112 protein-coding genes, 2 tRNA genes and 1 pseudogene (1 of these 115 running past the window's edge) are annotated in these 111,339 nt (G+C 61.7%); 50 read left to right on the top strand and 65 right to left on the bottom strand.

Going from position 1 to position 111,339, the window contains the following annotated elements; translation table 11 throughout:
* Positions 1-353: 353 nt before the first annotated feature.
* The 5 genes from EOW68_RS03120 to cofD form a co-directional block, all read right to left on the bottom strand.
* Positions 354-1,121, bottom strand: a complete 768-nt coding sequence (locus EOW68_RS03120; protein ID WP_128223712.1) for a Nif3-like dinuclear metal center hexameric protein — start codon at positions 1,119-1,121, stop codon at positions 354-356.
* Between the two features lie 63 nt (positions 1,122-1,184).
* Positions 1,185-1,784: a DUF447 domain-containing protein gene (locus EOW68_RS03115; RefSeq protein WP_128223711.1), complete on the bottom strand. Its 600-nt coding sequence runs from the start codon at positions 1,782-1,784 to the stop codon at positions 1,185-1,187.
* A complete protein-coding gene (locus tag EOW68_RS03110) occupies positions 1,781-2,614 on the bottom strand; it encodes a triphosphoribosyl-dephospho-CoA synthase (RefSeq protein ID WP_128223710.1) in 834 nt (277 codons plus the stop codon). The genes EOW68_RS03115 and EOW68_RS03110 overlap by 4 nt, the downstream gene beginning before the upstream one ends.
* Positions 2,611-3,366 carry a tRNA-dihydrouridine synthase gene (locus EOW68_RS03105; protein WP_128223709.1) on the bottom strand — a complete coding sequence of 252 codons (756 nt, stop codon included), beginning with the start codon at positions 3,364-3,366 and terminating at the stop codon, positions 2,611-2,613. Before EOW68_RS03105 ends, EOW68_RS03110 begins: the two co-directional genes overlap by 4 nt.
* A complete protein-coding gene (gene cofD / locus EOW68_RS03100) occupies positions 3,363-4,355 on the bottom strand; it encodes a 2-phospho-L-lactate transferase (RefSeq protein ID WP_128223708.1) in 993 nt (330 codons plus the stop codon). The genes EOW68_RS03105 and cofD overlap by 4 nt, the downstream gene beginning before the upstream one ends.
* Before the next feature lie 100 nt (positions 4,356-4,455).
* Here cofD and EOW68_RS03095 point away from each other — a divergent pair, with 100 nt between their 5' ends.
* Together EOW68_RS03095 and EOW68_RS03090 are read left to right on the top strand one after the other, a co-directional pair.
* Positions 4,456-5,721, top strand: a complete 1,266-nt coding sequence (locus EOW68_RS03095) for a geranylgeranylglyceryl/heptaprenylglyceryl phosphate synthase (protein ID WP_128223707.1) — start codon at positions 4,456-4,458, stop codon at positions 5,719-5,721.
* A gap of 123 nt (positions 5,722-5,844) precedes the next feature.
* Positions 5,845-5,915: transfer RNA gene (locus EOW68_RS03090), tRNA-Gly, on the top strand.
* Between the two features lie 286 nt (positions 5,916-6,201).
* Here EOW68_RS03090 and EOW68_RS03085 read toward each other — a convergent pair.
* The 3 genes from EOW68_RS03085 to malA form a co-directional block, all read right to left on the bottom strand.
* Complete coding sequence (locus EOW68_RS03085; protein ID WP_128223706.1) at positions 6,202-7,599, bottom strand: APC family permease; 1,398 nt, start codon at positions 7,597-7,599, stop codon at positions 6,202-6,204.
* Between the two features lie 463 nt (positions 7,600-8,062).
* On the bottom strand, positions 8,063-12,598 hold the full coding sequence (locus tag EOW68_RS03080) for a DUF7997 domain-containing protein (RefSeq protein WP_128223705.1): 4,536 nt from the start codon (positions 12,596-12,598) through the stop codon (positions 8,063-8,065).
* Between the two features lie 122 nt (positions 12,599-12,720).
* Positions 12,721-14,709 carry an alpha-amylase MalA gene (gene malA / locus EOW68_RS03075; RefSeq protein ID WP_128223704.1) on the bottom strand — a complete coding sequence of 663 codons (1,989 nt, stop codon included), beginning with the start codon at positions 14,707-14,709 and terminating at the stop codon, positions 12,721-12,723.
* A 126-nt stretch (positions 14,710-14,835) separates the two neighbouring features.
* Between malA and EOW68_RS03070 the strand changes: the two genes are divergently transcribed.
* Entirely contained in the window at positions 14,836-15,795 is a 960-nt protein-coding gene (locus tag EOW68_RS03070; RefSeq protein ID WP_128223703.1) for a nucleotidyltransferase family protein, read from the top strand.
* A gap of 92 nt (positions 15,796-15,887) precedes the next feature.
* Here EOW68_RS03070 and EOW68_RS18405 read toward each other — a convergent pair whose 3' ends face one another.
* The gene (locus tag EOW68_RS18405) at positions 15,888-16,013 is read right to left on the bottom strand and encodes a hypothetical protein (protein ID WP_431358716.1); all 126 of its coding nucleotides are present in this window, start codon (positions 16,011-16,013) and stop codon (positions 15,888-15,890) included.
* Positions 16,014-16,162: 149 nt separating this feature from the next.
* Between EOW68_RS18405 and EOW68_RS03065 the strand changes: the two genes are divergently transcribed.
* Positions 16,163-16,510, top strand: coding sequence for a DUF7510 family protein (locus EOW68_RS03065; RefSeq protein ID WP_128223702.1), 348 nt, complete (start codon positions 16,163-16,165; stop codon positions 16,508-16,510).
* A gap of 71 nt (positions 16,511-16,581) precedes the next feature.
* Here EOW68_RS03065 and EOW68_RS03060 read toward each other — a convergent pair whose 3' ends face one another.
* The gene (locus tag EOW68_RS03060; protein WP_128223701.1) at positions 16,582-17,637 is read right to left on the bottom strand and encodes a glycosyltransferase family 4 protein; all 1,056 of its coding nucleotides are present in this window, start codon (positions 17,635-17,637) and stop codon (positions 16,582-16,584) included.
* Between the two features lie 147 nt (positions 17,638-17,784).
* On the opposite strand from EOW68_RS03060, the gene malQ reads away from it, so the two are divergent.
* Complete coding sequence (gene malQ, locus EOW68_RS03055; RefSeq protein ID WP_128223700.1) at positions 17,785-19,275, top strand: 4-alpha-glucanotransferase; 1,491 nt, start codon at positions 17,785-17,787, stop codon at positions 19,273-19,275.
* A gap of 13 nt (positions 19,276-19,288) precedes the next feature.
* On the opposite strand, the gene EOW68_RS03050 is transcribed toward malQ, so the two are convergent.
* Positions 19,289-20,140 (bottom strand): eIF2B alpha/beta/delta subunit family protein, encoded by an 852-nt coding sequence (locus tag EOW68_RS03050; RefSeq protein ID WP_128223699.1) that lies wholly within the window; start codon positions 20,138-20,140, stop codon positions 19,289-19,291.
* A gap of 87 nt (positions 20,141-20,227) precedes the next feature.
* Here EOW68_RS03050 and EOW68_RS03045 point away from each other — a divergent pair, with 87 nt between their 5' ends.
* Complete coding sequence (locus EOW68_RS03045) at positions 20,228-21,610, top strand: phosphoglucomutase/phosphomannomutase family protein (RefSeq protein ID WP_128223698.1); 1,383 nt, start codon at positions 20,228-20,230, stop codon at positions 21,608-21,610.
* Positions 21,611-21,647: 37 nt separating this feature from the next.
* Here EOW68_RS03045 and EOW68_RS03040 read toward each other — a convergent pair whose 3' ends face one another.
* Complete coding sequence (locus EOW68_RS03040; protein WP_128223697.1) at positions 21,648-22,592, bottom strand: ROK family protein; 945 nt, start codon at positions 22,590-22,592, stop codon at positions 21,648-21,650.
* Between the two features lie 3 nt (positions 22,593-22,595).
* On the opposite strand from EOW68_RS03040, the gene EOW68_RS18400 reads away from it, so the two are divergent.
* From EOW68_RS18400 to rtcA, 3 genes are all read left to right on the top strand, one after another.
* A complete protein-coding gene (locus tag EOW68_RS18400; RefSeq protein WP_431358715.1) occupies positions 22,596-22,889 on the top strand; it encodes a PIN domain-containing protein in 294 nt (97 codons plus the stop codon).
* A 51-nt stretch (positions 22,890-22,940) separates the two neighbouring features.
* Positions 22,941-23,408, top strand: a complete 468-nt coding sequence (locus EOW68_RS03030) for a pyruvoyl-dependent arginine decarboxylase (RefSeq protein ID WP_128223696.1) — start codon at positions 22,941-22,943, stop codon at positions 23,406-23,408.
* 290 nt (positions 23,409-23,698) lie between these two features.
* A complete protein-coding gene (gene rtcA, locus EOW68_RS03025) occupies positions 23,699-24,712 on the top strand; it encodes an RNA 3'-terminal phosphate cyclase (protein ID WP_128223695.1) in 1,014 nt (337 codons plus the stop codon).
* 77 nt (positions 24,713-24,789) lie between these two features.
* On the opposite strand, the gene EOW68_RS03020 is transcribed toward rtcA, so the two are convergent.
* From EOW68_RS03020 to EOW68_RS03010, 3 genes are all read right to left on the bottom strand, one after another.
* Positions 24,790-24,996 (bottom strand): DUF8149 family protein, encoded by a 207-nt coding sequence (locus EOW68_RS03020; protein WP_128223694.1) that lies wholly within the window; start codon positions 24,994-24,996, stop codon positions 24,790-24,792.
* A gap of 53 nt (positions 24,997-25,049) precedes the next feature.
* The gene (locus EOW68_RS03015; protein ID WP_128223693.1) at positions 25,050-25,250 is read right to left on the bottom strand and encodes a hypothetical protein; all 201 of its coding nucleotides are present in this window, start codon (positions 25,248-25,250) and stop codon (positions 25,050-25,052) included.
* Between the two features lie 101 nt (positions 25,251-25,351).
* Positions 25,352-26,476, bottom strand: a complete 1,125-nt coding sequence (locus EOW68_RS03010) for an RNA ligase (protein WP_128223692.1) — start codon at positions 26,474-26,476, stop codon at positions 25,352-25,354.
* Between the two features lie 85 nt (positions 26,477-26,561).
* Here EOW68_RS03010 and EOW68_RS03005 point away from each other — a divergent pair, with 85 nt between their 5' ends.
* On the top strand, positions 26,562-27,254 hold the full coding sequence (locus tag EOW68_RS03005) for an RNA ligase partner protein (protein ID WP_128223691.1): 693 nt from the start codon (positions 26,562-26,564) through the stop codon (positions 27,252-27,254).
* On the opposite strand, the gene EOW68_RS03000 is transcribed toward EOW68_RS03005, so the two are convergent.
* Complete coding sequence (locus EOW68_RS03000) at positions 27,251-27,433, bottom strand: DUF7836 family putative zinc-binding protein (RefSeq protein WP_128223690.1); 183 nt, start codon at positions 27,431-27,433, stop codon at positions 27,251-27,253. The genes EOW68_RS03005 and EOW68_RS03000 overlap by 4 nt on opposite strands.
* 164 nt (positions 27,434-27,597) lie before the next feature.
* Between EOW68_RS03000 and EOW68_RS02995 the strand changes: the two genes are divergently transcribed.
* The 5 genes from EOW68_RS02995 to EOW68_RS02975 all read left to right on the top strand — a co-directional run bounded on the left by EOW68_RS02995 (position 27,598) and on the right by EOW68_RS02975 (position 31,109).
* Positions 27,598-27,668, top strand: a tRNA-Gly gene (locus EOW68_RS02995).
* 502 nt (positions 27,669-28,170) lie between these two features.
* Positions 28,171-28,578, top strand: coding sequence for a hypothetical protein (locus tag EOW68_RS02990; RefSeq protein WP_128223689.1), 408 nt, complete (start codon positions 28,171-28,173; stop codon positions 28,576-28,578).
* Positions 28,548-28,991 carry a plastocyanin/azurin family copper-binding protein gene (locus EOW68_RS02985; protein ID WP_431358714.1) on the top strand — a complete coding sequence of 148 codons (444 nt, stop codon included), beginning with the start codon at positions 28,548-28,550 and terminating at the stop codon, positions 28,989-28,991. The genes EOW68_RS02990 and EOW68_RS02985 overlap by 31 nt, the downstream gene beginning before the upstream one ends.
* A 97-nt stretch (positions 28,992-29,088) precedes the next feature.
* Positions 29,089-30,582: a sulfite oxidase gene (locus tag EOW68_RS02980; protein WP_128223688.1), complete on the top strand. Its 1,494-nt coding sequence runs from the start codon at positions 29,089-29,091 to the stop codon at positions 30,580-30,582.
* Positions 30,583-30,584: 2 nt separating this feature from the next.
* Positions 30,585-31,109 (top strand): FKBP-type peptidyl-prolyl cis-trans isomerase, encoded by a 525-nt coding sequence (locus tag EOW68_RS02975; RefSeq protein ID WP_128223687.1) that lies wholly within the window; start codon positions 30,585-30,587, stop codon positions 31,107-31,109.
* 47 nt (positions 31,110-31,156) lie between these two features.
* Here the strand turns inward: EOW68_RS02975 and EOW68_RS02970 are convergent, their stop codons facing one another.
* From EOW68_RS02970 to EOW68_RS02960, 3 genes are all read right to left on the bottom strand, one after another.
* On the bottom strand, positions 31,157-31,891 hold the full coding sequence (locus tag EOW68_RS02970) for a helix-turn-helix domain-containing protein (protein WP_431358713.1): 735 nt from the start codon (positions 31,889-31,891) through the stop codon (positions 31,157-31,159).
* Positions 31,892-32,019: 128 nt separating this feature from the next.
* Entirely contained in the window at positions 32,020-32,517 is a 498-nt protein-coding gene (locus EOW68_RS02965; protein ID WP_128223685.1) for a redoxin domain-containing protein, read from the bottom strand.
* Positions 32,518-32,712: 195 nt separating this feature from the next.
* Positions 32,713-34,695, bottom strand: coding sequence for a heme-binding protein (locus EOW68_RS02960; RefSeq protein WP_128223684.1), 1,983 nt, complete (start codon positions 34,693-34,695; stop codon positions 32,713-32,715).
* A 121-nt stretch (positions 34,696-34,816) separates the two neighbouring features.
* Here EOW68_RS02960 and trxA point away from each other — a divergent pair, with 121 nt between their 5' ends.
* Positions 34,817-35,164: a thioredoxin gene (gene trxA / locus EOW68_RS02955; protein WP_128223683.1), complete on the top strand. Its 348-nt coding sequence runs from the start codon at positions 34,817-34,819 to the stop codon at positions 35,162-35,164.
* 106 nt (positions 35,165-35,270) lie between these two features.
* Here trxA and EOW68_RS02950 read toward each other — a convergent pair whose 3' ends face one another.
* Positions 35,271-35,675, bottom strand: coding sequence for a helix-turn-helix domain-containing protein (locus EOW68_RS02950; RefSeq protein WP_128223682.1), 405 nt, complete (start codon positions 35,673-35,675; stop codon positions 35,271-35,273).
* Positions 35,676-36,024: 349 nt separating this feature from the next.
* On the opposite strand from EOW68_RS02950, the gene EOW68_RS18395 reads away from it, so the two are divergent.
* Together EOW68_RS18395 and EOW68_RS02945 are read left to right on the top strand one after the other, a co-directional pair.
* Positions 36,025-36,171 (top strand): DUF7512 family protein, encoded by a 147-nt coding sequence (locus EOW68_RS18395; protein ID WP_431358712.1) that lies wholly within the window; start codon positions 36,025-36,027, stop codon positions 36,169-36,171.
* Positions 36,172-37,191, top strand: coding sequence for a sulfite exporter TauE/SafE family protein (locus EOW68_RS02945; protein WP_128223681.1), 1,020 nt, complete (start codon positions 36,172-36,174; stop codon positions 37,189-37,191).
* A gap of 13 nt (positions 37,192-37,204) precedes the next feature.
* Here EOW68_RS02945 and EOW68_RS02940 read toward each other — a convergent pair whose 3' ends face one another.
* The 5 genes from EOW68_RS02940 to EOW68_RS02920 all read right to left on the bottom strand — a co-directional run bounded on the left by EOW68_RS02940 (position 37,205) and on the right by EOW68_RS02920 (position 41,264).
* Positions 37,205-37,828 carry a helical membrane plugin domain-containing protein gene (locus tag EOW68_RS02940; RefSeq protein ID WP_128223680.1) on the bottom strand — a complete coding sequence of 208 codons (624 nt, stop codon included), beginning with the start codon at positions 37,826-37,828 and terminating at the stop codon, positions 37,205-37,207.
* 2 nt (positions 37,829-37,830) lie between these two features.
* Complete coding sequence (locus EOW68_RS02935; protein ID WP_128223679.1) at positions 37,831-38,970, bottom strand: NAD(P)/FAD-dependent oxidoreductase; 1,140 nt, start codon at positions 38,968-38,970, stop codon at positions 37,831-37,833.
* Entirely contained in the window at positions 38,967-39,209 is a 243-nt protein-coding gene (locus EOW68_RS02930) for a sulfurtransferase TusA family protein (protein WP_128223678.1), read from the bottom strand. Before EOW68_RS02930 ends, EOW68_RS02935 begins: the two co-directional genes overlap by 4 nt.
* Positions 39,210-39,271: 62 nt before the next feature.
* A complete protein-coding gene (locus tag EOW68_RS02925; protein WP_128223677.1) occupies positions 39,272-40,504 on the bottom strand; it encodes a M20 family metallopeptidase in 1,233 nt (410 codons plus the stop codon).
* Positions 40,505-40,589: 85 nt separating this feature from the next.
* Complete coding sequence (locus tag EOW68_RS02920; protein WP_128223676.1) at positions 40,590-41,264, bottom strand: helix-turn-helix domain-containing protein; 675 nt, start codon at positions 41,262-41,264, stop codon at positions 40,590-40,592.
* 341 nt (positions 41,265-41,605) lie between these two features.
* Between EOW68_RS02920 and EOW68_RS02915 the strand changes: the two genes are divergently transcribed.
* Genes EOW68_RS02915 through EOW68_RS02900 form a run of 4 tightly spaced genes read left to right on the top strand, consistent with a single transcriptional unit; the run spans position 41,606 to position 45,582 of the window.
* Positions 41,606-43,981 (top strand): molybdopterin-containing oxidoreductase family protein, encoded by a 2,376-nt coding sequence (locus EOW68_RS02915; protein ID WP_128223675.1) that lies wholly within the window; start codon positions 41,606-41,608, stop codon positions 43,979-43,981.
* A complete protein-coding gene (locus tag EOW68_RS02910; RefSeq protein WP_128223674.1) occupies positions 43,978-44,634 on the top strand; it encodes a 4Fe-4S dicluster domain-containing protein in 657 nt (218 codons plus the stop codon). Before EOW68_RS02915 ends, EOW68_RS02910 begins: the two co-directional genes overlap by 4 nt.
* 1 nt (position 44,635) lies before the next feature.
* Positions 44,636-45,235 carry a TorD/DmsD family molecular chaperone gene (locus tag EOW68_RS02905; RefSeq protein ID WP_128223673.1) on the top strand — a complete coding sequence of 200 codons (600 nt, stop codon included), beginning with the start codon at positions 44,636-44,638 and terminating at the stop codon, positions 45,233-45,235.
* Positions 45,232-45,582 (top strand): helix-turn-helix domain-containing protein, encoded by a 351-nt coding sequence (locus EOW68_RS02900; RefSeq protein ID WP_431358711.1) that lies wholly within the window; start codon positions 45,232-45,234, stop codon positions 45,580-45,582. The genes EOW68_RS02905 and EOW68_RS02900 overlap by 4 nt, the downstream gene beginning before the upstream one ends.
* Before the next feature lie 7 nt (positions 45,583-45,589).
* Here the strand turns inward: EOW68_RS02900 and EOW68_RS02895 are convergent, their stop codons facing one another.
* The 3 genes from EOW68_RS02895 to EOW68_RS02885 are packed head-to-tail and all read right to left on the bottom strand — an operon-like array spanning position 45,590 to position 47,760.
* On the bottom strand, positions 45,590-46,024 hold the full coding sequence (locus tag EOW68_RS02895; RefSeq protein ID WP_128223808.1) for a YeeE/YedE family protein: 435 nt from the start codon (positions 46,022-46,024) through the stop codon (positions 45,590-45,592).
* Between the two features lie 17 nt (positions 46,025-46,041).
* On the bottom strand, positions 46,042-46,554 hold the full coding sequence (locus EOW68_RS02890; RefSeq protein ID WP_128223672.1) for a YeeE/YedE family protein: 513 nt from the start codon (positions 46,552-46,554) through the stop codon (positions 46,042-46,044).
* A gap of 6 nt (positions 46,555-46,560) precedes the next feature.
* On the bottom strand, positions 46,561-47,760 hold the full coding sequence (locus tag EOW68_RS02885) for an MBL fold metallo-hydrolase (protein WP_128223671.1): 1,200 nt from the start codon (positions 47,758-47,760) through the stop codon (positions 46,561-46,563).
* Between the two features lie 235 nt (positions 47,761-47,995).
* Here EOW68_RS02885 and EOW68_RS02880 point away from each other — a divergent pair, with 235 nt between their 5' ends.
* The 5 genes from EOW68_RS02880 to EOW68_RS02860 all read left to right on the top strand — a co-directional run bounded on the left by EOW68_RS02880 (position 47,996) and on the right by EOW68_RS02860 (position 50,897).
* Entirely contained in the window at positions 47,996-48,247 is a 252-nt protein-coding gene (locus tag EOW68_RS02880; RefSeq protein ID WP_128223670.1) for a sulfurtransferase TusA family protein, read from the top strand.
* Positions 48,248-48,249: 2 nt separating this feature from the next.
* Positions 48,250-48,834 carry a DsrE/DsrF/DrsH-like family protein gene (locus EOW68_RS02875; protein WP_128223669.1) on the top strand — a complete coding sequence of 195 codons (585 nt, stop codon included), beginning with the start codon at positions 48,250-48,252 and terminating at the stop codon, positions 48,832-48,834.
* A 50-nt stretch (positions 48,835-48,884) separates the two neighbouring features.
* A complete protein-coding gene (locus EOW68_RS02870) occupies positions 48,885-49,631 on the top strand; it encodes an SCO family protein (RefSeq protein WP_128223668.1) in 747 nt (248 codons plus the stop codon).
* 106 nt (positions 49,632-49,737) lie between these two features.
* The gene (locus tag EOW68_RS02865; RefSeq protein WP_128223667.1) at positions 49,738-50,247 is read left to right on the top strand and encodes a TlpA family protein disulfide reductase; all 510 of its coding nucleotides are present in this window, start codon (positions 49,738-49,740) and stop codon (positions 50,245-50,247) included.
* Positions 50,244-50,897 (top strand): cytochrome c biogenesis protein CcdA, encoded by a 654-nt coding sequence (locus EOW68_RS02860; RefSeq protein WP_128223666.1) that lies wholly within the window; start codon positions 50,244-50,246, stop codon positions 50,895-50,897. The genes EOW68_RS02865 and EOW68_RS02860 overlap by 4 nt, the downstream gene beginning before the upstream one ends.
* A gap of 13 nt (positions 50,898-50,910) precedes the next feature.
* Here EOW68_RS02860 and EOW68_RS02855 read toward each other — a convergent pair whose 3' ends face one another.
* Genes EOW68_RS02855 through EOW68_RS02845 form a run of 3 tightly spaced genes read right to left on the bottom strand, consistent with a single transcriptional unit; the run spans position 50,911 to position 54,375 of the window.
* Complete coding sequence (locus tag EOW68_RS02855; RefSeq protein ID WP_431358710.1) at positions 50,911-51,726, bottom strand: ABC transporter permease; 816 nt, start codon at positions 51,724-51,726, stop codon at positions 50,911-50,913.
* The gene (locus EOW68_RS02850; protein ID WP_128223664.1) at positions 51,723-52,487 is read right to left on the bottom strand and encodes an ABC transporter ATP-binding protein; all 765 of its coding nucleotides are present in this window, start codon (positions 52,485-52,487) and stop codon (positions 51,723-51,725) included. Before EOW68_RS02850 ends, EOW68_RS02855 begins: the two co-directional genes overlap by 4 nt.
* Positions 52,480-54,375 carry a NosD domain-containing protein gene (locus tag EOW68_RS02845; RefSeq protein ID WP_431358709.1) on the bottom strand — a complete coding sequence of 632 codons (1,896 nt, stop codon included), beginning with the start codon at positions 54,373-54,375 and terminating at the stop codon, positions 52,480-52,482. The genes EOW68_RS02850 and EOW68_RS02845 overlap by 8 nt, the downstream gene beginning before the upstream one ends.
* A gap of 124 nt (positions 54,376-54,499) precedes the next feature.
* On the opposite strand from EOW68_RS02845, the gene EOW68_RS02840 reads away from it, so the two are divergent.
* Positions 54,500-55,009, top strand: a complete 510-nt coding sequence (locus EOW68_RS02840; RefSeq protein ID WP_128223663.1) for a winged helix-turn-helix transcriptional regulator — start codon at positions 54,500-54,502, stop codon at positions 55,007-55,009.
* 36 nt (positions 55,010-55,045) lie between these two features.
* Here the strand turns inward: EOW68_RS02840 and EOW68_RS02835 are convergent, their stop codons facing one another.
* From EOW68_RS02835 to EOW68_RS02815, 5 genes are all read right to left on the bottom strand, one after another.
* Positions 55,046-55,408 carry a DUF7471 family protein gene (locus EOW68_RS02835; protein WP_128223662.1) on the bottom strand — a complete coding sequence of 121 codons (363 nt, stop codon included), beginning with the start codon at positions 55,406-55,408 and terminating at the stop codon, positions 55,046-55,048.
* Positions 55,409-55,465: 57 nt separating this feature from the next.
* Positions 55,466-55,891 (bottom strand): universal stress protein, encoded by a 426-nt coding sequence (locus tag EOW68_RS02830; RefSeq protein WP_128223661.1) that lies wholly within the window; start codon positions 55,889-55,891, stop codon positions 55,466-55,468.
* A 53-nt stretch (positions 55,892-55,944) separates the two neighbouring features.
* Complete coding sequence (locus tag EOW68_RS02825; protein WP_128223660.1) at positions 55,945-56,532, bottom strand: nitrous oxide reductase accessory protein NosL; 588 nt, start codon at positions 56,530-56,532, stop codon at positions 55,945-55,947.
* Positions 56,533-56,610: 78 nt separating this feature from the next.
* Positions 56,611-56,952 (bottom strand): thioredoxin family protein, encoded by a 342-nt coding sequence (locus tag EOW68_RS02820; RefSeq protein WP_128223659.1) that lies wholly within the window; start codon positions 56,950-56,952, stop codon positions 56,611-56,613.
* Entirely contained in the window at positions 56,949-57,164 is a 216-nt protein-coding gene (locus EOW68_RS02815) for a YgaP family membrane protein (RefSeq protein ID WP_128223658.1), read from the bottom strand. Before EOW68_RS02815 ends, EOW68_RS02820 begins: the two co-directional genes overlap by 4 nt.
* A gap of 303 nt (positions 57,165-57,467) precedes the next feature.
* Here EOW68_RS02815 and EOW68_RS02810 point away from each other — a divergent pair, with 303 nt between their 5' ends.
* Positions 57,468-58,817, top strand: a complete 1,350-nt coding sequence (locus EOW68_RS02810; RefSeq protein ID WP_128223657.1) for an FAD-dependent oxidoreductase — start codon at positions 57,468-57,470, stop codon at positions 58,815-58,817.
* A gap of 76 nt (positions 58,818-58,893) precedes the next feature.
* Complete coding sequence (uvrA, locus tag EOW68_RS02805; RefSeq protein ID WP_128223656.1) at positions 58,894-61,887, top strand: excinuclease ABC subunit UvrA; 2,994 nt, start codon at positions 58,894-58,896, stop codon at positions 61,885-61,887.
* Positions 61,888-61,914: 27 nt separating this feature from the next.
* Here the strand turns inward: uvrA and EOW68_RS18390 are convergent, their stop codons facing one another.
* The 4 genes from EOW68_RS18390 to EOW68_RS02790 form a co-directional block, all read right to left on the bottom strand.
* Positions 61,915-62,088, bottom strand: a complete 174-nt coding sequence (locus EOW68_RS18390; RefSeq protein ID WP_431358708.1) for a hypothetical protein — start codon at positions 62,086-62,088, stop codon at positions 61,915-61,917.
* 72 nt (positions 62,089-62,160) lie between these two features.
* Entirely contained in the window at positions 62,161-62,421 is a 261-nt protein-coding gene (locus EOW68_RS02800; protein WP_128223655.1) for a hypothetical protein, read from the bottom strand.
* A gap of 44 nt (positions 62,422-62,465) precedes the next feature.
* Positions 62,466-65,927: a tetratricopeptide repeat protein gene (locus tag EOW68_RS02795; RefSeq protein WP_128223654.1), complete on the bottom strand. Its 3,462-nt coding sequence runs from the start codon at positions 65,925-65,927 to the stop codon at positions 62,466-62,468.
* Between the two features lie 270 nt (positions 65,928-66,197).
* Positions 66,198-67,304, bottom strand: coding sequence for an ATP-binding protein (locus tag EOW68_RS02790; RefSeq protein WP_128223653.1), 1,107 nt, complete (start codon positions 67,302-67,304; stop codon positions 66,198-66,200).
* Positions 67,305-67,484: 180 nt separating this feature from the next.
* Between EOW68_RS02790 and EOW68_RS02785 the strand changes: the two genes are divergently transcribed.
* Genes EOW68_RS02785 through EOW68_RS02775 form a run of 3 tightly spaced genes read left to right on the top strand, consistent with a single transcriptional unit; the run spans position 67,485 to position 71,294 of the window.
* Positions 67,485-68,717 carry a potassium channel family protein gene (locus tag EOW68_RS02785; protein ID WP_128223652.1) on the top strand — a complete coding sequence of 411 codons (1,233 nt, stop codon included), beginning with the start codon at positions 67,485-67,487 and terminating at the stop codon, positions 68,715-68,717.
* 43 nt (positions 68,718-68,760) lie between these two features.
* Positions 68,761-70,980, top strand: a complete 2,220-nt coding sequence (locus EOW68_RS02780; RefSeq protein WP_128223651.1) for a DUF8167 domain-containing protein — start codon at positions 68,761-68,763, stop codon at positions 70,978-70,980.
* A 32-nt stretch (positions 70,981-71,012) separates the two neighbouring features.
* Positions 71,013-71,294, top strand: coding sequence for a ubiquitin-like small modifier protein 1 (locus tag EOW68_RS02775; RefSeq protein ID WP_128223650.1), 282 nt, complete (start codon positions 71,013-71,015; stop codon positions 71,292-71,294).
* On the opposite strand, the gene EOW68_RS02770 is transcribed toward EOW68_RS02775, so the two are convergent.
* Positions 71,295-72,260, bottom strand: coding sequence for a C-terminal binding protein (locus EOW68_RS02770; protein WP_128223649.1), 966 nt, complete (start codon positions 72,258-72,260; stop codon positions 71,295-71,297). It abuts the gene before it with no gap.
* Positions 72,261-72,390: 130 nt separating this feature from the next.
* Here EOW68_RS02770 and EOW68_RS02765 point away from each other — a divergent pair, with 130 nt between their 5' ends.
* Complete coding sequence (locus tag EOW68_RS02765) at positions 72,391-72,798, top strand: CoA-binding protein (RefSeq protein ID WP_128223648.1); 408 nt, start codon at positions 72,391-72,393, stop codon at positions 72,796-72,798.
* Here the strand turns inward: EOW68_RS02765 and EOW68_RS02760 are convergent, their stop codons facing one another.
* Both EOW68_RS02760 and EOW68_RS02755 read right to left on the bottom strand, forming a co-directional pair.
* Complete coding sequence (locus tag EOW68_RS02760) at positions 72,799-73,500, bottom strand: SDR family NAD(P)-dependent oxidoreductase (RefSeq protein ID WP_128223647.1); 702 nt, start codon at positions 73,498-73,500, stop codon at positions 72,799-72,801.
* A gap of 76 nt (positions 73,501-73,576) precedes the next feature.
* Complete coding sequence (locus EOW68_RS02755) at positions 73,577-74,317, bottom strand: DUF429 domain-containing protein (RefSeq protein ID WP_128223646.1); 741 nt, start codon at positions 74,315-74,317, stop codon at positions 73,577-73,579.
* Positions 74,318-74,437: 120 nt separating this feature from the next.
* Between EOW68_RS02755 and EOW68_RS02750 the strand changes: the two genes are divergently transcribed.
* Both EOW68_RS02750 and EOW68_RS02745 read left to right on the top strand, forming a co-directional pair.
* The gene (locus tag EOW68_RS02750) at positions 74,438-74,860 is read left to right on the top strand and encodes an HIT family protein (protein WP_128223645.1); all 423 of its coding nucleotides are present in this window, start codon (positions 74,438-74,440) and stop codon (positions 74,858-74,860) included.
* Between the two features lie 74 nt (positions 74,861-74,934).
* Complete coding sequence (locus tag EOW68_RS02745) at positions 74,935-75,666, top strand: ParA family protein (protein ID WP_128223644.1); 732 nt, start codon at positions 74,935-74,937, stop codon at positions 75,664-75,666.
* A 97-nt stretch (positions 75,667-75,763) separates the two neighbouring features.
* Here the strand turns inward: EOW68_RS02745 and EOW68_RS02740 are convergent, their stop codons facing one another.
* Entirely contained in the window at positions 75,764-76,600 is an 837-nt protein-coding gene (locus EOW68_RS02740; RefSeq protein ID WP_128223643.1) for a PspA/IM30 family protein, read from the bottom strand.
* A gap of 56 nt (positions 76,601-76,656) precedes the next feature.
* Between EOW68_RS02740 and EOW68_RS02735 the strand changes: the two are divergent.
* Positions 76,657-77,254: pseudogene (locus tag EOW68_RS02735) on the top strand (alpha/beta hydrolase).
* A gap of 43 nt (positions 77,255-77,297) precedes the next feature.
* Positions 77,298-78,263: an NADPH:quinone reductase gene (locus EOW68_RS02730; protein WP_128223642.1), complete on the top strand. Its 966-nt coding sequence runs from the start codon at positions 77,298-77,300 to the stop codon at positions 78,261-78,263.
* On the opposite strand, the gene EOW68_RS02725 is transcribed toward EOW68_RS02730, so the two are convergent.
* On the bottom strand, positions 78,250-79,446 hold the full coding sequence (locus EOW68_RS02725; protein WP_128223641.1) for an MFS transporter: 1,197 nt from the start codon (positions 79,444-79,446) through the stop codon (positions 78,250-78,252). The two genes, EOW68_RS02730 and EOW68_RS02725, sit on opposite strands and share 14 nt — an antisense overlap.
* A 356-nt stretch (positions 79,447-79,802) precedes the next feature.
* Between EOW68_RS02725 and pyrG the strand changes: the two genes are divergently transcribed.
* From pyrG to EOW68_RS02710, 3 genes are read left to right on the top strand one after another with little or no spacing between them, the layout of a single operon-like run.
* Positions 79,803-81,434 carry a glutamine hydrolyzing CTP synthase gene (pyrG, locus tag EOW68_RS02720; RefSeq protein ID WP_128223640.1) on the top strand — a complete coding sequence of 544 codons (1,632 nt, stop codon included), beginning with the start codon at positions 79,803-79,805 and terminating at the stop codon, positions 81,432-81,434.
* The gene (guaA, locus tag EOW68_RS02715; protein WP_128223639.1) at positions 81,434-82,351 is read left to right on the top strand and encodes a glutamine-hydrolyzing GMP synthase; all 918 of its coding nucleotides are present in this window, start codon (positions 81,434-81,436) and stop codon (positions 82,349-82,351) included. Before pyrG ends, guaA begins: the two co-directional genes overlap by 1 nt.
* 33 nt (positions 82,352-82,384) lie before the next feature.
* Positions 82,385-82,705 (top strand): DUF7126 family protein, encoded by a 321-nt coding sequence (locus tag EOW68_RS02710; RefSeq protein ID WP_128223638.1) that lies wholly within the window; start codon positions 82,385-82,387, stop codon positions 82,703-82,705.
* Between the two features lie 368 nt (positions 82,706-83,073).
* Here the strand turns inward: EOW68_RS02710 and EOW68_RS02705 are convergent, their stop codons facing one another.
* Complete coding sequence (locus EOW68_RS02705; protein WP_128223637.1) at positions 83,074-83,745, bottom strand: O-methyltransferase; 672 nt, start codon at positions 83,743-83,745, stop codon at positions 83,074-83,076.
* 83 nt (positions 83,746-83,828) lie between these two features.
* Here EOW68_RS02705 and EOW68_RS02700 point away from each other — a divergent pair, with 83 nt between their 5' ends.
* Positions 83,829-84,401 carry an archaellin/type IV pilin N-terminal domain-containing protein gene (locus tag EOW68_RS02700; RefSeq protein ID WP_128223636.1) on the top strand — a complete coding sequence of 191 codons (573 nt, stop codon included), beginning with the start codon at positions 83,829-83,831 and terminating at the stop codon, positions 84,399-84,401.
* Between the two features lie 3 nt (positions 84,402-84,404).
* Here EOW68_RS02700 and EOW68_RS02695 read toward each other — a convergent pair whose 3' ends face one another.
* The 13 genes from EOW68_RS02695 to glpK form a co-directional block, all read right to left on the bottom strand.
* Positions 84,405-85,022 carry a class I SAM-dependent methyltransferase gene (locus tag EOW68_RS02695; RefSeq protein ID WP_431358724.1) on the bottom strand — a complete coding sequence of 206 codons (618 nt, stop codon included), beginning with the start codon at positions 85,020-85,022 and terminating at the stop codon, positions 84,405-84,407.
* A 65-nt stretch (positions 85,023-85,087) separates the two neighbouring features.
* The gene (locus tag EOW68_RS02690; protein ID WP_128223634.1) at positions 85,088-86,131 is read right to left on the bottom strand and encodes a tyrosine--tRNA ligase; all 1,044 of its coding nucleotides are present in this window, start codon (positions 86,129-86,131) and stop codon (positions 85,088-85,090) included.
* Positions 86,132-86,178: 47 nt separating this feature from the next.
* Positions 86,179-90,315: a DUF7289 family protein gene (locus EOW68_RS02685; RefSeq protein WP_128223633.1), complete on the bottom strand. Its 4,137-nt coding sequence runs from the start codon at positions 90,313-90,315 to the stop codon at positions 86,179-86,181.
* A gap of 174 nt (positions 90,316-90,489) precedes the next feature.
* A complete protein-coding gene (locus EOW68_RS02680; protein WP_128223632.1) occupies positions 90,490-91,329 on the bottom strand; it encodes a DUF7289 family protein in 840 nt (279 codons plus the stop codon).
* Complete coding sequence (locus EOW68_RS02675; protein ID WP_128223631.1) at positions 91,329-91,796, bottom strand: DUF7266 family protein; 468 nt, start codon at positions 91,794-91,796, stop codon at positions 91,329-91,331. Before EOW68_RS02675 ends, EOW68_RS02680 begins: the two co-directional genes overlap by 1 nt.
* Positions 91,796-92,695 carry a DUF7261 family protein gene (locus tag EOW68_RS02670; RefSeq protein WP_128223630.1) on the bottom strand — a complete coding sequence of 300 codons (900 nt, stop codon included), beginning with the start codon at positions 92,693-92,695 and terminating at the stop codon, positions 91,796-91,798. Before EOW68_RS02670 ends, EOW68_RS02675 begins: the two co-directional genes overlap by 1 nt.
* The gene (locus EOW68_RS02665) at positions 92,689-93,288 is read right to left on the bottom strand and encodes a DUF7288 family protein (RefSeq protein ID WP_128223629.1); all 600 of its coding nucleotides are present in this window, start codon (positions 93,286-93,288) and stop codon (positions 92,689-92,691) included. The genes EOW68_RS02670 and EOW68_RS02665 overlap by 7 nt, the downstream gene beginning before the upstream one ends.
* Position 93,289: 1 nt before the next feature.
* Positions 93,290-93,724 carry a DUF7287 family protein gene (locus EOW68_RS02660; protein WP_128223628.1) on the bottom strand — a complete coding sequence of 145 codons (435 nt, stop codon included), beginning with the start codon at positions 93,722-93,724 and terminating at the stop codon, positions 93,290-93,292.
* Positions 93,721-95,871, bottom strand: coding sequence for a type II secretion system F family protein (locus tag EOW68_RS02655; protein WP_128223627.1), 2,151 nt, complete (start codon positions 95,869-95,871; stop codon positions 93,721-93,723). Before EOW68_RS02655 ends, EOW68_RS02660 begins: the two co-directional genes overlap by 4 nt.
* A complete protein-coding gene (locus EOW68_RS18385; RefSeq protein WP_431358707.1) occupies positions 95,868-98,519 on the bottom strand; it encodes a type II/IV secretion system ATPase subunit in 2,652 nt (883 codons plus the stop codon). Before EOW68_RS18385 ends, EOW68_RS02655 begins: the two co-directional genes overlap by 4 nt.
* Positions 98,520-98,701: 182 nt before the next feature.
* Positions 98,702-99,841 (bottom strand): pyridoxal phosphate-dependent aminotransferase, encoded by a 1,140-nt coding sequence (locus tag EOW68_RS02645; RefSeq protein WP_128223626.1) that lies wholly within the window; start codon positions 99,839-99,841, stop codon positions 98,702-98,704.
* Complete coding sequence (locus tag EOW68_RS02640) at positions 99,838-100,326, bottom strand: Lrp/AsnC family transcriptional regulator (RefSeq protein WP_128223625.1); 489 nt, start codon at positions 100,324-100,326, stop codon at positions 99,838-99,840. The genes EOW68_RS02645 and EOW68_RS02640 overlap by 4 nt, the downstream gene beginning before the upstream one ends.
* Before the next feature lie 78 nt (positions 100,327-100,404).
* On the bottom strand, positions 100,405-101,940 hold the full coding sequence (gene glpK / locus EOW68_RS02635) for a glycerol kinase GlpK (protein ID WP_128223624.1): 1,536 nt from the start codon (positions 101,938-101,940) through the stop codon (positions 100,405-100,407).
* A gap of 280 nt (positions 101,941-102,220) precedes the next feature.
* Here glpK and EOW68_RS02630 point away from each other — a divergent pair, with 280 nt between their 5' ends.
* Positions 102,221-102,808 carry a thioredoxin family protein gene (locus EOW68_RS02630; RefSeq protein ID WP_128223806.1) on the top strand — a complete coding sequence of 196 codons (588 nt, stop codon included), beginning with the start codon at positions 102,221-102,223 and terminating at the stop codon, positions 102,806-102,808.
* 12 nt (positions 102,809-102,820) lie between these two features.
* Here EOW68_RS02630 and EOW68_RS02625 read toward each other — a convergent pair whose 3' ends face one another.
* The 5 genes from EOW68_RS02625 to EOW68_RS02605 all read right to left on the bottom strand — a co-directional run bounded on the left by EOW68_RS02625 (position 102,821) and on the right by EOW68_RS02605 (position 105,934).
* A complete protein-coding gene (locus EOW68_RS02625) occupies positions 102,821-103,444 on the bottom strand; it encodes a PH domain-containing protein (RefSeq protein WP_128223623.1) in 624 nt (207 codons plus the stop codon).
* A gap of 224 nt (positions 103,445-103,668) precedes the next feature.
* A complete protein-coding gene (locus tag EOW68_RS02620; protein ID WP_128223622.1) occupies positions 103,669-104,262 on the bottom strand; it encodes a metal-dependent hydrolase in 594 nt (197 codons plus the stop codon).
* Positions 104,263-104,674: 412 nt separating this feature from the next.
* Positions 104,675-105,412 carry an SDR family NAD(P)-dependent oxidoreductase gene (locus EOW68_RS02615; protein ID WP_128223805.1) on the bottom strand — a complete coding sequence of 246 codons (738 nt, stop codon included), beginning with the start codon at positions 105,410-105,412 and terminating at the stop codon, positions 104,675-104,677.
* Positions 105,413-105,480: 68 nt separating this feature from the next.
* Positions 105,481-105,660: a DUF7987 family protein gene (locus EOW68_RS02610; protein WP_128223621.1), complete on the bottom strand. Its 180-nt coding sequence runs from the start codon at positions 105,658-105,660 to the stop codon at positions 105,481-105,483.
* Between the two features lie 58 nt (positions 105,661-105,718).
* Positions 105,719-105,934: a HalOD1 output domain-containing protein gene (locus tag EOW68_RS02605; protein ID WP_128223620.1), complete on the bottom strand. Its 216-nt coding sequence runs from the start codon at positions 105,932-105,934 to the stop codon at positions 105,719-105,721.
* 95 nt (positions 105,935-106,029) lie between these two features.
* Here EOW68_RS02605 and EOW68_RS02600 point away from each other — a divergent pair, with 95 nt between their 5' ends.
* The 3 genes from EOW68_RS02600 to upp all read left to right on the top strand — a co-directional run bounded on the left by EOW68_RS02600 (position 106,030) and on the right by upp (position 107,921).
* The gene (locus EOW68_RS02600) at positions 106,030-106,275 is read left to right on the top strand and encodes a hypothetical protein (RefSeq protein ID WP_128223619.1); all 246 of its coding nucleotides are present in this window, start codon (positions 106,030-106,032) and stop codon (positions 106,273-106,275) included.
* A gap of 545 nt (positions 106,276-106,820) precedes the next feature.
* The gene (locus tag EOW68_RS02595) at positions 106,821-107,174 is read left to right on the top strand and encodes a DUF7344 domain-containing protein (RefSeq protein WP_128223618.1); all 354 of its coding nucleotides are present in this window, start codon (positions 106,821-106,823) and stop codon (positions 107,172-107,174) included.
* Positions 107,175-107,240: 66 nt separating this feature from the next.
* The gene (gene upp, locus EOW68_RS02590; protein WP_128223617.1) at positions 107,241-107,921 is read left to right on the top strand and encodes a uracil phosphoribosyltransferase; all 681 of its coding nucleotides are present in this window, start codon (positions 107,241-107,243) and stop codon (positions 107,919-107,921) included.
* A gap of 20 nt (positions 107,922-107,941) precedes the next feature.
* Here upp and EOW68_RS02585 read toward each other — a convergent pair whose 3' ends face one another.
* A complete protein-coding gene (locus EOW68_RS02585) occupies positions 107,942-108,541 on the bottom strand; it encodes an IMPACT family protein (RefSeq protein WP_128223616.1) in 600 nt (199 codons plus the stop codon).
* An 86-nt stretch (positions 108,542-108,627) separates the two neighbouring features.
* Here EOW68_RS02585 and EOW68_RS02580 point away from each other — a divergent pair, with 86 nt between their 5' ends.
* From EOW68_RS02580 to coaBC, 4 genes are all read left to right on the top strand, one after another.
* Entirely contained in the window at positions 108,628-108,906 is a 279-nt protein-coding gene (locus EOW68_RS02580) for a ribonuclease P protein component 4 (RefSeq protein WP_128223615.1), read from the top strand.
* Between the two features lie 193 nt (positions 108,907-109,099).
* Entirely contained in the window at positions 109,100-109,348 is a 249-nt protein-coding gene (locus EOW68_RS02575; protein ID WP_128223614.1) for a YhbY family RNA-binding protein, read from the top strand.
* 41 nt (positions 109,349-109,389) lie between these two features.
* Positions 109,390-110,250 (top strand): mechanosensitive ion channel family protein, encoded by an 861-nt coding sequence (locus EOW68_RS02570; protein ID WP_128223613.1) that lies wholly within the window; start codon positions 109,390-109,392, stop codon positions 110,248-110,250.
* 41 nt (positions 110,251-110,291) lie between these two features.
* Positions 110,292-111,339: the 5' portion of a bifunctional phosphopantothenoylcysteine decarboxylase/phosphopantothenate--cysteine ligase CoaBC gene (gene coaBC / locus EOW68_RS02565; RefSeq protein ID WP_128223612.1), read on the top strand. It continues 107 nt past the right edge of the window; 1,048 of the gene's 1,155 nt are visible here — the first part of the coding sequence; it begins with the start codon at positions 110,292-110,294; its stop codon lies beyond the right edge, outside the window.

The raw sequence follows: 111,339 nt of genomic DNA, 5'->3' as shown, positions 1-111,339 counted from the left end.
ACTATGCCATTGTATAAAAATATTCACACTATTTTTAGGGTAAGTAGATAACGAGATACAGATGATAATTCATGGACTTCCTATTTGGCCATAAAAGATATTAATCTCAACTGATTGGAAATATCTGTGAGCCTGAACCCGCTGCGGAGTATACGTAACCTCGTGAACGGTACAAAAAGTAGTTCAACGTCGAACAACGGCCCTCAACAGATCTCATCGACGTTGTTCGAGTGTCCCGACTGTGAGCGTGTCTATATATCGAGCGAGATGGAGCTCTGTACACAGTGTGAGACCGCGGTCGAGCCTGTATCAAGTAGTGAATAATTGCGGGGAGCACCCGCACTGCCCCGTCGTCACAGACCAGTTGGACAGTCGATAAAGGACGTCTCAAGCCCCCATTCGGTGAGAAGTTCCTCCAGCGACTCGACGCCGAAGGTTTCGGTCGCGTAGTGGCCGGCGAGGACGACGTTCGTCTCCAGTTCCCTGGCCTCGTGGTAGGCCTGTTGTTTCCCCTCCCCGGTGACGAGCAGATCCACACCAGCACCAGCAGCCTCACCGAGCCAGTCGACACCGCTGCCGGTGACGATCGCCACATCGGAGACCTCGGCCGGTCCGAAATCGAGCGCCCGGATTTCGCCTGCTCCCGTATCCAGTTCCGAGCGGAGCTGATCACAGACCGCAGACAGCTCGACCGAGTCGGGGAGTGTTCCCTGCTGACCGATGTACTCGCCGCCGAGTGTTCCGAACGGGGAGCGTGCTTCGAGTCCGAGTAGATCGGCGATCCCGGCAGCGTTCCCCAGTTCCTGGTGACCATCGAGCGGGAGATGGGAGGTGTACAGCGCGACGTCGTGTTCGATTGCGGCCGCGATCTGGTCGTACTGGCGGCCGGTCACACGCTCGATCCCGCCCCAGGAGACACCGTGGTGTGTCACGAGCAGATCGGCGCCGCGTTCGGCGGCCGCTTCGATCGTCTCGACAGCGCCGTCGACTGCAAAGGCAACGTGATCGATCTCCCGGTCTGCCGGTCCGATCTGTAATCCGTTCGCACTGGCGTCGAGATCGGCGTACGCGTCGGTCCGGAGTTCCTCGTCCAGTCGGTCACAGAGACGCTGACAGTCCATACCGGATATTGGCTGGTGGCCACGTATGTGTTCGGATACACGGGCTGACCCACGCAACGGACGTCACTGGTCGCAGTCGTGGTCGATCAGCTCCAGCAGCCGACTGAACGCCTGCTGTTCCTGTGGCCCGCCACACCGATCTGCGACATCCTCGAAGTAGCGGATCCGATCCAGGAGTTCGTCACTGTCGTATGCCTCGACATCCAGCCGCGATGCAGCCACAGTCGCCTCGATCACGGCTGCGTATCCACGGTTGACCGTCGGGACGACTCTGTGTTCGACACCGGACTCCTCGACGAACAGTGCCCAGTCGACAAACTCCGTATCACCCGATGTCCCACTACCGATCTCCTCGACGCTGACACGGACCCAGCCGTGTGCCTGATCGAGGATCGGCTCGTCAGTTTCGTGAATTGCGAGTGCAGCATCGACGTAGAGCACCGGATCCTGAATGAACTGCACGTACCCCTCGCCGTGTTCGCTGAAGTTGCGCCAGGTCCGTGTCCGGCCCCACGTCCGGGCCGTGGGTGGATCGTCTGCCGTCTCCGGCGCGTGGATGCCGAGTGCGGCCACGTTCCAGCGGTCGTTTGGTCCGAGTGTACTGACGACTGCCTCGGTGACGCCGGAGAGGGTAACTGGCCACCGGTCGGGTGTCTCGCTCACAGTTCGATTCCACGTTCGAGTGCAATAAAAATTCCACCCGTGATGAGATCGGCTGTCGTACCGGGGTTGATCTCGCGCTCGACGAACTCTGCAGCGAGACTCCGGACGCTCTCTTCGCCGTCGAGGGCAGCCTGCGCCCGGCGCTGTACCTCGCGAGCGGTCTCCATATCGTGCTGTGTGACAACGAAGGTATCGATCTCCTCGGCGAGCAGTTCCAGAAAGACAGCAGCGGCACGGTCTGCGACCGGCCCGTCGCGCGCTTCGATCCGTCGAGCCGTCTCGAAGGTCCGCGGGAACCCACTGGTCCACTCGGCGGCGAGCCCGTCGACATTTGCGCTTTCGGCCAGGACGTCGTACAGCGTAAGCCCCTGTTCCCGGATGTCTGGCGCGGCATCGCTCCCCCGGCGGACGTCCGGCGCGGACAGCTCCTCGGGTGGTTCGTCGACAGCCACGCCGACGTGGTCGAACGCACGGTAGAAGTCGACAGCATCCTCGACCGTCGTCGATTCGGCAACTGCGCGAGCGCCCTCCGGGGAGAGATCCCCGTCCACTGCAGCGATGGCGAGCGGTGTCACCAGCAGGATGGCACCGAACTGTGTGTTGCCACCCTCCTGGTCGCTCATCCCGGCGATCGCCCGCTCGAAGGCGTTTCCGACGGCGCCACCGTCGCCCGCGATCGCGAGCCCGTCGTAGGCACCGACCGCGCCAGTGACGAAGTGTTCGAATCGGAGATCCGGGTAGTCACGTTCGCGGTCGACGTTGCCCGGTTTCGGCGTACTCGTCACCTCCAAAAGCAGAGCGAGCTGGGCGTTCTGGGCGACCGATCTCATGGTGAGACCTCCTGCTGGGGGAACCAGTCCTCGGTCGCCGTCCTGACGCGTTCGAGGACGCGCGGATCGTCACTCGGTCGGCCGACGCTGACCGCCGCCGCCCCGTAAGAGAGATACTCCCTGACAGAGTTACGATCACGGACCTCGTTGTTGGCGATCACTGGAATACTCGTTGCGTCCACGATTGCACCGATCACTGACTCGGAATCCATCGCGTCGACGTGGAGCACGTCTGCGCCGGCGGCTTCGAGACGGGGTGCCAGTGCGGGCAGATCCACACCGGGGACTTCCGCCCGGAGTTTGGCGCTCACAGTCGCGCCGCCGTCGCTGGCTGTCTGGACCTGCTCGCAGAGACGGTCAGCGTCGGTCAGGAGTGACTCGCCTGCGCCGACCCCACACATCTCGTCCTGGCGGCAGTGAGCGTTGATTTCGAGGATCGCGTCGTGTGACTCACAGACCCTTGCTGCCCGGGCCAGTGGATCGAGCGTTGCCGTCCGGACGTTGAATCCTGGGAGGATGTCGACGTCGGTGAGTGCGTCGAGCTGGTCGTCAATGAACGCGATTGGATCGGACGGGAGAAACTCCGTCCGGTCGCGGTCGACCATCGCCCGGGCTGCCGACCGCGTCCCCTCGTCGAGTGCGATACCACCGAGAAAGGCAGCACCAGCATAAGCTGCCCCAGCGCGTGCCCACTCGGCATCGGCCTCGCCGCTGAGACTCGCGAGCGCGATCCGCGGTTCGAAGAGCGTCACCCGACCACCTCCAGTGCCTCCGCGACGGCGTGAGCGACGCGTGTCGCGTCCTCGTCGGTGTCGATGGTGGTGTCGGTCCGGACGACAGGGCGGTCCAGTTCCGTCACATCCGAATCGTCGAGGACGAACGCGTCCGCGAAGGGGTAGGCGTCGGCGACGCCCGCAGTCGAGGCCTCGTATCCCTCCGCTTCCATCAGCTTCGCGGCTGGACCGGAAAAGACGGTGTCCTCGATGAAGGGTGAGACAGCGACGACTGGTGTCGATTCGAGTGCGGTGGCGATCTCGTCGATCGCGACCATCGGACCGATACTCGTGATCGGATTCGATGGGCCGAGTACGACTGGCTCCGAGAGAGCATCGAGCACTGCATCGGTGGCCGAGGCAGCCGCTGCACCACGGAACTCGACAGAATCGACGGTCGGTTCGCCGTCGCGGGCGACCCAGAACTCCTGGAAGTGCATCAATCCCTCGTCCGTGTGGATGAGCGAGGCAACAGGGTCGTCACTCATCGGGAGTACCTGCCAGGGGAGATCGAACGCGTCGGCAAGTCGGTGTGTCACGGTCGTCAGCGACTGGCCCTCGTCTAACAGTCCGGTTCTGGTGAGATGGACCGCCCGGTCGCGGTCACCGATGTGCATGAACTCCGCGACGGCGGAGAATCGCCGCCAGCGTGCGATCGGGCGGCCCTCGGTCTGGGCCTCGGTGGCGAGGTATCGGGGACCCGACTCGATCCCGGCCGCGTCCGCAATCTCGTGGAGTTCGTCGTGTGTCTCGGCGGTGTCACCGTCGATCCCCCACCAGGTTTCGCGGTCGATCATGTCGCCACCGAGAAAGAGCACGGTATCCAGATCCGGACAGACGAGAAAGCCGCCGAGTTCGATGTCGTCGCCCGTGTTCGCGACGACAGTCGTCTCCTCGTCGTCGAAGACGGCGTCGGCACCGGTGAGTAGTTTGGGTGTGCCGGTGCCACCGGACAGAAACGTGACCATATCCACCCTACGGAGGGCGAACGTGAGAAAGGTTTCGAGCGGGGACTGCGAATCCAAGGGATATTCTTTTAACGCCCAGCAAAGACGTGTGGGATAAGAGATGTCGCTGACAAGCCTTGCAAAACGGTTCGAATCGCTGGCAGCTACGGCATCAGTCGGGGGACGGATGCTTCTGGGACTCGATACGAACCCGGTGCCGGCCGACTGGACGCATATCACGAAGATCGATCCGGAGGGTGAGAAGAAACTGCCACTGCTGTTTCCGGTCTATCTCTCGCATACGAGTGCAATCTCTGTCGGTGGTTCACAGGACGTGACCGAACAGAACACCGAGGAAACCTTCGAGTTGCTCTCGGACAGCGGGACGCCGGCCTTCCACGAACCGAGCGAGGCGACACACGTCACCGAAACGACTCGCGAGCAGGCTGACTTTCTCGCTGTGCCGGAGGTGCTCAACGGCGACAGCAACGCGCTGGTCGGCACGCTCGGGAGAGGGCTCGAGTACGTCCGCACCGATCTGGGGCCGTCGATGCTGGAGGACAAGCTCGGACTGTCGATCGGCGGCTTCTTCGACGATCGCGCCGGGGATTTCGCCGCCGGGATGATGATGCAGGAGGCAGTCTTCGAGGCCTACATCATCATGAACCTCGACAGCGCCGCCGCACGCGAGGCGAGCGTCACCGAGGACAATCTGCTCTCCCCACAGGAAGCAAAGGAGCGCGCGCTGGCTGCACAACACCACCTCGAAAGCGAGATTATCTATCTGGAGTACTCGGGGACCTTCGGCGGCGAGGAGGCCGAGAAGATCCTCGAACAGATCGACGAGGGGGTGTCGTGGTCGCGGATCTGGTACGGCGGCGGGCTGGACGACCGCAAAAACGTCAACCGGGTGCTCGACGCCGGCGCGGACGCGGCAGTCGTCGGGGACGTGTTCCATCGCGTCGCGGCGGTCGAGGCAGAGCTGTTCGAGCAGGCTCGCGGGGAGCTGGACGCGGAGACCGACCGCGAGGAGATCGAAGCCTGGGTCACCGACGCCGTCGACGTGGCAGACACAGACGCCGGCCGGTATCTCTCCACGATCCCGGACGTGACACAGCCCGAAGAGCGCGCGAGGGAGTATCTCGCGGAGTCACTCGCATTCGCGCTTGCAGTCGAAGCGATTGCCGACGGGCTGGAAGATCCGACCACGGCCGACATCGAGGCGGCGGTCAGCGAGGCGTCACTGCCCGGTCGGGCGACGATCGCGAACGTCAGCGGTGCGGATGCAGGCCTGGTCGACAGGGTCGCAGAGGGTCTTCTCTCGGCACGTTTCGACGTTGGCTCCGACGGGCAAACCACTGCCCGGCATCTGGCCGTGGAACTGTAGCGATCCGGCCGCCTGCATCGAATCCGGAATCCTTTTATTGTCTATCCCGGTAGTGTAGGATGCAACGGGCGCTGGTGTTGAGCAACCGCGGCGCGGTTGCGATGCACAGCGCGAGTGAAACGAGCGCTGGTGGTGTAGTGGTATCACAGGACCCTGCCACGGTCCTAACCCGAGTTCAAATCTCGGCCAGCGCACATTCTCCAATCGCTAACCGATGAGCGCGGAGTCTCGTCTCCGCGCGGGCCGCAGCGATTGCTGTTGTGCGGACGGCGAGATTTGAACTACGCGAGACGAGTGAAACGAGTCTCGCAATCGAGTTCAAATTCCGAGTGACTCCGTCACTCGACGTTCGCAGGCGGAGCCTGCTCACTCTCGGCCAGCGCACATTCTCCAGTCGCTAACCGATGAGCGCGGAGTCCCGTCTCCGCGCGGGAAACGCTCCAGAACCGACAGCCAGGCATCAGAAGTAGCTGTATCTGTTCAGTCCTGTTCCTGTGTGGACGTGACGGGCACATCCTCGGTAGACTGGTCGCTCTCACCGCGCTGTCGGAGAAGGGTCACGAGCGCACCGGTGCGGTCGGTGCGTGACCGCCCGTAGAGCAGGTACCAGAGCGCACTCGCGGTGATAATTCCCATCGCGCCGAGAATCGAGACCATCCCGAGCTGGGTAATCAACACGATGCCACCAGCGACGCCGACGAGCTGGACGACCGGATAGCCGGGCGAGGTAAACTCTGGCGTGTAGAACTCGACGTCGCTCTCGCGGAAGACGATGACCGAGAGGTTCTCCAGCGAGAACACGAGGATCAGGAACGCGCTGGCCAGTTTCGCCAGTTCGACGACTGGCACGAACGCGATCAGTGCGAGCAAAACCGCACCGGTGACCAGCACCGAGCGCACTGGTGTCAGGAACCTGCTGTTGATCTCTCCGAGCGGTTCCGGGAGCAGCGAGTCACGGCTCATGGCGAGCAGGAATCGGGACGTACCCAGCACGCCCGCGTTCGCCATACTGGTAAGCGCGAGCACGGCAGTCACCGAGACGACAGTGATGCCGATCCCCCCGAACACCGTCCCGGCGGCGTCGGCCATCGGCGTGAGCGAACTGCCACCCCCCGGGCCACCGTGAACGAGCGTCTCGGAGTCGACGACACCGACGACGACACCGACGACAGCAGTGTAGATGAGCATCATCGCACCGATCGAGAGCAGCATCGCCTGCGGGATGGTTCGGCCCGGCTCTGTGATCTCCTCGGCAACTGATGCGACCTCACCGATCCCAGCGTAGGAGACGAACACGAACGCCGTCGCTGTAATGACCCCAACGGTTCCGTGGGTGAGGAAGGGGCTGAACTGCGTGGCGCCGATCGCCGGCATCCCCCCGAGGACGTACCCCCCGAGGACCACCACGACGAGACCGACGAGAACCCCCTGTACTGTCCCACTTTGTTCGGTCCCGACGATGTTCAACAGCACGACGAGTGCACCCAGACCGAGTGCGAGCAATTTCACCACACCAGCCGGAATACTGACCAGCAACAGGAGATAGGCACCGAGGCCGACGAGCGCGAAGGCACTTTTGAACACGAGGGAAAACCAGACACCGATCCCGGCAATCGTACCGAAAAGTGGTCCCATCGCACGGTCGATGTAGAGATAGGTGCCGCCGTCCTCGGGCATCGCGGTCGCCATCTCGGCTTTCGAGAGTGCGTTCGGAAGGACCAGCAATCCGGCCAGAAGGTAGGCTGCAACCACCGCTGGCCCGGCCTTTTTGTACGCGATTGCTGGCAGAACGAAGATCCCACCACCGATCATCGCCCCCATGCTCAACGTAACCGCCGAGTACAGCCCCAGATCACGTTCGAGATCGCTACTCGTCATCTATGAGTTACTACGAAGCCAGGGACTAAAAATTTGTTGAATCAATAATTTTGAGGAGTCTATTTTGCTGATACAGTAATGAGATAAGATATCTTATAATTTATCCACTACGAAGCCGACAGCCGAAGAGCAAGCGGCTTGAAGAGTACAAGTTGAACCGGATTCGTGCAGTGGAGTATATGTAAGTTAAAATATTAACTCAATTTCGAATTCCAGTAAACTTTATCATCCCGTGGCCACAACGGACTGTTGATGCCCGAGATCACCGTGTCACCCGAACTGCGCCAGAAACTCGAACGATACGACGACCCGGAGAAGGTAATCTGGAACGGCGTCGAGAGAGCCGAGCGAGCACTAGAACTGGATCGGTAGCGACAGAGTCTCATTCTTCGTTTGTTCGTACGCTACGACGAGTGTTCTAAGAGGTTACTGCGAGTTCGATTTCGAAAGAAGGGGTTGTCGCTTACAGCTGGAGTCGCCAGACAGTCGTCCCGGCCTGCTGGAGATTCTCGCTGTCAGCGGCGGCGACGACCACCTGATTTGCACCCGGTTCGACGTCGAGTGCCGTCTCGAATTCGCCGTCTTCGACAGTCATGAAGGCGCTGTCGGTCGGCGTCTTCGCCGCGACGCGGACGCCAGTCGTCTCGCCGGAGATGACGAGTTCGTTGCCGCGGAACTGGGTGTCGACACGCAGCGCGGGGCTGCGGTCGGGTTCGTGAATACCCTCTTCGAGGTACCGCTCGCGGACGAAGTCTGGCGTTTCGACCGGTTCACCCGCACTGACACCGTGTGCGAGGCGGACGTACTGTGCCATCGCCCACGCGAGTGGCGTCGCAGCGCCGGTCCCCTCGCCGAACTCCCAGCCGTACTCGGTGCTGTGTTTCCGGTCCCAGACCTGCTCCGGGATCATCCGACCGGAGTTCGCGAAGTTCTGGATCGTCTTCAGGCAGTCCTCGGCCGGCAGCGTCACGTTCTCGGTGACCAGTTCGTACTCACCACGTTCACCGGTGAGCAGTGGCCAGAGACGGCCTTTCCCGTGGTTTTCGACCGACCACGGCGCACCCTGGTCACCACGGCTACGCTCACCGTAGCCGTCGCCGTTGTACCGATAGAAGCCAGCGGCCGGTTCGGCATCGACACGGATCGTGTCGTCGACTTCCTTGACGGAGTTTCGCATTACCTCGTCGTCGGCCGGCTTGATACCCATCCGGACGAGATCGAGGAAGCCACCGTCGATGATCTCCCGTTCGTCGAGCGTCGGCCCGTTGTTCGCGAGCGTGCGGAGATGGCCGGCCTCCGGATCGCCGTCCCGCGTGACACGGACGTAGTACGGTGTGTTCGTGTGCTGTGTCGTCCCGGTCTCGGTTGCCGTCCAGGCCTCGACGTTGTTCGCCCAGTTGTCGGCGAGTGCGAGCCAGACCAGCGCATCCGCGTACCGCTCGGTGTCGATCGCAAGTTTGCCCGCACAGGCCAGTCCTGCGATCTCGGCTGCGATCGACGAGGGTGAGTAGCCCGATTCTTCTTCCCAGCGTTCCTGGGCCGATTTCGGCCCGTTCCGGGCGACGTAATCGGCAGAGCGCCGGATGTTCTCGAAGCTGTAGTTCACATCGTCGAAGGTAATGCCAGCCTCGGCGAGGTGGTAGGCCATCACCTGCGGATAGGAGATGTTGTCCATCTGCTCGCCGCCCCAGCGGGTGATCCCGTTGACGTAGGTGTTCTGCGGGATGAAGCCAGTCTCGTCTTGCTGGTACTCGTAGATATACTCGAGCTGGTTGGTCGCGATCTCCATCGAGTCGACGATGTCGAAGGCGGTGAAGACCTGGTAGAGATCACGCGACCAGACGAAGTTGTAGCCGTACCCTTTCGGCTCCTCGGAGTTGACGGCCACACCCCACGGCACCGACGGCGAGGCCAGCGAGGCACCGTGGTAGGTCTTGTCCTCGACGGCCATCAGCGTCATCAGCGACGTGCGGTACTGGTCTGCCAGCGCCTGATCGTCGGCGACCGAGTCCGGCAGCGGTTTGTCCGAGAGATACGAGCGCCAGGATTCGGCGTACTCCGCACTCACGGTCTCGTAGCCGCGGTCGAGTGCACCGTCGGCTTCACCGACCGCTGCGGCGGTATCTGCCTGCCGGGCGAAGCCGAGCGCGAGTGACTCGTCGAGATCGGTCCCGGAGCCGAGCCGGCCGATCAGCACGACGTTCTCGCCGTCGAGCGAGCTGATCGGGTCCGGCAGCTCGCCTCTGGAGTACAGCTGGTCGAGGCGGTCACCGCCACCGGCACCGACTGTCGCCCAGTCGAACCGGTTCTCGGCGACCAGCGCCACCGCGATCGAGTACTCGTTCCCGTCCTTGTCGGCGAGTAGCTGGTTGTCCGTCTGCCCGGTGTACCCTTCGGGGTTGCGGGCGACGAGGTGGTAGTTCCCCCAGTTGCCGTAGGTTCGGCCGCTGTCCTCGTAGGCTGTCGAGGTGAGCGAAACGTCTGCGACGGAGAACAGATCGTAGCTGTGCTTGTCTTTGGCTTCGAAGGTCACAGAGGCGACGATCGCGTCGTGTTGTGGATCTGCTGCGTACTCGACGGTCAGCTCCCACTCGTGGCCCTGTCCGTCGCCGGTTTCGACGAAGACGTGCCGGAAGGAAAGCGACTCGTTGTCGACGGGTTCGACACGGCGTTCGATCGTGTCCTCCTTGCGGCGGTCCTCGCGGTGTGTTCTGGCCGCGTAATCGTCCTCCGAGGTACATCTGACCAGGAAATCCAGTGTCCGCAGATTCATCAGATCGACCTGCGGGAACCGTGCCTCGGTCAGTGCACCCTCCGTGAGTGTAAACCAGACACGGGAGGGATCCTGTGCGTTGTGGTCGGCGACGGTGCCGACACCGAACTTCTCGCCGGTCGTCCAGGTCGGCCGTTCACTCGGGGCCTCGGTCTCGGCCGACGTCGTCGGCAGCGCGTTCAGATCGTCGAGCATCGCCGTCGCGTGGAGTCGCAGCGCGTGCGACCAGCCGAGCGGACTCGCACTGTCGAGATCACCGTCGTCGAAGACCTGCTCGGCGAGATAGCCCGCGTCGGTGACGAGCGGTCCGTCCTCCGTAATCAACTCGTAGAGGTCACCGCTGCGAGCCATGTACGCGTCGCCGTTGCGGCCGCGGTCGTTCAGGAGGACGCCGACGCGCGCTGCGGCGAGTGCGCCCATCGCGGTCGTCACGGACCAGATCTTCTCGCCGTCCTGCTCCGCGGTCCGCCAGCGGTCGCCCTCGTAGCGGGCGAGTCCCGCGACGCGGCTCTGGCGTGGGTTCCGGAACAGCGTATCGAGCGTCGTACTGACGTGATCCGCGAGGCGGTCGATCTGCTCGTCAGAGAGGGAGACACCTTCGATCGCATCGTAGGCCTGCAGCGAGCGAGCGATCGTCAGCGCGGCCGCATCGATGCGGTGATCTGGCTCACCGTCCTCCAGGCGCATCAGATAGACCTCGAGTTCCTCGTCCCAGAGGTTGTCGAGTCCGTCGATGACCCGCTCCGCGCCGGCGAGCGCCTGCTCTTCGATCTGTTCGCCCATCGGGGAACGGACGACAGAAGCGAAGGCGTCGATGTACGCCGCGGCGGTGTGTGCGAACTGACCGTTCATGTCCTCCCAGACGTTCTGGCAGGTGTTTGGGAGGTCGTTGTCGGCGATATCCGCGGTCAGTGCGTCGATCGCGTTCGTGATCGTCTCCCGGATCGTCCCCCGGAGTTCGTCGCCGAGATCGTTGCCGCGTTTGTGAAGCAGTGTCGCGAGGAACGCGGTCACCGAGGCCGTCTGGTCGGCCTGGTACTCGGGAGATTCCTCGTTGCCTTCGACGTTCGCGTTCGCCCAGCCGGGGGCGAGCGAGCCATCGGTCGCCCAGACCCGGTGGGGCCAGGTGCCATCCGACAGCTGGCGTTCACAGAGGAACTGAGCGCTCTCGGCCAGCATATCCTCCGTCTCCAGATCGAGCCGACTGCCCGCTTCGAGGAGATGCCGGTTGACCGACGCGTCGTCGCGGAACCAGACGTAGCCGTACCCCCCGGAGTTCGCGTAGAAGGGATCGAACTCCGGCGCTGCGATCCGGCCACCGGCCGGCGAGGAGAGGAGATCCATCACGCGCAGATCCGTCCGGATCGTCTCCGCCCGCGGCATCGATTCGTCGATGTTGATCCGTGTCCGGTCGCGAGCCGCCTCCCGGAGATCGCTGGTACTGGAGTGATCGGCCGCACAGGAGCGGAGATCAGCGAGCGCCATATCGCGGGTGATCTCGTCGTGATCCGACAGCTGGCTGATCAGCGTCGTGCTCGTGGAGCGACCCGACCGGTCCAGCGGTGCCGTCACCAGGAAATCGCCGGTGAGCCGGGTCTGTTCGTGGCGTTCCGTCGGTTCACGACGCGGGAAATCAACGGGGAAGTCGTCCAGGATCTCGGCGAGGCGTTCGGGTCGCTCGCCGTCGATCGTATCCAGCCCCGTCGAAGCAGTGAGGTAGTCGTGTTCGTGTCTGTGGTAGACTTCGAGGATCCGCGAATCGTTCGGACCACCGTGCTCGTGGATCAGCGCACCGACACCTGTGTCTTTGCCCTCTGGAGCCATCGTCACGAAGGCAACGAGTTTCGCGTCTGCCGGCACTGCGCCGCGCATCTCGACGTGCATGACGTGGGCACGACCCAGCGTCAGGTCGTACTGATGGACAGTAAACGAGCCGGCGTCGTACTCGGTTTCGACCAGACGGGTGTCGCGGTAGTAGTGCTGTCTGATCGTGTCCATCTCGTTGAACCACCAGGTTTCGTCCCCAGTCAGGATGCCGAATCTGGAGCGATCGATACCGTGGAGTCCGGATAGAGAGTCAGAGTAATCACGAATGGAGCCGTCCGTACTGACGTGCACCAGGCGACCTGCGTGCCCAGCGAAGGATCCGGACGTCGTTCGATTTTCTTCTGGGAAGCGCTCGTCACGAAAGTGTTTGTAATCGTTGAGCGCTGTCGTAAGCCGCATACCTACCACAACAGCACAGGAGGTATAAATCTCTGCGGTTTCACACAACACTTCAGTGTCAGTCACCACCACCGCTGGCTGTCGGTTTTGCAAAAAACTGCTCGGAAAAGGTGACTGTTGGGTTACAGTTCGTCCGGATTCGTCGGGACGACCACGACGTTGTCGACGGTGACCTCGCCATCACCTGTCAGAACATCGTCACCGGAGATAGCGTCGGTACCACCCGTGACAGGCACGCTGACGGTTGCCTCCCCCTCGCCGAAGTTGAGAACGACGACGGCGGCTTCGTCCTGCGTCGCGCGTGCGTACGCAGTGACGCGGTCCTTTGCACCCGACGTGACGTCGTAGTCGACGCGTGCGGTGCCTGCCTCGGCCGACAGGGCTGGCTCCTCGTGACGGACGTTCGCGAGTGCTCTGACGTGGTCCTGGATATCCTCGTGGGCGTGCTCCCAGGCGAGATCGTCCCGGCGGCCGCGCTGGCCGAACTCCTGGCCGGCGTAGACCATCGGCGCGCCAGGAAGCGTGAACACCGCACCCATCGCGGCCTCGGCCGACGGCCGGTCACAGTCCGCGAGATAGCGGGATTCGTCGTGGTTCTCGCTGTAGAGCATGAAGCCGGCGTGGTCGGGGAAGCCGGTGTCGACGCGGTCGTCGATGGCATCCAGCACCGAGTCGGCGTTCTGGCCGTGGCCGATCTGCCGGAGCGTGAAGTAGGTCGTCGAATCGAAGTGCATATCGAACAGCCCCGCCTGGAAGTCCGGGATATACGGGATCGTCTCGTCCAGGAGCAGGAACTCGCTGTCGTGGGCCTTGCAGCGGTCGTGTAGCTCACGCCAGAAGTTATCCGGAACTGCCCAGGCCATATCACACCGGAAGCCGTCGACCAGCGGCATCCACTTGTCGACCGCATCGAGCAGGTGCCGGCGGACCTTCAGGTTCCCGAAGTTGAAGTTCGCGATGTGTTCCCAGTCGAAGTAGGTCCCCGGCTCGGTCTCACTTTGCCATTCGTACCAGTCGCGGTACTCGCTACCCGGCCCCTCGTTTGCGTTCTGGAAGTACGGGTGTGTCCGGGCGGAGTGGTTCAACACGACGTCGAACAGCACTTTCAGCCCGTGATCGTGGGCTTTCTCGACGAGTTCTTTGTAGTCCTCGCGCGTACCGAGATCGTCCGCGATCGAGAAGAAGTCGGTGATGTTGTAGCCGTGTGGGGCGTGATCGTTCTGCAGCACTGGCGTGAGCCAGAGCACGTCGACCCCGAGTGACTCGATGTAATCCAGCCGATCGATGATCGCGTCGAACGGTGATTCGTCCTCGTCGCTCTGGCCGTTGAACGAACGGACGTAGATCTCGTAGATGAACGACTCTTCGGCCCACGCCGGTGGGACATAGGGCCGGTGTGTCTCGATCGAGTCACCCTCGCGGGTGAACTCCGCCATATCCGGGACGCTGTGACCGTACTCGCCGATCGCGACGGCGTGTACGCGGGCGCGGTCCGGCAGCGTGTCGACCGGAATCCGTAGCTCGCGGTCGTCGATCGTGACGTCCTCGGGGTCGATATCGTCCCGATCGTCGAGGACGAACTCGACATCGAGATCGGCGTCGGTTTCGGCACCGCCCGGATGTGCGCTCGGATCGGCGCGCACGACTGCTTCGTCGCCCTCGACGACGGGATAGAGCGCGAGGCGCGGCCGTCCACCGCCTTCGGCGGATCCCATCATCGTCTCTCGACCGCTTTCGCCACCGCTGAGACCGCTCCGACCGCTGATGCCGCTCTGACCGCTGTAGCCGCTGCGGCCACTGCGGCCACTGCGGCCGCTGCGACCACTCTGGCCACTGCGGCCCGCGACACCTTCCGTGCCGGCTGCGCCGCCGCCCGGGAATACACGGACAGTGAGGGTGTGTTCCCCCTCGGGCGCGGTGAGTTTCACGACGTAGGTTCCCGGAACGTCGGGAACGAGATGTTCGACCGAGCTGTCTCCGAGCGATTCGTCCGAATCCGCTGGACGCTGTACAACCTCCCATGCGTAGGTTTCCTCCGGATCCGGGTCACGCGGTGCGAGCTCGACACTCTCACCCGTGCCCACGAATCTCGGCGGACCAGGATGGTTCATATCCCAACTGCTCTGGTCACTAACTTGTGCTTTGCGATAAGTACGTCCCTAATATGACATGAGCGATATAAACAGATCCTGTCAGTTACCGATCGAATTTTAAACCTGACATTCGACGTTGGCCGCATGGAAGCTGTAGTACTAGCAGGTGGGTACGCAACGCGTCTCTGGCCAATTACGAAGAATCGACCGAAGATGCTGCTCCCAGTCGGCGAGACGACGGTCATCGACCGGATTCTGACCGGGCTGGAGGAGGACGAACGGGTCGAAAATATCTATCTGTCCACGAACGAGGCATTTGCCGACGAGTTCGAGACACACATCGACCAGGAGGGGTACGAGAAGACGCAGCTGTCGGTCGAGGATACCTCGGACGAAGCCGAGAAGTTCGGTGTCGTGGGCGCGCTCGCACAGCTCGTCGAGCGCGAGGGGGTCGACGACGATCTGCTCGTGATCGCCGGTGACAACCTGATGGGATTCCACATCAGCGAGTTCATCGACGACTTCGAAGAGCACGGCACACCGACGCTGGCGGCCTACGACGTCGGTAGCCGCGAGAAGGCCAAATCCTACGGGCTGGTCGAACTCGACGGCGACCGCGTCGTCGGTTTCCAGGAGAAACCCGACGATCCAAACAGCACGCTCGTCTCGATCGCGTGTTATGCCTTCCCCGAGGAGAGTATCCTCTTCGACAAGTACCTCTCGGGCGACAACAACCCGGACGAGCCCGGCTGGTTCATCCAGTGGCTGCAGGAAGAAGAGGCCGTCCACGCCTTCCCGTTCGAGGACGACTGGTACGACATCGGCTCGCCCGCGAGCTACCTCGAAGCCGTCGAGTGGGAACTCGACGGCGGACAGCTCATCGCCGAGGACGCAACTGTGGAGGGATCGGAGATCGGCGAGAACGTCCACATCCTGCCCGGTGTCGAGGTCGTCGACTCGACGATCAACCGGTCGATCATCTTCCCGAACACGACCATCGAAAATAGTGCCGTCGAGGGCTCGATTGTCGACAAAGAGTCCACCCTGACGGACGTCGAACTCGATGGAGCAGTGATCGGCGAGAACACGGACGTTACGAAATAACTACTCCGGCGGCTGCCACCCAGTTTTTTATCGGAAAATCGCACCGACCGAGAGCCGTCTGTCTCGTGATGCAGTCGTCGTCCAATCTGGAATTACTGGATCGGCGAGCCGCCACAGCCGACACAGACCCACTTCTCGTCAGTCGTTCGGGTTAGCGGTGCGTTGCAACTCATGCACTTCATCTTCGCATTCCGCGCGTTTCGTGGATAGCGTCCCATGATCTCGTGTATACGAGGTGAAACCAAATAGCTATGCATTGGTAAGCTGCGGGATACTTTCTGTGAGGGGGATTGTGGGGTGGTGTCAGCGTTCGAGTCGGGAGAAAGATTGGCGAAGTAATAAGTGGGCGTCCGTTGACTATTCGAACATGAGCGACACAGCCGAACCTCCGGCGGACGACAAGCCAGTCAGTTTCAACATGAACATCCGCGACGGACGGACAGAGATCCGCGTCTCGGGGGACCGGGATACCTCCGTCATCGTCTACTCGATGGAGGGGACGGAGAAGATCTACCTCCCGCCGGAGGATTTCGACCGCGAGGCGGAACGGGACCAGGGGGCCTACGACAGCCCGTACCGCTCGGGAAGTGGCGCACAGGACAGCCCCTACGACACCCACCCCGACGCCGGCTCCGTGACCGGGCTAGAACCGACCGCTGACGGCTACATCATCAACCACCCGGAGCCAGTCGCCAGCGTCCAGTTCCTCCGCTGAAAACTGTTGTTGTCGGTTTTGCCGAGTCCTGTCGCTGGGAGCGCTGTGGCGGAAAAACAGAGGTGGCCGCGTTAGTTTTCTTCGAGAACCTCGTTGTAGAACTCGACGTGTTCGTCGGCGACGTCTTCCCACGTTCGTTCCTCGTACTCGATCGGCGAGTCCAGCGAGAGGGCGTACTCGATGCCGTCGGCGATCGACTGCGAGTTCGGTTCGACCTCGATCACACAGTCCTCGGGGAGCAACTCGGCTGCGCCGCTCCGGCAGGCGACAACGCGCGTTCCGGCGGAGAGTGATTCGACGATGGTGATCCCGAACGGTTCGGCCAGCGACGGCGAGACGAACAGGTCCGCGCTGGCGTAGTAGTCACCGAGTTCCTCCTGTGGCAGGAAGCCCTCGAAGATGATCTGATCCTCGATGTCGAGCAGTTCGGCGAACTTTTGCAGCTGATCGGTCAGATGGCCCTTCCCGCCGAGTACCAGCGTCAGATCGTCGCGCTGGCACTTCGAGAGCCCGTACAGCAGGTATGATAGTCCCTTCTGGTCGGTGTGTCGCCCGACGAAAAACAGCATCTTGCCGTCGATATCCAGCTCCTCTTTGAGATCCCGTCCGGTCGTCTCGACCGACGAGAAGCCGTTGTAGATGACAGAAGAGTCGGCGTCGTACTGTTCCTGAATGCGCTCGCGCGTGAACTCACTGACCGCGACGAGGTGATCCGAACGGTTCGCCAGGCGCTGTTCGGTCTGGACCTCCCGGGTCGGCGGATTCACGTTGCGGTCGGCCGACAGCGAGTGGAAAGTCGTGATCCACTCGACGTCCGTCGTCGATGCCGCGCGCGAGCCAGGGTTGTAGCCGAACCAGTCGTTCGTGTGGATAATGTCGGCGTCTTCCGCGTGCTCAGCGAACTCGCCAGCGAGCCGGCCGATCCGCGTGATGATATCGCCCTGCCCCGTCGAAACGCCGTGGATCCCCTCGCGGTCCTCGGGGGCGTACTCCTCCGGCAACACCAGTTCGAACTCGACGTCGTCTCTCGGTTCGAGCTGTTCGTACAGTTCGCCAACCACTGTGTCGAGCCCGCCTGTGATGTTTGGTGGAAATCCCCAGCCGAGCATTAGGACCTTCGGTGGCATACCCCTATCTCCGAGGGCCTGTTACATAAAAGTCGACGTACACTTCCCGTCGGCCTGCCGACGACGGCAGGATCGGCAATCACTGGGTCAGGTGGGAACGGGTCGAGTTGGGGAATTGGTAAATAGCTGTCCTGGCAAATGTATCGTATGCGCTTCGAACGTCAGAGTGGTGTCTTCCTGCATCCGACCTCACTGCCGAGTCCACACGGGATCGGGGATCTCGGTGCAGGCGCCTACGAGTTCGTCGACTTTCTCGCACAGGCCGATCAGTCACTATGGCAGTTCTGCCCGCTTGGCCCGACATCCCAGGCACACGCCAACTCGCCGTACCAGTCTTACTCCGCCTTTGCGGGCAGTCCGCTGCTGATCGATCTCAGACAGCTCGCGGAGGATGGCTATCTCACCGACGAAGAGATCGAGCCACGCGACGACTTCTCGTCACACCACACCAAATACGAGGCTGTCGCAGAGTTCAAAGAACAGCGACTCCGGACCGCGAAGGAGCGATTCGACGAGCACGCGGGCGAAAGCGAGCGCTCGGAGTTCGAAGCGTTCTGCGAGCGCGAGTCGGGCTGGCTCGACAATTACGCGCTGTTTATGGCGCTGAAACAGGAGTTCGGCGGCGATCTCTGGACGAACTGGCCACACGAGGTGAAAACGCGCCAACCGGACGCACTCGACGAATACCGCGAAAAGCTGGCCGACGAGATCGAACACCACAAGTTCCTGCAGTGGCAGTTCGACACACAGTGGCAGGCAGTCGCCGACTACGCCGACGAACAGGGGATCGGACTCGTCGGCGATATCCCGATCTACGTCGCGCTCGACTCCGCCGACGTCTGGTCCGATCCGGATATCTTCCTGCTCGACGAGAACAACAACCCGACCGACGTGGCCGGTGTGCCGCCGAACCCCGGCGACGACGGCCAGAAGTGGGGGAACCCGGTCTACGACTGGGACGTGCTCGAACAGAACAACTACCAGTGGTGGCTCGACCGGTTCGAGCGCCTCTTCGAGCAGGTGGATATCGCACGCATCGACCACTTCAAGGGATTCGACGAGTTCTGGGCGATCCCGGCCGGTGCGGACGATCCGGGTGCGGGCATGTGGAAGGAGGGACCGGGCGCGGACTTCTTCGAGACCGTCGAGCGCGAACTCGGCGACGTCCCCTTCTTCGTCGAGGATCTGGGCTTTCTCGACGAGTCCATCGCACAGTTGCGCGATCAGTTCGACTTCCCGGGGATGTCCGTCCCGCAGTACGCGAACTGGTGTGAGGGCGGACACATGTACCAGCCGATGAACTTCCCCGAGCAGACGGTCGCCTACACCTCGACCCACGACACGAACACGATCGTCGGCTACTACCGCGAACTCAACGACCGACAGCGCGAATGCCTGAACTACAACCTCGGAACCGAGGGCGAGGAGATCCACTGGGATATGATCGAGGCCGTCTGGAACTCGAACGCTGTCGTCGCGATGACGACGATGCAGGATCTGCTCGGGCTGGACAGCGACGCCCGGTTCAACACACCGGGGACGGCGAAAGGAAACTGGGGCTGGCGGGTGACCGAGGACGGGATCGACCCCGACATCGCCGAGCGGCTCCGGATGGTCACCGATCGGACGATCCGGTAACTCCGGGGGAGGGTCAAAACTGGATAACTGCGTCTTCGGTGACGACGTTGTCGAGTAGCCGAGTCGGCGTCGCGTCGTAGCCCGGGTTGGCGACCGCGAACCCTTCGGCCGGTTCGAGGAGTACCTCGGAAGCGACCCGGTAGTTGTTCTCGAAGGTGAACCCGCTCCCGATGAACTTCGCCGAGGAGCCGACGACGGTGACGGGAACCTCGCTATCTTTGGCCGTCGCGGCGATCGGGTAGGTGCCGATACGGTTGTAGACGGTGTTGTCGATGAGACAGTTCATGCCGAGCAGGACGCGGTCACACTCCGCGAGGTAGTGGCCCGCGGCGCTGTCGACGATCAGTGTCACGTCGACGTTTTCTTTCTCCGAGAGCTGTCTGGCCGTCCGTCGACCGAGAAAGCGCGGTCGCGATTCGGTGACGTAGAGGTCGATCGATTTGCCCTCCTCGAGGACGTGTTCGAGCGTCTGCATCACCGTCGAGGAGTTCTCGTGAGTCAACAGCGTATCCCCGTCCTCGATCAGCGACGCCGCCTTCGAACCCGCACCCTCCTTGCTCGACTGGACTTTCTCGACGACCGAATCGATGGTGTCGAGCAGGATTTCTTTTGCCTCTTCGACACTCTCCGCGTCGGACTCGGTGACGTCGTTGACGATCCGTTTCTGGGTGGTGTACAGCGGGGCATGCGAGCGGTTCGCACGCAGGAGTGCGTTGCTGTTTCGCTCGACGGCACGGTAGAAATCGTGGACAGTCTGGTACTCCCGTTCGTCGAGTTCGCGGAGGGCTCGTGCTGCTTTCACAGCGACGATCGATGCGCTTTGAGTCTGCATATCCTCGATCTGGCGGACAGTCTCGTCGATCATATCATCATGTGTGTTATCCACCGGTATGGTTGTTTGCACTACCGGATCTCCCGCAGTTTTAAGCATTGGCCGGTTGACGACTCAACCATGGATGACGTGATCTCATTCGGGACAGATGGGTGGCGAGATACACTGGACAAATTCACCACACCGCGGGTGAAGAAGGTCGGACAGGGTGTGGCGACACACCTCAGGGAGGAAGGCCACGAGGGCGGGACTGTCGCCGTCGGCTACGACGCGCGTGAGACGTCGCCGGGATTCGCTGACGATCTTGCCGAGGTACTGACTGCCAACGGCTTCGACGTGGTGATGCCCGAGCGGGACCGACCGACGCCGCTGACGGCCTACGCGATCGTCGACCGGGATCTGGCCGGCGCGCTGATGCTGACCGCATCGCACAACCCACCGGAGTACAACGGTGTGAAGTTCATCCCCGAAAGCGGCGCGCCAGCGCTGCCGGAGGACACCGAGTCGATCGAATCGAACCTCGCAGATCCGGACCCACTGCCGGAGGAGGACCACGGCGAGGTCCACGAGGTCGATTTTGTGGAGCCCCATTTTGAGCACGCTCTAGAGTTACTCGAACCGGAGATCGACGGCGACGTCGACGTACTCTACGACGCGATGCACGGCAGCGGTCGGGGGACGACGGACGCACTGCTGGAGCAGGGGGGTGTCAACGTCGAGCGGATCCGGTGTGAGACCGATCCGACCTTCGGCGACGGTTCGCCGGAGCCAGCACCGGAGTATCTCGAAGAGCTGATCGAACGGGTGACCGACGGCGAAGCGGATCTCGGTATCGCCAACGACGGCGACTCGGACCGGCTGGCGGTCATCACGCCCGAGCGTGGCTACCTCGACGAGAATCTGTATTACGCTGCAATCTACGATTACCTGCTCGAATCGGACGAAGGGCCGGCGGTCAGGACGGTCTCGACGACGTTCCTCATCGACCGCATCGCACAGGCCCACGGCCAGGAGGTCGCGGAGACCGCAGTCGGCTTCAAGTGGGTCGCCCAGGGGATGTTGGAACACGATGCCCTGATGGGCGGTGAGGAGTCGGGTGGCTTCTCGGTCCGTGGCCACATCCGCGAGAAAGACGGCGTCCTGATGGCGCTTCTCTCCGCGATTGCCGAAAGCGAGGAGTCACTCGACGACCGCGTCGACCGGCTTCTCGAAGAACACGGCGAGATCCACCAGGGCAAGATCGGGATCGAGTGTCCGAACGACCAGAAAGAGCGTCTGATCGACGATCTCGGCGACGAGATCCCCGAGTCGGTCGCGGGAGAGTCCATCGAGAACGTCGTCAAGATCGACGGCTTCAAACTACTCATGAGTGATGGCTCGTGGGTGCTCGTACGCCCGAGCGGCACCGAACCGAAGATGCGCGTCTACGCCGAGGCGGGCTCTGCCGAGCGTGTCGACGAACTGCTCGAAGCCGGCCGGTCGCTGATCGAAAAAGTGCTGTAAACGGGCGGGCTCCCCGCGTTCAGCGCCTCAACTCTTCTCACTGACAGCCGTTGTTGATCGCGCTCGCGAGCGCACCTTTGACGACCACGTCGTCGCCGAGCGTCGTCAGGCGGATATCTGGAACGTTCGTCATGACGAGTTCGGGCACCTGCTCGCGGAGTCGTTCGATGATGATATCTGGATTGTTCAGTGCGACTGCGCCACCGATGTAGATGACGATCGGGGCGTAGGCGTGGACGAGACTCACGACTCCCTGTGCGTTCCACTCGGTCATCCGATCGATGACGTAATCGGCAAACTCGTCCTCGCCGGCCAGAGCGAGGACATCGGCAGCAGAGAGGTCGGGATCATCGACAGCCAGTTCGGTTTCCTGGCCCTCGTGGAGTTCCTTCGCGTACAGTGGAATATTCTCCCCGGAGCAGTACGCTTCCCAGTGGCCACGTTTGCCACAGCCACAGGACATGACGCCGTCTGAATCGAGCGTGATGTGACCGACCTCGCCAGCGTTGCCGTCCCAGCCGGAGAGCACAGTCCCGTCGACGATGACGCCAGCGCCGATCCCTGTCGAGATGGTGAGATAGATCATGTTGTCGGGGTTGTGATCGGCGTAAAATCGTTCGCCGATCACCCCGGCGTTCGCGTCGTTGTGCAGCGAGACCGGGCCGTGGATGAGGTTTTCGATCGGACCGGTCAGCGGGATCTGGTCGATCGAATCGGGGAGGTTGGCGGGGTTCCGGACCGTCCCCTCCGCGCGATCCAGCGGACCGATCGAGCCGACACCGGCGGCTGTGATCGCGGTGGGTTTCTGGCCCGCGTTCTCACAGGCCTTCCGGAGTGTTTCGAGGACTGCCTCCGTGACTGTGATGCCGGCTGGACCCTGTGGCGTCTCGTGTTTCGCGGTGCCGTGTACGGCTCCCGTCTCGTCGCCGACGATTGCCCGTATGTTTGTTGCACCAAGGTCGACGCCCGCATACCAGGCCATGGTGTGCCCAATGCAGTACAGAATATAAGTAGCTTGGATTTCCTCCGATTCTGGTCAGAACTCCCCGTGATCCCCTCACTCGTCGCGTTCGAGTTCTACAAATCCTGTACCGATCGATCGCAGATGGAACAGGCGCGGAGACAGCTGACCAACACACTGGATCGTATTATCGATTTCACCGACGAGACAGCTCTCGAAGCGGCATACCTGGACGAGAGGCTGAAGTCGGAGGAAATTACGCTTTCGCCTGTCGATCTGCTCGATCTGGCCGATGTCGATATCGTCCACACGTCTTGAAACGCAGGGCAAATCGCCACGCTCAAATCACCACAGCCTCGCAGTCAGTGTATGATCCGGATCGTCTGGGGGACTGGCCACGCCGCGACGGAGAAGGCTTCCTTCGATACCGCGCTGGCCGAGGCTGGCCTCCACCAGTACAATCTCCGGACGCTCTCCTCTGTGATCCCGGCAGGCCCCACGCTCGAACTGACTGGGACGGCACCCGATCTCGGTCCGACAGGGAACGCCCTCGATGTCGTGCTGGCACGGCAGACGAGCCCACCGGCTGCGCGCGCCGCAGCCGGACTCGCCTGGGCCCGCGACGACGACGAGACGGGGGTGTTCTACGAAGTCGAGGACACCGACCCCGAGACCGTCAGGGAACTGCTTCGGGCGGGAATCGAGCGTGGCTGTTACATCCGCGATATCGATTACTCGGGTGTCGAGACGAAGGTGATTACCGCTGACTCTGCGCCCGACCAGTATACGACTGCTGTCGTCGTGGCTGTCTACGGCGAGAGTAAACCGTTGCTCTGAGTTTTTGCTGGAGTATCAGGTCAAGGACGTTCAATCGCGAGGTCAGTTTCCAAGACGACTACGAACAGCAAGAAAGCCCCCGGGCGCTCGATTGCTGCGACTCGCTGCGGTCCTCGCGTTGCTGCGGTCCTTACTTCGTCTCGCCTATCGAGCGCCCGGCCCCTTTCAGACCCGCCCGGCCCGGAAAGTCACGTCGGGCGGGACGTTCTTGCTGTTTTGTCCAATTCTCCAGATAGAACGGACCAATACAACACTGCTCTTTATTCTACCCGCCAAACAAACCACACCCAATGCGAGAGATCGACGGGAGCGAGGGTGGCGGGCAGATCCTCCGGAGTGCGCTCGCACTCGCAGCCGTAACCGAAAGAGCGATCCGGGTCACCGGGATCCGTGGGAACCGCCCGACGCCGGGGCTGAAACCACAGCATCTCACCGTCGTCGAAACGCTCGCCGAGATCACCGACGCGACAGTCGAGGGCGCAGAGCAGGGCGCGGAGACGATCGAGTTCGATCCCGGGCCACCACGAGGGGGCGAACTGACCGTCGAAATCGGTACTGCGGGCAGTATCTCGCTGCTCTTCGACGCGATCTTGCCGCTCGCAACGAAACTGACTGAACCGCTGTCGGTGACCGCGACCGGCGGAACGGAGGTCAAGTGGTCGCCGCCACTCGTGACCCACGAACAGGTGAAACTCCCACTCTGTCGTCGATTCGGACTCCACGCCGCGATCGAGCGCAATCGGACTGGCTTCTATCCGGCCGGTGGTGGCAGTGCAACACTGCATCTCCAGTCGACCGACCTCTCCCCGCTCGAATCGAGCGAGCGCGGCGAACTGGTCGCCGCGCGATGTTACTCCATCGTCTCGGCAGATCTCGTGAAAAGTGACGTCGGCATTCGGCAAGCAGAGAGCGCCAGTAACCACCTCGAACGCCAGGGGATCGACGTACAGACCGAGCAGATCAGCCGCGTCGAGACGAAATCGACCGGCACCGCGCTGGCGGTCGAACTCGAATACGAACAGACACGGGCCGGCTTCGATGCACTCGGCGAGCGAGGAGTTCCCGCAGAGGAGATCGCTACCAACGCTGTCGATGCCGCCGTTGCGTTCCACCGGAGCGACGCTGCCGTCGACAGACACCTGGGCGATCAGTTGCTCGTCGTCCTCGCGCTCGCAGGTGGCGAGCTTTCGATCCCTTCGGTCACCGATCACATCGCGACGAGTCTCGACGTACTCGAACGGTTCGGACTGGAATGTGAACTCGACGAGTCGGGCGCAGTCCCGACGATCACCGCGCCCGAGTAGGAGGGTTCCTCGGGACCGGCAGCTGATCAACAACTGGAGGGACCGACGAGCAAGAAAAATACCGGTGTGACACGCGCTCAGTCGAGCAGTCCGAGATCCTCGGCGACGAGGTTCTGGAGCTGTTCGGCGAGATCCGGATCGACGTGTGCGATCTCCTCGCCGTCGTGGAGCCGCTCGTTGTGCCGTTCGAGACTGTCGGCGACGTCTTCGGCGGGAATTCGAGTCGTCGTCTCACACTCCGGGCAGATGATCGGCACGTCTGGACTGTCCTCACTGGTCGACATACCTCCCCGTAGAGCACCACCCCTCTTTGATGTTGTGTACGGCTGCCGGGGGGCTACGTGGAGTCCTCGGTCGGTTCGGCGTCGTCGATCACGTCGACGAACCCGTGGTGGTCGATCGTATCGACAGCCTCCGACTCCGCCGAGTCGACGATTTCACGGTCACCGATCTCGACAGTCTGTGCGTCTGTAACGGTCGTTTCTCCGGTGACGGACTCGAACAGCGATTTGAGTTTGTCTGTTTCGTCTGTTGACATTATTTTCGCCCCCGTGGTAGCCCTGGCAGTTGCCGGGGACTTTGTTAGACAGATTCTACGGCCCATTTTCAGCAGTGAAACCAGGAAGACGGACACTCACATTACTCGTCCCGTGTTCCACCCGAGAGGTAGTGGTCGATCTGATCCCGTGTCGACTGTGCAACTTTGACGAACTCGACGACACGCTGGCCATCTTCGTGCTGATCGTGCAGGATTTCCATGGTCAACCCCTGGTCACGGAGGTGCGCGAGAAGTTGCTCGACAACCGCAGGCTCTGCCCTGACGGTGTGGATTTCTCCGACAGGGTCGCCACGCTCGACACGCCGGATCGCCTCGACGAAGGGAAACAGGATGGACTCGCCAAGGTCGTGGGCGCGTTCCCGGACTCTGTCCGGCGCTTCCTCGAACTCGACGGCCTGGAACCCGTCCCGGATGACCCGCGAAAAGAGGAAATCACGGCCGTACTCGAAGGGGACGGAAAACGCGTGTGCCAGATCGGCGTGGTGTTGCGCTTCGGTGGTGTACTTCACCAGTGCGGTCCCGTCGGCTGATTTCATCACCACACCTTCCCGCCCGGCATCGTCGAGATCCTGTATGGCATCCCGGACTGTTTCGACGGCTCTGTCGGGATCACTGCGGCCGAACTGGCGGGGCTGTGGAAGATCGTAGCGGTCACAGAGGTCGTCGCGGTCCGCCACCGGGAGTGGGTCACCCGACTCGCGATCCCGGATATCGAAGACCCGGACCGCATCCGAACTGATACCCTCGTAGTCGTGGTCGGTGTACGGCGTCTCCGGACCGATCAACTCCGCACAGAGCATCTTCCCCGGGTGGTCGGTAAAAAACTGGTCGAGGTCGAGCAGGTCACCGACACGGGCCGTGGTGTACGGGCAGACGTAGCCACTCCGGGTGAACGCGAGTAACTCGCCGGGAGCCGCGACGCGGACGTTGAACCCGTTGAGTTTCTCTTCGACGACCACGCTGTCGTCGGGCTCGAAAAATTCGGGGATACCGGTTTCGGCGACGAGAACACGTGGGATACTCGGGTAGCCACGGACGATCCCTTCGTCCTCGACGACGACGGTGCCGCGTTCGAGTCCGTGGCGTGCGTCTGTCAACACGTAATGTGCGTTCCCGCCGACGTATCGACGCTCGAAGTGCTCGAACAGCTCGTCGGGATCGTCTGTCGCCGGATCGAGTCGCTCGATAATTCGTTCCCGGTCCATGTTGTACCTGCGTGAGACTCGACAAAAAGGACGGGGGGCGACCAGCAGGCGTGGATCTAAATATAGCAGTCCCCAACAGTGAACTATGTCGGGTGAACTCCCGCGCCAGCGGTTCGTGCTGGATACGTCACTCTTTATCACCGAGGAGATCCGGCGGGACGAGGAGTCACTGGAGGCCGCAGTGTTGCGATTACTCGACCTCGTCGCGACGGCGCGGCTGGAACTCAACATCTCCTGTTACATGCCCCCTTCGATTCACGCAGAGTTAGGGGATATGCTGCGCGAACGCGACGTCGACGACGAGGTGTTCTCCAGACTCGATACGTGGGTCGTCCGGAAGAGCCCCGACCGGTACGGCGTGACCATCCCGGCGAACATCGTCTACGAGTTCATCGACGAGATGAGTGACCGCGTCGACCGGGGGTTGCGCGTCTCGGAGGAGGCGATCCGCAAGGTCGAACAGCTCGATCCAGCGGAGTTACACAGTGACCCAGAGGGTGAGGAGCCCAGCGAGTACATGACCGAAGCCGATCGTGTTCTCTCTACCCTCCGGGACAAGTACCGGGGTGCACTCCGGCAGGGCGTGCTCGATTCGCGAGAGGATTTCGATCTCCTGATTCTGGCCCGGGAGCTGGAGGCCGGCGTGGTCACCGAAGACCGCGGGATCATCTCCTGGGCCGACGAGTTCGGCCTGCGATACGTCCGCGGGGGACAGTTCCCGACGCTGCTCGAAGAGTATCTCCGGGCGACCGGCTCCGAGAGATTGCAGGACGGCTAGGCGTGGAAGTTGTCCAGGATTTTGAGCCCCTCCTGTGTCGCGACGAACTCGTCGATCGGGCGGGTTGTCTCACAGTGCGGACAGACGAAATCCGTCCGACGGGGCGGAAGGTCGGACGGGTTCTCTTCCCACTGTTCGTTACAGCTCTGGCACTCGAGCGGTATCCAGCCTTCGCGCATATCTGATAGTTCTCATCGGATCGTAAAAATGGATTCGCTAGACGCGGGCAGCGAGCAGAAAATCCGAAAAGCCATAAACCAGGGTCGAAAAAGGTGTGGTACAGCGCCGGTGGTGAGTACCGGAACGGTACGAACCGCGGGGCGCGAGGAACGAAGAGACGAGCGCGCCGGTGGTCTAGTGGTAGGACCTGAGCCTTCCAAGCTCATGGCCCGGGTTCAAATCCCGGCCGGCGCATCGAGCGAACGGAGTGAGCGAGAGAGCAGGCCAGGATTTGAACCCTACCAGTCGCGCGCAGCGACCAGCGGGAGCGAGCACGTCTGGGTCCGGTTCAAATCCCGGCCGGCGCATGCGAGGCGTGAACGTGTGAGCGCCTCGGTTTTGCGAACGGGGAGGAACGACCCGTGAGCCATTTCTTCTGCGAACGACAGTGAGCAGTGAAATCGCCAGCGGGATTTGAATCACGGAAATCCGAGTGAAGCGAGGATTTCCATCGGGTTCAAATTCCGAGTGACTCCGTCACTCGGCGTTCGCAGGCGAAGCCTGCTCACTCCCGGCCGGCGCATACCTCGAAGCGGTTACGTATGCTTCTTTTCAGGTATCTTTAAAGAGAAATAAAGATGTCAAAGAAAGCTCAATGCCCGGATGTTTCGATACTACCCCGGCGCTGTACAGCGGTTTCAGAACGTGACAGGCTCAAAACAATAAAACCGACAGACGGCACGGGGGCGTTCAGTTAATGGAGAAAATCGGTAACGCTCCCATCGTCGGTGAGGCCGCGCGCGAGTACCTCAACGAACGCCGGTTCGAAGACTACTACGAATACAAAGAGCGACTGCTTCGATGGCTCCACTCACTCGGCAAAAACCCCGAGCGAACGGAAGGCTATGCGGATAGCACCGTCGCAAACGTGTCGTACAACATAGCTCGGTTCCATCTCTGGAACTGGAAAGAGACGGGAACCTACGGGACGAAGCCAACGGTAGACCGCGCAGATGTCGGTGTGGAGATCGGGCCCTGGTTCGGCGTGGCCGAAAAGACACGCAACGACCACGATGAATTGTCGTGCGACAACATACATTATATAGTATCACGATACCATGGCGCGGTTACACGATGGTTGAACGACGAGACGTTCTTCGAGTAGTTGGTACAGTCGCGATCGGAACGACACTTGCCGGATGTTCCGGAAGCCAAGACGACGGAGAAGAGGAAGAAGATGGAGGGGAGTCAGAAAGCAGTATCACTGAAGTCGACGTTGGACCAGAAAAGCGCCTTCGGTTCGAACCTGAAGAAGTTGAAATTAGCGTCGACGATACGGTCCAGTTCATCGCACGGAGCCAGGGGCACAACGTGACGAGCCATCCAGACGCGTCACCGAAATGCGAAAATCCGGAGGGAGCGGAACCGTTTACCTCCTACGAAGGAGAGTCACACTTCGCAATCATGGAAGTCGGCGAGACGTTAGAACACGAGTTTACTGTTCCAGGAGAGTACGTCTACGTTTGTACGCCACACGCAGGCCAGGGAATGGTTGGCACTATCATCGTCAACGAGTGACTGACATCGCCGAACCAAACCGGTCCGACAGACGCCTCCAGATCATTGGCGTGTGCCAAACTATACTTCATGATTGTTCATCAAGATCTGAATATACATGTCACAGTCGGATACAGAGGCAGAGACAGAAGAGGTCGATGACAGAGACGAGACGCACTCGACACGAGATCGATTCGTGGATCGCCGGCGGTTCATGATGGCGTCCGGTTCGCTGGCCGGAGTCGGTGTACTAGCTGGCTGTCTGGGGGGCGGCAATGGCGACGATGATGATGATGGCAATGGCACCGGAGATAGCGAGGGGACATCGGACGACGGACAGGATCCCGCCGAGGAAGACGGCGATGGAGAAGACAGCGAGCTCTCCCTAGAGGAGCGCTACCCGGGACTGCGGATCCTCTCACCGGAGCCTGAAAACGGCGAGGCAGCCGCCAGAGCAACCTATACGGACTACATCACACCTCGGGAAGAACATTACATTCGGAACCACTATCCGACCCCCGATATCGAGGAGTCGGAGTGGAGTGTGTCGTTGACCGGACTCGTCGACAGCGAAATCGAGCTGTCGATGGAGGAGATCAAACACTCCTTCCGCACCGAATCGGTCACCCACACGATGCAGTGTTCCGGTAATGGTCGAAGCTACTTCGACCCACAGGTGGGTGGGAATCAGTGGAGTTTCGGCGCGGTCGGAAACACCGTCTGGACCGGAACGCCCGTTTCCGAGATACTCGAACGGAACGGAGCGGAGACGAGTGAGGAGTACTTCCTCACCGTGATGGGTGGTGAACATCCTGAAGGAGAGGATGTCTTTACTCGGTCGATCCCGATGGAGAAGGTGATGGACGACGTGCTGTTGGCCTACAATATGAATGGGTCGCCGATCTCCCCCGATCACGGATTTCCGGTTCGGCTGCTCGTTCCCGGGTGGTTCGGCTGTAACAACGTCAAGTGGCTCAACCGGATGCACGTTATGGAGTCGATGGTCATCGGTAACGAGTGGGAAGAGGAAGGTGCCCCTGAAGACGGCCAGCGAACCTACACGCACTGGCAGCAGTACTCCTACCGGGTCGTACCCGAGGAAGACACCCGGGCGACCCACTACGAAGACATCCCAGTCTACGATACGCGAGAGCAGATGGAGCGAACCGACGCGATCGACAACGCGTACATGAACGATCAGTTGGAGAAGTCCCTCATCGGATATCCAGGAGAGGGCCAGACGGTTTCGCCCTCACCTGCCGGTACAATCGAAGTTATCGGCGTCGCGTGGGCTGGGGATGACGCTGTCGAGACGGTCGAGGTATCCACCGACGGTGGGGACACGTGGGGCGAAGGCGAGTTCTTCGGGCCGATCGGGAACAACGGCAACGGCTGGCGACAGTTCCGTTACGTGTGGGAGAACCCCTCGACAGGCGATCACACGCTAGTCTCGCGGGCAACGGATGAGCGTGGCTATACCCAGCCGGCGACGATCTCCGCGCCCGATGACCAGCTCCGTAGTATCCAAAACGACCAGTATCCCTGGAACCAGGGTGGCTACGGCACCAACGCGTACATGCCCCACGCGGTGGACTGTACCGTCGAGGAGTGAGAATGGTCGAATCAGGAGAGATTGCGATCGTTCATATCACCGGCCGACTGGTCGACGGGCCAGAAGCCGGGGAAGTCTTCGAGACGACAGACGTTGATGTCGCCCTCGACGAAGGGATCTACCACGACAACCGGGATTTCAAGCCGCTGGAGTTCCGTGTCGGGGAGGGTCACGTACTCCCTGGGATCGACGAAGCAGTCCAAGACATGACCGTTGGAGAGACAAAGATCGTCGTCCTCGATCCCGAAGACGCCTACGGGACTGTCGACGAGGACGCGATCGTCACCGTCACCCGGGAGGAACTTGAACAGCGCAGCGACACCACCGCAGCGGTCGACGAACTCGTCGAGAGTGAGTCCGGCGACGTTGGCTGGATCATTGACGTAGACGACGAGACGGCCACGATCGATTTCAACCACGAACTCGCCGGCAAGCGTGTCGAGTTCGAAATCAAATTATTAGAGTCTCACGCCAGCGAGACTGGAAAAGAAATCACTGACGACTCCGGCGTCGAAAAGCCGTCCTGACGGACGAGGACAACGACCGACGACCGTTTCTGGAGTTCCGTTCGATATTACTCCTCCGCGGGGTGAGTCAGGCGACCTAGATACCCTTTCGTGAGGGCTGCTTCGGCCCGACGGAGCCGGTAGGAGACCGTTGATCGGGGAAGATCCATCTCTTCGGCGAGTTTCTCGACCGTGATCTCACGTGGAGTCTCGTAGTACCCGTTGTCGACCGCGAGACGGAGCGTCAAGCGCTGTTCTTCGGGGAGAGAAACGCCGGACAGCGAATCGTACGCCCACTGATCGACGCTCCCGAGATGCCCGAACTGGGCGGAAATCCCATCTTTGAGGTTCTCCTGGAATCGCTCGTAGAATACCTCGACATTCTCTTCCGAACGAACGAGCAGCCGGAAATCTTGGCAGTAGCCCTGTCGCCGTGATTGGATCACGACACCCGGCTGAAGACGTCTGGCGGCGATAGCCCAGATCGAATCGCAGGTGTGGAGAGATTCGACGAACAGATGTGTAACGAGCGTCGTCGGGGACCGTTCGAGCACCGTCGGATGACGGACAGCATTGCAGGTCGTCGCTGTCGTATCTTCTCTCGGCCCCTCGTCCTCGCATCTGATCTGTTCGATTCGATCAAGCGCCGAAGTAGGCCCGACAAACCGCTCGACGATCCAGCAGCAATCGTGGTCGACGAAGCTTGCGATCAGCGTGGATGTGAGTTCGGGATTATTCCCGAAAACATCCATCAGCGGATCGGCCCCCCGATCATATTCGAGTTCAAACACCAGTTCACGCATGAGATGTAGGCACTCCGCGCCTAACATACAGGAGGGACGATATATATTTTCCGGCAAGTGAGCTGGGCTGTCGGCCGGTCTGTGCGGAAAATGCGAGTCGACAGCCCCGTGTTTCAGTGCGGGAGGCTTCAAGCGGGGCTCGCCTCGGCAACAGCCGCCTCGACAGTGTCGATGACGGCTCCGAAGTCGGTCTCACCCTCACCTTCGACCCAGCGGTAGGTGATCGTCCCTGCCTCGTCGAGGACGAAGATACTCCGCTTTGCGACCTCGAACTGCCCGTACATCTCCGGCATGACGACGCCGTAGTCGTGGATCACCTCGTGATCCCAGTCCGAGAGCATCGGAAAGGTGAGATCCTCCCCCATGATGAAGACGTTCTGGGCCGGTGGGAGGTCGACGCTGATGCCGAATACCTGCGCATCGAAGCTGTCGAAGCGGTGGATCGAATCCCGGAAGGTACACATCTCCTCCGTACAGCTGCTCGTAAAGGCTGCCGGGATGAAAGCCAGGACGACCGGGCCGTCGCCGAGTGCCTCTGACAGCCTGAACTCCTCGATATCGTTGTACACTTCGCCGCCGGCTATCGGGACTGTAAAATCGGGTGCCGTGTCTCCTACGTCGAGCATAGTCGGTGGGTTGTATGCCTGCTGGCTTAGCTTTCGGGCCGAGTATCTGAGTTGGTTTTGTCTAAATCGGAAATAGTAGGATCGTGAACAACAAGAAAGCCCCACCAGCCTAGCTTGGTTGGCCAGCCGATACGGGTGGGCTTTCTTGCTGTCCCCGAGAGTTGCCCACAAAGCAAAACCAGTTATACCGAGATCTCAGGCTAGGAAGACGTGGCGCGGTTTGTCCGCGAGCACGTCCCGGCCCCAGTCCACAGCATCAGTAAAGTCGTCGGACCGGAAGAATCCCATCGCGTCGTCTTTCGAATCCCACTGGCTGGCGATGAACATGTCGTTCTCATCGTCGACGTTGCGCAACAGCGCGGTCGATCTGTGCCCGTCCATCCCGTCGAGAATCTCTCCGACGGTCCCGAACTTCTCGACGAAATCCTCGCGGTGTTCCGGCTTGACTTTGTAGAACATCCCCATCGTCTCGAAACCGTCACCCTCGTCGGCCCAGCCGACGACCCCCGGAAGATCCGCCAGGTAGCCGCTCGCGGTGTCGGCCGCGTCGGCGGTCGCCCAGCGGCTGACGACCGCTGCCGTCTCGCTGTCCGGGTCCTCGTAGACGTCAGTTCCGTCGTGGGTATCGTACCGGTCGAACCCACCGCGGAGTTCCTCGACCTCCTCGGCGAGTTCCTCTGTATCGGCCTCGGAGTAGAGGACGAGTGCGTAGATATCCTCACCGTGGGGCTGGCCGGCATAGATATCCAGATCAGCGAGTTCCGCACGGATACGTTCGGCTTCCTCGGTGCTGTGCCCGCCAGCATGGGCTGACTCCTCGCCATCAGCGTCACTCACTTCCTCGGCCTCGCTTGCCTCGCCGAGTGGACCGCGATACCCCTCCTCGACGCCCGGGAGGTCAGTCAAGAACCCTTCAGCAGTGTCCGCCGCGCGTTCGACGTCCCAGATACTCACGATCGCCGACCGGCCGCTCTCCGCCCGGACGACCGTCGTGACGTGGGTGTCGTAGTGTTCGAAGTTGCCACGCAGGCCGTCGACTTCCTCGGCGAGTTCCTGTGCATCGGCGTCCGAGTACAGCACGATCCCGTAGTCACCCGCATCGTACTCGTCGCCCTCGTGAATGCCGAGGCTGATGAGCCGACCCTGGAGGTCGTCGGTCTCCTCGGTGACGTCGCTGTCGCCACCCGTCGGCGGCCCGCCGTTCGCTGCGGTGTCAGATTCGCCGTGGCTGTGTCCGGCGTCGTCTTCCTCGTTCCCGCCGTGAGCAGCGTGGCCGTCACCGTGGCTGTGACTACTCTCGGCGTGACCAGCGCCAGCATCCGACTGACCGCCGGCCGCGTCCGCGGGATGGATCGTCGCGTCGGTGGTCATCTCGGTCTCGCCCTCGGTCGGTACCGGATGCCCATCGAGCAGTGCGGGGAGATCGCTGGGCGGGAGCCGACGACCGATGTAGAAGGAGCCAAACTCGGCGTACTGGGAGGTCGACGGGTCGAAGCGCATCTCGTAGAGGAGATCTTTCATGTCGACCAGATCGTCACCCCAGAGCGTGACACCCCATTCCCAGTCGTCGAGTGCGATCGCGCCGGTGATCATCTGGACGACTTTCCCGCCGTAGTCGCGGCCGATGTCACCGTGGGCGGCCATGTGCTCGGCGCGCTCCTCGAAATCGAGATCGTACCAGTTCTGCGCCGGCTGGCGGCGTTTGTCCATCGGGTAGAAACAGACGTGGGTGGCGTCCGGGATCGTCGGCTTGAGTCGAGTCTGGATGTAGTTGTACAGTCCCGACTCCTCGTCCAGATCGCCCGTGAAATAGTCACGCGCACGCTCGGAGTAGCCCGATGCTTCGGTCACCGAGACGAACGAGGTCGTCCGTTCGGTGTAGCTTGCGAACTCGGTTTGCTCGAACTGGCGTTCGAGCGCGCCGATGTGTGCGCTACTCGGCCGGAGATGGAGGATCAACAGGTCGGCCTTGTGTCCGAGAATCGAGTACAGCGCAGACGCCCCCGAATCGGCGTCGTCGACTGCAAGCCGCGTGTCGAGATGGTCGGTCACCCCGTCCAGCGCGCGCTGGCGCTCCCGGTCGGTGGCCGCGCGCCAGGCGTCCCAGTCGATCGTCCGGAAATCGTGCAGTGCGTACCAGCCCTCGTCTGTCGGCGGCGGATCGCGCCCTTCTGGCATACCACCAGCTATGGAAGCGAGGATTAGGAATGTTTTCTTTCGACAGCACACCGACGCTGCGAGAATAGTATTGTATAGTATTCCCAAAACTATTTGAAGATAGGAGACCTAAAGATGAGTGATGACAACCGAAACAACTGCTGCGACACCGAGTGAACCGATCCACTTCGAGGGCGATTCTGGACTTCCAGAGCTCGCCGCGGAGTACGACGTCGTCCTCGTCGACTTCTACGCGGACTGGTGTGGTCCGTGCAAGATGATGGAGCCGACGATCCAGACACTCGCAGCCGAGACGGAGGCAGCCGTCGTGAAAGTCGACGTCGACCAGTTCCAGCAACTCGCCGGGGAGTACGGCGTCCAGGGCGTGCCAACCCTTCTCCTCTTCGCCGACGGTGAGCCAGTCGAACGGATGGTCGGGATGCAGACCGAAGACCAGCTCGCAGACGCGATCGACTCCTACGCAGTATAAAAAGCGCCGCGGAGCCAGCAGGGAGTTCGTCGCTGATTTTTTGACGTCGAACCCGAGTAGCCATACTGGTGGCTGTACGAAACTGACGAACTGACAGCGATCGGTCTCAGCTCTCCGGAGAGACAGTTATCTCCTCGGGCTGATCGTACTTCTCGCGGAACTCGCCGATGAGCTGGCCCATCTTCGCGTACCAGTCGTTGAGCATCCGCTGCATATCGTCTGCGATCTCGTCGGGGTCGGTCGGCCGGAACACGTGGTAGTAGCCGCCCTGGTCGTAGTTGACCTGCTCTTTCTGGACGAAGCCGCTGTTTACGAGCCGCTGAACGGAGCGGTAGGCGGTCGACCGTTCCCGGTCTACCTGCTCGGCGATCTCGTCGACTGTGAGGGGCTCTGACTGCTCCGTGAGCAGCAGAAAAATTTCCCTGTCGAGGTTCTTCAGTCCGTGTATACACTCCAGAAGCCCCTCACACTCCATATCCTGTTTGAGATACTCGCTCATCGAATTAGCCATGCTGGTTATAAATACGATCTCTACGACTAAAAATATTTGCAAAAAATGCACAATACTGCGCCCGATATGAACACCGACTGCCGACCCGGTCGAGATCCGACACTGCGGCCGCGCTCCCGGAACACACTCTGAATAGACGGAGTCCTTACTGCTCTGTATCAGAATCCGGCCCGGCGGACAGATTCGGCCTATATTCACATAACGTACAGATGTATTTTCGTCGGTTATCGATGATATACACAGTGATAATAATGTGTAGTTATCCCAAAACCGTTATCAGCACTCGGCGGGTAGAGAGAGACGAGTACAGACAGATGCCATTCACACAGCCACACCAGCGAGGGGCAAAATGATCGAGTTGACAGCACAGCCAGCGGTGCAGGCAGCAGTGGTCGTGGGGCTGGTGTTCGTCGAAGCACTAGCTCTGTACGTCGGGTACGGTGCAATCGAGGAGCGAGTCGCTCCACCGGTGCTCGACGCCATCGCAAACACATAGATGGAGGTCCTTGGCCTCACCCCGGCGTTACTGGCCTTATTCCTCAGCTTCGGCTTCATGGTCGGGGTGTTTTTCGGATTTTTCGGGATGGGTGGTTCCTTCCTGGTCACCCCGACACTGCTCGTCCTGGGCTATCCCGCACCAGTCGCGATCGGGAGTTCGATGGCATTCGTGTTCGGGACGGCCAGTATTGCGACGTTGAAACACCACGACGTCGGCCAGGTCGATTACAAGCTTGGTGGACTGATGTTCGTCGGCATCGTCCTCGGGATCGAGGCCGGGAAGATGCTCGTCTTCGGGCTCGAAGCGCTCGGCTACGCCGAACTGGTTGTCGGGATCGCGTACATCCTGCTGCTCGCGGCGATCGGGCTCGTCTTCACCCGGAACGCGCTCCGTGAACCAGAGGCAGAGGACGACGATACCGGGGACGACGAGATTCCCGATATTGCAAAGAAGATCAAATCCTACAACATTCCGCCGATGGTTCGGCTGACCGACGGCAGCAAGGCCTCGCTGTGGACGATCTCCGGCGTCGGCGGTGGCGTCGGTATCGTCTCCGGGTTCCTCGGCATCGGCGGCGGCTTCATCCGGATGCCGGCGATCTACTACCTCGTCGGCGTGCCACTGGCGGCCGCGGTCGGTACCAGCCTCTTCGGCGCGCTCATGTCCGGTGCAGTCGGGGCTTTCAGCTACGGGCTCTCTGGGGTAATCGATCTGGGTGTCGTGACGGCCCTGCTGGTCGGCAGCGCGCTCGGTGCCCGTATCGGTTCGGCTGCCACGGCCTACGTCGACGAGGCGGATGTGACGATCTACTTCGGGATCATGCTGTTGCTCGCGAGCGCCGCCGTCGCATTCGGTGAACTCGCGACGTGGCTGGCGATGCCGATTCTCGATACGGTGAGCTTCCTCCTGTTGATCGGGTCGGCACTGTTCGTCACGAGCATCATCCTCTACTACGGCGTGCAATCTGTCCGGGAACAACGAGGACGGACGGGGACCCGGAAAAAAGTGGACGGATAGGAAGCGGCTGTCGTCAGTTGCGGTCTGTTTCTGCCTGTCTCTCGCCGATCGCTCTCGCAATCGCGAAGACGTAGCCGAGCCCGTACTGGACCTCGGGATCGCGGATCTGCCGGACGAGCCCGACCGGGCCGACCGGTTCGGGGTCGCTTCCCTCGGCTGCACCGACCCCCGAGAGAACGGTCTGGAGTCCGTCACGGGTGTCATCCTCGGCGGCTGTATCAGCAATTTCTCCGAGCGAACTGCCCGTCCCTGCGAGCGAGCGGACCATCTCGTCGTCGAGTGCAGCGGTCAGAAGTGAGGCGACCTCCGCAACTTCGGCGAGTTCGTCGAGCGTACCGCTTCGCTGGAGTGCGAGCAGCGTCTCCATCGCCTCTGCGAGTTCCTCGCCGTTCGCGCCGACTGTCTCGGCCAGCGCTGCAGTCTCCTCGGTGGCGAGTCCGTCCGCCGACTCCGCGAGCGTGGCGGCAGTCCCCGAGAGTTCGACGATCATCTCGTCTGTGAGCGCACCCTCACCGAGTGCCAGCACGTCGAGCAGTTCGTTGACGGCGTCGAGTCGCTCGACGAAGGCCGCGACGGCCTCGGGATTCTCTGCGATTGCTGCTTCGAGATCGTCCGGTCTGTTCGTGGATTCGGACATGGTCAGAGCAACCCCCGCGCAGTGAGCCAGTAGGACTCGTTGTAGGCCAGTTTCGACCAGTGGAGTTTCTCCGAGGGGGGTGCCGGCGACGGCGGGTGCTCGTAGTCGAACTCGACGTAGGAGGCCGAATCCATCCCCGTCTCGACGAAACAGAGCGTCTTCCCGTCGTATCTCGCCGTCGCTGGCCGGCCACGCACCTCGCTCGCGAGTCGCTGGCTGACGACGCCAGCCTGGTAGTGCGCGACACTGCCCGCTTTCGGCACGCCCGTCGCTGCAGCGTCCCCGAGCGCGTAGACGTTCGCTGCGTGTTCGGCTTCGAGCGTGTGTTTGTCGACGTCGACCCAGCCGCTGTCACCCAGCCCGGCCTCTGTTAGGAGGTCGAGCCCGCGGTGGGGCGGAATCGCGACCAGGAGGTCGTAGGACAGCTCCGACCCCTCCATCGTGTGGATCGTCCCGTCGTCGATCTCCTCGGGGTTGAAGAAGGTCTCCACGTTGATGTCGCGGTCGTCCATGATCGGCCGTGCCCACTCCGCGATGTGGGGGTTGCCGTGGACCCGCTGGATCGGATAGGTGTAGGTGATCTCGACGTCCTCCCGGAGACCGCGTTCACGCAGCCAGTCGTCGGCCATGAAGACGAACTCCAGTGGTGCCGCCGGACACATGTGCGGGCTCCCGATGACACTCAAGACGAGATGCCCCTCGGTAAACGAAAGGAGTTCGTCCTGGAGTTCGAGCGCGCCGGACTCGCTGTAGTAGTCGTGTCCGGCTTCGGCGAGGCCCGGAATCTCGTCCGGTGCGAGCGTCGATCCGGTCGCGACGACGAGTTTGTCGTACTGGATCGGACCAACCTCCCCCGTCGAATGCAGCTGCTGGGCGTCGGGATCGATCGCCGTGACGCGGTCGATTTTCAGTTCGACCCTGTCGTCGACGAGGTCGGCGAGCGGTCGCCGGCCGTCTTCGGGCTCACGTGTGCCAAAGGGGACGTACAGCCACACCGGTTTGTAGACGTGCTCCGGATCGTCGTTGATCAGCGTGACCCGCACGTCGCTGCTGTCGATCTCCGACCCGAGTCGCTCGGCCAGGTTGTTCGCGAGCACGGTACCACCCGTCCCACCGCCGAGGATGACGATATGGTCGCTCATGATTTCACCACGTAGAACGCGTAATGATCGTCCGGTTCCTCGACAGTGAGCAGTTCGTTGCCTGCCTCCTCTGCCCACTCCGGAACGTCGGTCAGTGACTGCTCGGCGTCGCTCAACAGACAGACGACGTCACCCGATTCGACGTCGCGGATCTTGCCGATGAGATCCATCAACGGACCGGGGCAGGCCGCCCCGCGTGCATCCACCGTCGCTGCCGGCTCGATATCAGTTTCACTCATACAGCTGACTCTTGGTCGCGAACGCTTTAATATTGTGCGTTTATTCCAAGAGTATGAAAGTACTATACTGCGTCGGCCCAGACAACGGGCAGGCGGCTGTACACCGCTGCGTTGGCCGCCAGCGCCGCGGCCGTGGTGTACTCGTCGACGGCGTGGACGGTGTCGGTTCCGAACGCGAACTCGACGGTCGGAATATCTGCCTTGCGGAACTTCTTCGTATCCCCGCCGCCGGTCGCACTGCGCCGGAAGATCCGGTCGCCGATGGCCTCCGACGCGACGGTCGTCACCGCCTCGACGAGCGGGCTATCGGGCGGTTCGTAGGTACCGACAGACCAGCTCACGTCGGCGATCGAGACGGCGGGATAGGCGGCCAGGCAGTCGCGGATATCGGCCAGGATCTCGCTCGTTTCGATGCCAGCGGTGAGCCGGATATCCAGCTGTGCACGCGCTGTGCCCGGCACCGTGTTGATGCTCTCCCCACCCTCGATGGTCCCGAGATTGACTGTCGGCCGGGCAAAGAGCCGTCTGGCCTGCTGTTCGCCCATCGTCGGCTCGTAGTAGGTCACCGACTCCGCCAAAATCCGTTCGAAATCGGCGGGGAGCGAGAGCTCGCGATCTGACAGGCGGGTCCTGAGCGTCGTGACGGCTGCCCAGAGCCGGTCGATGGCGTTCTCGCCGAGCATCGGACGCGAGCCGTGCGCAGAGACGCCCTCGGCTTCGAGCGTGAGCCAGATGCTCCCGCGGTCGGCGACGGTCACCGAGTGCTGCCCCCTCGAACAGGTCGTCTCACCGATGACACAGGCATCCGCGTCGACGGCCTCGCGCCGGAGCAGGGTTCCGACACCCGCGTCGCCGCCGGTCTCTTCGTCGCTGACGACCGCGAAGGCGAGTGTCACCGGCGGTGTTGTGTCGGTCTCGACGAACGCCTCAGCGGCGTGTAACATCGCCGCGAGTGGCCCTTTCATATCGGTCGCGCCGCGCCCGTACAGTCTGTCCGCTTCGCGTTCGCCGAGCGGGTCGTAGGTCCACTCGTCGGCGTCGAAGGGGACCGTATCGATGTGGCCGTTGTAAAGCAGCGTGCGCTCTGTCTCGCCGGGAATCGTCGTGAGGACGTTGGGCTTCACGGGGTCGGTTGCGACGGTCTCGGTTTCGAGGCCGAGATCGGTAAAAAACGAGTCCACCCACTCTGCGAGTGCACGGGTCTCACCGGGTGGGTTCTGCGTGTCGACGGCGAGCAGTTCCGTTGCGATCTCGAAGACGCGCTCGGTCGACACAGGTGGAGCTTCCGACACCATATGTGAGATTGGATTCGATCCGGTGAGTAGCTGACGCCCAGTGCCACGAATCGAGAACAGCGTGTGAGAGCGACCGTTCCCACGATCACTCACAGCTACCGGAGTCACAGCTGTCGAAACAACCACACTCCAAGGAGAGCTGGCCCATGACGTTGGCCTCCGCACGCTGGAGTCGCTGGGAGAGCGCAGACGGCGAGATGCCGAGGGAGTCGGCGACCTCGCCGAGTTCGGTATCCGAACACTGCCCGTAGTAGCCCTGTTTTCGTGCTTCTTCGACTGCCTGGCGCTGTTTCGGCGTCAGCACGGAGACGTCGACAGAACAGTGTTCGGGGTGGGCAGTTCCCTCGGTCGAGGTGATCGACAGGACGGTGACCCGTGCACACCGATCCCGGATATCGTTGACCAGCCCCGACAGGGCGTCGGTGTCCGAGAGGTACGTTTCGACCACGAACGATCCCGCTCCTGTCCGCTGATACCGCGGGATACAGCCGTACTTCGAGAAGACCGCTCCCGGACAGTGATCACAGACCGTCGACGTGAACTGTTTTCTCGACCGTGTGGCCACTCCATTGTTGTGGTCTTTGAGGTCCAGATCGACACGACAGCGCTCGTCGTGAAACCGGACGTCGACGTCGACCACGTCCCCCGTTACCTCGTCGATCACACACGCACCACCACGTTCGATTTCGAGTTCGACCCGCAGGCTCTTGCTTTCGATCGATCCATCCGCCCGCCCGTGCGATTCCATTTCGATAGACATGGTTCGGTGGCTGCGTGTCGTATCTCTAGTGTCGTTCCTGCAATGTGTAGGTTCCTTCCCATCATATAGCAGTGAATATAAATACTACCAGGCGTCTGCAGTTGCACCCGAGAAAGACTGCTGGCAGTTCATACTGGTAGCTATACAAAACTGAAGCAGTTTGCACCCACGGGGTGGAAGTATCTGTCCGAATCTATCGCCACCAGTATCAGGCCTGCCCCGTTCAGCGGGTATATAAAACCTAAATCGGTCCCGAGGTAGTGGGATGGTAGTGGTCTCTGTATCTATAGGTATGACCGTGAGACAGACCGACCGATGGAACCGAATCGGAGGACAGACCGATGAGTGACTCGACGGAGGACCGATCCGGGCTGACGCGGCGGAGGCTGCTCCAGGTGGGTGGCGCGAGCGCAGCCGTGGCGATCGCCGGCTGTGGCGATATCTACAGCGACGACAACCCAGCAACGGAGACGCCCACGAACGAAACGGAGCCGGACGAACCGGATCAGCCGGACGAGCCGGCGACCGACCAGCTCGCGTACGGGAACTGCTGGATCTGTCATCACAACTGTGGCCAGGAAGTGACAGTCAAAGACGGCGCGACAGTCGACATCACTGGCGTCGATGGCCACCCGCGCGGGAGTGCCGGCGCTGGCACCGAGGGAACGGTCTGCCCCAAAGGGCAGGCACAGATCGAGAAGGTCCACGATCCAGAACGGATCAAACAGCCCTACATCAGGGAGAACGGTGAGCTACGCGAGGCGACGTGGGACGAGGCGTTCTCGTATGCGGCCGACCGACTCGAACAGTTCGACGACGACCATGGCTCCGAGACGTTCCTGAACGCGGCGAGCTGGACGACGACGCCGGTCGTCAACCGCTTCTGGAAGAACCTCTATGGCACCCCCGAGCGGATCTCGCGTGGGATCCACGTCTGTGCCGGACCGACGTTTATGACCGGCGGTATGATGGGTGTCGGATCGAACAACCGTATCCCAGACTACCAGAACTCGGAGTTCATCATCGCCTGGGGGCGGAACATGCTGGAATCGTTCGCCGGCCAGTTCGAGGCCAAAGGTGTGCTGACCGCGATCGAGGAAAACGACGCGACGCTCGTGACGATCGATCCACAGCACACCGAGACGGCCCAGAAATCCGACGAGTGGCTCCAGATCAGACCGCGGACCGACGGCGCGCTGGCGCTTGCGATGGCCAACGTCATCATCGAGGAGGGGCTCTACGACGAGTCGTTCGTCCGAGAGGAGACTGTCGGATTCGAGGCCTACCGGAACGCAGTCGAGGACAAGACGCCGGAGTGGGCCGCCGAGAAAACCGGGATCGACGCCGAAAAGATCCGCGAGATCGCGGTCGGCTTCGCCGAAGCGGCCCCGGCAGCAGGCATCTCTCAGTGGACCGGCACCGCACAGTACGCCAACTCCTGGAAGGCCAGCCAGAACATCACCGCGCTCAACGGGCTGGTCGGCAACATCGACCGCCCCGGCGGTCTCCGGCTGTGGCAGTCCGCGCCGACCGCCGATCCGTTCGAAGTCTGTGAGTTCACGCCCGAAGGCGAGTCCGAACCCATCCAGGGTGTCGACCTGCCGAACAACGCCGAGGGGAAACAGAAAGCGATCGACAAGCACGACGAGTACAGCGAGTACCCGCTGCGTCACATCGAGGGGATCGCACACAACCTCGTGCCGGATATGGTCGACAACGGCCACATAAACGGGATCTACGTCCACTACGACAACCCACTGAAAGACGGCAACGCAGCAGCGTGGCGCGAGGCCATCGAGGAGATGGATCTGGTCATCGCGACCGACGCCTACTGGAACGGTGTCAGCCGCAACGCGGACGTCGTCTTCCCGGACGCGAGTCAGCTCGAAAAAGACACCCTCGGAACCGGGAGCTGGAGCGCCTACAGCGACCGGACGTGGGTGACCGGATCGACCGCAGCAGTCGAGCCACAGTGGAACACCAGGCCGGATTACGAGATCATCGCCGGGCTGGCAGCGGCGATGGGCTGGGGCGAGTACTTCCCCTGGGAGGACAACAGAGAGATCATAAACGACCAGCTCTCCGAGGTCGACCTGACGCTGTCGGAACTCGAATCCGGCGGCGACAACTACGAACTGCTCGCTGAGTACGAGTACGAGACGTGGAAATCGAGCGACGGTCCGACCTTCTGGTTCGACCTGGGGCACATCCCACCGTTTGCCAACGCGGCTGAAGAGGCCGGGATGACCACCGCACCCGAGTGGCAGCCGCCGGGCACCTACGGCGACGAACCCGGCGGGGAGTACCCCCTGGAGTTCTACGACACCAGGGCGGTGTTTTTCTCCCACGGCGGCGACCAGGCCCTGAAAGGGAGCCAGGAGCGGTACGCACGCCGCCACGAACTCGAAGACGAGGACTACCGCGGCAACTATCTCGTGCTCCACCCCGACGACGCCGCCGACCGCGGGATCGAAACCGGCGACATGGTCGATGTCGTCTCGGAGACGGGTAGCGGCGAGTTGATGGCCTACGTCTCCGGATCGACCCGGCGGGGCTTCACGACGACGGTGTACGGGTTCGGGCCGGGATCGGTCCAGCCCGAAGAAGAAGGAATGAACAGCATGGACGTCCACTCGAAACAGATGGACCCCATCACGGGCATGGTCGCCAGACACATCGCTGTCGACGTTGCGCCAACCGGAGGTGAACTATCATGAGCGAAAACTGGGTGTTCTACTACGACTTCAACAGGTGTATCGGCTGTCACTCGTGTGCAGTCTCGTGTAAAAACTACCACAACCGCGATCCAGGCGTCTCACAGCGGGAACGGGAGATGGCCGACTGGCGCAACGTCAACCACTACGAGAGTGACGAGGGCGACGCCTTCGAGGAGATCCCGATCTCCACCTCGTGTATGCACTGTCACGACGCGCCGTGTGTGGACGTCTGTCCGGTCGACATCATCGAGATCCGCGAGGAAGACGGGATCGTGACCCACGACCGGCCGGACTGTATCTCCTGCAAGCAGTGTCTCGACGCCTGTCCGTACGACGCGCCGACGTTCTCCGAGGCGGAGGACAACAAGATGTCGAAATGTAACCTCTGTCTCGGCCAGGGCACCGGGAGCGCACACGGGCAGGACAAACGCGAAACGCCGGAAGACGGCGGTGTCAAACCGTCCTGTGTCGACAACTGCGTCGGGGAGGCCATCAAGGCTGGCCCCGAGGAAGAGATGCTCGAACTCGCCTCCGACGAGGCCGTCGAACGCTTCGAGAACGGCGCACACAACCAGCGCGTGATCGTCGAACCGATGCGAACCGGGAGCGAGGACGTCGAATCGCTCGTCGACAGAGTCGGAGAGGGGAACTAGAATGACCACCGAAGCTGTCGGGGAGCTATACACGCTGCTCGCCCGATGTTTCGACTCGCCCAATGACGAACTACTCGACGCGTTACAGGACGGGTCACTCCACGACCAGCTGGTCGAACGCAGCGAACGGCTCGGCTTCAGCCCCGAACGCCCCCCGACGCCTGCGGTCGATACGGCCGGCGAATTCCGCGAACACTACCTGAGCACGTTCGAGGCGTTCGACGGCCCGTACGCAGCGCCCGCCCAGTCGGCCTACGAACAGTGGTGGGACGGCCGCCAGGGCGGACTGCTCGGCGGGCCGGCGGCCACCGACATGCGCGAGCGGTACGACCGTGCCGGGATCGACGTCCCGGACGCGTACCCACCAGACCACGTCGCCGTGGTGCTGGAGTACGCCGGGTTACTCCTCGAGTCCGGTCAGATGCAGGCCTACGCCGACTTTCATGCCGACCACATGGGCTGGTTCTCGGCGTTTCAGCGACAGATCGAGGAGACGGAGGGTGCCGAGTTCTATCAGTGGGCAGCGAGCGTGCTGGTCGAGACAGTCGAGCAGGTCGAAACAGCGTTCGAACTCACCGAACGGCAGGTGACCGAACCGTGAGCCAGGCTGTCAAGGTCACGATCACGCTCCCCGACAGACAGCGTGGCCAGGAGCTTTTGACCTACCTCGCTGACTCCGGTAGCGACACGGAATTCAGCGTCGACTGGGCCGGTACGGGCGGCGTCGGTGACTGTACCGTTCCGATCAGCAACGTTACACCGAAACAGTGGGAGGCGGCCACGCTCGCTGTCGACGCCGGCTACTACGACGAACCAAAAGCGGCGGATCTCGACACGCTCTCGCGGTCACTCGGGGTCACCGCCTCCGCGCTGTCACAGCGGCTCAACGCCGTCGAGCGCAAGCTGATGAAAGCGTTCGTCTCCAGCTGTGCGGATCGAAAAAACTGACCGCGGTCTAGTCGTCGCTCGGAACGGCTGTCGTCGTTTCTGTCTGGCGGCTTCGCCAGACACCCTGTGCGTACGCCCCGAGGAACATCCCACCGAGTGCGTAGAGGATCGGCCAGTTACCGACGCCGAGGCTGGCGTAGGCCGCGCCGGGACAGATCCCCGACAGCCCCCAGCCGACGCCGAAAATCGAGCCACCGACCAGCACGTTCCGGTCGAAAGACTTCAGCCGCCGCCCGTACGGTTTCCCCGTCAGCGGTGCACTGTCGCTGAGTTTCGGGAGTATCCAGAACGCGATCCCGGCGACGATCGAGCCGCCGAACATCACGAAGAGGAGACCGAAGTCCTCGAAAGTCAGGAAGTCGATCACGACCTCCGGGCGAGCCATGTGGCTGAAGCCGAGCCCGAAACCGAAGACGAGCCCGCCGACGAGCACTAGCGGCATGAACAGTGGATGCCGGCTCACGGCGACACCCCCGCAGCGGCGACGAGATTGGCGGTCACGATGGCGACCAGCAGGAAGGTAGCCACACCCACGAGCGAGGTCCGGGAGACCGAGCCGACACCACAGATGCCGTGGCCCGACGTACAGCCTTTCCCGACGCGGGTCCCGATCCCGACCAGGATACCACCGAAGAACAGCCGCCAGGGCTGGACCTCGGTAAGCCAGGCACTGCCCGCGAGCGCCCACGCCTCGCCCTGGTAGACGAACGCGTAGATCGCCGCGCCGGCGATGATCCCGACCGTGAACACGACCCGCCAGTCACGCGATCCGCGGTACTGCTGGAACCGGGACTGTCCCGAGACGTAGGACAGCGACGACTCGAGAAACGTACTCGCACCGGCCGCGATGCCGGTCCCGTAGTAGATGAGTGCTGTCGCTGCACCGACGAGCAATCCCCCGATCGCGTACCGGGAGATCCCGTTCGGGAACAGGGCTTCGAGGGTCCCGGAGCCGAGTATGTCAGCGAACATCGATCCTTAGTCACTCGTGAGCGCGTCCTGGCTCGCAGCACAGTTGTTCGGCCCGAGTTCGAGCGTGAACGCTTTCTCGTCGTCGACGGTGTTCTGTCCGAGGTTGGTCGCGATGATCTCCTCGTAGTTCGCCGGCCGGGGTGGCATATCGGAGAGGACGACCTCGACGAACTCCGCTTTCTCCATCGAGAGGGGGTCCATCCGTGCTTTCAGGTCAGCGAGAGGTGCGGTATATGTGCCGTCGGCGGCCGGTTCGGCAGCGTCACTGAAGTGTGCGCCACCGATCAGCGTGTCGTCGTCGAGTGTCAGCACGCGACTCTGGAGCGAGTCGTAGAGCATCCGCGCGGCGTCGGGTGCACCCTCGTCGCCCTCCTCCAGATCCGGACGGGCAACGCTCTCGATGAACAGCCCGTCACCGGTCGCGAGCAGGCTGTCGTCGACGAGATAGGAGGTCATCCCGGTCGTGTGGCCGGGCGTGGCGACCGTCTCGATCGTCGCGTCACCGACCGCGAACGTGTCTCCGTCCTCGGCGAGTGTCATTTCGTCGGCGTATGTGACACCGCGGTCGACAGCAGCCGCGGGGATGACGGCCTCGACGCCCTCCGCAGCGAGGTCACGGAGCCCGGAGATGTGGTCCGCGTGGATGTGCGTATCGAACGCGTACGTTAGCTCGGCGCCGAACATCTCGGCGTCGTCGAGATACCGGTCGGTAAAGGCCCGGAGTGGGTCGATAACGGCAGCTTCGTCGCCGTCGTACAGCAGATAACCGAGACAGCCACTCGATGGGCGCTGGTACTGCAACAGAGTGCCTGCACCGTCGTACTCGGTGACTTTGTGGGCCTCGTAGATCGACGCCCAGCCGTTCATTCCCTCTTCGAGGTGGTCGACGTCGTAGCCGCGGTCCGCGAGCGCGCCCGCGACGAACTCACTTGCGCCACCTTTGGCACAGAGGACGGTCATCTCCTCGTCGTCGGGAAGTTCGGCGAGCACCTCGTCGTCGATCTCCTCGTCGAGGAACTGGAAGTACGGAGCGTTGTAGCTCTCGACACTCTCACCCTCGATTCGCCACTCCTCGTACTCGCTCGTCATCCGCACGTCGAGCAGAGTCACCGGCTCTCCGTCGTCGATCTGTTCTTTCAGTTCGCTCGGCGTGGTCGATTCGACATCCGATTCTGGCGTCGGGAAATCCATCGCTTCGGGATCCATCTGTACTACTCTGTATCGGACTGATAGACTTAAGAGTTCGCATAGAAATTCCTACTTTATGCAATACTCTTTTCGGCGAGATTCGACATCCGCCCCTCGATCGAGAGCGTATAGGCTGGATACAGTGGCATTGAAATACAGAGTGAGCAGTTGTTCAAGATAGGCACAATAATCGACACAGTTATATTTGGGAATCCAATATTGTATAGTAACTCCAACACAGGAGAGATTACAGATGAGTATGGACCCAACACAGACACTCGACGTGAAAGGACAGAACTGCCCGATGCCCGTCGTCAAGACCAAAGGCGCATTCGACGAGCTCGGGGCCGAGGAGACACTCGAAGTCGTCGCGACCGACTCCGGCAGCATGAGCGACATCGAGGGGTGGGCAGAATCGACCGACGGTGCCACGTTACTCGACCAGGTCGAGGCGATCGAGAACGGCGAGGACGTCTACAAACACTACATCCAGAAGGCGGAGTAACCATGAGTACCGAGACATCCGCCGGCTCGGAGGGATCGCTGTCCGACGAGGAGATCGCGAAGCTCCAGGCGCGGGTCGACGAACTGGAGAGCGAACTCGCGGACGTCCAGTCGGAGGTGGGAGACAGTCCGAAGAAGATGGTCATCATCGCGACGAAAGGCACCCTGGATATGGCGTATCCGCCGCTGATCCTCGCGAGCACGGCCGCCGCCTTCGGCTACGACGTGACCGTCTTTCACACCTTCTGGGGGCTGGAGATCCTCCACGAGGAAAACTCGAAGGAGTTACAGCTCAGTTCCGTCGGAAACCCGAACATGCCCGTTCCGAACGCCATCGCCGCGTTGCCGGGGATGGACCGGGTGACGACCCGGCTGATGGAGAACAGAATCGAGGACAACGACGTGGCCACAGTCGAGTCGCTGATCCAGACCTCCCTGGACAGCGGTGTCGACCTGCAGGCCTGCCAGATGACGATCGACCTGCTGGATTACGACGAGGACGACTTCTACGACGGCGTCACGACTGGTGTCGGGGCGGCCTCCGCCTTCCAGGAGATGGTCGACGCGGATATCCAGCTACTGGTCTGATTCGAGAACCGCACCAGATAGCATAAGCCGTGTCTGCCAAACTGGCGACTATGCAACGCCGTTCGTTTCTTCGATCGACTGCGATCGTGAGTGGAATCGCCGTCGCCGGCTGTGTCGGGAGCGGTGACGACGGCGGGAGCGAGAACACCGTCCTCGGCGAACCCGAACGGGAGTACGACGTCGATCCGGAGGACCTCGCATACCCGGCCTACGGCCAGACGATTCCTGCGTTTGACCTCCCCTCCCCGCTGCACGACAGGACGGTCTCGACCAGGGAGTACGTCGGTGAACGCGAGACACTGCTAACCTTCGTGTTCACACGGTGTGGCGGACCGTGTCCGGCACAGACCGCTGCACTCGCGCGGACCCAGACCGCGGCCGCCGACGGCGGCTACAGCGACGAGACGGTCTTCATGCCGATCACGTTCGACCCCGAGTACGACACCGAGGATCGTCTCCGCGAGTTCAGCGAGATAAACGGCGCGGACCCGACAGCAGCGAACTGGCAGTTCCTCCGCCCGGAGACGCCCGAGCGGGCCAAGGAAGTCGTCCAGGGCGACGACGGATTCGCCGTCGCTTTCGAGGAAGCCGAAGGCGATGGCGGCCACGGCAACGGAACCGATCAGGGCGAGGTTCTCGAACCCGACGAAGAGGGAGAAGCGATCTCCTTTATCCACAGCAATCTCCTGCTGCTCGTCAACCGCGACGGCTACGTCGAGCGCGCCTACTCGCCACAGCCGCCACGGCCCGATATCGTCATCGACGACCTCGAAGCCGTCCGGGAGGGGTACGCGTGATAGTGGTTGGTGCGGTTAGTTTCAACCAGGCAGAGAGAAGGGGACTGACGGCCCTCGACGAGTGGCGTTTGTCACTGCCAGACCGGAACGGCTCGCAACAACCACTATGAAACGCCGCGATCTACTCGCCGGCATCGGCGGACTGGCGGTCGTCGGCGGCGGTGCGGTCGTCGCCACACGCTCCCGGACCGAGGAGACCGTCGAGCCGGTGACGGTCCGACAGCTCGACAGCGATGGCAGTGTCGCCGGCGACCTGCGGGTCCCACAGCAGGGGCAGCCGACGTTGCTGACCGTCTTCGCGACCTGGTGTTCGGTCTGCCGGCGGACGATGCCCGAAGTCGTCGCAGTCCACGAAGAGACGGCGGACGTCCAGTTCGTCTCCGTCACGAACGAGGCGATCGGACAGACGACGACCCGCGAGGACGTCGCAGACTGGTGGCACACCCACGGCGGTTCGTGGCCGGTGGCCGTCGATACGGATCTCGAACTGACTGCCGCCTTCGACGTGCGTTCGGTCCCCCACACGGTCGTGCTAGATTCGACGAACCGGATCGTCTCCGAAGACCAGGGCGAAAAAACGGCCGCAGAGTTGCGTGGGGCACTCGCGAAGACATGACCGGAACGACAGTCGGAGTCGCAGCCGCAGCCGGTGTCGCGACCTTTTTTTCGCCGTGTGCGTACGCCCTCTTGCCCGGCTATGTCGGCTACTACGTCGCGTCGACGGAGACCGATCAGCCACCGCTCGGCGGTGCCATTCTGCGAGGACTCGCCGCCGTCACCGGCGTACTCGCAGTGTTTCTCTCGCTGGGAGTCGTCGCCGCAGCTGTCGGGCAGACACTCGAACCGATCTTCCCCGCACTCGAGGCGGGCGTCGGCATTCTGCTGGTCGGTCTCGGTGGGCTGCTGGCTGCCGGCCGATCCGTCGAGCTGCCCGTCCAGTTGCCGGAACGGTCGACGACGCTGGCTGGTTTCGCGGCCTTTGGGGCACTGTACGCGCTGGCCGCCGCAGGCTGTGTCGCGCCGCTGTTTCTGGCCGTGACCGTCCAGTCGCTGACGCTCCCGCCGGCCGGGACGGCCGCCGTCTTCCTGACCTACGCGACCGTCTTCGGGGGGCTGTTGCTCGGTGTGACCGTCGCGACCGCCGTCGGGAACGAGCTTGCGGCCTCGACTGTCGCCCCATACGCCGCCGTCGCGAGCCGACTCGCGGGTGTCGTCGTCGTGCTGGCCGGTCTCGGACAGCTGGCAATCGCGGCTGGCTGGGTGTGAGGAGCTGTGAGCGCTATCGGCTCGAAAGCACGACCGTCGTGACCACGAACGAAAGCCCCGTCCAGAGGAAGAGTCCGAGAACGTTGAGAAGCGGGACCGCTTGCTGGAGCTCCGTGTCGACAGCAGTCGAGATCACGGTCTCGAAGACCAGCCCGCGGTAGGCACTCGTCGGCGACAGCGCGAGCACGGTAGTGAGCCGATCGGAGCCGACGAAACCGTCGGCGAACCCACGGAGGACGAGGAGATCGAGGCCGACCACCACGAATCCGAGGACGACAATCGCCAGGACGAGCGCGCTCCGCCGGGAGCGGGCCAGTGCCGAGGCCGCAAGCGCCATCGCGAGGACGACGAGCGCGTACAGGAGTGTCAGAACGGCGAACCGGACGAACACGAGTGGCGAGTCGACACCGCGCTGGGCGGCCAGTAGGGACGGGGTGTCCGTCGACGTGAACGCGAGTACGAGGCCGACGAGACCGAGGGGAACAGCGAGAATGACAGCCAGTGCGACCAGCCGCCCGAGGAAGACGCCGGCGACGTAGCCGCGGGTCGACACCGGGTACGTCTCCAGAACGTCGAGTTCACCACGCCGGGCGTCGGCCGCGATCGTCCGGTAGCCGAGCGCGATCGCAACCGCCGGGACGAGCAACTCCAGTGGCAAGAGGAGATCGACGGTCGTCGGTAGATATCGCGGGTCCGAACTCCCGGTGACGGCAACGCCCACGACGACGAGAGTGACGGCAGCGAAGAGGACCAGCGAGGCCCGCGAGCGGGCGACGGTGACGAGTTCGCGTGCTGCGATAGCCTGCAGCGCCTGCCTGGCGTCGCTCACGACTCTGACACCCCGATTACGTCGAGTTCGCCGCCGGAGCTGTCGACGGCCGCCTCGAAGACGTCCCACAGCGTCTCGACGCCGTAGGCCGCACAGAGCGGGCCGGGTTCGCCACGCTCGACGATGCTGCCGCCCTCGACGACGAACACCCGGTCGGAGTACGCCTCGACCAGTTCGAGATCGTGGGAGCTGTAGAGGACGGCGGCACCGTCTGCGGCGAGTTCGCGGCCCAGTTCGGCCATCCGGCGGCGCATCCCCGGATCGAGACCGCTGCCGGGTTCGTCGAGCAGGATGACGGGTGGATCGCCGACCGTCGCCTGGGCGAGCCCGAGTAGCCGGGTCATCCCGCCCGAGAGTTCGTCGACGCGGCGGTCTGCGGCGTCGGCGAGCCCGACACGGTCGAGCAGACCCGCGGGGTCGGTATCGACCAGCGCTGTGTAGAATTCGAGGGTCTCGCGGGCCGTGAAACCGGGGCGAAAGGAGGGTCGCTGTGGGAGGTAGCCGATGTTTCGGGCTGTGGCGGGTCCCTCGTAGCTGACCGATCCCCCGGTCGGTGAGTCGACGCCGGCGAGCAGCTGTAACAGGGTCGTCTTCCCCGAGCCGTTCGGGCCGACCAGCGCGTGTAGCTGTCCGGCTTCGAGGCCGAGGGACAGTCCGTCGATCACCGTCACTTCTCCGAACTGCCGCGAGATTTCGTCTGCGACGAGACGGGTTCTACCGACGGTACTCGGTTCGGTCTGGTGGGTAGTTTGCTCAGTCATCGGTTTCGGCTTCGAGTTCGGCGAGTGTCTCCGGGCGGACTGGTTCGGAAAGCGGTGCCGTATCGAGGACGTTGCCCTCGCGCATTCCGGGCGTCGTGTCGCGGACGGCATCGAGCATGCTGGCCGCGGGGGAGGCAGCGAGTGTGACCGTCCCCGGCACCTCCCGGTACCGGCTCTCGATCGGATCGGTCGGTGAGTACGAGCCCTGGCCCGGCCGGACGGTCGCACCGTCCCAGTAGTTGCCGACACCCTCCGAGGTCCAGATCGCGAGCGGGCCGATACCGCCGACCCGGATCACCTCGTCGTTCGCGACGAAGTCGTTCCGGACGATCCGGTCTGTCGGGCGGATCGAACCGGTCCTGATCCCGAGGTCGTTGCCGTAGATGACGTTGCGCTCGTACAGCGTCTGGCTGGAACCGGTCATCATGCCGCGGCCGTTGTTCGCGACCACGTTGTCGGCGACGTAGTTCCGTTCGCCGGAGGTGCTGATGCCGGTCGAGGAGTTCCTGATATCGTTCCCGACGATGGCGTTTCGTGCCGGGTTCGTCATGATCATGACCCCGCCACTCGTCTCTCTGCGGGCGACGTTGTCGGCGATCAGTGTCTCCGAGGTGTACATGAGGTGGACACCGAACCGGTTCTCCCGGAACGTGTTGTTCCGAACGACGGTGTCGTGGGCCCGGTGGAGATAGACCCCGTCTCGGCCGCCCTCGAACGTCGAATTCTGGACGACGACCGGCTCACGCAACGAGATCACACCCATGAAGCCGTCGGTCCACTCGTCTGTCCCCTCGACTGTGACACCCTCGACGACGGCATCGGCATCCCGGAGGAGGATCCCGTGTGCCGGCGTCTCGATGCTGACATCGGCCACGTAGGTGCCAGAGGCGTTGTCGGCCTCGATACCGGCGTCGGCGTAGCCGTAGGCGGCGTCGATGCTGCCGTCCCAGCCGTCGTCGTCGATCTCGCCCTCGTCGGGTTCCAGGCTCTCGCCGACGCCCGTGATGGTGAGACCGACGATGGCGACATCGTCGCTTCTGATCTCGACGACGGTGCCGTTCCCGTCGCCCCGAACTGTGGCGTTCTCGCCGCGAAGCGTCAGCGGCTTGTCGACCGTGACGGTCTCCCGGTAGGTTCCCTCGGGGACGACGACGGTGCTCCCCGGTTCGGCGGCGTCGATCGCCGCCTGGAGTGTCGAATCGTTGCCGACGACAGACTGGTCGCGGTCCAGAAGCGTTCTGGCAGCCGCGGCCCGCTCGTCGCCAGCGGCATGTTGCTCGTCGACCCGGTCACGGACCGCCGCCGACTGGTCGATGTCGAACGACCGACCCTGGAGGGTCGACCAGCCGACGACCTCGCCGCCGTACTCGGCAGCAAACGCAGACGCGTCCGACTCGCTGGCGAAGGGGACGACCGTCTCGCCTGCCGGGGTGTGTGCCTCGCTGTCGACGACGAACTGTGCCGACGACGCCCGGACCCAGCCGGGGTCGCGTTCGCTGGCGAGCAGTCCGTCCGTGGTGAGTTCGACGCCGGCCCCGGTGTAATCCGAGACCCAGACGGCTATCGGATAGCCGAACTGCTGTTCGTGGCCCGGCTGCTGGAACTCCGTGACCGCGTACTCGATCCCCCGGTAGCCGACGACGAAGCGGTACTGGGAGTAGAACACCTCGACTTTCGGGACGGTCAGTCCGGCCTCGCGGAGTTCCTGCTGGTGTTCGGCGGTCAGCCCGGCGGTTGTCGTCTCCTCGAACGGCACCGGCTCGGGGGTCGCACCGCTTGCCGTAACGACGAAAGCGAGGACGCCGATTACGGCGAGCAGGGAAACGACGGCCAAAACGCCGAGTCGGACCCGCGGATCGCGGAACAGTGTCCGGACAACTGCGCTCACAGCGAAACGTTGGCGCTCTCCAACGCATAACCAGTCTGGTACAGACGCCGAAGACTGTGTTCCAGGCCAGTGAAAAAACGCGCGTCCTTTATATTAGAAGTAACCTAGGTTTTGCTGAACACAGATGTCCGAAACCCGCGCCCGTGTCCGTAACTGTATCTACGACAATCCGGGCATTCACTTCAATGCCGTCGGTCGGAAACTGGACATCGCGACGGGCCAGACACAGTACCACCTCCGGAAACTCACCCGGGCAGAAAAAGTCACGAAAGAAGGCGTCTACGGCAGAACACACTACTTCCCGCCGACGTTCTCGGAGTGGGAACGGGGCGTTATCGCCCTGCTACGCCGGGAGACGAGCCGGGAGATCGTCCTGTTGTTGCTCAGAGCCGCTCCGCTTCCGCCGGCGGAGATCGCCGACAGGCTCGATCTGGCCAGGAGTACAGTCGAGTGGCACCTCTCCCGACTCGTCGAGTACGAGATAGCCGAGAAACGAACGCGAGCGAACGAACTAGTGATTACGCTGACGGAAGACGAAGAGATCTACCGCCTGCTCCGGGAGATCGAGCCCCGGCTGGTGGATCGCGTCGTCGATCGGTTCTCCCGGTTCGCCGACGATCTGCTCGACGGGTGACCGGTGGTCGGGGCCCGTGCTGGCCAGCCGCCAGCGTCAGCTCGGGTCGTCGAAATCCATCTCGAACTGTGTCGGCTTACTCCGGAGGAGTGCATACAGGACGATGGCAGCGATCAGGAAATCGAGGCTGTGTTCAGTGAGATGGTGGACCGGCATCGGAACGACGCCGAAGACAGTCCCAAAGCCGACGATCGTCCGCCAGAAGAGCGCCCCCACAGCGACCATCACGAGGAAATACCGCGTCGAACCGCGCTGTCGGTAGGCGAGTATGCTGATCGCAAACAGTAGTCCGGTCCCGACGCCGGCGAGGGCGATAACACACAGCAAGGGGAGCGATCCCTCGACGCCGGGCCAGGCACTGTCCGACTGGAGGACTGTCCAGACGAGCGATGAGTTCATTCTACCGGGTGTACGAGAGCCACCAGTAAGAACAGCTATGGTACGCCTCTCGGTACGTTAGGAGACGTGAATCGTCATCACCGGGACGGGCGAATCGGTCACGACACGCTGTGCGGTGCTGCCGAGCATGTTCGTCGTGAACTCGTCGGCGCGGGTCCCCATCGTGACGAGATCGATGTCGTGCTCCGTGACGTAGGAGAGAATCTCTTCGGCGGGTTTTCCCTGGCTGATCCGTGTCTCGACGGTGACACCGGCCGCCTCGAGCAGGTCGGTGGCTGCCTGGATCGCTTCTTGTCCCTCTGCTCGCAGATCTTCGAGCACGTCGGCTTTCATCGCTTCGTCGAGTGTGAGAAACGCCTGGTCGTCGATAACGTAGAGAACGTGCGCTGTCGCATCACGCCCCTCGGCAACCGCGAGCGTATGTTCGAGTACTGTTTCGATCGACTGGTCGCCACCAGTCGGAACGAGAATGTCGTCGTACATCGTATGCCTACTCTCAAATCGTCCTCCTACACACACCTTTTGATTTTGTTCTGCTACAGCCCGCGGACGAGTTCGAGTGTCACGTCGCCGTGCTCGACGATGTTACCGCCGTACTCCGCCCTGAAGTCCTCGGCGTCCGCCGACGCCGAGAAGCCGATCAGCGACCCGCCCATCGCGCCCTCGACGTCGCTGTCGACGACGTAGGTCAGTCCCTCGACAGCGCCGAAGGCGTCTGCCCCGAAATGTGCGTCGATGACGGTCGTCCCGGCGTCGGTCTGGACCGCGTACTCGACGGTGGAGTAGTCAGTCGTGTAGATGCCAGCCGGGGACGGGTCGCGTTCGAGCGTGTAGACGTACGTACACCAGGAGCTACAGAATCTTGCGTGGCCGTCCTCCCGGTCGTCGGGGAGATCGTCGGGCGTGTCGTCGAGGTAGTACGCCTGGCCGACCGGTCCTGGATGCATCGTGATACGCATATCACACTGGTCACAGGCCTGATCGTCCTCGATATCGACGGGCTCCGGGACGTTCGTCTCCCCGTCCCCTCCGAGACAGCCCGCGAGGACGACGGCGCTGGCTGTAGCTGCCGAGAGGAACGATCGACGGGACAGTCCATCAGAGACGGTCAGTCGAGAACTCATAGTAACGAAGAGCAGTTCGGAGAGCAAAGTCGGCCTGGTACGGCCGTCGAACGACCGTACCGCCGGAATCGGATAGCGTTATCTATACTCGTCGATCCAGTCACGAAGTTCGTCGGCACCGACGAAACCCTCGGCACGCCGGGCGACTGGCTCGCCGTCGACGAAGAGAACGAGAAGCGGCACACTCTGGACCTGGAACCGATCGAGCAAGACCGGATCGTCGCGCGGGTTGACCGTCGCGACGGTCGCATCTGTCGACTGGGCGAGTACGCCCAGTACGGGCTCCATGCTTTGACAGATCCCACAGCCGTTGGTGTAAAACTCCACGAGGACGGTCCCGGAGCTACCGATCAGTTCGTCGAGGTCGTCCTCGTCAGTCAGGCTGACTGGCCGGTTCGTCTGCGTGTGCTCGGAACTCATCGGCTACAGGTGTCGACACCGAGGACCTGGTAGATCGGACACATCCGCATCGTCCCCGTAGCGATCAGGACGAGCCCGACGACCGCGGCGGCGATTCCAGCCAGCGATACTGTCTCGACGAGTCCGGCGAGAATCGCCACACCGAGGGCGAGCAAAACGAGTCCAGCACCGATACGCACGAGGCGATCCGGTGCGCCAACATTGTTTTCCATGTGCAATACAATGGGGCACAAATATATAAACGTTTGTCATCATCTCAGCAGCTGGGAGCGACTGGAGCGAGCGGAAACGATACTCGTAGATCGCCGGCAGCCGAGGATAAACGACCCCAGAAAACACCAAAATCCGGAAAACGAGCAGTTAGAGGGTTCCAGAGCACACAGTGGAGCGTTCGAACGCGGGGAGATCGGTCCGACCCACCGCCGGATCTACCACCCATTCGACCCGAAATGTGCCGTCGTTAGTATTGTATATTGTGCAAAATACTTTAGCGAGCCTGGCGCGTATATTCGAGTATGACCGAGCCAGTAGTCGTCATCGGCGGTGATGCCGCCGGCATGAGCGCAGCGAGCAAAGTAAAACGGGAAGCGCCCGATACAGAGGTGATCGTCTTCGAGCAGGGGGAGTGGGTCTCCTACGCAGCCTGTGGCATGCCGTACTACATCAAAGGCGACATCGAACACCTGGACGATCTCGTGCAGGTCACTCCCGAGGAGTTCAGAGCGGAGCGGGGGGTCGATCTCCGAACCGGTCACGAGGTCGTCGGCATCGATCCGGACAGTGAGACGGTGACCGTCAGGACCGACAACGAGACGTTCGAGCAGTCCTACGGAACGCTGTTGATCGCGACGGGAGCGAGTGCCGTCGAACCACCGTTTGCTGGGATGGATCTCGACGGTGTGTTCACGCTGCACGACATGGACGAAGCCGGCGAGATCGACCGATATATCGACGAACACGAACCGGAGTCGGCTGCCATCGTCGGCGGTGGCTACGTCGGTATCGAGATGGCCGAGGCCCTCGACGAGCGCGGGCTCGACGTCGCGCTGTACGAGATGCTCCCGCAGGTGCTCGCACCCTTCGGCGAGGCAGTCGGCGAACGCGTCGGCGATCACCTCAGCGAGCAGGGCGTCGATCTCCATCTGGAGACGGCAGTCGACGGATTCAGCGGCGAGCGAGCGGTCGACGCCGTCGAAACCGAGGATGGCCGTCGCCCTGCAGAGCTGGTCGTCGTCGGCGTCGGCGTCGAACCGAACACCAGCCTCGCGGCGGAGGCCGGGATCGAACTCGGCGAAACCGGTGCGATCGCTGTCGACGAGTACGGTCGAACGAACGACGAGAACATCTACGCTGCTGGTGACTGCGCAGAATCGACGAACGTGGTAACCGGCGAACCGGATCACGTCCCGCTCGCACTCACAGCCAACCGCGCCGGCCGTGCGATCGGACAGACGATCACCGGGACGCCACAGCCGGTCGGGGAGATCGCAGGCACCGCCATCGTCAAGGCATTCGATCTCGGCGCAGCCCGGACCGGAGTCCTCGACGAAGAACGTGCTCGCGACGCCGGCTTCGAGCCGGTCTCGGTGACGATCGACACCGCCTCGCGGGCCCACTACTACCCCGGAGCCAGCGAGTTGACGGTGACGCTGGTCGCCGACGAGCCGAGCGGTCGCGTCCTCGGTGCCAGTCTGGTCGGGAGAGAGGGTGCAAAACGGATCGATACGGTGGCGACCGCACTGACTGCAGCGCTGACCGTCGAGGAGTTACAGGGCGCAGATCTCGCGTACGCGCCACCGTATAGCCCAGTGTGGGATCCGATTCTCACGGCAGCGAAAGTGCTCGGCAGCAAACTGGCCGACTGAGCGCCGTCACCGGCGCAGTCGAGTCCACGAGAAACCGACAGGGTTTCACTGCCGCAAGCCATGCCTAACGTAACGAATGAGTCGCGAATATATCGAGGTCCGTGGGGCGGAGGAACACAACCTCAAAGATGTCGACGTGACGGTGCCACGCGAGGAACTGACGGTCGTCACGGGGTTGTCTGGCTCGGGGAAATCGTCGCTGGCCTTCGAGACGATCTACGCCGAGGGACAGCGACGCTACATCGAGTCACTCTCTGCCTACGCCCGGAACTTCCTCGGCCAGATGGACAAACCGCAGGTCGAGAACGTCGAAGGCTTGTCGCCGGCGATCTCGATCGACCAGAAAAACGCCGCCAACAACCCCCGCTCGACCGTCGGGACGGTGACAGAACTCCACGACTACCTCCGACTGCTGTACGCCCGCGTCGGCACCCCACACTGTCCTGAGTGTGGCCGCGAGGTCGACGACCAGAGCGCCCAGGCGATGGTCCGCCGGCTGATGGACGCACCCGAGGGCACACGAGCGAAGATCTGTGCCCCGGTCGTCCGCGACCAGAAAGGCGCCTTCGAGGAGCTGTTCGACGAACTCGTGGGTGAGGGGTACACCCGCGTCGAGGTCGACGGCGAACGATTCGATCTGACTGTCGACAGACCGGATCTCGACAAGAACTACGACCACACCATCGACGTGGTGGTCGACCGGGTGAAGATCAGCGAGGACGAACGCTCCCGGATCACCGACTCCGTCGAGACGGCACTCGAAGAGGCCGACGGCGTGCTGAAAGTGATCTTCCCCGACCCACCGGAGAACCTCGAAGTCGGCGGCGCGAGCGCGCGCTCGACCGGCGATCTCGCCGACGCAGACGACGAGGACGGCGACACAGAGGACAGACTCGTCGTCGAATTCTCCGAGCAGTTGGCCTGCAGCCACTGTCACATCGACATCAGCGAGATCGAAACGCGATCGTTCTCGTTCAACAGCCCACACGGGGCCTGCCCGGAGTGTGAAGGACTGGGCTCGACGAAGGAGGTCAGCGAGGATCTCGTCATCGAGGACCCCTCGAAGCCACTGAAACACGTCTTCGAACCCTGGAGCTACAACCGGACCTACTACTCGCGGCAACTCGACAACGTCGCCGACCACTTCGGTGTCTCACTGGAGACACCGTTCGAGGACCTCGACGAGTCGATTCAACGGCAGTTCCTCTACGGGACCGACAACGTCGTTCACTTCGAGTGGACGACGAAAAACGGCACCCGTGAGAAGACCGAACGGTTCGAGGGCGTCATTCCAAATCTGGAGCGTCGACACGTCGAGACCGACAGCGACCGCGCACGCGAGCATATCGAGGAGTACATGGCCGTAACCACCTGCCCGGCGTGTGAGGGAACCCGACTCAAATCCGAATCGCGGGCGGTGCTCGTGGACGGTACTTCGATCACCGAGGTCAACGAGATGTCCATCGGCGACGCCCTCGAACACTTCGAGGGGCTGGAGGCCAAACTCGACGACCGCGAGCGGAAGATCGCCGAGGAGATCCTCAAGGAGATCCGCGCCCGCCTCGGGTTCATGTGCGAGGTCGGACTCGAATATCTCACGCTCGACCGGGAAGCCTCGACACTGTCGGGTGGTGAGAGCCAGCGGATCCGGCTGGCGACACAGATCGGGAGCGGCCTCGTCGGTGTGCTGTACGTCCTCGACGAGCCCTCGATCGGACTCCACCAGCGCGACAACGACCGCCTCCTGAATACCCTCGAAGAACTGCGCGACCTCGGGAACACGCTCATCGTCGTCGAACACGACACCGAGACGATGCGTCGCGCGGACAACATCATCGACATGGGGCCGGGACCGGGCAAACGCGGCGGCGAGGTCGTCGTCAACGGCTCCTTCGAGGCGCTGACGAACTGCGAGGCGAGTGTCACGGGCGAGTATCTCGCCGGCGAGCGCGTGATTCCAGTGCCAGACGAACGCCGGGAGGCCGACGGCGAGATTACGATCCGTGGCGCACGCCAGCACAACCTCAAAGATCTCGACGTGTCGCTTCCAGTCGGCAACTTCACCGCGATCACTGGCGTCTCGGGGTCGGGCAAGTCGACGCTGATGCACGACGTCCTCTACAAGGGACTCGCCCGGGAGATGAACGACAACACGAGCGTCGATCCGGGCGCGCACGACGCAATCGAGGGGCTCGACAACATCGAGACAGTCAGGCTGATCGACCAGTCACCGATCGGCCGGACGCCGCGGTCGAACCCCGCGACCTACACCAACGTCTTCGACTACGTCCGTGAGCTGTTCGCCCAGACTGATACGGCAAACCAGCGCGGCTACGAGAAAGGACGGTTCTCGTTCAACGTCAAGGGCGGTCGGTGTGAGGCCTGTGGCGGCCAGGGTACGGTCAAGATCGACATGAACTTCCTCTCGGACGTGACTGTCCCCTGCGAGGAGTGTGATGGTGCCCGATACAACGACGAGACGCTCGATGTCACCTTCAAAGGCAAGACGATCGCGGACGTGTTGAACATGAGCGTCGACGAGGCCCACGACTTCTTCGAGAGCCACAGTCAGCTTCGCCGCCGGCTGAAACTGCTCAAGGACGTCGGACTGGGCTACATGCAACTCGGCCAGCCATCGACGACGCTCTCGGGTGGTGAGGCCCAGCGTGTGAAACTCGCAGAGGAGCTGGGCAAGAAGGATACCGGCGAGACGCTGTATCTGCTCGACGAGCCGACGACGGGACTACATCCCGAAGACGAGCGAAAACTCATCGACGTGCTGCATCGACTGACCGACGAGGGCAACACGGTCGTCGTCATCGAACACGAGCTGGATCTGGTGAAAAACGCCGACAATATCGTCGATCTCGGGCCGGAGGGTGGCGAGAAGGGTGGACAGGTCGTCGCAACCGGAACGCCAGAGGCTGTCGCGCGAACCGAGGAGTCCTACACTGGACAGTACCTGCGTGATCTGTTGCCCGACGTCGATTTGGAGGGGCCGCGTGCGGACCGCGAGTTGCCCGCAGAGAAGGGTGAGGCCGATCAGGTCGCCACCGGTGACGACGACTGATCCGCCGGAAACGTCGAACGCGAAGCGTTATTTTGCGAAGTAACTCGTGAAAAAGCCCGAGAAGAAGGAGGCGACAGCGACCGAGAGTAACACCTCGTCAAGATCGTAAGGACCGCCGTCGTCGTCTGCGGTGAGTTTGGTGATTGCGACGCCGATCACGAGCGAGATGATGCCGTTCGAGAGGTCCTGTTTGAGACCCATACACAGTGTTCGGACCGGACGGTAAAAGAACTGCCGTACAGCGAACCGGGAGAGCGGTTCTCGGGCACGCTCTCACGGGTCGTCGAACTGTGGCTGGTCGTCGGGTAGTTGGTCTTCCAGTTCCTGGACGTCCTCTTCGATCTCCTGGATCGGACTGCCAGATGGTCCACCGTGCGAGGAGAGCACCGAGGCATCGAGGCGGGACCGAACGAACGTACTGTCCGCCGACTTGTCTTCGGCGTCCTCGCTCGCTGTGTTCCCGTCAGGGCTCTCGCCGTCAGCAGTATCCGACTCACTGCCGGGTGTGAGCCACGCGATCAGTGCCCGGATCATACGATCATTCTTATTTATAGCTACAAATCCGTTCCGCACGTTCACTATCGCTGAAAATCGGTCGAGAACGCGACGTATCCCGCTTCGTCGATCGCAATCAGTATCAGCCCGCCGTCACGAACGGCGTAGCGGTCGACCCACTCGCCGTGTGCCGACTCGACCGCGTCGGGCGCGTCGACGAGAACATCCGTTGCCCGCCGGTAGCACTTCCGGGCCGCCTCCTCGTCGCTCTGTTCCAGACGCGTCTCGACGAGTCGTTCGAGTGTCCGCAGCATCTCTGCGGGCGCTCCGATCTCATCGAACGTCTCGACTGCGGCCTCGAACTGCTCGCATGCGGCAGTCGTCTCACCGTCGGTCCGTTCGAGCTGTCCGAGTACCACTCTGCTGCGACCGAGCCAGAGTGGATCACCGGAGGCCTCGAACGACGCCGTGGCTCGCTCGACGTACTCGCGTGCTCGGTCCTCGTCACCGCGAGCCAGTGCCAGCCGCGCCCGTTCCAGATCGATCCGGGCGGCCTCGGCGCTGTTGCCCGTCGAGTCGACCAGTTCGAGTGCTCGGTCCAACTGCTCACCTGCCTGCTCGTAGTTCCCCTGCTGTCGTAACAGGACCGACAGCATTCTGCGAGCCTCCGCCTCCCGGTTTACGAGCCCCAGCTGTTCGGCACTGTCTCGCCCCTGCTGCAGATACTCCCAGCTCCGGTCCGCCTCGCCGCGCAGTCGTGCCACGGACCCGAGTTCGATCAGCCCCGAGGCCTCGTCTTTCAGATGACCGAGTTCCCGTTTGATGTCGAGACTCTCTTCGAGATACGTCTCCGCCTGGTCGTACTCGCCACGGATTCGTGCGATGATCGCGAGATTGTTCAGCGACTGGGCCTCGGATTTTCGGTGGCCGATCTCCCGGCTGATCACGAGACACTCCTCGAAGTACTCGACAGCCTGATCGTACTCGCCGCGTCTGATCGCGACTGTTCCGAGATTCTGGAGGCTGTTCGCCTCGCCGCGGCGGTCACCGAGTTGCTGGTAGATCTCGTTACTGCGTTCGAGATACGCCATCGCCCGGTCGTACTCGCCCCATTTGACGACGATATTCGCCAGGTTGAGCAGACAGCCAGCCTCACCGCGTCGGTCACCGATCGCCCGAATCGCAGCCAGACTTTGCTGGTAGTACTCCTCGGCCTGATCGAGCGTCCCCTGCCGGGAGTAGACGAGGCCAATGTTGTTCAGCGTGCGTGCTTCACCGCGGCGGTCGCCGATCTCCTCTTTGATCGCTAGACTGCGCTCGAAGTACTCACGGGCCTGCTCGAGTTCCCCTCGCCTGAACCGGGTGTTTCCGAGATTGCGCAGACTCTCGGCCTCGCCGAACCGGTCGTCGCTCTCCCGGGACCGGTCCAGACTCTGTTCGTAGTACTCCTGGGCCTGTTCGTAGTTGCCGCGGTGGGTGGCAGCCTCCCCGAGCAGGCGAACTGCGTCAGCAACGAAGCCGGGCCGACCGAGACTGGCCGCCAGTTCGCGCTGGCTCTGTGCTGTCGCTTCGAGGCTGTCGTAGTCACCGACTGCCTCGTAGGCCGCCGCCAGCTGCCCCAGGAGTCGACACTGCTCGACTGATTCCGACCCGTCGGTGGCAGCTGTTGCGACATCGATCGCCTCGTCGTACTCACCACGGGCGTTGTGCAGTCTGGCAGCTAACTCCGCGACACGTTTGCTGCGGGGACTCTCGTCGTCCGAGATCCGTTCGCGGACGAACTGGACGTGTCGGCTGGCCTGGTCGTACTCGCCGATGATCGTGTAAATCTCGGCCAGCTGTTCGTTGGCAAGGAGCAGGGCATCGGTGTCGTCGGCCCCGCGCGCCAGATCGATCACCCGGTAGTAGTAGTCGGTCGCCGTCTCGTGTGCGTAGAGATCCATCGCCCGGTCTGCAGCCGTGCGATACCACTCGATTGCACGGTCGTCGTCACCACCGCGCTCGTAATGATACGCGATCGTCGCCGCACGCTGGATTCGCTGCTCTTTTTCGGTCGGCTCGGCCGCACCGGTCCGGCGTTCGAGCTGTCGAGCGATCGTCCGATTGCGTTCTCTCCTGTCGGACGCTGGGAGTCGCGCCGCGAGTGCGTCACCGACGACCTCGTTATGAAAAGCGACGTGCGGTTCGCCGCCGACTGTCGACTGGCGCACCATTCCGCCGACCGATTCCAGAATCGTAGCAGTGCGTTCGGCCGGCTGATCGACGAGATCCTGCAGCAAGGAGACGGGGACGGAGCCGCGGGCGACGGCGATCCACCCCAGTACATCCCGGACCGCGTCTTCGAGTGTTGCGAGCTGTCGCTGGATCGTCTCCTCGACAGCGTCCGGCAGGTCGAACGACTCGACGTCGGTCGGATACCACTGCAGCTGTGGATCGAGCTGGTTCGTTTCGAGCAGTGCCTCCACGGTCGATTCGACGAACAGTGGTGCGCCACCGGTCCGCTCGGAGACGGCATCGACAAAGTCGTCGGGTACGCCGCGGCGATCAAGTACTTTTTCGATGAGTTTTCGCGTGCCCTCTTTATCCAGGCCAGTCAGTTCGAGACACGTCTGCTCGAACGCTGCTGTGGGGTGGATCGGTGCATCTGCGGGCAGTGTCCCCGGCCGGTGGGAGAGGACAACGACGAGCGGCAGGTCGGCCAGTCGCTGACAGAGAAAGCCGAGGTACTGCCAGGTGGCCGCATCGGCGTGGTTGATATCGTCGAACACGAGGAGGCGAGTACCCGACGCCGGTGTCACCTGCTCGGTGATCTCGGTGAACAGCCCCGTCTGCTGGGCCTCGTAGCTTTCGGTATCGTCGACCTGCATGGACGAAGCCGCCAGCACGTCGTCGGCGCCGAGCTGTGCGAGCAGCTCCCGGATCGGTCGATAGGGTTCGGTTTCAGCCCCGCCGGAGCGCATTCGATAGCTGTCCACAGTCTCCGGTGTCTCCGCGACGAATTCGTCGATGAGCGTCGTTTTGCCGGTGCCACCGGGGCCGACGAGACGGACTGTCTCGCCCGCACCGGTCCGCTCGACCCGGTCGAGAACATCCCCGAGCTGGGTCAACTCGTCGGTTCGACCCACGACTCGTTCCCGTTCGACCCGATCCCCCTCGTAGTAGCTCCCGTCAGCAGAACAGGTGGAGAGGATACCGACAACCGAGTGTCCGAGCATCTCGGCAGCCTCCCCGACCGTCAGTTCTCGTCGCTGTGTACCATCAATCAGTTCGATCTCCCGGTCTGAGAGGTGCTCGACAGTCTCTCCGGCCACCCTCCGGCCCTCATCGGTGAGCGTTAGTAACCCGGCATCTGCGGTGGATTCACGGTCGAGCAGTCCCTGCTCGATCAGTGCCTCGACAGCCAGCGCGACCTCGACCTGCCGGCAGAGTCGCTGACCGCTGCCGGTAATTTCGTCCAGAACCGTCGACAGCGTCACACCCTCTCCTGGCCCGGTCTCGGTCACCAGTGTCGCCAACAGCAGCTCCTCGGTCGAGACACTCTCCATACCGGGCACCACTGACCGGATGGTATTGTAATTACTCCCTCCATTTCAGTCTATGAGAATTTATCATGTACGATTACACAGTGACGGTTCACCGGTTACGACACCGTCGACAGGCCACACACGAGGTGGACGTATGTGGGTGATCAATAAAAGTGCGTCTCACAGTGATTGTTGCGAGTCTTTACCACTCTAGCGACGCAAATTCTGTGTACACGCCGTGACACATCGATATCCGTGACTCGGTCACGAAAATAACCGGAACAATCAGTATCAGTCAGGGCCTCGCTGGAGCGTGACGTCGAACCGTGCACCGCCAGTCGCTGATTCGCCGACAGTGATCTCGCCGTCGTAGCTCTCGACGAGTTTCCGGACGATGTACATCCCCAGCCCCGAGTTCGCCGAACTGCCCGTCGAGTAGCCCCGCTCGAAGATTACATCTCGTTTCTCCGCTGGAATTCCCGTCCCATCGTCCTCGACCCGGACAGTCACGGTTTCGGGGTCGACGTCCGTACTGATCCGGAGCAGGTCGGCATTAGAGTGCGACAGGGAGTTCTCGATAAGGTTCGTGAACAGTTCGATGAGCAGCGGGCCAGCGAGCACGGTGACGGCGTCGAGGTCAGTGTCGATGGTCACGCCCTGTTCGGCGCGCAGTGTCTCGTAGCTCTCGACTGCACTGGTGATCGTCACCTCGAGATTCGTGGGTTCCAGCGGGGTCGAGTCGTCGATCCGTTTGAGTTTCCGGACGCTGTGGATGAGTTCGTCGATATCGTAGAGGGCATCGAGTGACCGCCCGACGTAGTCCGCAACCTCTGGGTCGAGGTCCCGTTCGGTAACCAGTTCGAGAAACCCACTCGCGGCCTGCAATCTGTTGCCCAGGTCGTGGCGCAACAGGGAGTGCAGGAACTCGGCCTGTTTCTCGGCTTCTTTCCGCTCGGTGATATCCTTCGCGACACAGACGATACCGGTCGGGACGCCGTTTTCGCCCTCCAGTGTCGACGCCGAGAGACTCATCGGGACTGTCTCCCCGTCGACCCTCGAACAGTAAACCTCTATATCGGTGACCTGGCCGTCCCTGATCAATCGTTCCAGCAACTGATCGATCGACGAGACGGCTGACTGGCTGTCAGACGGCGGCTCGGCCAGCAGGATATCGACCGGTTTCCCTTCGAGTTCCTCGGGATCGTACCCCAGCACCGTTTCGAGCGCCCCACTCGCCATCGTGATCGATCCCCGGTCGTCGAGCCTGATGAGGATATCCGCCATCGCACCCATGACGTTCTGGAGTTCGGAGGTACGGGTTTGGACGCGTTCCTCTATCTCCGCACGCGAGAGAAACTGAAGCTTCTCGCTCCCACCCTCGACGTCCCTGTCATCCATTCTACTGTCTCAATGTAGATTATGCGCTGTGTTATATTTAGTGGCACATTTATCCTCGATTGATTCTACTGTAGATCACGAAGAATCAAGCCTGACGACAGTCACCGTAAAATACCCCAAATTTCATTGTATGATAGATGCGCAGAAACTTATTTTACGTTCCATACTCGCATCTACTGTATGGTCTCGCTGCCCACAGACATTCTCCTCGGCCTCTATCTCGGCGCACTCGTCGGTATTATCCCGGCGCTTGGCGTCTGGGCGGCGAGTTTTGGCTTCCGGTACGGTCAGGAACTATCCCTCCCGCGTGCGAGCGCGGTCGGTCTGGGAGTCGTCCTCGCTGCACTGACCGGCGGACTCCTGTCGGTCGTCGGCGAATCCATCGTCGACTCTGCCGGCCCGGTTCGGGCAACACTCGCAACCCTCCTCGTGGTCGGGCTGTCGATGTCCGCCCACACGAGAGGTGACAGGATGGCCGCGGAGTTCCCCCGAGAGCTCTCGATTGCAGATCTCGGCGGCACCACGATCGACAAAGGGAGAGCCGATCTGACCAAGGACGAAAGCGAGCTCCGGATCCGCTTCGTCGGCGAGATCGGCGACGTCGAGGGGTATCCCTCGATGCCGGCGACGCTGCGCGAGGAGATCCGGAACGCGGAGATCGAACTGCCGGCCGATCTTCGGATCGACGAACTCGAACGCAGAGTCGAGGACCGACTCGAACTGACCTACGATCTGGCGAGCGTCTCGGTGGATATCGACGACAGAGGGCGTGCGCGTGTCGACGCCGCGCCGCCGTTTTCCGGTCTCTCGAAACGAGTCGGGAGCGGTCGCCACGCCGTGACCGTCTCGGGACTCGTCCCGACCGGCGTCGCACGCGGCGACGAGGTGACCGTCATCACGCCGAGTGCACAGGTCCGCGGGACGGTCGTCAGCGCACAGACCGAGAGTGAGAGCGCCCGCGGGACGGAGCCGACGATCGAACCGCGTTCTGATGCCGAACCGGCCGACGGCGACGAACCCGGCCATGTTCGTGCGCCGACGACGACCGGTGGCCGCGGCGAGGTGACCGTCGCCGTCACACGGACCGACGTCCAGCCGCTGCTGGAAGCGAGCGGGGCGAAGATCGTCGTCGAGTCACGTGATCTCGACAGGGAGTACGAGGTCGTCTCGATGCTTCGCCGCGTCGGCCACCAGATCCAGCGCGTCGGCGTCAGCGCCGACGGCCAGCTCGACGGGGCGACACTCGGTACTGCCGGCCTCCAGGAGCATCACGACGTCGCAGTGCTGGCAGTGCGGAAACCGGGCGGCTGGCTGATTGCACCGCGTGGCGAAACGAGACTCGAGGCCGGCGACGAACTGTTCGCCGCCGGCACACGGCCGAATCTGGAGGGGTTCGCAACCACTGTCGCATGAGAGAACTATCGATCCCACAGCCGGCTGTCGGAGGTGACCGACAGTGCTGACAGTTCCCCTCACGATCTCTTCGACGGTCCAGCAGGCTGCAGGCATCCTGACACAGCTGTTCGGGCTGGCAGCGCTGGCGGGTGTACTCGGTGGCGGGCTGGCAGTCGGCTACCGGTGGTACACGGGCAGTCGCGTCCCGCAGTGGTTGACTATCCTCGTCGGCACTGCTGGTGTGGCGCTGTATCTCGGGACGACCGCCGCCCTCGAAGAAGTTATCCGGTCGGATGTCCAGCCGACCGAGGTCGAAATCGTCCTGTTCAACCTGACAGCGTTGCTCGCCGGGGGTGGCGGCGCAGCGCTCGGGAGAGTCGTCGGCGACCGCTTCAGCACTGACGTGTTGCTGTGGTCACCGACACAGGACGCCGACGACGTCGGCCGACTGGCACAGACTGTCGGTCGGGTTACGGCCGTCCAGCTTCCGACGGCGATCGACGACGCCGCTGGCTACGATCCGATCCCCGAGCGCAGGAAAGAGCGCCTGGCGGGCAAACGGCTCGTCTTCCCACGCGGGCTCACGGTCGACGAACTCGATCAGCGGCTCACCGAACGGCTCAAATCCGACTACGCCGTCGGAACGGTGGACATCGAGTTCGACGACAACGGGGCAATCACCCATCTCGCGGTCGGTACCCGCGCGGCCGGCATCGGTTCGACGCTGCCGCCGGCGACGAACGCCGTCGCCGTCCGGGCAGATCCCGGCTTCTCGGCGAGTACGGGTGATATCGTCCAGCTCTGGACACGTGATCCGCCGCGGCGAGTGCTCACCGGTGAGTTGCGCGGTGTCGCCGACGACGTCGTGACGATCGCCGTCGACGCCGGGGACACACCGAGAGTCGACCCGACACAGCGGTACCGGCTCGTGACGCTGCCGGTCAACGACCGGCCCGACCGCGAGTTCGCCTCGCTGCTCCGGGCGGCCGAGGAGACGTTCAGTTCGGTCACCGTCGAGGCCGGTAGCCCATTGCACGGGCTCCCTGTCGGCGCGCTCGATCTGACGATCACCGCGATCAGAGCCGAGGACGGCGAGCCAGTGCCCTTCCCGGAGCCGACCTACCGGCTCGCGCCAGGGGATCTCCTCTTCGTCATCGCGCGGCCGGCCGGGCTTCGCAGACTGGAACGTGGTGCACAGCCACTCGATCCGTCGCTGGCCAGCAGTTCGCTGCCGGCCGACGACAGCGAACCTGCAGAAGGAATCACGACCGCCGACGAGTCGGAGACGGAACGCGAGGAGCCGACCGGTGAAGACGGACTGCCAGCCAGTCACGAGCAGTCCGAGGGAGACGGGGCGACTGACGGCGCGTCCGCCGGCGACGAGAGCGACTCGGCGATCCAGGGGAAAGCAGACGCCGACTCCTTCGACGAGATCAAAGCCCAGTTCGAGGCGACCGACAGCCAGGCCGCAGCTGGGACCGAGCAGGAGACAGAAGCGGAAGACGAACCGAGAGAGGCCATCGCAGAAGACAGTCAGGGATCGACCGAAATTAGTGCGGATAGCGAGGGCAGATCGGAACCGTCCTTCGACGATCTCAAATCCGAGTTCGACTCGGGCGAGGCCGACTGGGGCGAGACAGCGGAGAGCACGAACGAGACGATAGAGACAGCGGAGAGCACGAACGAGACGGCAGAGACAGCGGAGAGGACGGACGACGAGACAGACGAACCCGACGTGGAGATCGCGTTCAGCGACGAGAGTGGCCCCGGTAGTGAAGACGAACCAGCAGATGCAGCGACTGACAGCCCCGACGAAGCCGACGAGTCCGACGACGGGCTGGTCAGCCTCGAAGAGGCCGACATCACGTTCGAGGACGAACAGTCGGACGACAACGAGCCCGACGAGTCGCCAGCCGCCGAGAACAGTGCAGGAACACTCGGTGATCTCGACATCGACGACGATCTGCGAGGCGACGAGGGAGACACTGTCTCCGACGATATCGGAAATCTGGAGTTCGAGGAAGAGGACTCCGAGGAGTTCGGTGAGCTTGGCTTCGAAGACGAGGAGGAGCCATTCGATACGGTCGACGACTCCGACGAGGACGACGCGGAGTCCGACGAAGATGACCAGGACGACGAAGACGACGAGGATGACGACAGTGGTAGCTCCGGCGGCGGGAGTTCCTTCGCAGATCTGAAAGCGGAGTTCGAATCCGGCGAGGCTGACTGGGAGGACGATATCTCCGACAGCCCTGGCGGCGACATGCGCCTCGACGAGTAATTCTCTTTGCGCTGGGCGACGGAGTGGCTGTTATGCGGTGGAAACTGTTCGCGACACTCTCGGAAACCGCCGGCGACAGCGAGATCGAAACCTCGGTCGACGCCGAGGAGCCGACGCTTCGTGACGCCTTCGACGCATTGCTCGTGGCACACCCCGAACTGGAGTCTGCGGTCCTCGACGACGATGGCTCGCTACAGGATCATCTCCGCGTACTCTGTGACGGCGAGGATCCGTTCCGCGCGCTGGAGGGGTGGGAGACGACCCTCTCGAACGTGGAGGAGCTGGCACTGTTTCCGCCGGTTTCCGGCGGGTAGCTACAGCCACTCCGCGTCCGGGTCGATGTATCCGTCCGGTTTCTCGCCTGCGAGTACGGCCAGGATGTCGGTGGCCATGTGTTCGTTGAGATCGGTCACCGACTGCTCGGAGTAAAACGCCGAGTGTGGCGTGACGAGCACGTCGTCGCGTTCGATCAGCGGGGACTCCTCGGGTGGTTCCTCTTCGAGGACGTCTACCCCGGCAGCGGCGATCTGGCCGGTATCGAGCGCCCACGCGAGTGCCTCTTCTTTGACGATTGGCCCACGGCCGGCGTTGACCAGCACACCGGTCGAACTCATCTGCTGGAACACCTCACGGTCGAAGAGGTGGTGTGTCTCCTCCGTCAGCGGGGCGTGAATCGAGATGTGGTCGGCCACATCGAGCATCTCCCAGAAAGAGACTTTCTCGACGCCGTACTCGGCCATCTCCTCGGCATCGACGTAGGGATCGGCGGCGACGAGATCACAGCCGAAGCCAGCGAGCTTTTCGGCGGTCCGCTGGGCAATCCCGCCGAAAGAGTGGAATCCCACAGTCTGGGTACCGAGTCGCTGTATCGGCTGGCCCGCCGTCCAGTCCCAGCCGCCGACTTCGACCGACCGGTCGTAGGCCTCCATCCGCCGGAGCGAGGCGAGAAGCAACGAGACGGCGTGTGTCGAGACCTCTTCTGTACAGTAGTTTGGGACGTTGACCACGGTCACATCGTGGTCGTTCGCCGCAGAGATATCGATGTTGTCGACACCCGCGCCGGCGCGAGCGACGACTGCCAGCTCCGGACACTGTTCGAATACCTCGGCTGGCACCGGGATGCTCACGTCGACAATAAGGGCGTACGCGTCGGCCGCAGCCTCGATAACTCGATCGGTGGTCGAAAGATCAGTCGAACGGACAGTGTGATCCGAACCGAGAATAGATTCGAGTGTCTCGGTACGAATCCGGGGGTCACCATTCGTAACTACATCTACCATTATGTATCGGTAGTAGTCGGCTCCTAATGAATAGGCTGAGCGATTATCAGTAGATGGGAGCAGCTGTCTGAATCAACGAGTTTATCAGGGTCACAACAGCTATTTTGCTGGCTATATCCTACAGCCAGATATGCCAGTCAACGACGACGACGAACTGCGATCGATTCTGGAGCAAGAACGCGTTGCTGTCGTCGGCTGTTCGACGACGCCAGGGAAAGACGCACACGATATCCCGTCGTATCTGGACAGACAGGGCTACGAGATCATCCCGGTCAACCCGTACGCCGACGAAGTACTGGGTACGGACGCCTACGATTCACTGGCGGACGTTCCGGGCGATATCGACATCGTCGACGTATTCCGACCCAGCGAGGAGGTAAGCGACATCGTCGACGAGATTCTCGAACGAGGCGGGGTCAACACCCTCTGGCTGCAACTGGGAATCCACGACGACGAGGCCGTCGAGCGAGCCGAATCTGCTGGCCTGCGTGTCGTCCAGGATCGCTGTATGAAACCCGAACACATGCGCCTGATGTGATCAGAACTCCTCGACGTGGGGGCGGAGATCGAGTTCGAGCGTCCACGCGGATCTGTTCTGTTCGACGAGATGCCAGTAGGAGTCTGCGATATCGTCGGGATCGAGAAACGTCTCTTCCTCGCGGTCCGGGTTCGACTCCAGGACCTGCGGTGTCCCGATCTGGCCATCGATGACGACGTGGGCGACGTGGATCCCCGCTGGCCCCAGTTCGCGGGCCATCGATTCGGCCATCCCGCGGACGGCGAACTTGGCACCGCTGAAGCCGACGGCACCCCCGCGCCCACGGACTGCCGAGGTTGCACCGGTGAAGATGATCGTCCCGCCGTCGCCGTCGCGCATGTCGGCGATCGCCTGCTGTGAGCACAGCAGGGCACCGTAGGCGGAGACGCGCCAGGCCTGCTCGAACTCCTCGGGTGCGATCGCTTCGACGCCTTTCCAGGCCCCGCCGCTGGCGTGGTTGACCAGCACGTCGACCGGCCCGAACTCCTCGCGGACGGTCTCGAAGGCCGCTTCGACGCGTTGCTCGTCGGTGATATCGGTCGGGACGGCGATGGCATTCGCGCCGAGGTCGGCCGCGAGCTCTTCGAGATAGGTCGCCGAGCGGGCAAACAGCGCGACCTGACAGCCCTCCGCGACGAATTTGCGAGCGAGTGACTCACCGAGTCCCGGGCCAACACCAGCGATGACTGCTGTCCGTGTCATAGCTCGTCCTTTGTGTGGAACCCACATAATCCTCGGTACCAGCGGGGAGAACTGTGCGCCGGGTCGGATCGGCGGGCTACACGTCGACGAGTGACGTTTCGGAGCGGTAGACGATCTCCACCGGGAGCCCTTTCGGATCGGTCGGTGGCTCGGGTGGCAGCGACCGAAGGGATCCCCAGCCAGGCTGTGCAGTGTACGCGAGCACCACCGCATCGAGCACGTCGTCGACGGTCACCTCCGTCCCGCCAGTCGATTCCGCGACAGCCTGGACGACTGGCGGCGCGTCGGCGTCGTGACCCGCGAGCGTCCGCATCCGCTCGGCGTACCCGCCTGCCGTCTTCTTGGAGTGCTGGAGTGGCTCCCCGGCGAAGGCGCGGAAACAGACCTCGGGGTGGGATTCGCGGAAAGTGGCCCGCGCCTCGGGGACGTTGCGGAGGAGATCGTCGACGGCGGCGATCTGATCGCTGATCGCGAAGGCCTGCTTCGAGAGGCTGGCGTCCGACTTGCGCTCGTTGACCCGCTTGGCGGCGGGATACCGGCGCTTCCGCGTCGCCTCGCGAACAGGCGGTGTGAAAATCGACTGTCGCCGGGGGCCGAGCACAGATCGGGCGAGTTCGTCACAGCGGCGGCCACTCGTCCCGCTCTCGACGAGCCCGATCGGCATATCGACGAGGATGAGTGCTGCTGTCTCCTCGTAGGAGCTCCAGAGTTCGCCGATTTCGTCGAACACACGGCTGTGATCGTAGCCGTCGGTGTCGAACGCGACCGCGAGCCAGGCGTCCCGACCTCTGTCGACACCGACGAACATGTTTTCCATGACCAATCGTTGGGTTTCTGTAGTGAAAAATTCCCATCCCGTCTGTCGATCCAGCGACGAATCAGGGAGCGGGCCGACTGTAGAGTAATCTTCATTTGGTCGGCAGCCGATCCTCCTGATATGAGTGAGAAAACCATCTTCGAGCAGATTGTCGCCGGCGAAATACCGAGTTACACGATCTACGAGGACGAACAGACCTACGCCTTCCTGGATGCGAACCCCCTCGCACCGGGACACACGCTCGTGATCCCGAAAGAGCCCTACGAGCGACTCAACGACATGCCGCCAGAGTTGATCGGTACGGTGTTCAGCGTGGCAGGCGAGGTCGCCTCGGCCGTCGAGGCGGCCGTCGACGCACCGGCGACGACCCTCGCCATCAACAACGGCGAGGAAGCCGGACAGGAAGTGCCCCACGTCCACCTGCACGTCATCCCGCAGTTCGAAGACGACGACTCGCGGCCGATCCACACCCTGTTCAGGGGAGCCGACCTCTCCGACGAGGAGATGGAAGAGATCGCTGCAAGGATCCGGAACAATCAGTAGACCGGCGGAGCTGCTGCATCAGCAGCCGTCACAGATCACGTACTTTTTTATAAGGAGACGCAGCAGAGACGGATATGTCGACACAGATCGCAGCGCTCGTCGGCGCGACTGGCGGGGCGGGCACCACCCGGCTGACCGTCGAGACGGCCGGTGTTCTCGCGAGCGCCGGTCGCGACGTCGCTATCTTCGATGCAGCCGTCCAGACACAGGGACTCGCGTCGTACGCCGAAACCGAGATCCAGGCAGATATCACGGCGCTGCTGACGGGGGCGGCGACCCTCGACAGCGCGCTCGTCGAACAGCCGACAGAGCTCCCGGGGACACTCTCAATCTGTGCGGCGTCGGCGCCGTTCGAGCGACTCGCACGCGCGAAGACGGCCGGCGGCGCGAAGCAACTCGAACAGCAGCTCGCGGCAGCCGCACTCTCCCACGACGTCGTCCTGATCGACACGCCACCGATCGGGGGCAACCAGGCAGTCGCCGCGGTCAACGCCGCGGATCAGGTCGCAGTCGTCACCCCCGACAGCGTCCGTGGTCGGGATGGGCTGGCACTCGCCCGTGAACGGCTCGCGGACATCGGCGTATCGGAGCCGACGGTGATCGCGAACCGATCCGATGGCACACTCGATGCCGACGTACACATTCCAGAAGTCGAGACGACGGATCCACGAGAGTGTCCCTCCGCAGTGCCCGCAGACGAGCAGTTCACGCCGGCAGTTATCGAGCTGATCGAAGCGGTACTCGGCGTCACACCGGAGATAGAGATCCCAGACAGCGGTCGGTTTGCTGGCCTGCTGGATTCCTGATACTGCCGGCTGTAAGAAACTGAAGAATTGTGCCACCCCCGGGGTGGCGCATATCTTTACGAATGTACAGCCGGCAGTATGAAAACTCTCGCGAAATTTATTTTTCCTCTTCTTTCAGTTCGTCAAGTTCGGCTTCGACGTCCGAATCGGGAACCGCTTCGACATCGTCGAGCTGGGCGTCTTCAGTCTCGATATCCTCGGTCGCAACATCGGCGTCCGCATCGGTACTCGTCTCACCTTTCCCCATCTCGGCTTTGAGCGTATCCAGTTCCCGGTCGACTGCGCCCTCGGTTGCGAGGTCTTCCAGTTCGCGGTCGAGCGAACTCTTGTCGGAGAGGCTGTCTTCGAGCGCGCCGCTTTCCCGGAGTTCGTCGAGCGCCGCAGAGCGGGCCTCCATCTCCTCGGTGCGTTCCTCCGCGCGCTCGATCTGGCGGGAGACATCTTCCATCTCGTCGCCGGCACCCGTCACGGCCTCGCTGACACGCGTCTGTGCCTCTGCAGCCTTGTACCGCGCTTTCATCGTCTCCTTTTTCGTCCGGAACTGCTCGATCTGTTGCTGGAGTTCGTCTTTCTGGTCGATGAGATTGTCCTGTTTCTGTTCGAGATCCGCGATCTGGGTCTCCATCGAATCGATCTGGTTCATCTTCTGTTTTTTCTTTTCCAGCGCACGCCGTGCGAGGTCGTCACGATCCTGTTCGACCGCCTGTCTGGCCTGTTCGTTGTGGCGCTCGACGTTTTCCTCCAGTCGGCGTTTCTGAATCTCCAGGCGCTTTTTCTGGGTGGTGAGATCGGCGATTCCCTTTTTGACGTTCTGGAGCCTGTCCCGCATCTGCTCGTAGGAGTAGTCAAGCTGTTCGTTTGGGTCCTCGGCCCTGTTGAGCAGCGAGTTGAGCTTCGATCTGATAATGTACGACGTACGCGAGAGTATTCCCATAAAAACTACCACGCACCGGCGAAACTTAAAATTCTTACATCTGTTTAGCAACCAGCATGAACCAGCCACGACGATTGGCGGGAGCGCGAGATGTGCGTGTGAGCCTCGACGGGGGCGAAAGCGACCGCGTCGTCGTCGCCTGTCCACCACACCCCCAGCTGGGGGGCGATCGACACGACAGTCGGCTGCGCGCTGTCAGTGACGCACTCAGTGCAGCCGGGATCGACTGCCTCCGATTCGATTACGGGGCCTGGGACGAGGGAATCGGCGAGCGCACCGACGCGCTGACCGCGCTGGCGTGGGCCGAGGAGAACTACGAGCAGGTCGGGCTCTTCGGCTACAGCTTCGGCGGCGGGGTTGCGCTGTCTGCTGCCGCGTCCGAGGACGGCCCCACGCCAGCGGCAGTCTCCACACTGGCACCCGCATCGAAGATCGAGGAACTCGACGTGGTGGCCGCGCTCGACTCGATTCCGGTGCCAGTCCAGATCGTCTACGGCGAACGGGACGACACCGCGACGTGGCAGCCGATCGTCGAACGCGCACGGGAACTCGGGTACGAGGTCGAATCACTCCCGGCCAGACCACTTTTTCGTCTCACAGCGAGAGCGGGTCGCCGAAACTGTGGTCTCGTTTCTCCGGACACAGATTCGATAGCCAGGCGGACACTCCTAAATGGTCGACGCGTGTTACAGGAGGTATGCGCGCAGTCAGACTCTCCGAACACGGTGGGACAGAGGTACTGGGGGTAACAGACGTCGACCGGCCCGAACCCGGTGGACACGAGATTCTCGTCGAAGTCGCGGCTGCGGGCGTCAACCCCGTCGATACGTACTTCCGGGACGGCTCGTACACACCAGCAGGACTGCCGTTCACGCCGGGGGTAGATATCGCTGGCACCGTCGCCGCGGTCGGCGAGTTCGTCGAACGGTTCGAAGCGGGTGACCGCGTCTTCGGCACTGGCATCGGCAACGGTACGTTCCAGGGATCCTACGCCGAGTACGCGACGGTTCCCGAAGACCGGATCGTCGAACTCCCGGACGGCGTCGATCTGACAGAGGCAGGTGGTGCAGGTGTCGTCGCCGGCACGGCCTGGCGAGCGCTGATCGACCACGCCAACCTCGATCCGGCGGAGTACTGTCTGATCCACGGCGGATCGGGTGGCGTCGGCCACGCGGCAGTCCAGATCGCAGACGCGGTCAGCGCACGCGTGCTCACGACCGGCTCCGCCGACTACCACGACACGCTCTCGGAGCTGGGAGCCGAGACGGTGCTCGATTACTCCCGGGACGATCTCGCGGATGCTGTTCTCGATGCATCCGACGGCGGTGTCGACGTAATCCTGGATCACCGCCTCGACGACTACCTGCAGTTCGACGCCGAGGTGGCTGCAGAGAGTGCGCGGGTCGTCGGCATCGGCGAAAACGACCCCGATCCGGGCTTTACCAACAGCCCCGGGGCGCGCGCGAAAGACGTGTGCTACCAGTTCATGAGTATGTTCAATACGCCGGATCTCCGGGTACCACTTCGGGGGATTGCCCATCTGATGGAGCAAGGAGAACTCTCGATCGAGGTTGCACGCAGCTACGATCTCGACGAGGCCGGCGAGGCACAGCGCGCGGTGATGGAGGATAGCTTCATGGGCAAACTCGTCATCGAGCCCTGACAGCTGTTTCTGGCCGCCGCCCGAGCACCATCCCGAGCGCGAGCAGGGAAGCCCCGGAGACAACCGCCGCCGCGCCGAAGACGCCACGGACGCCGAAGGCGGGAACCAGCGGGCCGAAAAGCACCGGCGAGAGGAACTGGCCCGTGTAGCCAGCGGAGGCGAGATAGGAGCTAAACTGCCCCTGTCGATCGACGGGTGCGAGCGCCTCGATCCAGGCAAAGGAGGAGGGGAAGACGAGTCCGAGACCGAGACCGAAGGCGACGACCGACGGGATCGCCGTCAGTGCCGACGTTGCGACGGTCGCACCTGCGAAGGCGACGATCCACAGTCCGAGGGCGACGGCGACGAGGGCATGTTTGCTGATCCGTGCGACGAGGCGGTCGTACAGCGCAGCCGAGATCCCACCCGCGCCGCCGTTGGCGGCGAGATAGAGGCTGATCAGAAACGAGGAGGTGATCCCCAGCCCGTCGAGAAGCTGGGGGTAGAAGACGACGATGCTGTACAGGAGTGCGTTTGCGCCGAAATACAGCAGATAGATCGACAGCAGCGCTGGACGGCGGCGGAAGACGGCGACGACACCGGAGAGTCCCGACTCCCCATCTGTTTCATTCTCGCTGTGCTGGCCGCGTCCTGTTTCGGGGACGGTCAGTACGGCGAGGACGCCCAGCGGGAGCGCAACCAGATAGACGGCGAAGGGTGCCTGCCAGGAGAGTGTTCCCAGCGCACCACCGACCAGCGGCCAGGTGACCGCGCCGAGGCTGTTCGCACTGGAGCGCAGTCCGAGCGCACGATCCATCTGCTGACCCGAGTAGAGATCGTAGATGAGGACGGTTATTCCGGTGTAGACGAAGGCGACACCCACGCCGAGGACCGCCCGCGATGCGAGTAGCGGACCGAAGGAGTCGATCACGACACCTGCACCGCCACCGACCGCATACAGCGTGAGTCCGAGGATGAAGGGTCGCCGCGGCCCGACACGGTCGATTATCGCACCTGCGACGGGGCTGACGACGACGATGAGCAGCCCGTGGGTGGTGATGATGAGCCCGGCGAGCGATTCGGAGACACCGAGACTCGACTGGATCGCCGGGACGATCGGACCGAGGATCGCGCCGGCCATCACCGTCAGCGTCGCCGAGGCCAGGATGACCCACAGCGTCGCACGCGTCCCCGAGTCAGCCATTGCAGGGTACTCACGGAGGTGCGATCAATACGGTTGTGGTTTCTGTGATTACGTCGGTCGGTGAAGAGAGCAGAGATGTCGTTGTGGTTGGCGGTCAGCATCCGCGCCGGACGCGGTTCACTGTCACCGCAAGCGGTGACAGGGCTCGCGGACCAGGGGTCCGCTCACCACCGTCAGAGCAAGCTCTGACAAGTTCGCACTCGCCCCCTCCGGTCGCTCGCGAGACGCCTCGACGCGAGGCTTTGCCGAGCGTCGAGTTTTTTGGTCCAGATTTTTGCCGCGCGGGGTTCCCCCGGAACCCCCGCGGGAAAAAGGTGGTTCGTAACGGTTTTGAGGATCCCAAGCAGACGGTCAGTATGCCGGAAACAGACACAGGCTACGATCCGAGTCTGGGACGGAAGTTCATTTTCGTCACTGGCGGTGTGATGTCCGGACTGGGCAAAGGCATTACTGCCGCGTCCACCGGACGCCTGCTCGCCAACGCCGGGTTCGATGTCACTGCGGTCAAGATCGACCCGTATCTCAACGTCGACGCAGGGACGATGAACCCCTTCCAGCACGGAGAAGTGTACGTCCTCAAAGACGGGGGCGAAGTAGATCTCGATCTGGGCAACTACGAGCGCTTCCTCGATATCGACATGACCTTCGACCACAACGTCACCACCGGGAAGGTCTACCAGCACGTCATCGAGAAAGAACGCGCCGGGGACTACCTCGGCAAGACGGTCCAGATCATCCCGCACATCACCGACGACATCAAACGCCGGGTCCGCGAGGCCGCCGCCGGCAGCGACGTCTGCATCGTCGAAGTCGGCGGCACCGTCGGCGACATCGAGGGGATGCCCTACCTCGAAGCGCTCCGACAGTTCGCCCACGAGCAAGACGACGAGGATATTCTCTTTACACACGTCACGCTCGTCCCCTACTCGAAAAACGGCGAACAGAAGACCAAACCGACCCAGCACAGCGTGAAGGAACTGCGCTCGATCGGACTCCAGCCGGACATTCTCGTCGGCCGCTGTTCGGATCCACTCGATGCGGAGACCCGCGAAAAGATCGCACTGTTCTGTGACGTCCCCCGGGATGCCGTCTTCTCGAATCCCGACGTCGACGATATCTACCACGTCCCGCTGATGATCGAGGACGAGGGGCTCGACGAGTACGTCATGGAGCGACTCGATCTCGCAGACGAGGCGCTGCCAAAGGGCGAACGGAATAGGGAGTGGCGCGACCTCGTGACCCGCGACAAGGAAGGCACCGTCAAGATCGGGCTCGTCGGCAAGTACGGGCTCGAAGACGCCTACATCTCGATCCACGAGGCGCTCAAACACGCCGGACTCGAAAAACGTGTCAACGTCGAACGCAAGTGGATCCACTCGGAGAACCTCGCCGACGGAGCAGACGGCGCACTCGACGACATGGATGGGATCGTCGTCCCCGGCGGCTTTGGCTCCCGTGGGACCGAAGGGAAGATCGAAGCGATCAGATACGCCAGAGAGAACGACGTTCCGTTCCTCGGGCTCTGTCTCGGATTCCAGATGGCCGTCGTCGAGTACGCCCGGAACGTACTCGGCCTCGAAGGGGCTCACTCCGCCGAACTCGACGAGGAGACGCCCTACCCAGTGATCGATCTGCTACCGGAGCAGAAAGATCTCGACGACATGGGTGGGACGATGCGCCTGGGCACGCACGTCACGGAGATCGAACCCGGAACGGTCGCACACGAACTCTACGAGGAGACGACCTGTACCGAGCGACACCGCCACCGCTACGAGGTCAACCCCGACTACATCGACGATCTGGAGGCGGCCGGACTGATCTTTTCCGGTATTTCCGGCCGACGGATGGAGATTCTGGAACTGCCGGATCACCCGTACTTCTTCGGGACGCAGTTCCATCCGGAGTTTCGCTCCCGGCCGACCCGGGCGAGTCCACCCTTCGTCGGGTTTCTGGATGGTGTGCTCTCGGGCACAGGAGGTGAGCACTGATGGTCGACGTCGACGAATTCATCGAGGAGAAAATCGACGAGATCGTAAGCGAAGTCGGCGACGCAAACGCTGTGATCGCCCTCTCGGGGGGTGTCGACTCCTCGACGGCGGCGGCGCTGGCTTACGACGCCATCGGCGATCAGCTCACACCCGTCTACGTGGATACGGGGCTGATGCGGAAAGGCGAGACCGACCAGATCCGCGAGACGTTCAGCTACATGGACTCGTTGCAGATCATCGACGCGAAGGATCGCTTCCTCGATTCCCTCGAAGGCGTCACAGATCCGGAGGAGAAACGACACGCGATCGGTGAGCAGTTCATCCGCGAGTTCGAGACGGTCGCCCGCGAGGTCGACGCCGACTTCCTCGTGCAGGGGACGATCTACCCGGACAGGATCGAAAGCGAGGGGACGATCAAATCCCATCACAACGTCGGTGGCCTGCCAGAGCGGATCGACTTCGACGGCATCGTCGAACCGATGCGGGATCTGTACAAAGACGAGGTCCGCGAGGTCGCACGCGAACTCGATCTCGACGAGATCGTCGCCGAGCGGATGCCGTTCCCGGGGCCGGGGCTGGCTGTCCGGATTCTCGGTGAGGTCACCGAGGAGAAACTGGAAGTCGCACGCGAGGCCAACCACGTCGTCGAGGAGGAACTCGAAGAGCACGATCCGTGGCAGGCACTGGCCGCCGTGATCGGCAAGGCGACGGGCGTGAAAGGCGACAACCGCGTCCACGGCTGGGTCGTCGCCGTGCGCTCGGTCGAATCGCGCGACGGGATGACAGCCCGCGCCCAGGAGATCGACTGGGAGACACTCCAGCGCATCCAGTCGCGGATCACCGGCGAAAACGAGAACGTCTCGCGTGTCCTCTACGACGTGACACACAAGCCGCCGGCAACGATCGAGTACGAGTAAGATGAACATCGAAAGAACTCACGGAGACAACAGATGAGCACGGTAATCGTCGCTGGTGAAGATCCCCACGGACTCGGTGATGCGATCGAAACAGAGGGCTACGAGGTCGTCCGCGTCGATATCGCGAACCGGCCAGCACTCGAAGAGGCAGGCATCCTCGACGTGGAGACGTACGTCCTCACGGAGATGCAACAGGCGACCTCCATCTCGGTCGCGAAAGATCTCAACTCGGATCTGAAGGTTCTCATCTACTCCGACGGCTCGCTTCCGGATTACGCCAGCCGGCAGACCGATCTTTCGCTGGACCCGGAGCTGTTCGATCCGGCCGACGTTGCGGCTGAACTGGATAGCTGAGTTTGTGTAGTGGTTGGAGGCGTTTGTTTTGAAGAATCGGATAAGAGAGTGTTCCAAACCGTTCAAAACAGCAAGAAAGCCCCGAGGCTGTCGAGTCGGGGGACTTGCTGCGCTCCAGTGGGTGCTTGCTGCGTCCGCCTTCGTCGACAGGCTCGCCCCTTTCAGTCCCGCCCAGCCTGTAAAGCCACATCGGGCGGGACTGAAAGGGGCCGGTTGCTCGCAGAGCGAGACGAAGTAAGCACGCGACCGTAGGGAGCGCGCACAGCGAGTCGCAGCCTGCGAGCAACCGGGGGCTTTCTTGCTGTTCGGATCAGTAATCGGGTGGTCACTTCGAACTAAACCACAAAAACAGACGACTCGAAGACCTTCTACTCAGTAACAACACTCACAGCAACACCCTCACCGAGCGGGAGCAGTGCCGTTTCGAGGTCGTCACGGTCACGCACGTACCGCAGATACTCGGCAATTCCTCGGCTCGCGTCGGTCGCGTCTGGAACCGCCTGCCCGTCAGTCAGCGCAATTACGTCGTCCCGGTCGATGATTCCCGCGGTGATGGCGTTGTCCGCGAGCACCACACTCCCAGGTCGGAGCCTCCCCTCGACAGCCTGAAGCGCCTCCACGTAGCGCTGTTTCTCGTTGTCGATCAGGACGATATCGAACGGACCGTCGTACTCGTCGACGATGTCGATAGCGTCGCCGTGTTCGAATGCGGCGCGGTCGGCGATCCCAGCACGCTCGAAGTACTCCCTGGCCGAGTCGAGTTCGTCGGCGTCGATCTCGGTGAGGACGATCCGTCCGTCGGGATCGATCCCACGCGCGAACCAGTACGCCGAGTAGCCAAAGCCGGAGCCGAACTCGAAGATCCGCTCGGCGTCGGTCAGGCGGGCGACGACGGAGAGCCACGCGCCGACTTCCGGCCCGACGGTCGGGAACCCCTCCCTGTCCGCGCGAGCATCCATCTCCACGATGATCTCGTCTCGCTCGGGGCCGATCAGCCCCGCCAGTTCGACGACCGCCTCGGGAACGACATCTTCGGACATGCGATTTTGTTTGTGTACGAAACGCCTAACTGTGGCGGTAAGCCTCCCAAACCGATTTCTGTACCGGGCAAATATTTTTTCTCATGAAGGCACGTTCTCGTGCTGTATCTCCCGTTATCTCGACAGTGTTACTCGTCGCCGTCGTCGTGATACTCTCGGCAACGATATCGACGTTTACTCTGCTTTTTACAGAAGAGATAGAAGAGCCAGCGCCAGTCGTCAGTCAGTCAAGTGGCGAGTTCGTCGGTGGGACTGATAATGGCGATCAGATCGTCCGAATTACACACCTGGCAGGCGAATCAATTACCGTCTCGGAGATGGAAATCGTCGTCGACGCACCACAGTGTGAACCGGACACGGCACGGATCGTGGATCTACCGCTGGAAACACTGTACAATGGATATACCGACCACGTCGAATACGGTTCGGACCTCGTCGATACGAGTCCGTCAGGATTCCAGAACGAGACCGACTTCGGGGTAATTGACCAGAAAACCGAGAACACATTGGATGCTGGTTCGTACTTCGAGTTCAGGATAAATGCCGGGGAGTGTCGGAACGGGAGCGGGTTCGACGACGGAGAGACGGTAACAGTTAGTATCGTCCACACACCGACGAACGCAGTCGTTATCGAAGAGGTTCTGACCGCTAACTGAAACTTACGAACGAACCTCGGCATAGCAGTTGCCACTCGAAACGTACGTCTCGACGACGGAGAGATCGCTCGCTTCGAGATCAGCCTCGAACTCCGACGGTGCATAGATGTGATAGAACCGGTCGACAGTCTCGCCGCCGGGCAGTGTCCACTCGACTGTCGTGTCGAAGCCCTCGTCGCTATCCTCGAAGCGGTCGTGTGCCGTACTCCACGCGCTGACCAGGGCACAGCCATCTGCCGTGAGCACGCGCGCAATCTCCGAGAGGCTCCGGATGCGGTGCTCGCGGTCGGGCAGATGGTGGAGTGTCGCGACGTAGACGGCTAGATCGACCGTATTCTCCCGAAACGGGAGTGTAGCTGCATCCCCACACAGAAGTTCCGCATCCCAGCCGTCCCGATCCATCCGCTGGCTGGCCTCCAAGAGCAGTTCTCGACTCACGTCGAGCGCAAGCACAGTGTCTGCAATCTCGGCGAGCAGCGCCGAATGCCGACCGTTGCCACAGCCGATATCGAGCCCGACAGCTACGTCGGAGCGGTCCGCCAGAAACGCTTCGACCTCTGGCCATGGGTAGGCTCTGGTCTTCGCGAAGTGGGTCGCGATTTCGTCGTACACCTCGCGCACTCGGGTCGGATCGCGACTATCGGAAAGCGCAGCGGAGTCGTCGCTTTCGTCGGACTCCTCGTCGGTCACTCACCCTCACCGTACGTTTCCGGGTAGGCTTCTTCGAGCAACTCGGGCTGGGCGGTCAGTCGCTCACGGACCGGATCGATCACGTCCGAGATGTAGCCCCCGACAGCGCCCTTGAGGTCTGCCGGATGTAGCTCCTCGGAGACGAAATCGGCTTCGAGTTCCGCGTAGCTCTCGTAGACGAGATCGCCGCCGTACTCCTCCGGCCGGTCGACGACGAAGTTCTCGCCGCGCTCGTCGAGGATCGGGAAGACGAGGTACTCGATGTATTCGAGCACGCCGTTGTCTTCGGTTTCACCCATCGGACAGTAGGCATCGTTGATTTTCTCTTCGACTGCGTCGGGAGAGTCGGTGAGGTTGACCTTCGAGCCAGCATCCGAAGCGCTCATCTTGCCACCCGAGAGTCCGGACAGCAGCGGCGCAAACAGACAGACGGGCTGCTCGCCACCGTGGTCGGGAAGAATCTCACGGGAGAGCATGTAGATCCCGCGCTGGTCGATCCCGCCGTATGCGATGTCGGCATCCAGGGCCTTCACGTCGAGGGACTGCATCAGCGGGTAGATGAGTCCGCCGAGGTTCGGGCTCTCGCTCTCGCGGACGACCTCGCTTGCCGCCCGCTGTGAGCGCGCGAGCGTCGTCGTCGCGGCCATCCGGTACAGTTCGAGGGTGTACTCCTCGTCGAGCTGGAAATCCGTCCCGCGGACGAATTCGAGGTCGGCGGGATCGGCGCCGGCGGCCTCGATCATCCCCTCGATCGCCTCTTCGTAGTACTCCGATCGCGCGTCGAGTAACTCGAATGGACTCTTTTCGTCGTCGAGGTGGGCGTGTAGATCCGCGATGAGGACCGTGACCTCGATGTCAGCCTGCAGGAAGTCTGCGAGTTTGCGCATCGTGGTGAAGTGACCGATGTGCATCTCGCCGGTCGGGGCGTAGCCGATATACGCGGAGGGCGACTCCGTGTCGAGCAGTGACGCAAGCTCTTCGTCGGTAACGACTTCCTGTGTATGGCGGGTAACGAGGTCGACGCGTGTAGCCGTCTCCATACAACCGCATCCTCGCGCGTTCGAATAAATCGTGCGTTTGTGGTCGGCTAGCCGACCGAGATCAGGTCGAAATCGACGTCGATCGGCACATCGTCGTCGCCGAGGGTCGACCGGAGCGGGCGCAACACCTGGACGTCCGCTGTCTCTCCGATACCACTGTTGAGGATCTGAACCGAGACATCTGCGGAGCCGACCTCGAATGTCCGTGGCTCCCAGGTCAGTGTCGTGCTGTGAGAGTCGCCACGGGGGCTGTCATCGATGTCGACCAGATTCCCGTTGGCACGCAAGACAAGGGATTCGCCGTCGAGCCCATCCGGATCGGTCGACGAGACATCCACGTCGACTTCGAGTTCACCGGCGCCGGCCCGCACCGTCTCGTTGGTGTCGACGTCGTCGATCGTGATGATGTTCCCACTGGTTGCCACCAGCCTGATATCTTCAGTGTCGCGCGTATCCTGGCTACTCACGAGGAGATCGTCGACGGCTGTACTGGTACGTTCGTCGCGGAAGGTCGTCTCCCAGGTGAGCGTAATATCCGTCTCTTTACCTGGATCGAGTTCGACACGCTGGCTGTCGACGACCGTCCCGTCGGGTTTTTGTAGTGTGACTGGCTGTTCCTGGCGGTAACTGGCCGTATTCTCGACCGTGACGTCGACGCCCGTATTATTCTGGCCTGGCTGGACGTTGTCGGCGTCCGTGATTGTCACGATGAACTTGCCGTCGACCTGCCACTGGAACTTCGGCAAACCCTCGTTGACGATGTTCCCGTCCTCGTCGACGTCGTAGACTGGTGTCCAGATATCCCAGTCGAGATTCGCCATCGTTCCCTCGGCATCTTGCTCTTCGACGCCGGGGAACTGGTCGTAGAAGGAGTCGGATTTGCCTTCCGGTAGTACCTGCGGTCCCGTCATCTCCGAGGCACCGAGAGAGATGCTGTTGTCGTTGACGTTGTCCTCACCGTCCCCGACAGTAGGACCGTCGGCGTAGACACTGTCGAAGATCGTATCGGGATCGTTATTCTCTCCGATCCGTCCGGCGATCCCACCAGCCCGGAGCGGGGACGTGAACTGTTTTCTGTCCGTCTCGTCGAACACGCGAACATCCCCGTCTAGATCGAGCGTTCCATCGGCCCAGTACATCTGACTGAGATCACTGGGGTTGTTAGATGTCCAGCCAGTGATCCCACCCACCGAAGAGGGACCGGAGACAGTTGCGCGGGAGTACCCGGTGTCGAACTCCGTATCGTACCCCATCCCACCGAGAATGCCACCGATCCCGAGATTCGGACTCCCTGTCGTATCCTGCCACGGATGGTTCTTGCTCGGGTCGCCGTTGACGACGATCGGATGATCGCCGATCACGGTCGCAGTCGAGACCAACTCGTTTGTCAGATCGCCATCGTGTGCGTGCCCGACGATCCCGCCGACCTGCTGGTACTGGGACTCGACGCGTCCATCGACAGAAATCCGCTTGAACTGTCCGCCACCACCGCCCACGAGACCGCCGACGACAGTCATTCCCCGCACGTCGATCTCTTCGAGGACGACATCTCTGATCATCGCACCTTCCTCGACATCCGAGGTGCTGGTTTCGAAGGTCTCTGTGATCGAGAACATGCCGACGAATGGCTCGTCGTAGCGGTCGATTGTGAGTCCTACAATCGAGTTCCCCTGACCATCGAACGTGGAATCATCGTCGAATGCGTTCCCGCTATTGCTGTTCCGTGGCTGTTCTCCGATCGGTTCGAAGCCGTCACCACCGTTCCAGTATTCTGTTCCGTGTGCTGCGATATCGTCGACGAGTTCGTAGTCGGCATCGAGATCCTCGTCGATACACTGGAGCTGGTCGACGTTACTGATCTGGTATGGATCGCCCGAACTGCCGTCTCCGCCCTCGAAGCTCACCGTACTACAGTCGGGCACACTCCCAGTCCGTTCGACGACTCCCACGTCCTTGCCCGAATCGTCCGCCGTCTCGACGGTTGTCCAGTCAGTGATGTCGTCCCCTGACAGCGACCAGTCGAACGTGACTGTTTCCGTACTCTTCCCGGAGACAGTGACGGTCTCGTCGCTCGGGCTAGCGGAGCGAGCCAGATCGCCCGGCTCGACCGCGACGTTTGCGTTGGTCAGTTCTGCGGTGCTCGGATTTCGGATCTCCGCCTCGACTGTGACGGTACCCGCACTGTTGTCGACCGACGTCGAGACGTCCTCGACGAGCGCGGCAGGCTCACGCTCGACGGTGATCGTATCGCTGTCGTCCAGGGTTTCGACAGTGAGATCCTTGCCGGACCCGAAGGAAGCGTCGAGTGGCACGTCCCACGTGAGCTCTACATCCGTCGTATCCGAACTGGGGTTCCGATTCCCGAGTTTGACAGTCTCCGTGTCGACGACGGTACCGCTCGAATCCGTGAGCGTCACCGTCTGTTCTTCCTCCGAGCCGTCGTTCTCGATGGTCGCGGTCACGTTGTAGCGATCACCGGGCGCGGTGGTACCATCGCTGTCGAGGTCCGTGATGTCGAACTCCGGCTGGTCGGTATACTGGAACCCAACAGAGCCACCACTGCCGGTCTGCGGGACGACCCGAGCGTCCAGATCGTCGTTGAGTCCCGTGGTAACCTCGAACGCCAGATCGAGAGTCGTGTCCTCGCCCGGATACAGTGTCACACGCGTGTAATCCGCGAGATCGTACGACCCGTTACCCGTCAGATCCGCACCGAGAGAGATGTACTGCTCGTCGTAGGCGTTGCCGGTGTTTTCGACGTCGAACGCAACTTCGAACCGTTCACCCGTCACATAATCGCCAGAGCTGGGGTCAGTGTCCAGATTGCTGATCTCGAAATTCGGTGACTGATCGGGAATTTGGTCCTCGTTCGCAGTCACAGTACCCTGGTTGCAGTCACCTTCGGCGACGGAGTTGATCGTATCTTCCAGTGTCGTATCGCTCGGATTCTGTCCCCTGTTGACGACGGTACAGACGATCGAACCGTCGCTGAACTCCCACTCGTCAGTGCTCGCGCCACCGCCGCCATTTCCAGGCCCATCAGCCAGTGTGTCCGGTTCGCTTACTTCGGGACCCTGGGGCTTGCCATTCCGACCGATCTCCGTAGAGACGTTGTACCACTCCAGACTGCTCCCCTGATTCGCCAGGTATGCGATCTTCCACATGTCGTCATCAGCCACAGCAACCCCGTACTGATCTTGATGCAACTGCGGAATGCCGGTCCATCCCTCCACCTCGGTTACGTTGAATCCACCGGGCCCCAGATTACCGACAGTCCCCAGGGAATCGTTGTAGTACAGATGCGCAGCCTGGTGGTCGCCGGTGTAGATGACGTTCGACGCGAAGTTAGCACCGGTAGTGTTAGAGCCACTGATCGACGGGAACCCGAACGTGATACTGTCGTCCCGTGGGACAACATTCACGCTATTCTCCGTCATATCTTTTCGGTCAGCGTAGGCCTCCCACGCCTCCGGATACGCCGTCTGGATGGTCAGATTGACAGAGACTGGTGCGTACCCGATCGGATTGTCGGTATCGTTGCCGATCGTTCGCTGTTCGGCAATTATCCGGTTGATCTCGTCGATGCGTTCCTGCGAGGCGTCGATATTACGTTCTGCATACAGCTCGTCACCTTCGGAAAGTGAGTCGAGATCGCTAAGTCCGGTAAACGAAAAGTCGAGACGGCCGCCGTTGTAGTTGAAGTTTGGCTCGGACAGAATCCGGACCGTACTGCCCTCACGTTCGAACACCATCCCACCCTGGTACACCGTTTCCGGTCCGTCATCTTGCTGGTGGGCCACGGTCCCGAGTTCGAACTCGGTCGTATTTGTGAGTTGATCAGCCGCGATATCGTCCACGCTAAGGTTGGGATCTGTCGTGGTGACCTCGACCAGTAGCCGTCCGTTGTCCGAATCCGCGCGAAGATCCTGGCCGACACCGCGTGGCACCGACAGCGTCGTTGCGCTTTCGACTGTACTGCTACTGACCGATCCGAGTCGATCCCCGATCTCGACAATAGTGTCCTGCCCCACTCGTTTTTCTGTGTCGTCGGTCGCATCGTCGAAGACGTTGAACCCGACCATCACCAGTGAAAATGCAATGATAATGACGAACGAAAAAACCAACACTGTACCCAGGATCTCTGAAATCCCGCGACTATCACCACCTTGACCCCTTCCCAGCATTATTGTACTGGAGTAATGTCAGCTACATATATAAGAATGTATGATGTATCTTATTATTTGTAATATTTTTATTTTATACTTGCGTCTTGCGTTTATCTATTTCAACTACTGAGATTAGAAATCCAGTCCTCGTATTCACTGCCAACGAACAGGACACGGCCAAAAAACGGCGTGTCAGGTGGTCGTCCGTTCGAGCAGTGAGAGCTGGATCGTCGAGACACGAACCAGTACAGAGTCGCCACCGCAGGCGTACTCGCCGCCACCGTTGTCGGTCCAGCCGTTCGCTTCGAGGTAGCGGTCCCACTGGCCGGGGTAGGCAGACTGGGAGACGTCGATCGTGATCTCGTCACCGGCGTCGAAATCGGTGTCGACGATCCGATCCTGATCGATCAGTGCTGCCCGGAAGCTAACGAACTGGTTGTCAGCACCGACCGGTGTCTCGTTTGGAATCGAGGTCGGACTGATGGCGATCTCGCTGTCGTACGATCCCGACCGGTCGATCCGGTCCGAGGCAGTCAGGTTGACCAGCGAGACGATCGTGGTATCACCGTCGGGACCGGCCGCACACTGGATCGTCGGATCGTACCGCGGCGTTGCACTCTGTGTCCGGAACAGCCCGCCAGCTTCGTAGGCGATGGTCACCTCACCCGAGGAGAGATCGAACCGGTGTTCGAGTGCGTTGACCTTGAGATTCCCGTTGTCGGGTAACGTACTGGTATCGATATCGCCGCCGAGATCGATCTCGGTCTCGTTGAGCCAGAGGGTCCCGGCGCCGAGTGAGAGATCGAACTGCCGATAGGTGTCGCCGTTGCGGTGGAGTTTATCCAGCGTCGCGGCGGCCGACGCCATCCCCCGCTCGCTGTTCTCGACTTGCTGTTCGTTCGTAAACTCCGACAGCGCATCGAATCCGGTCACGGAGACGACGCCGACACCCGTGATGATGATCGAAAAGATCAGTACGAATCCGACGACATCTGAGACGGCTCGTCCACACCCGTGTCGGTGTCTACTCATCAGTTACAGCCTCCGAGTGTGATCCGCTGTGGATTCTTACACAGGTTTATTTCGATATTGCCGCTGGCGACGGTGCCGCCCTCGATGTTGGTGTCAGTGTCGATCTCGAACGCCGCGGACTGGCCGAGCCGGTTCGATCGGACCTCGACGGTCCCATCGTCGTACAGTTCGATATTGTACACGTAGGTGCCGACGATCCGATCCGGGTAGTTCGGTGTCACTGTCGCAGTGACCTCGGTGCCGGTCCCGTTGAGGCGATCGAACTCGTTAATGTAGGAGACGACGTCACTACCGATCTCGGAGAGTTGATCGTCGCCGACGCGTTCTTCCTGGGACTCCAGTAGGGTTCCCGAGGAGATCAACAGTCCGGAGACGAGAACCGTCGTAATCGCGACCGTCAGCGCGTGTGTGATCGCAATCGAGACTGCCCGGGTATCGTCGTCGAGATTGTGGCTGTTCCGTTTCATCAGACATCCCTCGCGTAGAGTGTAAACGTCGAACTGTAGGCTGCGTTCGGATCCTGGTAGGTGAGATCGAACACCGGGTTGACGATGCCAGTTTCACAGGGGTCGACACAGTCGATCGGGTCGGGTCCACCCTCTTCCCCTGAAACCGCGTAGGTCCCGTTCGTGTCTGTCCCGTATTCGAATTTGACGTTGTACTCGTCGAGATTCCAGTCGCTCTCGTCGACCGCGACGGTACAGTAGGCGTCGTCGCTGGTCACCTCGCCGGCACCGTGGACGAGATCGATCTCGACCGGCGCATCGTCGGCACCGGAACACTGGATATCGCCCGTGAGACCACCGCTATCACTGACCTCGAACTCGATATCGTCGCCAGTGGTACCCAGGGGATCTGAGCTATTGATTCGCACTCGCAGATCGTCGGTCACGTCGTCGAGACGAATCCGGAGCCGTGGCAGTTCCTCGGCATCCGTCACCACGAACTCGTTTCCGCTATCCACGAAGTCCGCCGAACTCTGGTTCGCGTACGCCACAGCACCGTCGATGCTTTCGGACGCGTTGTGCTCGACTGCCACGACTGCGGATTGGTCCGTCGAGATGAGTCGTGTGTACTCCCCGCTGTAGGCATCGACAGCAGCGTCGAACGAACCGGATCGGTCCACGTACGGGAGCCGTGTGCCGTTTTCCAGGCTACTCGCCATGAACAGTCCACGGAGGTCGTGCTCGATCTGTGGGATCGTCCGCTCTGTATTGGTAACACTCTGTGCGTCCGTCTGTGCGCTCAGATCCGGCGAGGAGTGGACGGTGTTCAGCAGGACGACCGCACCGAGGACGGTCGTCGCGACGACGATCGCAGCGACGAGCAGCAACTGCCCGCGGTCGCCGTGGCTCGCGGTCACCATGCAGTCACCCGGATTCTGACGACGGCAAACAGTTCACTGTCCGGATCCTGATCTTCGAGGTAGATATCACCCGACTCGTCTTCGAGGGTGAGCGGCTCACCGTCAGCACCGATCCGTGGCACGCAGCTCGGATTCTCACGGACGATGTCGGAATCGTACAGCGCAACCTCACGTGAGACCGTCGCTGTCGGCTGGTTCGGAAGCGGGGAGCCGGTATCGATACCGACCGTCTGGATCCCACTGCTCGTGTTGTAATCGAGATAGATCTGGTAGTTGAAACTCTCCGCAGTGGTGTTCGCCAGGATATCCCCGAACTCCGTGGTGACCCCCTCCGCCGCGGCGACGTTTGGATGTGGTTCGTCGTCCGAGGCCAGACAGGTGGCGACAGTCCGGAGTGCATCGCTGTCCTGGGCCCCGTCGAGCGTATCGCCCATCTGGGTGCGAATATCCTCGGTTGCGCGCTCGTCGCCCGCCGTCCACGGAGCGATATCGACAGCCTGGAGCCCGAGGAGGAGCGCCGAGACGACGATCACCGCACCGATGATCCCTTCGAGTGCGTAGGCCTGGCCTCGGTTGTGTTGCATCTCGCGCATCTTACCACACCCTCACGACGAGTTGACAGCCGTCCCGGCAGTCGCCGGCCTCGGCCAGCCGTATCTGTCGAACGGTCGTCGCGGCGGGATCGACCCCATACCGTCGGTCGCCGCCCTGTCCAATAACGTCACCCGGCCCGTCCTGGACGGTGATATTCACGTTCCGTATCTCGGGGACCCCAGTCCGGTTTTTGAGCTGGGTGACGTAGGCGTCGTCGAGCGTATTCAGATCGAGCGTTCGCTCGTTGTCGAGCGTACTGTTGGTCTCGATCAGTTCCGCGGAGAGGCTGTCGGCCATCTTCTGCTGGTCTGTCGACACTGGATCGACGAACGGACCGAACAGCTGGGGGAACAACGCGAGGACCGCGATAATTGTCACGAGTAACAGGACAACACCGAGGAGATAATCGTAGGCAGTCTGGCCACGTGTGTTCATAGCTTGTCAGGAGGAGACGATTCAGTTTCGCGCCGAACGGAGGGACCCCAGATCGACCACCCCGTCGACCCGATCGCAAAGAGGAGGGCAGCAGCTTCCTCGCCCTCGCCGGCGCTGGATATCTGCTCGACGACAGTCCAGACGATGAGCGTGATCGTAGCGAGCACAACGGCATATTTCAGACCGGCCATCAGATCGACACTCCGGATGTAGCCCGCGATAAAGGAGGAGACGATCGCCTGAATAGTCACCGCGTGGAAGAAGACCATCGAGAGATAGCCAGTATCGATATCGGCACCGAACTGTCCGGACGCGGCGTCGCTGCCGCTTTCCGAGCCAGCGCTGCCGAGCGCGGCCATCGTATCCAGGAACTGCACTTTCAGCAGCCCCATCACAGCGAGTAGCGTCAGGAAGGTCATGATGATAATCACCATCTGCATCCGGGTCCGTGCCTTCCGCTCGCGGGCGATCTGGTCCTGGTTCTCGGAGGCGACCGCGGCCGTCGAGAGCACGTCCTGGATCTGACTCGACGCCTCCTGCGCCTCACTGATCAGTTTGATCGTCCGCGAGAGGCGTGGGAGATGGTACTTGTTGTTGAACTCCCGTAACGCGTCTTTCAGGCTGGTCCCGTAGTTGACTTTCGCGTGCATCGTCTCGAACTCCGTCGACAGTTTCCCCGAGGAGGTTTCGGAGACGTTCTTGATCGACTCCAGCAGCGTCAGCCCCGTATCGTTCGCACTCGCGAGTTTTCGGAGATTCTCGGAGAGATCACCGACCACTGCCTTCCGGGAGAGGACGTTCCACTCGTGGAAGACAGCGAGCGGGAGCATGTTCACGTAGATCGGGATGTACATCCAGACGAAGGTCCCCCAGACCGGTCGGTCCTGGATGCCTTCGATGTCCGTCGGGACGTTGCCAGCGACGACCAGCCCGATGTAAATGAGTGCTGTCAGCGGCAGCGTGACCAGCAAGACCAGTTTCGGATGGTCCCGGAAGAAACGGTGGGGGGCACGGAGGATACTCATCAGTTCGTGGGTCCCTTCGCGACGCTTGATCTGGTCGAAGACCTGCTTGTCGCCGGTGTACTTCTCGACGAGTCCGGGGTTGAAGACGCCGATCCCCTCCTCGACGGTGAAATCCTCACCGGCGTCCGGGCGGAGATAGCCGTCACCGATCTCGTCCTGTGTGACAGTCGAGACGAGCACGAGGAAGCCGGCCCCGATCAACGGGATCAGCCCGTACACCGTCCCGTTGAGCATGAACCGGTCGAGTCCGTCGCCCATCAACCCCATGATGACGAGAATAATGATCAGTAAGAGTGGGAACAGCGACAGCGTCATGAACATCTCGCCGAACAGTTCGAGGGTATCGAGCTGTTTCTGTTGTTCCTGCTGGGCCGTCCGGAGCTGTTTGTCCTTCTGGTCTTCCAGGAAGCTGGTCATGTCACCCCCGGAGTCGATGATCGAGAGCATATCCGTCAGGAACTGTGCGAGTTCGTCACTGGGGGTTTCGAGTGCCTGATTCTGGACGGCAGTTCGGTAGTCCGTATCGAAATACTCCGTCTCCAGGACGATCGACTGGAACTCCTTGGAGACCTCACCGTAGGTGTCGTCGGCTTTCGCCATCGCACGCAGGATCTCCAGCTGGTTCATCCCACCCACCGACAGGGCGTACATAAAAGATACCGAGTCAGCGAGCAGTGTGTTGATCTCCCGTTCGCGGCCACTGGACCGGAAGTAGGGGACGGCGATCAACGAGCCGAAGCCGATCAAAAATCCGATCGTTCCGAATAACAGACCGGAGATGGTGATAATTGCCGGGACTCGGATGATATCGAGGATCTGGGAGACGTACTCCGGAACGGGGACGAGTCCACCCCAGCCGACGATCTGGAGAAAGAGCCAGCCGACCAACATACCGAGCACCCAGAGCCCCAGCCCCGCGATGAGCCCGACTGCGAGTGCCCGCGAGATGAACAACTCGACGTTGTCGGACATCCGGGCCTGTGCGAGTTTGCGCTCGACGCTTTTGACGAAGCCGCTGTGGTCACTGAACAGTCGCCGGTAGAGGGGGTAAAATCGGCCGCCGAGCGAGTCTTCGCCACGCTCCTGATGTGGCACCTCGTCGCTCTGGGTGTCGAGACTCATTCTTCTTCAGCCTCCGACCCTGCTTTCGGAACGAACTGTCCGAAGTCGATCTCGTCGTCGTCGGACATCTCCGACTGGCCCCTGTCCGTGTCGTTTCGCCCTTCGAGTGCCTCGATCAGATCACCGGTCTCCATGTTCCGGTACCGTTCGAGCAGCGGTTCGGCTTTCGAGAGTATCTCGTTGGTTTCGGTCAGCATCTCCCCGGTCGCCTCCGGACGGGGAACGAGTTCCTCTTTGGCCGGATCGACATCGATCTTGACGGACTCCATCTCACGCAGATCCTCAAGCGAGCGTGCGAGCTTGTCCCGGGAGATGATCGCCAGAATCGTCTCCGGATCGTTGATAAACGCCTGGAGGGTCGCGGCGACCTCGGTGTACGTGTTGAGGCCGTTCTGGATGAGGTATGCCAGAACGGTCTTCCGTTTGAACAGCTCCTCGTTGAGCCGGTCCTCGCTCCAGCCACGGTCGAATTTGATCTCTTCGAGCGTGTTCGACGACCCCATCTGGATGTAGTTGTCCGTCTCGGCACGCCACTCGTAGACGTCCCGGACGTTGATCTCGTCGTTCTCCGGCGAGTACTCGTTGATCTCGGTCAGCACCTTGTTTCGGCGGACCTTCTGGCCGTCGACGCGTGTCTGTGTCTGGATCGAAACGAGATCCAGTGCGGTAAACAGCGTCTTCGAGACGTTGATCGGATCGGTCGTGAACCGCTTGATGACCTCGCCGACCGAGTCGGCGTGGAACGTGGTGTAGGTGGTGTGCCCCGTGGACATGACCTGGAAGGCTGTCCGCCCTTCCTCACCACGGATCTCTCCCATCACGATGTAGTCAGGTCGTTGCCGCAGTGCGGCTTCGAGCAGGTCGAACTCATCGACGTCACCGGTGTCGTCCTCACCGAAGGAGGGACGTGTGACGCTCGCGACCCAGTTACGCTGTGGGAGTTCGACCTCGCGGGTGTCCTCGATTGAGACGATCTTCGCACTGGAGGGGATAAAAAGCGAGACTGCGTTCAGGCTCGTCGTCTTCCCCGATGCAGTACCGCCGGCGAAGATCAACGATTTGTGATTTTCGATACAGAGCCACAGGAAAGCCATCTCGTCGAGGTTGAACGTGTTCCAGTTGATCAGGTCCACCGGCGTGAACGGGACGTCTTTGAACTGACGGATGGTGTAGTTGGTCCCGTGATCGGAGACCTCCGCACCGAGTGTGAGCTGGGCACGCGAACCGTCCGGCAGCGTCGCGTCGACCTGTGGCTGGCGTTTCGAGATGCCCTTGCCGGATCGCTGGGCCAGTTTGACGACGAAATCGTCGAGTTCCTCTTTCCCGTGTTCGATGTTCGTGATGATCTGCTCGTAGTCGGTGTGGTAGGCGAACACACGGCTGTTGTAGCCGTCACAGGAGATATCCTCGACGTTGATGTCGTGTTTGATCGGGTCGATGTTGGCGTAGCCGATGAAATCGCGTTTCAGAACATAGAGAATCTTCTCGACCTGGTACTCGTTTAGAGTATCGGCGTCCTCCGCGATGAGGATCGGCTCCGGACGGACCTTGATCCCGTTGAGTTCGCCGACCGTCGGCGTGAAGTCGACCTCGCTCGCATCACTCTGTTCGGAGCCGCCGTTGCTGAACACGCCCTTGAGGGAGTCGAGAAATCCGCCGCTGGACTCGTCGGTCTCGTCGACAGTCGCCAGATCGGTGCTCTCTGCGTCGACGACAGGCTCGCCACTCTCGAGTGGTTCTGGCTCGTCCGCACCGTTCTCCTCGGGTGCCGCGACGGGTCTGCGTTCTGCTCGCGTTTTGCCCTTGTAGAGATCGTACCGCTGCAACAGTCGTTCTGCTTCCCGTTCGATCACACCCGCGCGGTTCGCTTCGTCGCCCTGTGCGATGACCTCGTCCTCGGAGTATTTGATCGCCGTCTTGAGCTTCTGGGAGAGAAAATCGAGGAGTTCGGCTTCGATCTCGTTGAGATGGGGTTCGATAACGTAGTACTTGATCTCGTTTTCTTTCTGTGACTTGAAAATAATGACGAACGCGTACGGTTTGTTCACCCAGTAGCGGTTCTGTTCGACGAAGTGGCTCTTTTTCTCCAGGGGGACGGCCTTTTCGAGATCGTACCGGTTTGCGACCGTCGTCGTTCCGTCGCGGTTCGAAAAGAATTCGTCCTCGTCGAGGTCCTCGCTGGCCGTGACCGTTCTGTCGTCGACGATGTTCGAGAGTGTCGATGCGGCAGTTCCGGCCTCGCTGAGTCGCGTTTCGGTCTCGGCCGGGTCGAAGCCCAGATACTCCTCGGGCTGAAACGGAACCCGTTCCCCGTTGCTCCGCGGTGGCTCACCGTTGCTGTCGTAGTAGTACTCCTGTTTGAAATGTTCCCAGGTGTACCCCCCCCGAACGACGCCCCGACTCTCCGGGTCGCGGTACTCCTCGACGATCTCGTCGAGCGTTTTCGCGGCACTTGCACCCGCCTGCAGATACCGTTCCGTATCTCTGGGGTTGAACCCGAGATACTGACTTCGATCGAACCGCCCACCGTCGTGTTCGTCCCGGCGAAAATCACTCCAGGAGTACTCCCCGACTGTGACGCTTTCGTCAAAGCGGATGGCCCCCGAACCAGAATCCGTATCGGAGTCCCCTGTGTTTTCAATTGCCATTACAGACTCCTTACCGTCAACGAACAGAAAAACTTTGCGGGGAAAATGGTACTGTCGGAGTAATTGTGTCTTAACGGAAAGATATTCGAGTGGGAGCGGGAGCGACTTTCTCGCGTTAGAACGTTCCTAATAATGCACAGGTGGCCGTGAGTAGCCTCGTCAATCCCCGATACACACAGTAATCACTGAATAAACCGTTCGATCCGGTCGAGTGCCTCCTTCAGATCGGCGATACCTGTCGCATACGAGACACGAAGGTGGTCGGACCCGCCGTCGCCAAAGGCAGTCCCGGGAACGACGGCGACGCCGGTCTCTTCGAGCAGGGCTTCGGCGAACTCGTCAGCATCGTCCCACGGGCAGGCCGGGAACGCGTAGAATGCGCCTTTTGCACGGAAACAGTCGATCCCCATCTCGTCGAACCGCGAGAGGACGAGCTGTCGGCGGCGGTTGTACTTTTTGTGCATCTCCTCGACGGCGTCGTCACAGGATCGCAGCGCCTCGATCGCCGCGTACTGTGCTGTCGTCGGCGCAGAGAGCATCGTGTACTGGTGGATGCGGTTCATCGCTGTGATCGCTTCCGGCGGGCCGAGCGCGTAGCCGAGTCGGAGCCCCGTCATCGCGTACTCCTTCGAGAAGCCGTTGAATACGATCGTTCGCTCGCGCATGCCCGGCAGTGTCGCGATGGAGGTGTGGTCGTGCTCGTAGCTCAACCCCGCGTAGATCTCGTCGGAGAGGACGGTCAGATCGTGTTCGCGGGCGAACTCTGCGACCTCTTCGAGTTCCTCGCCGGTCATCGTCGCACCGGTCGGGTTGTTCGGGTAACAGTAGACCAGCATCTCCGCGTCGGCCGCACCCTCCTCCCGGAGGAGATCGTAGGTGAGTTTGAACTCGTCTTCACGGCGCGTCGAGACGGAGCAGACCTCACCGTCCGCGAAGATGACGCCCGGCTCGTAGGAGATGTAACACGGCTGAGCGACCGCGACGGTGTCGCCGGGATCGACCAGCGCCCGGAAGGCCAGATCGAGTCCCTCGCTCGCGCCCGTCGTGACCAGGATCTCCTCGTCGACGTCGTAGTCGAGGTCGTACCGGCTCCGCATGGCGGTCGCGATCTCCTCACGGAGTTCCCGCCGGCCGCGGTTGGCAGTGTAGGAGGTCTTTCCCTGTTCGAGCGAGGCGATGGCGGCCTCCCGTGCAGCCCACGGTGCGGAGAAATCCGGCTCCCCGACCCCCAGCGAGATGATATCGTCCATCTCCTCGGCGAGTTCGAAGAACTTCCGGATTCCGGAGGGGCCGACCCGCTCGACTCTCTCTGCGGGTTTCATGGTGAGACGGAGAGCCGGTCGTCGTCGTCGCCGTCACCGAACTCGATGCCCTGCTCTTTGTAGGTCGTCATGACGTAGTGAGTCACAGTCTGGGTGATCTCCGGGACAGGTGCGACCTTGTTGCTGATGAAATTCGACAGCTCGCGCATCGAATCGCCCTCGGCTTCCATCATGAAGTCGAAATCGCCGCTGACCAGATGCAGCGAGTCGACCTTCGGGAACTTCGCGATGCGCCGTGCGACGTCGTCGTAGCTCGTCTCGCGGTCGAGCGTGATGTTCAGTTCCACGACTGCACGGACACGCTCGTCGTCCAGTTGTTCGCGGTCGACGACTGCTTTGTACCCCCTGATGACGCCATCAGCTTCGAGTTCGTCGATGGCGGCTCCGACAGTCTCACGATCACTGCCAGTCTGTCGGGCGATATCCTCGACGCTGTACCTGGCGTTCTCACGGAGTAGTTCGACGATTTCGTCGTGACTGCTCATACCAGAAAGCGTTTGAGGACGAGTAAAAACGTTGCTATGATATGCGAGAAAAAACAAGGAAGGTGAACGGATTACGACTTACTCTTCGGTGGCCCAGTCGAGCGAGCGCTCGACGGCGTCGTCCCAGCGACTGTACATCTCGTCTGCTTCGGCCTGGTCGATCTCGACGTCGAACGCTTTGTCGACCTGCCAGTTCTCGCGCAGGCTGTCCAGATCGTCCCAGTAACCGACGGCGAGACCGGCTGCATACGCAGAGCCGAGCGCCGTCGTCTCGTCGACAACTGGGCGAACGATCTCCGTCTGGATGACGTCAGCCTGGAGCTGACAGAGGAAGTTGTTCTTCACTGCCCCACCGTCGACGCGCAGACTCGTCGTGTCTACGCCGGAGTCGGCCTCCATCGCTTCGGCGACGTCGCGTGTCTGGTAGGCGATCGATTCGAGCGTCGCTCGCACGATGTGCTCTCTGCGCGTCCCGCGGGTCATCCCAACAATTGTCCCGCGTGCGCGTCCATCCCAGTGCGGGGCACCGAGGCCCGTGAAGGCCGGCACCAGATAGACGCCGTCCGTCGAATCGACGGAGCGGGCGAGACTCGCCGTCTCTGCGGCGTCGTCGATCAGTTCCATATCTTCCAGCCACTCGATCGCGGCACCAGTGATGAAGATTGCACCTTCGAGTGCGTACTGGACGTCACCGCCCGAGCGCTGGAAGCCGATGGTCGTCAGCAGTCCGTGGTCGGAGGTAACAGCTTCGTTGCCGGTGTTCATCAGGTAGAACGAACCGGTCCCGTAGGTGTTCTTCGCGTCCCCCTCGTCGAAACAGGTCTGGCCGAACAGCGCCGCCTGCTGGTCACCCAGCGCACCTGCGACCGGCACCTCTTCGCCGAGGAAGCCGTCTGCGTCCGTCGTCCCGTAGGTCTCCTCGTCAGAGGATGGACGTACTTCCGGAACCATCGACTTTGGCACGTTGAACTCTTCTAGGAGTTCGTCGTCCCATTCGAGGTCTTCGATGTTGTACAGCATCGTCCGCGATGCGTTCGAGACGTCCGTGATGTGGTTCCCGGTGAGGTTGTAGATCAGCCACGTGTCGATCGTCCCCATCATCAACTCGCCGGCTTCGGCGCGCTCTCGGATGTCCTTCGGTCGTGCGCGCTGCTGTTTGATCGGATCGGCGTTGTCGAGAATCCACTCGGTCTTCGTCGCCGAGAAGTAGGCGTCACATTCGAGACCCGTCTTCTCACGGATCCACTCGACTTTGTCCTCTTCCTGAATCTCTTCTACTCGGTCCGTGGTTCGGCGGTCCTGCCAGACGAGTGCGTTGTGAACGGGTTTGCCAGTCTCGGCATCCCACACGATCGTCGTCTCACGCTGGTTCGTGATGCCGAGTGCCTCGAGTTGCGAGGCGTCGATGCCGGCATCGGCCAGCCCTTCCGTGACGACTTCTTTCGTGTTCTCCCAGATCTCCATTGCGTCGTGTTCCACCCAGCCGGGCTCCGGATAGATCTGTTCGTGTTTTTTGTAGGCGTTCGCAACGTCGTTCCCACTATGGTCGAAAACCATAAACCGCGTTCCTGTCGTACCTTGATCGATAGCGCCAACGTATGTATTGTCTGCCATTGTAATCAACTCCTATTGAGAGACTGGGGACCTGTTACGGCCCCCCTCGGCTAACCCCGTCGAGTACCAATTACTTAATACTATGTGGTCCCCAGCCTTCAGTAAAGAAGTCCATCTTTAGACAGGTATACATTGTAAAAATAGACCATACAGTAGAAAGTAATACCTTTGAAATACATAGAATAGCAATATATAATTATTATATACTTTATTTTACTTCAGGAAGCCTGGAATTGCCGACGGCAGAATGAGTAAGGCGCTCCCGACACAACAGTTCGGTATGGTCGCACTCGACTCGAAGGACGTACTCACACGAGGAGACGAGGCACCGGCGTTCGAACTCGAGGGGACGGATGGGGAGACACACACACTGTCCGAGTTCACGGACAGAGAGGCGTTGCTACTCGTCTTCACCTGCAACCACTGTCCGTACGCGAAGGCGAAATTCGAGGAGCTGAACCGTCTCGCCGAGGAGTTCGACGACGTTGCCGTCGTCGGAATCAACTCCAACGACGAGGAGGAGTACCCCGAGGACGATTTCGAGACGATGGTCGAACGGGTCGAGGATGGGACGATCCAGTGGGACGCGTACCTCCGTGACGACACCCAGGCGGTGGCGGCCGCCTACGGCGCGGTGTGCACCCCGGATCCGTTTCTGTTCGCGAACGAAGACGGGTCGTTCGAACTGGTCTACCACGGCCGACTGGACGATGCGCTAAATCCCGACGACGAGCCATCGACACGCGAAATGAAGGGGCATATAGAGGATCTGCTCGCGGGCAACACAGTCGACGACGAGTTCAGACCGTCGCGGGGCTGTTCGATCAAGTGGCGCGAGGGCAACGAACCGGAGTACTGGGACGCGTAGCGGACGACAGGATCAGTCCCCGTCCACCGAGGAGGGGTCTCCTCCCGGGTCGTCAGCCGGGGTGGCCTGAGAGGGTGTGTTGTCGGGCGTCTGATCGATCGACTGGCCGCGGTAGGTGATCCGGTTCGCGCCGTCCCGTCTGGCTAGTTCTTCGGGATCGTCGAACATCCGATCCGCGATGAATTCGGCCGCTGCCGCCAGAACGTCGTCTGTATTCCGGTCAGTCCAGATGTGATAGGCTTTCCGTGGGGTCCGTATCTCCAGTCGGTTTGCGAGCAGTCCCGTGTGAGCGGTGGCGGCGGCGATCGACTCGATCGGAATCTCGACGACCTCGTCGTCGGGTTCGGTCCCGACGAGACAGAGGATACGACGCCCCGTCACCACGACCACCGTCCCCCGGTCACTGTCGGGCGCTGTCGTGTTGCGTTTGCTTCCGAGACCGATGCCACGCTTCTGGTTGGTGAACACGAAGGCGGGAGCCTCACTCTTGTCGAGGCGTTCGACCGGTGGCGGCCCGACGAGTCGTGACTCCACGAACTGTCGTTCCTGGTCCGCGAGGACGTCGGTCGTTACGGTCCGGTTCGACGCCATCTGTGCGAGCAGGTTTGCCCGAGAGATCAGTGACTGATCGTTCATCTGGTATCACTTCCCGCAATCGGTCGAGTCGGCCTCACACCGGTTCGACACGAGAAACGGGTGCGGCAAGTTTGCTCCAACATTACTGAACTATTCTGTAGCGTTAGATAAATTTGTTTGGGTAAACGTAACTAATTATACGTAATAGGAACTAATACATGAAATAATACTCCAGAAGAGTATGATGATCGTCCAATAGAGGCCGGATTATTCACCGGGCGGAGTCAGCGGATCTCCCCATCCAATCCGAGATGGATCAGTGTCCCGACGAAGAAGGTGCCGACCACGATCACCGCAGTTATCTGACGGGCCTGACCGAGACCACTGGTCAACAGCCAGACACCGCCGAGGACGACGGCGATCAGGACTGCGTTGATCGGGACGCTGTGAGTCCACCCGCGGTGACGATCTGTGACGAGGCCAATCACCGGGTCGACGAGACCGGCAGCACCGATAGTGACGAGCGCAACGAGGCCACCGGCAGCGGCTTCCGGTGGGACGGGGAGATCGACACCGAACTCGGTACTGGCAGACTCGACGGCCGGAACGAGTGCCGGCCAGCCGAGTCCAGCAAGCGCTGCGATTCCGAGCACGACGAGCAGCCGGAAGGCCCGGACGGCTTTCCGCCGCGGGATCGATTTGTGGTGGTCGATATCGGGATAGATCGCGCCAGTAAACGTCGTCGCTGCCGCCGCGATGCCCGAGAGAAAGGCAAGGATGGGTGCAAAGAAGAGTCCGTACACTGTCACAGCGACGACGACACCCATCGCGGCCGCACCGATCTGACCCCACCGAGCGTGGGTCGGGTAGTTTGGCATACTGCAGTATACTATCCGGCTAGCTATATGTATCTGGGGTTTCCTCTCGTGACAGTGTTAGGGAACCAACATTGTTCGATCGAACAGACAACCAGGATAAACGGATCCGGACGAGAGACCGAGGGTCGTGCTCCGAGAAGGCTCATTGTGCCGGATCAGAGCCTCTCGTACTGGTGGCTGTCCGAAACTGACGAATTTCGACCCCCGTGGGGTGAGCCGAACAACGTGCGGGGATCCTCGTGAGCACTCGTTCTCACGGTGGTCGAATATTTTCGCGAATCTATAGCCAGCAGTATCAACTCATAGTGTTTGTTGCGAGTCTTTACAGCCATGATGCAACAAACGATCGGTTATACGGCGTCAAACACCGATATTTGTGACGTGGTCACGAAAATTACCGCAACAAACAGTATCACACGTTCTCGGGGAGCCATCCACCGCTAACCTCGACGTTCTGGCCGCTGATGTAGTCGCTTCCCTCTTCGAGGAAAAAGAGCATCGCTTGCGACATATCCGCGAAGGAGGCGGGGCGACCACGGGGGAGTTCGTCGGGGAACTCGTCGGAGTTTTCGACTGTGTACGGCGAGATCGCGTTGACAGTAACACCGTCGTCCTGGGTGTCCGCCGCGAGCATCCGGGTAAACTGCAAGACGCCGGCTTTCGCCAGGAAGTACGGGAAGTTCTTCGGGCTGACCAGTCCCTTGTCGCTGGATGCGTAGCCGACGTTGACGATCCGCCCGTACTCCCGGCTGCGCATTCCGGGCAGGGCACGCTTCGAACAGAGGTAGGTGCCGTAGACGTTCGTCTCGATGACGGTCTCCCAGGTCTCGTGGGGTATCTCCGCCCAGTGCTGTGGCGCGAAGGCCCCGACGTTGTTGACGAGGATATCGACGTCTCCGAGTTCGGACTCGATTTCGTCGAACAGGTCGTCGACATCGTCCGGATCGGTGACGTCCGCCTGCACGGTCGTCGCAGAGACGTCGTGGTCGCGGGCGCGCTCTGCAACCTCGACAGCAGCCTCGTCACTGCTCCGGTAGTGAACGGCCACGTCCGCACCGAGTTCGGCCATCGACAGCAGTAGTTCCCGTCCGATCCCGCGCGCGCTACCCGTCACGAGAGCAGTCTGCCCGGAGAGATCCGGTTCGATCATGGCTGGTGTAAGTGGGCGGGTCGCATCAATCCCGCGAGACATCTGGCCCGTCTTTCCGGACAGCGAGCTCACCGAACGGAGTTGGACCGAATGAGTCGGACGAGCAACTGCGGCATGACGAATCCGACGATGAACACGACAGCGAAGATGCGTAGCAACTCCAGATCAGTAAACACAGCGAGCACGGCATAGAGGCCCAGACCGAGTGCAGTAAAGAAGGCGAGTATAACGTTCTCCGTATCGGCCATAGTTGTCATCTCAGACAGCGACTCATAAAGCTACTGGAGACTGGCCCGGGCGGATCACTCACTCGACCGGTTCGTATCCGACTGTTCCGGAGGCGTCGACGGTGATCCAGTATCCACAATAGCTGAACTGGACGGATCCACCCCCAGTCCGAAACAGGGAGTCGAGCGCGTCCGGATCGACGAAAGTGTAAAGCGGTGTCAACAGTTGAGAGGGATCGACACCCTCTGCTGTCGCGACCGTCCCGATAACTGCTTCACTGCGTGTCTGATTCATGTGAGAGATGTGATGTATAGCATAGGATTATACCGGGGAGAGCGGCCCAGCGAGCGTTGAAATACTCTGACAGCCTATATAGGGTACAAACGTCGATGTCACACAGAGGCGGCGTCGGCACTAAAGAGATCATGGAGACTGAATCCGAGGCGGCAGAGAGCACAGGTGAGTTCGAAACGGCCCTGCAAACACTCGTTCTGGAGTCGTTTGCTGGCGGCGCAGAGGTCTGTGGAACGTGGAAGGTGACATCGGAGTCGTCGCTCGTCCCCGAGTGGCAGATCGAAATCGAACGGGTCGACGACGGAACGGTTCCGGGTAAGACGACGTTTCTCGACGAGTAGTACTGGTGGCTGTACAAAACTGGCGTATTTTCGACGTCGAATATCTGATCGAATAGCTCACCAGCAGTGTGACATCCTCCCCCACGTAAACGACGGGGCTTCCCACGGCACCGCGCCGCTGGTTTGGGAACCTGGGGTTTGTAGATCGAGACTACTGGGAGTGCCACGCCTCTGTTACTCATATCCCGCGGGGGATTCGAAGGTATCTGGTTGTTTTGCGTCGGTATCTTCACCTCTCCCACAACGGATACGTTCTGAGAGTCGGGTTGGGATCCCAAGAGTGTCCGATTGTCCCGACATAGGGGCGGACGTACCACCTTGGTTAGATCTAGCTACCCATGCTTTGTTGAAAAAATACCGATGCTTACCCGACTCACACCCGACGTAAGCAGCGGGATTCTCTTGCTGTATCAAGATAGCAAACGAGAGTAACCGAGAGCACGTAGGGACAACACTTAATATAGTATTGTCCTACCAGTAACCAATACTCTGCTAAAATAGAGCCAGGGTGGCCCCTGACCAGTTAGCACAGTATCGAGAAACCAATGCCATCTACAGACACACCAGGTCGTCCGAGTCGGACCGAACAGTCACTCCCGGTGACGACGATTTTTAGACTGCTGTCGAGTGAACGCCGGCTGTGCGCACTGAGGTATCTCTCGCAGTCCGTCGGCGCTGTCGACGTCGAGGACCTCGCCGACCACCTCGCGCTCCATGAGGGCGAGCACACGCGCGAGCATTTCGAGCGCATCTGTACCAGCCTCGTACACGTCCACATTCCGCCGCTGGTCGAAGCCGGCGTCGTCGAGTACGATCCGGACCGAGAGACACTCACACTGTGTGCTCTCGGAGACCAGTTCGGTCCCTATCTGGAACTCGCGGATCGAGCCGAGAGCTGAGCGTCTGCGCCTTTTCAGGAGGGAGTCTCCGGCAGTATAATGAGCCATCTGCCCCGAACAGGAGATATGTCGATCGAACAGCGCGAGCAGACGTCCGTTGTCACCCACGCGCTCGCACAGCATACACTGACTGACCTCCGGAGTGTCGACACCGAACAGGTCGCCTTCCGGAAAGGACTGGTCAAACTCGGCCGCCTCTGTGGCTACGAGATAATCGACGAGTGGCTGGAATCTGCCCCGACAGAGGTCCAGACGCCACTCACATCGACGACCGGCGACCGGCTCACTGGCCTCGACGATGTCGTCATCGTCAACGTTCTCCGGGCGGCGACACCCTTCGTCGAGGGACTGCTGAAGGCCTTTCCCGCGGCACGGCAGGCCGTGATCTCCGCGAGCCGCGACGAATCGGCTGGTATGAACGAAGAGGGGGAGTTCCCGATCTCGGTGCAGTACGTCAAACTCCCGGAGATCCGACCGGAAGATACCGTGATCGTCGCCGACCCGATGCTCGCAACGGGTAGCACGCTGTCGGCAGTACTTGCGGAGTTGCTCGCCGACAACCCGGAGCCGAAGCAAGTGATCGTCCTCTCTGCTGTGAGCGCGCCTGCCGGGCTGGCCCGGATCGACTCGGAGTTCCCGGCTGCAAAACTCGTGACCGTCAGCGTCGACGACCACCTCGACGACGACGGCTACATCGTCCCCGGTCTCGGCGACGCCGGAGACCGGGCGTTCGGGACGACTGAGTGATTTGCGACCCCGAAAAGCAGTCACAGGTCGAACTCTGCCCGACCGCTCGTCGCGCTCCGGATCCGGTCGCGCAACTCACTCCCTTCGGTTACCGGTACCCGGACGGCAAACGCCACGTCTGCCTCGTAGCTGGCCTCGAAGGTCGCCTCGGAGCTTTCCAGAATCCCCCGGACGGTACCCGAGTCGTCGTACTCGACAGTAATCTCGAACGCTTCGTGTGGTCGTTGTTCGACGATGCCAGCGTCGTCGATGGCGTCTTTGACACCACGGGCGTACGCGCGAGCCAGCCCCCCGACACCGAGTTTGGTGCCACCGTAGTACCGTGTCACGACGACGACCACGTTTTCGAGGGCTTCCTGCTGGAGGACGTTGAGTGCCGGTTTGCCCGCACTGCCGCTGGGTTCGTCGGCGTCGCTGGCCCACTCCCGGAGCGGTTCGGCCCGGACACGGTAGGCCGGGACGTTGTGCGTCGCATCGTCGTACTCCGCCGATATATCCTCGATAAAGTTCTCTGCAGCCTCGATGGTCTCGGCCTGCTGGACGTGGCCGACGAACTCGGAGCCGCTGATCTCGAAGGCCGCGCGACCACGACCGTCCACTGTCCGATACTGTTCGCTCACAGCACCGGCTTCGAGTCGCTGTCCTATGGGGGTTTCGCCGGACCGGAAGAGCAAGCTATTCGTAGCCGTCGATCCTCTGTGGTGGTGTGAGTATCGCAGCCGAGCGTATCGACCGCCTCCACGACCTCGCACGCGAGGCGAGTGCCGACTGTCGCGAGGATCGGGCGCGGCGGTACGTCAGGCGAGCACGTCGGATCGCCGAACGCAACCGGCTGACACTCCCGCGGGAGTTCGTCCGGTTTACCTGCGACAGCTGTGACGTCTATCTTCGGCCGGGCAGGAACGCCCGGGTACGATTGCAGGACGGGCACGTCGTCGTCACCTGCGATTGCGGTGAACAGGCCCGGTATCCGTACGACGCCTGATAGTGATTGTTGCGGTTATTTTCGTGACCGAGTCACGGATATCGACGTGTCACGGCGTGTAACACAGAATTTGCGTCGCTAGAGCGGTACAGACTCGCAACAATCACTATGAGTGTGCGAGATCCGAGAGTCGCGGATGCGCGCCGTGGCAGGTAACTATCCTTTTACGTGCCAGTCTCGATAACTACGTACTATGAGCGAAGAAACGCGGCCACAGCGGATTCACAATCTGGACGTCACTGTCTGGGTTGGGAAACGGGGCATCGATGCGGTGACAGAGGAACTCAACGGACAACTCGAAGAGACTGATCTCGTGAAAGTCAAATTCCACCGTGCTGCACGGGGCGGAACCGATACCGAGACGCTTGCGGACGACCTCGCAGACCGGGTCAACGCGACGGTCGTCGAAACGCGTGGCCACACGGCAGTGATCGAGCGGTGATCGGTGAGATCGCCGGCTCAGTACTGGCTTTCGTCGACCCAATGGCCGACCAACTCGGCGACATCGGAGTGCCCTACGCGAGCACCATCGCACAGGGGGTCGTCTTCGTTGCTATATTTTTCGTGATCTACACGGTTGGACGCGCGACGCTGGGGCCACTCAGCAGCCGTGCCATGGAGGCACGTGGGCTGGATGCACACGCCCGCAAACCACTGAACAAACTGGTAAACTTCCTGATTCTGTTCGCTGCGGTCACGATCGCGTTCGGGACTGCGGGGTTCGGGGATTTCCTGACGGCAATTACCACCGTCGGCGCGGCCGCGACGCTGGCTATCGGGTTCGCACTTCAGAACATCATCCAGAACTTCGCTGCCGGTATCCTGATCTTCTCGGAAAAGCCGTTCCGGATCGGCGACTGGATCGAGTGGGGCGACAACGCCGGCGTCGTCGAAGATATCAGCCTGCGCGTGACCCGTGTCCGGACCTTCGACAACGAACTGCTGACGGTCCCGAATTCGAGTCTGACTGACGATGTCGTAAAGAATCCGGTCGCGAAAGACCAGCTCCGGGTGAAGTTCGTCTTCGGGATCGGCTACGAGGACGATATCGAGAAAGCGACAGAGATCATCGTCGAGGAGGCCGAAACACACGACGGGATCCTCGACGACCCCGCACCCTCGGTCAGAGTCGTCGAACTCGGTGACTCCTCGGTCGGACTGCAGTCACGCATCTGGATCGGGAATCCGGCCCGCTCTGATTTCGTCAAGATCCGTGGCGAGTACGTCAAAGCCGTCAAGGAGCGCTTCGACGACGAGGGAGTCAACATCCCGTATCCGAACCGGACCATCGGCGGCGGACTGGAGCTCTCGAACGTCGAGGGAATCGCGGAGCCGATGGACTAGATCGCGGAGACTTTTATACGGTCGCGCCCGGAATGTCGAGTATGCTTTCCGGTGTCAGGGTCGCGCTGGGTGTGACGGGCTCGATTGCGGCCGTCAAGACCGTCGAGTTGGCGCACGAACTCCGTCGACAGGGCGCCGAAGTCCGGGCGATTACGACCCCCGCTGCCGAGGGGATTATCCACCCCTGGGCGCTCGAATACGCGACAGACAACCCCGTCGTAACCGAGATTACCGGCAACATCGAGCACGTCGATCTGTGTGGCAGGGAGGGCTGGGCGGATCTCCTCCTCGTCGCGCCGGCGACGGCGAACACAGTCGGGAAGATGGCCGCCGCAATCGACGATACACCGGTGACCACTACCGCCACCACGGCGCTGGGGGCCGACATCCCGATCGTCGTCGTGCCGGCGATGCACGAACCGATGTACGACCACCCCGGAGTCCTCGATGCACTCGACCAGCTCGAAGACTGGGGCGTCAATTTTGCCGAGCCACGGATCGAGGAAGGGAAGGCGAAAATCGCCGACGAGGAGACCATCGTCACCGAGGCGGCGCGCGCGACGACCGAGCAGTCGCTGGCTGGCAAGCGGGTGATCGTCACGAGCGGCGCGACGACGGAATCGATCGATCCGATCCGCACGCTCTCGAACCGGGCGTCCGGACAGACGGGACGGGAGGTCGCCCGCTCGTGTTACGTCCGCGGCGCAGAGGTCGTCCTCGTCCACGATGGCCCGGATCTCCCCTGGGCAACCGTCGAGCACGTCGAGAGTATGCAGGAGATGCTCGATGGCGTGCTCGCTCACGCCGACGATGCGGACGCCCTGATTTCGGCGGCGGCGATCTCGGATTACACTGTCGAGGCCGCCTCCGAGAAGATCCGGTCGGGCCAGGAGACACTCACACTGGAACTCGAACCAACCCCGAAGCTGATCGACACCGTCAGAGCGGAGTATCCAGAGCTACCGATCGTGGGCTTCAAAGCCGAGAGCAGCGACGACGACGACAATCTCGTCGAGGAGGCACGCCGAATTCAGGATCGGGCCGGGCTCGCCTTCGTCGTCGGCAACGAGACGGGAGTGATGGGCGAGG

It is taken from the genome of Halovenus amylolytica (genome assembly GCA_004015825.1).
Taxonomy (GTDB): Archaea; Halobacteriota; Halobacteria; order Halobacteriales; family Haloarculaceae; genus Halovenus; species Halovenus amylolytica.
The sequence above is the reverse complement of the archived record's forward strand: the minus strand, read 5'-3'. Positions and strand labels throughout refer to the sequence as shown.

Excerpts from the sequence above, each read along its gene's own strand:
- EOW68_RS03120 (WP_128223712.1), bottom strand. The coding sequence starts at position 1,121 with ATGGACTGTCAGCGTCTCTGTGACCGACTGGACGAGGAACTCCGGACC.
- EOW68_RS03110 (WP_128223710.1), bottom strand. The coding sequence starts at position 2,614 with ATGAGATCGGTCGCCCAGAACGCCCAGCTCGCTCTGCTTTTGGAGGTG.
- cofD (WP_128223708.1), bottom strand. The coding sequence starts at position 4,355 with ATGGTCACGTTTCTGTCCGGTGGCACCGGCACACCCAAACTACTCACC.
- EOW68_RS03095 (WP_128223707.1), top strand. The coding sequence starts at position 4,456 with ATGTCGCTGACAAGCCTTGCAAAACGGTTCGAATCGCTGGCAGCTACG.
- EOW68_RS03085 (WP_128223706.1), bottom strand. The coding sequence starts at position 7,599 with ATGACGAGTAGCGATCTCGAACGTGATCTGGGGCTGTACTCGGCGGTT.
- EOW68_RS03080 (WP_128223705.1), bottom strand. The coding sequence starts at position 12,598 with ATGCGGCTTACGACAGCGCTCAACGATTACAAACACTTTCGTGACGAG.
- malA (WP_128223704.1), bottom strand. The coding sequence starts at position 14,709 with ATGAACCATCCTGGTCCGCCGAGATTCGTGGGCACGGGTGAGAGTGTC.
- EOW68_RS03070 (WP_128223703.1), top strand. The coding sequence starts at position 14,836 with ATGGAAGCTGTAGTACTAGCAGGTGGGTACGCAACGCGTCTCTGGCCA.
- EOW68_RS18405 (WP_431358716.1), bottom strand. The coding sequence starts at position 16,013 with ATGGGACGCTATCCACGAAACGCGCGGAATGCGAAGATGAAGTGCATG.
- EOW68_RS03065 (WP_128223702.1), top strand. The coding sequence starts at position 16,163 with ATGAGCGACACAGCCGAACCTCCGGCGGACGACAAGCCAGTCAGTTTC.
- EOW68_RS03060 (WP_128223701.1), bottom strand. The coding sequence starts at position 17,637 with ATGCCACCGAAGGTCCTAATGCTCGGCTGGGGATTTCCACCAAACATC.
- malQ (WP_128223700.1), top strand. The coding sequence starts at position 17,785 with ATGCGCTTCGAACGTCAGAGTGGTGTCTTCCTGCATCCGACCTCACTG.
- EOW68_RS03050 (WP_128223699.1), bottom strand. The coding sequence starts at position 20,140 with ATGATCGACGAGACTGTCCGCCAGATCGAGGATATGCAGACTCAAAGC.
- EOW68_RS03045 (WP_128223698.1), top strand. The coding sequence starts at position 20,228 with ATGGATGACGTGATCTCATTCGGGACAGATGGGTGGCGAGATACACTG.
- EOW68_RS03040 (WP_128223697.1), bottom strand. The coding sequence starts at position 22,592 with ATGGCCTGGTATGCGGGCGTCGACCTTGGTGCAACAAACATACGGGCA.
- EOW68_RS03030 (WP_128223696.1), top strand. The coding sequence starts at position 22,941 with ATGATCCGGATCGTCTGGGGGACTGGCCACGCCGCGACGGAGAAGGCT.
- rtcA (WP_128223695.1), top strand. The coding sequence starts at position 23,699 with ATGCGAGAGATCGACGGGAGCGAGGGTGGCGGGCAGATCCTCCGGAGT.
- EOW68_RS03020 (WP_128223694.1), bottom strand. The coding sequence starts at position 24,996 with ATGTCGACCAGTGAGGACAGTCCAGACGTGCCGATCATCTGCCCGGAG.
- EOW68_RS03015 (WP_128223693.1), bottom strand. The coding sequence starts at position 25,250 with ATGTCAACAGACGAAACAGACAAACTCAAATCGCTGTTCGAGTCCGTC.
- EOW68_RS03010 (WP_128223692.1), bottom strand. The coding sequence starts at position 26,476 with ATGGACCGGGAACGAATTATCGAGCGACTCGATCCGGCGACAGACGAT.
- EOW68_RS03005 (WP_128223691.1), top strand. The coding sequence starts at position 26,562 with ATGTCGGGTGAACTCCCGCGCCAGCGGTTCGTGCTGGATACGTCACTC.
- EOW68_RS03000 (WP_128223690.1), bottom strand. The coding sequence starts at position 27,433 with ATGCGCGAAGGCTGGATACCGCTCGAGTGCCAGAGCTGTAACGAACAG.
- EOW68_RS02990 (WP_128223689.1), top strand. The coding sequence starts at position 28,171 with ATGGAGAAAATCGGTAACGCTCCCATCGTCGGTGAGGCCGCGCGCGAG.
- EOW68_RS02985 (WP_431358714.1), top strand. The coding sequence starts at position 28,548 with ATGGTTGAACGACGAGACGTTCTTCGAGTAGTTGGTACAGTCGCGATC.
- EOW68_RS02980 (WP_128223688.1), top strand. The coding sequence starts at position 29,089 with ATGTCACAGTCGGATACAGAGGCAGAGACAGAAGAGGTCGATGACAGA.
- EOW68_RS02975 (WP_128223687.1), top strand. The coding sequence starts at position 30,585 with ATGGTCGAATCAGGAGAGATTGCGATCGTTCATATCACCGGCCGACTG.
- EOW68_RS02970 (WP_431358713.1), bottom strand. The coding sequence starts at position 31,891 with ATGCGTGAACTGGTGTTTGAACTCGAATATGATCGGGGGGCCGATCCG.
- EOW68_RS02965 (WP_128223685.1), bottom strand. The coding sequence starts at position 32,517 with ATGCTCGACGTAGGAGACACGGCACCCGATTTTACAGTCCCGATAGCC.
- EOW68_RS02960 (WP_128223684.1), bottom strand. The coding sequence starts at position 34,695 with ATGCCAGAAGGGCGCGATCCGCCGCCGACAGACGAGGGCTGGTACGCA.
- trxA (WP_128223683.1), top strand. The coding sequence starts at position 34,817 with ATGACAACCGAAACAACTGCTGCGACACCGAGTGAACCGATCCACTTC.
- EOW68_RS02950 (WP_128223682.1), bottom strand. The coding sequence starts at position 35,675 with ATGGCTAATTCGATGAGCGAGTATCTCAAACAGGATATGGAGTGTGAG.
- EOW68_RS18395 (WP_431358712.1), top strand. The coding sequence starts at position 36,025 with ATGATCGAGTTGACAGCACAGCCAGCGGTGCAGGCAGCAGTGGTCGTG.
- EOW68_RS02945 (WP_128223681.1), top strand. The coding sequence starts at position 36,172 with ATGGAGGTCCTTGGCCTCACCCCGGCGTTACTGGCCTTATTCCTCAGC.
- EOW68_RS02940 (WP_128223680.1), bottom strand. The coding sequence starts at position 37,828 with ATGTCCGAATCCACGAACAGACCGGACGATCTCGAAGCAGCAATCGCA.
- EOW68_RS02935 (WP_128223679.1), bottom strand. The coding sequence starts at position 38,970 with ATGAGCGACCATATCGTCATCCTCGGCGGTGGGACGGGTGGTACCGTG.
- EOW68_RS02930 (WP_128223678.1), bottom strand. The coding sequence starts at position 39,209 with ATGAGTGAAACTGATATCGAGCCGGCAGCGACGGTGGATGCACGCGGG.
- EOW68_RS02925 (WP_128223677.1), bottom strand. The coding sequence starts at position 40,504 with ATGGTGTCGGAAGCTCCACCTGTGTCGACCGAGCGCGTCTTCGAGATC.
- EOW68_RS02920 (WP_128223676.1), bottom strand. The coding sequence starts at position 41,264 with ATGTCTATCGAAATGGAATCGCACGGGCGGGCGGATGGATCGATCGAA.
- EOW68_RS02915 (WP_128223675.1), top strand. The coding sequence starts at position 41,606 with ATGAGTGACTCGACGGAGGACCGATCCGGGCTGACGCGGCGGAGGCTG.
- EOW68_RS02910 (WP_128223674.1), top strand. The coding sequence starts at position 43,978 with ATGAGCGAAAACTGGGTGTTCTACTACGACTTCAACAGGTGTATCGGC.
- EOW68_RS02905 (WP_128223673.1), top strand. The coding sequence starts at position 44,636 with ATGACCACCGAAGCTGTCGGGGAGCTATACACGCTGCTCGCCCGATGT.
- EOW68_RS02895 (WP_128223808.1), bottom strand. The coding sequence starts at position 46,024 with ATGCCGCTAGTGCTCGTCGGCGGGCTCGTCTTCGGTTTCGGGCTCGGC.
- EOW68_RS02890 (WP_128223672.1), bottom strand. The coding sequence starts at position 46,554 with ATGTTCGCTGACATACTCGGCTCCGGGACCCTCGAAGCCCTGTTCCCG.
- EOW68_RS02885 (WP_128223671.1), bottom strand. The coding sequence starts at position 47,760 with ATGGATCCCGAAGCGATGGATTTCCCGACGCCAGAATCGGATGTCGAA.
- EOW68_RS02880 (WP_128223670.1), top strand. The coding sequence starts at position 47,996 with ATGAGTATGGACCCAACACAGACACTCGACGTGAAAGGACAGAACTGC.
- EOW68_RS02875 (WP_128223669.1), top strand. The coding sequence starts at position 48,250 with ATGAGTACCGAGACATCCGCCGGCTCGGAGGGATCGCTGTCCGACGAG.
- EOW68_RS02870 (WP_128223668.1), top strand. The coding sequence starts at position 48,885 with ATGCAACGCCGTTCGTTTCTTCGATCGACTGCGATCGTGAGTGGAATC.
- EOW68_RS02865 (WP_128223667.1), top strand. The coding sequence starts at position 49,738 with ATGAAACGCCGCGATCTACTCGCCGGCATCGGCGGACTGGCGGTCGTC.
- EOW68_RS02860 (WP_128223666.1), top strand. The coding sequence starts at position 50,244 with ATGACCGGAACGACAGTCGGAGTCGCAGCCGCAGCCGGTGTCGCGACC.
- EOW68_RS02850 (WP_128223664.1), bottom strand. The coding sequence starts at position 52,487 with ATGACTGAGCAAACTACCCACCAGACCGAACCGAGTACCGTCGGTAGA.
- EOW68_RS02840 (WP_128223663.1), top strand. The coding sequence starts at position 54,500 with ATGTCCGAAACCCGCGCCCGTGTCCGTAACTGTATCTACGACAATCCG.
- EOW68_RS02835 (WP_128223662.1), bottom strand. The coding sequence starts at position 55,408 with ATGAACTCATCGCTCGTCTGGACAGTCCTCCAGTCGGACAGTGCCTGG.
- EOW68_RS02830 (WP_128223661.1), bottom strand. The coding sequence starts at position 55,891 with ATGTACGACGACATTCTCGTTCCGACTGGTGGCGACCAGTCGATCGAA.
- EOW68_RS02825 (WP_128223660.1), bottom strand. The coding sequence starts at position 56,532 with ATGAGTTCTCGACTGACCGTCTCTGATGGACTGTCCCGTCGATCGTTC.
- EOW68_RS02820 (WP_128223659.1), bottom strand. The coding sequence starts at position 56,952 with ATGAGTTCCGAGCACACGCAGACGAACCGGCCAGTCAGCCTGACTGAC.
- EOW68_RS02815 (WP_128223658.1), bottom strand. The coding sequence starts at position 57,164 with ATGGAAAACAATGTTGGCGCACCGGATCGCCTCGTGCGTATCGGTGCT.
- EOW68_RS02810 (WP_128223657.1), top strand. The coding sequence starts at position 57,468 with ATGACCGAGCCAGTAGTCGTCATCGGCGGTGATGCCGCCGGCATGAGC.
- uvrA (WP_128223656.1), top strand. The coding sequence starts at position 58,894 with ATGAGTCGCGAATATATCGAGGTCCGTGGGGCGGAGGAACACAACCTC.
- EOW68_RS18390 (WP_431358708.1), bottom strand. The coding sequence starts at position 62,088 with ATGGGTCTCAAACAGGACCTCTCGAACGGCATCATCTCGCTCGTGATC.
- EOW68_RS02800 (WP_128223655.1), bottom strand. The coding sequence starts at position 62,421 with ATGATCCGGGCACTGATCGCGTGGCTCACACCCGGCAGTGAGTCGGAT.
- EOW68_RS02795 (WP_128223654.1), bottom strand. The coding sequence starts at position 65,927 with ATGGAGAGTGTCTCGACCGAGGAGCTGCTGTTGGCGACACTGGTGACC.
- EOW68_RS02790 (WP_128223653.1), bottom strand. The coding sequence starts at position 67,304 with ATGGATGACAGGGACGTCGAGGGTGGGAGCGAGAAGCTTCAGTTTCTC.
- EOW68_RS02785 (WP_128223652.1), top strand. The coding sequence starts at position 67,485 with ATGGTCTCGCTGCCCACAGACATTCTCCTCGGCCTCTATCTCGGCGCA.
- EOW68_RS02775 (WP_128223650.1), top strand. The coding sequence starts at position 71,013 with ATGCGGTGGAAACTGTTCGCGACACTCTCGGAAACCGCCGGCGACAGC.
- EOW68_RS02770 (WP_128223649.1), bottom strand. The coding sequence starts at position 72,260 with ATGGTAGATGTAGTTACGAATGGTGACCCCCGGATTCGTACCGAGACA.
- EOW68_RS02765 (WP_128223648.1), top strand. The coding sequence starts at position 72,391 with ATGCCAGTCAACGACGACGACGAACTGCGATCGATTCTGGAGCAAGAA.
- EOW68_RS02760 (WP_128223647.1), bottom strand. The coding sequence starts at position 73,500 with ATGACACGGACAGCAGTCATCGCTGGTGTTGGCCCGGGACTCGGTGAG.
- EOW68_RS02755 (WP_128223646.1), bottom strand. The coding sequence starts at position 74,317 with ATGGAAAACATGTTCGTCGGTGTCGACAGAGGTCGGGACGCCTGGCTC.
- EOW68_RS02750 (WP_128223645.1), top strand. The coding sequence starts at position 74,438 with ATGAGTGAGAAAACCATCTTCGAGCAGATTGTCGCCGGCGAAATACCG.
- EOW68_RS02745 (WP_128223644.1), top strand. The coding sequence starts at position 74,935 with ATGTCGACACAGATCGCAGCGCTCGTCGGCGCGACTGGCGGGGCGGGC.
- EOW68_RS02740 (WP_128223643.1), bottom strand. The coding sequence starts at position 76,600 with ATGGGAATACTCTCGCGTACGTCGTACATTATCAGATCGAAGCTCAAC.
- EOW68_RS02730 (WP_128223642.1), top strand. The coding sequence starts at position 77,298 with ATGCGCGCAGTCAGACTCTCCGAACACGGTGGGACAGAGGTACTGGGG.
- EOW68_RS02725 (WP_128223641.1), bottom strand. The coding sequence starts at position 79,446 with ATGGCTGACTCGGGGACGCGTGCGACGCTGTGGGTCATCCTGGCCTCG.
- pyrG (WP_128223640.1), top strand. The coding sequence starts at position 79,803 with ATGCCGGAAACAGACACAGGCTACGATCCGAGTCTGGGACGGAAGTTC.
- guaA (WP_128223639.1), top strand. The coding sequence starts at position 81,434 with ATGGTCGACGTCGACGAATTCATCGAGGAGAAAATCGACGAGATCGTA.
- EOW68_RS02710 (WP_128223638.1), top strand. The coding sequence starts at position 82,385 with ATGAGCACGGTAATCGTCGCTGGTGAAGATCCCCACGGACTCGGTGAT.
- EOW68_RS02705 (WP_128223637.1), bottom strand. The coding sequence starts at position 83,745 with ATGTCCGAAGATGTCGTTCCCGAGGCGGTCGTCGAACTGGCGGGGCTG.
- EOW68_RS02700 (WP_128223636.1), top strand. The coding sequence starts at position 83,829 with ATGAAGGCACGTTCTCGTGCTGTATCTCCCGTTATCTCGACAGTGTTA.
- EOW68_RS02690 (WP_128223634.1), bottom strand. The coding sequence starts at position 86,131 with ATGGAGACGGCTACACGCGTCGACCTCGTTACCCGCCATACACAGGAA.
- EOW68_RS02685 (WP_128223633.1), bottom strand. The coding sequence starts at position 90,315 with ATGCTGGGAAGGGGTCAAGGTGGTGATAGTCGCGGGATTTCAGAGATC.
- EOW68_RS02680 (WP_128223632.1), bottom strand. The coding sequence starts at position 91,329 with ATGAGTAGACACCGACACGGGTGTGGACGAGCCGTCTCAGATGTCGTC.
- EOW68_RS02675 (WP_128223631.1), bottom strand. The coding sequence starts at position 91,796 with ATGAAACGGAACAGCCACAATCTCGACGACGATACCCGGGCAGTCTCG.
- EOW68_RS02670 (WP_128223630.1), bottom strand. The coding sequence starts at position 92,695 with ATGGTGACCGCGAGCCACGGCGACCGCGGGCAGTTGCTGCTCGTCGCT.
- EOW68_RS02665 (WP_128223629.1), bottom strand. The coding sequence starts at position 93,288 with ATGCGCGAGATGCAACACAACCGAGGCCAGGCCTACGCACTCGAAGGG.
- EOW68_RS02660 (WP_128223628.1), bottom strand. The coding sequence starts at position 93,724 with ATGAACACACGTGGCCAGACTGCCTACGATTATCTCCTCGGTGTTGTC.
- EOW68_RS02655 (WP_128223627.1), bottom strand. The coding sequence starts at position 95,871 with ATGAGTCTCGACACCCAGAGCGACGAGGTGCCACATCAGGAGCGTGGC.
- EOW68_RS18385 (WP_431358707.1), bottom strand. The coding sequence starts at position 98,519 with ATGGCAATTGAAAACACAGGGGACTCCGATACGGATTCTGGTTCGGGG.
- EOW68_RS02645 (WP_128223626.1), bottom strand. The coding sequence starts at position 99,841 with ATGAAACCCGCAGAGAGAGTCGAGCGGGTCGGCCCCTCCGGAATCCGG.
- EOW68_RS02640 (WP_128223625.1), bottom strand. The coding sequence starts at position 100,326 with ATGAGCAGTCACGACGAAATCGTCGAACTACTCCGTGAGAACGCCAGG.
- glpK (WP_128223624.1), bottom strand. The coding sequence starts at position 101,940 with ATGGCAGACAATACATACGTTGGCGCTATCGATCAAGGTACGACAGGA.
- EOW68_RS02630 (WP_128223806.1), top strand. The coding sequence starts at position 102,221 with ATGGTCGCACTCGACTCGAAGGACGTACTCACACGAGGAGACGAGGCA.
- EOW68_RS02625 (WP_128223623.1), bottom strand. The coding sequence starts at position 103,444 with ATGAACGATCAGTCACTGATCTCTCGGGCAAACCTGCTCGCACAGATG.
- EOW68_RS02620 (WP_128223622.1), bottom strand. The coding sequence starts at position 104,262 with ATGCCAAACTACCCGACCCACGCTCGGTGGGGTCAGATCGGTGCGGCC.
- EOW68_RS02615 (WP_128223805.1), bottom strand. The coding sequence starts at position 105,412 with ATGATCGAACCGGATCTCTCCGGGCAGACTGCTCTCGTGACGGGTAGC.
- EOW68_RS02610 (WP_128223621.1), bottom strand. The coding sequence starts at position 105,660 with ATGGCCGATACGGAGAACGTTATACTCGCCTTCTTTACTGCACTCGGT.
- EOW68_RS02605 (WP_128223620.1), bottom strand. The coding sequence starts at position 105,934 with ATGAATCAGACACGCAGTGAAGCAGTTATCGGGACGGTCGCGACAGCA.
- EOW68_RS02600 (WP_128223619.1), top strand. The coding sequence starts at position 106,030 with ATGTCACACAGAGGCGGCGTCGGCACTAAAGAGATCATGGAGACTGAA.
- EOW68_RS02595 (WP_128223618.1), top strand. The coding sequence starts at position 106,821 with ATGCCATCTACAGACACACCAGGTCGTCCGAGTCGGACCGAACAGTCA.
- upp (WP_128223617.1), top strand. The coding sequence starts at position 107,241 with ATGTCGATCGAACAGCGCGAGCAGACGTCCGTTGTCACCCACGCGCTC.
- EOW68_RS02575 (WP_128223614.1), top strand. The coding sequence starts at position 109,100 with ATGAGCGAAGAAACGCGGCCACAGCGGATTCACAATCTGGACGTCACT.
- EOW68_RS02570 (WP_128223613.1), top strand. The coding sequence starts at position 109,390 with ATGGCCGACCAACTCGGCGACATCGGAGTGCCCTACGCGAGCACCATC.